Below are 93,707 nucleotides of genomic sequence, written 5' to 3' on the forward strand. Positions count from 1 at the left end.
GGGATGGACTTACCTCTGGTGCACCAGTTGTCACGCCAGTGGCACAGCTGGGTAGCTATGTAGGGACGGGATAAACGCTGAAAGCATCTAAGCGTGAAGCCCACCTCAAGATTAGATTTCCCATAACGTTAAGTTAGTAAGACCCCTGGAAGACTACCAGGTTGATAGGTCAGAGGTGTAAGTACAGTAATGTATTAAGCTGACTGATACTAATAGGTCGAGGGCTTGATCAATTTAATTAATTCACTATGCAATTTTGAATGCAACATTCGAAAGCAATTTTGAATGAATAATTCAAAAAACAACAAAATAATCTGGTGATTATAGCTTGAAGGCAACACCCGTTCCCATTCCGAACACGATGGTTAAGCTTCAACACGCTGATGGTACTGCATGGGTGACTGTGTGGGAGAGTAAGTCGTTGCCAGGTAAATAAAAACTCTACTTTTAAATAAGTAGAGTTTTTATTATATTACAAAACTTATAAATTATAGGGTTTTCAATATAAAAATTAATTTATTCATAAAATATATCGTTGATTTGTCTAGCGTAGAAACAATGTATAAATCAAGATCTAGGGTAAAAACTCTATATAAATTATAAAATAAGGTTGACAATTTCAAGGGTTATTGTATACAATAAAATAAGCGACAATAATGCTAATTATGATATAAAAAGGATTATTGTATCTAAAAAAATAAAAAATTGGAATTTGTAAATTATTAGCTCTGAATTAAAAAACCTAAGGGAAACTATGGTCTTTTAATCTGGGTGCTACTGGAAACGGTTGTGCCTCCCGTGTTTGGAAAGGAGATATATTACATGTTTTTTTGTAATCTTCTTTTTTATAAAAAGTAATTTATTTTAGAAAAGGGGTTTTTTGTCGTGAAAAGAAGTGTATCAATTTTATTATCAGCAATGTTATCAATATTATTATTGGTAAGTGTAACAGGTTGTGGAAAGCAAGTTGAAAATGAAGGAAAAGAAAAAACTAATCAAGAACAAAAAAGTAATGAAGAGTCAAAAGGCACAGAAGAAAAAATTAATGAAGAAGGAAAAAGTATTATACTAGCAACAACTACTAGTACATATGATTCAGGTCTTTTAGATTATTTACTTCCTAAATTTACCGAAGAAACTGGAATTGAAGTAAAAGTAGTTCCTTTAGGAACAGGTGCAGCTATTGAGCTTGCACAGAATGGAGATGCAGATTGTCTTCTTGTACATGCAAAAGCTAAAGAAGAGGCTTTTATTGAAGCGGGTTATGGGCTAGAGCGTTTTGATGTAATGTATAATGATTTTGTTATTGTTGGTCCAGAAAGTGACCCTGCAGGATTAAAAGAAAAAGCACCATCTGATCCAGTGGAAGCTCTTAAATTAATAGCAGAAAGTAAGGCAACTTTCATTTCTAGAGGTGATGATTCAGGTACTCATACAAAAGAAAAAGATTTGTGGGCAAAAGCATCTATAGAGCCATCAGGTGATTGGTATGTTTCAGCTGGAAAAGGTATGGGAGATGTAATACAAATGGCTGAAGAAATGGAAGGATATACTTTAACTGATAGAGCTACATATTTATCTATGAAGGATAACTTGACTTTAAATGTGGTTACTGAGAAAAATGATTCACTTTATAATCAATATGGAGTTATAAGAATAAATCCAGACAAAAATGAAATTAAAGAAGAGGAAGCAAATCAATTTATCGATTGGATATTGAGTGATGAGGCACAAAAATTAATTGGTGAATTTGGAGTGGAAGAATTCGGACAACCGTTATTCACACCAAACGCTAAAAAATAGGTGGAATTAAAATTATGCTTAATATAAATATGAATGAATTAATACTTGTTATATCTATGTCATTGATAGTTTCTTTAACGGCTACAACTATTGCAGCTATATTAGGTATTTCTTTGGCTATAATTACAGCAATTGAAGATTTCAAGTTAAAAAAGTTTATATTAAGGATTACTGATATTTTAATGAGTATTCCCCCGGTATTAATGGGGCTTTTAGTATACATACTTATATCAAGAAAAGGCCCCTTAGGGGGTCTTCATTTGTTATTTACGCCTATAGCTATGATTATAGCTCAGACTTTGCTTGTTTTTCCAATAATATATGGACTTTCTGTAAGTGCTATAACTCCTAAGGCATTAGAAGTAAAAAGGACTTGTATAACTTTGGGGGCAAATAACAAACAAGTTATCTTTAATATAATAAATGAATGCAAGATACAACTACTTTCAGTTTTAACAGCAGGTTTTGGCAGAGCCATATCTGAGGTAGGAGCAGTAATGATGGTGGGAGGAAATATAAAAAATCATACTAGGGTAATGACAACATTTATTGCTCTAGAAACAAGTAAAGGAAATTTTGAAGGAGCTATACTAATTGGCTTTATACTTTTAATGATATCATTTATAATTAATTATATACTTAATATATTGAAAACTAGAGATTAAATAATAGTACTAAAAAAAGGACTGGTATAAAGTGAGGATAGAATATAAAGATTTAGAAAAAAAATATGATAATAAAACAGTTCTTAAAATTAATAAATTTCCTATTGAAGAAGGTAAAATTTATTCTGTGCTTGGATTTAATGGAAGTGGGAAAAGCACTTTATTAAAGTGTACCGTGGGTATTGAACCTCTTTCTAAAGGCGTAATAAGTTATGATGGCTGTTATGATATAAACTTGGTAAGAGATGAAATTTCTTATATGGAGCAAAAACCTTATATATTTAATACTACAGTTGAGAATAATATAGCTAAAGGTTTGATATTTAGGGGAATAGAAAAAAATATAATCCACGAGAAGTTAAAAAAATACATAAGTTTTTTTGATATGGAGCATTTTTCACAAAGGAATGCATTGTTATTGTCTGGAGGAGAAAGTTCAAAAGTAGCCTTACTTAGAACAGCTATTTTAGAAACAGAAGTTACTCTTTTAGATGAGCCAACCTCTTCTATGGATGTGGAAAGTACATTAAAAGCAGAATTTTTAATAAAAAGTATAAAAGATAAAAAGAGGTCTGTTATAGTTGTTACACATGACATTTTTCAAGCAGAAAGAATTAGTGATTATATAATATTTATGGATAAAGGTAAAATTATTGAATTTGGAAATAAAAATAAAGTCTTAAAAAATCCAAGTCATCCATTAGTGAAAAATATACTGAATAAAATTTAGAAAGTGGTGATTAAATATGATTAAAACAGCAATTTTGACCATAAGTGATAAAGGGTCAAAAGGGGAAAGAACAGATATAACTGGACCATCAATAAAAAAATTATTGAACCAGGATATATTTTTAGTAGAATTTTATAAGATAATTCCAGATGAAATTGATATAATAGAGAAAGAACTTATAATTTTAAGTGATGAATTGAATTTTGAATTAATTCTCACCAATGGAGGAACCGGTTTTTCTCAAAGAGATGTTACCCCAGAAGCTACAGAGAGAGTTATTACGAAAAAAGTTCCAGGCATAGCTGAAGCTATGAGATTAAATTCGCTTAAGATAACTCCTAAGGCTATGTTATCAAGAGCTATATCAGGAATTAGAAATAATACATTAATAGTTAATCTGCCAGGTAGCCCTAAAGCAGCTACAGAAAATTTAGAGTTCATAATGGATGCACTTCCTCACGGTATTGAAATTCTTAATGGAACTGCATCAGAGTGTGCTAGAAAGTAGGAATAGATATGGATTTATTTAAAGTTGCAACCATTGAACAAGTTAAAGATATAATTAATGATAATTTTCAGTTTAAAGTACAAGAAGAAACAATAGCAATAGAAGAAGCATTAGATAGAATAACTTCAAGTGAAATTTTTTCTCAGGATTCATTACCTCATTTTAATAGATCTACTGTCGATGGATATGCAGTAAATTCAAGGGATACGTATGGAGCATCTGAAACAATACCATCCATTATGAACTTAAATGGAGAAATATTAATGGGGATGGAAGCAACACAGAATTTGGATTTTCCAGGAGAATGTACTTATGTTTCTACTGGTGCAATGCTTCCTGATGGCGCAGATGGGGTTGTGATGATAGAGTATACAGATTTATTGGATCAAAACACAGTATTGGTAAAAACTTCTGTGGCACCATTAGAAAATGTGGTTCAAATAGGTGATGATGTATTTGAGGGAGAATTAATTATTAATAAAGGCCAAAAGCTAAATTCTTATCATTTAGGTTTGTTATCTGGAGTGGGAATAAAAGAAGTGAAGGTATATAAAAAACCAATGGTAGGAGTTATATCTACAGGCGATGAAATAGTTGCACATGAAAAACAGCCTAGAAAAGGTGAGATAAGAGATGTAAATTCAATTTTATTATCTTCAATGGTGAAGGAAAATTTTTGTAGCGTAATTAATTATGGCGTAATTAGTGATGAATTTAATTTATTAAGAGACAAGGTAGAAAACGCATTAAAACAATGCGATTTACTTCTAATATCTGGGGGTACATCTGTAGGTAAAAAAGACCAAACTATTAAAGTTATAAATAGTATAGAAAATTCCAAGTTTTTAATTCATGGAGTAGCATTAAAGCCAGGTAAACCTACTATTATAGCTAAAGTAAATGAAAAAGCAGTATTTGGTTTGCCAGGACACCCTTTAGCAGCAGCTGTGGTATTCAATAGAATAGTAAAGGATTACATATATAAAGGCTTTAATTATAAAGAAAACAAATATCCTTTAAAAGGAGAATTTAAAATAAACTATCATAAAGCCAAAGGAAGAGAAGAATTTTTATTAGTAAATATTAATAATGTGAATGGAAAATTAGAGATACAACCTATATTAACAAAGTCAGGAATAATTTCAAGTATAGCAAAAGCACAAGGATATGTTATTATCGAAATGAATAAAGAAGGGTTAAAAGAAGGTGAAATAATAGAAGTTTATACTCTTTAAAGTTTATATTCTTTAAAGTAAATTGGAGGCGGAAACACAAATGAATAGAAATGTTTATTTATCAAATATAACTTTAGAGGAAGCGATAGAAAGATTTCGCGAAAATATTAATTATACTGAAAAAAATAGTGAGAAAATAAATACTATAGACTCTTTAGATAGAATTACTCATGTGCCTATTTTTGCAGAGATGTCATCTCCATTTTATAATTCATCAGCTATGGATGGAGTAGCTACCATAAGTGAAAAAACTTATGGAGCTTCAGAAAAGAATAGAATTATTTTGAATGAAAATATAGATTTTATTCATGTAGATACAGGTGACCCAATTCCTAAAGAATTTGATTCGGTAATTATGATAGAGGATTTAATTAAAGTAGATGAAACAAAATTTCAAATATATAAAAGCGCGGTACCGTGGCAAAATATTAGACCTTTAGGGGAAGATATTGTAGAAAGTCAATTAATTCTATCTTCAAAGCATAAAATACGTCCTATAGATATGGGAGCGTTACTAACTGGTGGTATTAATGAACTAGAAGTATATAAAAAAATATCAATAGGTATAATTCCTACAGGTACAGAAATTGTTGAACCAGGTTCTAAATTAAAGGTTGGAGATATCATAGAATTTAATAGTAGAGTATTTGCATCTCAAATTAAGCAATGGGGTGGAGTAGCAACTAGATATAATATTGTAGAGGATAATTATGAAAAAATAAAAGAAGCTGTAGTAAAAGCTTCACAAGAATGTGATATGATTTTAATAAATGCAGGATCTTCAGCAGGAAGAGAAGACTTTACAGTAGATGTTATAAAGGAATTAGGAGAAGTGTTTCTTCATGGGGTGGCTATAAAGCCAGGTAAACCTGTTATTTTAGGCAAAGTTAATGATAAGCCAGTAATCGGTATTCCGGGTTATCCAGTATCAGCATATTTTATAATGGAAAATTTAGTTAAAAAAATTGTTGAAGATTTTTGTGGAATAGCAACGGTTAATAAAAAAAGTTTAAAAGCAACATTAGCAAGAAGAGTAATGTCTTCTTTGAAATATCATGAATTTGTTAGAGTTAAACTAGGGTATGTAAATGAAAAATTAGTGGCGACTCCTTTAAGCAGAGGAGCAGGACAAACTATGTCTTTAGTTAATGCTGACGGAGTGCTTCATGTACCACAAAACATTGAAGGTTTTGAAGAAAGAGAAGAAGTTCAAGTTGAACTTTTAAAAAGCGAAGAAGAAATAAAAAATACTTTAGTTTGTATTGGAAGTCATGATCCTATTATAGATATTATAGGTGAACTTATGCATGCTGATAATGATAGATGTTTCCTTTCATCAGCACATGTAGGTAGCTTTGGTGGAATAATGGCTTTGAAAAACTATGAAACCCATATAGCACCTATTCATTTGTTAGATGAAACTACTGGAAATTATAATAATGCTTATATAGAAAAATATTTAAAGGGCAAAAATATTGCTTTAATTAAATTAGTTGACAGGGTTCAAGGAATTATGGTGCGAAAGGAAAATAAGGCTAAAGTTAATCAGTTGTCAGATATAGTGGATAATAAACTAAAGTTCGTTAATAGGCAAAGAGGTTCAGGCACGAGAATATTATTTGATTATAAACTTAAAGAATTAAATATTAATCCAAGAAATATTAATGGATATGAAAGAGAGGAATTTACACACTTAGCGGTAGCGGCAGCTATAGCTAATGGAGATGTAGAGTGTGGATTGGGGATATATTCTGCAGCTAAAACTATGAATTTAGAATTTATACCTTTGACTCATGAGTGCTATGATATAGCTATTCCTTTAGAATTTTTAGAATTACCTTTTGTTAAAGAATTTATTAAAGTAATTACAAGTGATGAATTCAAAAGAAAATTAAAAGATTTAGGCGGGTATGATTATAAACATATAGGCGAAATAATATATCCACAAGAGGTGATAGAATGATAGATAAATACGGAAGACAAATTGATTATGCAAGAATTTCTATTACAGACAGATGTAATTTTAGATGTAGATACTGTATGCCAGAGAAAGGTATAGAAAAAAAAACACGTGATGATATTTTAAGATTTGAAGAGATTATTCCGTTAATAAAAGCATTAAGTAAGTTAGGAGTAAAAAAGATTAGGTTTACAGGTGGAGAACCTTTAGTTATGAAAAATATTACAGAATTAATATATAAAACGTCACAAATTGAGGGAATAAAGGATATTGCTTTAACAACCAATGGATATTTATTAGAAGATATGGCGCAGGAGTTATTTGATGCTGGCTTAAAACGAGTAAATATTAGTTTAGATACTTTAGATGCGGAAAAGTTTAAGTATATTACAAGAGGCGGGGACTTATTAAAAGTTTTAAGAGGTATAGAAAAATGCTTAAGTATAGGGTTAACTCCCTTAAAGATTAATACTGTTTTAATAAAAGATTTTAATGATATGGAAATAATTGATTTCATAAATTTGACTAAAGATATAGAATTAAATGTGCGATTTATTGAAATGATGCCTATAGGAGAAGGTAAACAGTTTTACGACAAAGGAATAATTACTGCAAATCAAGTAATTGAAAGAATACCACAGCTTGTACCTATAAAATCTAAGGAAAAAACAGTTGCAAAGGTATTTGCTATTAAGAATCATAAAGGAAATATAGGATTTATAACACCTTTAAGTTGTAAATTCTGTGATGAATGCAATAAAATTAGAATTACGAGTACAGGTACTTTGAAACCTTGTTTACATTCAAAACAAGAAATTAATTTAAAACCATATTTAAACAATGAAGAGGAATTATTATCTTTATTAAAAATTTCTATATTTGATAAACCTAAAGAACACTTTTTAAGCGAAGAAAATGTAACAAGAACATTAAGAAGAATGAATCAAATAGGAGGGTAAAATGGAACTTTCGCATATAAATGAAGAAGGAAGAGCAAAAATGGTTGATATAAGTGAGAAAACAGATACTGTTAGGGAAGCAACGGCTTTTGGTAGTATATCAATGAAAGAGGAAACTTTGAAAAGAATAAGTGAAGGAGAAATAAAAAAAGGAGATGTATTAGCAGTTGCTCAAGTAGCGGGTATAATGGGAGCTAAAAACACTCCAAATATCATTCCTATGTGTCATTCTATTTTTATGTCTGGTTGCGATATAAAATTTCAGTTAGATTTTGATAATAATAAAGTGGATATTTACGCTACAGCAAAAACTATAGGGAAAACAGGAATTGAGATGGAGGCTATAACAGCAGTTAGTTGTGCAGCTATAACAATTTACGATATGTGCAAGGCTATAGATAAGGACATGGTAATAAATAATATTATGCTGATTAAGAAAACAGGTGGTAAGTCAGGAACTTTTGAAAGAAAGGTGGATAAATAATATGGGTATAATTTTAGCAGTTAATATAAGTGAGAAAAAAGGAGTAATTAAAAAACCTATTGATAAAGGATACTTTATAGAAGATCACGGACTTGATGGGGATGCACATGCAGGAAAGTGGATTAGACAAGTAAGTTTATTAGGGCAAGAAAGTGTGGATAAAATGACAGCACAAGGAGCAATTGGTTTATGTGTTGGAAAATTTGCAGAAAACCTTACTACTGAAGGTATAGTTTTATATGAACTTCCGGTTGGTACAAAATTAAAAATAGGTGAAACAGAAATGGAAGTAACTCAAATCGGTAAAAAATGTCATGCAGGATGTGAAATAAAAAATCTAGTAGGTGATTGTATTATGCCTAAAGAAGGAATATTTACTAAGGTATTAAAGAGTGGATGGATAAAACCAGGTGATGAGATAGTTATTTTAAAGGATAATTAAAGAGTTTTGATAGTGAATGTAACTGAGCTTAAATGAGGTTTAATAATAAATAAAAGGTACCCTATAGAGAGATAAGAAATTACTCTATAGGGTATCTTGTTTTTTGAAATAATAAGGTGTTAGAAAAGTATCTTACAATAAGTGGTGGAGTGCAAAAACAAAACATAACTGAACTCAAAAAAAAGAATATTTATATTGACAAAGAGGTTTAAAGTGTATACAATTATAAATATAAAGAGTATTCAATAAACACATGAAAAATATTACAATTATGTAGTTGAAAAGATAAAAAATATTGATTTTTTTATTCAATTGTATAAATGGGTATTTTGTTATTTAATAATAAATCTGTTAAGTAAGGAGAATAAAATGTACGATCGCAGAAAAATAAAAGATATAAAAACTAATTTATTTCATGTACCGTTAAGAGAATCGCTTTCTGATGCAAAACATGGCACTCACACATTTTTCGAACTTATTACTGTTACTGTTTGTTTAGAAGATGGTTCTGAAGGGACAGGCTACACATACACAGGAGGTGTAGGTGGAAGAGCTATATACGATATGGTTGAGTATGATTTAAAACCAATATTGATTGGAAAAGATGGGGACAAGGTAGAAGCTTTATGGGATGAAATGAATTGGAAAGTTCATTATGTTGCAAGAGGTGGAATTGCATCCTTTGCAATATCAGCTGTTGATATTGCATTGTGGGATATTAGATGCAAGAATGCAAACTTGCCTTTATGGAAGATGGTTGGCGGAGTTAATGATTCAACAAAAGCTTATTACGGAGGAATTGATTTAGCATTTTCTCAGGAAAAACTTCTTGACAATATTAAGAATCAGTTAGCAAAAGGTCATACAGCAGTAAAAATAAAATTAGGAAAAGAAACGCTTCAAGAAGATATAGAAAGAGTAGCGGCAGTAAGAGAATTATTAGGACCAGAAAAAGTTTTTATGGTAGATGCTAATTATTCATGGTCGGTAGAAAAGGCTATTAAAGCAGTTAAAGCATTAGAACCCTATGATATTTTGTGGTTAGAGGAACCAACTATTCCATGTGATTTTAAAGGTTATGCAAGAATTGCTGATCATTCTAACATTGGTATTGCAATGGGAGAAAATCTTCACACCATATATGAACATAGACATGCTATGGAAATAGGAAAGGTAAGTTTTATTCAACCAGACGCATCTAATATTGGTGGAATTACTGGATGGATTAAAGTAGCACATATGGCGGAAGGATTCAATATACCAGTATGTACACATGGTATGCAAGAATTACATGTAAGTCTTTTGTCAGGAATACCGAATGCAGGATATTTAGAAGTGCATAGTTTCCCAATTGATGAATATACAATGAGACCTTTAGTATTAAAGAATGGTAGAGCTATATCACCAGATGTATCGGGTACAGGTGTAGAATTTGATTGGAAAAAACTTTCACAATATAAAATTGAAATGTAATTTTGTTATTAACTGAAATTTTAATTGATTGTTAGTAAATTTAAAAAATATAAATATAAAATAAAAAACATGGGAGGATTTAAAATGATTTTAGATCAATTTAATCTTGAAGGAAAAGTAGCTATAGTAACAGGAGCAAGTACTGGTTTAGGACAAGGAATGGTATTAGGAATGGCTGAAGCTGGAGCTAATGTAGTTGGTGTTGACTACGTTGAAATGCCAGAAACACAAGAAATGGTTGAAAAACTTGGAAAGAAATTCTTAGGAATTAAAGCAAATTTATTAAGCCTTGATCCAATTGAAGGAATAATAGAAAAAGCAGTTGAAACATTTGGAAAAGTTGATATATTAATAAATAATGCTGGTATAATTAGAAGAACAGATGCAATAGATTTTGAAGAAAAAGATTGGGATGATGTAATGAACATAAACATCAAAACAGTATTCTTTTTCAGCCAAGCAGTAGCTAGACAAATGATTAAACAAGGTACTGGTGGAAACATAGTTAGTGTTGCATCAATGCTTTCATTCCAAGGCGGAATCAGAGTTCCTTCTTATACAGCTAGTAAAAGTGGAGTTATGGGTGTAACTCGTGCTATGGCTAATGAATGGGGTCAATATGGAATAAACGTAAATGCTATTGCTCCTGGTTACATGGCAACAAATAATACTGCAGCATTAAGAGCAGATGAAAAAAGAAATGCTGAAATCTTAGGAAGAATTCCTGCAGGAAGATGGGGAACACCTGAAGATGTTAAAGGCGCAGCTGTATTCTTATCATCTGATGCTTCAAGATATATCCAAGGATATACTTTAGCTGTAGATGGTGGATGGTTATCAAGATAGTTTAATAATAAAATAACTTAAAATAAAGGAATACATATGTATTCCTTTATTTTAAGTTATGAGCAATAATATTGTTTGAGGTGGAATACTAATGTTTGGAGTATAATTAAACAGTCTATATTTGTAGAATGTCATAAATATAGCATATTATGAGTTCTAAAAATCTAGATTTATTGAATTTTTACTTATAGTATAATATAATATACAGGATAAGAATATTATTTTTGAGATTGGTCGTGAAAATAAAATGAGCGTTAAGAAAAGTGATTTAAGAGATGTTGCTTATGAAAAAATACTACATAAAATATTACATTACGAACTTTCGCCAGGGGAAGTTGTATCAGTTTTAAATTTAGCACAAGTACTTAATATGAGTAGAACTCCTGTAAGAGAAGCTGTTGTTAAATTGATTGAAGATGGATTAATTGTGGTTGAAAATGGAAAAAATTTAATAAAATCAATATCTTTGAATGATATTAATGAAATATATCAATTGAGAGAAGCTATTGAAACTATGTGTGTAAAAATTATTATAAAAAATAATGGTGGTCTGACAGATAAGCAAAAAAAACATTTAGAAAATATTCAAAGTAAATTTAAAATGAGTATTGAAAACGAAGATTTCGAGATGAATTTTGAACTGGATAAATTATTTCATGAATCATTAATAGATTATGCAGGAAATGAAAGAATGAGCGAAATTAGTAAAAAAATGCAGATACAAAGCCAAAGGTTTCGTTGGTTAACAAAAATCACACCAAAGCATTATGAGATTACTTTAAAGGATCATCAAGATATTCTAGATAGTATATACGCATTAGACTTAGTAAAAGGAAAAGATTCAGTAATAAAGCACATGGAGAATTCCTTGGATGGTTATAAAAATATATTAGAAAATAATGAATGGAAAAAGACATTTTATACTATGAGTCAACTGTTTTAAAGGATTCTAATGAGGTGAAAATAAATATCTTTATAAAAAAAGCTGTAATACATAAATAATGTATTGCAGTTTTTTTTATAATAATACGCTTATGGAATTCTGGATTGATTATATAGTGTATACAATATTCGATTTGATAGGAATATTAAAAATATAGTATTATTATTAACTTTTATTATGTGAGTTCAAACTATATAAAATTATCTATTACCTTTTCTATAATGGTTAATGTTAACAACTATTTTATCTAAAAATATTCACAAGTAAACTATTAAGTTAATATATCAATAGAACAATTGAAAGAACAAGATATAAGCTTTTATCGCTAATTACTTGTGCTAATTATTTGTAGTAGCGTACTTATAGGTATATCTAATTATTGAATTTAAATTTCTAATTAACAAAATCTAATTTCAGTTTATTAGGTTTCTTATATAACAATTTAGCGTTTTGCAAGTGATGAATATGGCACAGTAAGACACTATAATAAATGAACTGTATTCTTAGAATAAATAGTAATACAATTTGTTGACAAGAGAATTAAAGCAGTATATAATATAAATATGAATACGATTAGTTCTAAAAAATGAATACAGTGAAAACGTAAACTGAAACTGTGTGATAACTTGAAATTGTATTCTGAGGTATTAAAATATAGTTAATACAAGAAAAGGGAGAAAAGTTTTATAAAGGGAATTATAAATACTTTCTAGTAATGTAAGTGACAAAAAAAGAAATCAAAATTAAAAGGAGTTGAGCATGATGAAAACTAAAAATGAAGTAGGTATAGTTGATAATAAAAGAACTATATTAAAAAAAGCATTTAAAAGGGATTATTTTTTATATATGCTTTTGATTTTACCGGCCATATATTTTCTTGTATTCAAATACATACCAATGTATGGTATAATTTTGGCTTTTAGAAAGTTTGTACAAGGTCAGTCAGCTTTTGGAGTGGAGTGGGTTGGTTTTAGATATTTTAAATTGTTTTTAACAGATAAAACATTTTGGAATATATTTAAAAATACTGTTTTGCTAAGTTTAATGAACTTGGTAATAGGATTTCCATTACCTATAATATTTGCTCTTTTATTAAATGAGATTCATAATAATGCTTTTAAAAAAGTAGTACAAACAGTATCTTATTTACCAAAATTTCTTTCTACAGTAATAGTAGTTGCAATGATAAATATATTACTTTCTCCTTCTACAGGGATTATAAACGATATCATAGCTAAATTTGGAAATAAACCTATATTCTTCTTAAATGAGATAGAGTGGTTTAGAACTATTTATATAAGTTCTGATATTTGGCAATTCATGGGATGGAATGCTATTTTATATATAGCATCATTAGCATCAGTAGACACTCAGCTTTATGAGGCAGCTGTAGTAGACGGAGCAAATAAGTGGAAGCAAATGATACATGTTACAATACCAGGAATTATGCCTACAATAGTTATAACTTTTATATTAGCGGTTGGATATATGTTATCTGCTGGCTTTGAAAAAATATTATTATTGTATACTCCAAGTACTTATCAAGTAGCAGATGTTATTCAAACATTTGTTTATAGAGTAGGATTAGTAGGGAATAATTTTAGTTACGCAACGGCAATTGGTCTTTTCCAAGCACTTATAAGTTTAACATTGCTTTGGACTACAAATCATTTTGCTAGTAAATATACAGACTATAGTTTGTGGTAGGAGGAGTTATTATGAAATATGAAAGTAAGAGTTATAAAGCATTTAAAGTATTAGACGTAGTTATATTATTATTAATAGCTTTTATTACGCTATTCCCATTTATATATTTATTTTCAATATCATTTAGTAGTTCAAAAGCTGTTTTAGCAGGAGGAGTTAATTTTTACCCAGTGGATTTTAATTGGGGAGCATATAAAGGTATTTTGGAACAAAGTAATTTTTGGCTAGGATATAAAAATACAATTATATACACAGTATTTGGAACACTTATTAGTTTGTTTATGACTATAATTTGTGCATACCCTTTATCTAAGAAAAATTTAGTAGGTTCAAGCATATTTTTGAAACTTATTGTTTTTACAATGTTCTTTGGTGGCGGATTAATACCAACATATTTATTGATTCAAAAAATTGGATTAGTAAATACTAGATATGCAATTTTACTTCCAGGAGCTATAAATGCTTATAATGTATTAATTATGAAGACGTTTTTTCAAGGTCTTCCAGAAAGTTTAGAAGAAGCGGCTAAAATTGATGGTTTAAATCAAATAGGAGTATTAATTAAAATTGTTTTACCGCTATCAAAACCAATAATAGCTACTATAACTTTATTTATATCAGTTGGATTTTGGAACGATTGGTTTAGTAGTTTAATATTTTTAAATAATGATAAGCTTTACCCAGTAACCTTATTTTTAAGAAATATTATAATGGGTACTACTATGGCATCAAAGAGTGGACAAACAATGGATGCATCATCTGCACAATCATTACCTCAAACACTTCAAGCAGCAGCTACTATGTTAGTTGTGCTACCTATATTATGTGTTTATCCATTTGTTCAAAAATATTTTGTACAAGGTGTAATGATAGGTTCAATAAAAGGATAAAAAAGTACTTTACCTAAATTAAAAGTATAAATCACTAATTAAAAAATAGTGATTATATAAAAAAACAAAAACTAAAAAGATTTAAGGGGGAGTTATCAATGATAAGAAGAAGTAAAAAATTTGGTATTATCAGTTTAACCTTGGTTTTGGCAATGAGTATGAGCCTTTTGGCAGGATGTGGTAAGAAAACAAATGACTCAGCAAATGACGCAGGGAACCAAACTGATGAAGTTACTGAAAGTGGTATGGTGTCAGACACACCAATTAAGTTCACAATGCTTTATGCAGATAATGCATCATATCCGTATAAAAGTGATTGGATTATTTGGGATAAGATTAAAGAAGCTACAAATGTAGAATTTGAAATTCAATCAGTACCAGATTCTGACTATACTACTAAAAAACAAATAATTTTCAACTCCGGAGATATTCCAGATATTGTTACAAAAACAGCAGCTCTACCAGAAGATGCACAAAGTGGAATACTTTTACCAATTAGTGATTATCTAGACAAGTTACCTAACATGAAAAAGTATTTAGACGAAAATGGATTTGATGCCGATATGGATAATTTAGTACAAGAAGATGGTAAATTCTACACTTTACCAACAAAATGTAAAGATACAAGAATTCAACTACATTCTTGGTTAATAAGAGAAGATATATTTGAAAAAAATAATATTGCAATTCCAACTACATTGGATGAAGTATATGAAGCTGGAAAGAAATTAAAAGAAATATATCCAGACTCTAAACCAATAATAAACAGATTTGGTTCAGGAAACATTTTAAGCGTTATTGCACCAGGATTTGGAACACAAGCTGGATGGAATTTAGGAAACAGTGGATATGTGTATGATGAAGAAAGTGATAAATGGGTATTTGCACCAACTAGTGATAACTACAAAGAAATGCTTACTTATATGAATAAGTTATATACAGAAGGAATATTAGATCCAGAATTCACTACTTTAGAAAGTGCAACATATGAACAACTAGTTACTCAAAGCGAAACATTTATAATGATTGATTGGGTAGGAAATCAAAACAGATATAATTTAGAAGGACAAAAAACAGATCCAGATTTCAATGTACAACCTTTCTTCCCAGTTAAAGGAGCTGATGGAGACTATGCTGTTCCAAGTGCAGCTAAATTCGAACAAAGTTGGGTTATACCTGCATCAGTAAAAGATGAGCCATACTTCAATACATTACTTAGATTTATTGATTGGTGCTACACAGAGGAAGCAGCAGAAATATTAACTTTTGGTGTAGAAGGAGAAACATTTGAAAAAGGCACTGATGGCAAATTATCTTATATTGATATAAGTAAAGACATTTCAAAAGAATTTGGTTTAGGTAACAACTCTTTATCCGTGAGAGTTCATAAAGACTTTAATTATGCTTTTAATGGAGAAGAAATATCTAATTTATTTGATGAAATAGATAAAGCAGGAGCAGTTAAAGCACCAGAACCTGGAATAAGATTAAGTGGAGATGAAATTGAAGAAGTAAAATTATATTCTACTGCACTTACAGATTATATAAATGTTATGACAGAATCATTAATTTATGGTAAAGAATCATTCTCTGATTGGGATAAATTCGTTACTGAATATCAAAATAAAGGAAGCGACAAATTAGGCGAAATATACAATACAGCATGGACAAGACAAAATACTAAATAGTATGATTAAATAAATAAAGATATTGCAGGAGAAGATTAATTGTTCTTGCAATATCTTTATTGTATATTAATATAAAAATAATGCCTTAATTAATAAGGAGGGCTTATGTTATACAAAGATAGAACTAAATCAATTGAAGAAAGAGTTGAAGACTTACTTTCAAAGATGACACTAAAAGAGAAAGTAGGCCAATTAAATCAAAAAATGCTTGGGTGGAATGCATATAAAATTGAAGAGGATCAAGTGATTTTAACAAAAGAATTTTTAGAGGAAGTGGAATTTGGAGATGGTGTAGGGGCGATATATGGATTATCAAGAGCAGATGGTTGGAATAGCCATTTGACAATGGGAGTAAATACAAAAGAAAGTGTAAGAATTGCTAACAAGGTGCAGAAATATATTATAGAAAACACAAGACTGGGAATTCCTATTTTAGTTGTAGAGGAATGTCCTCATGGTCATGAGGCTATTGAAAGTACAACCTTTCCAACGAATATTGGCATTGGTTCTTCTTGGAATACAGATCTTTATGAAAAAGAATGTCATATTATTGCTAAAGAATTACGTGGAAGAGGAGGTCATCTAGCATTAATTTCTACTCTTGATATAGCTACAGACCCTAGATGGGGAAGAACAGAAGAGTGTTATGGGGAAGACCCTTATCTAAGTAGTAAATTTTGCGAAAGTGCAGTAAGAGGAATACAAGGAAATGGTAAAGAAGATTTAAAAAAATTAGATAGAGCGGTTGTTGTTTTAAAACATTTTTGTGCTCAAGGGGCTACTATTGGTGGTCATAATGGCAAAGCAACAAATATTGGACAAAGAGAATTGCATGAAATACATTTACTGGGAATGAAAAAGGGTGTTGGAGCAGGTGCACTTGGATGTATGGCTGCTTATAATGATATCGATGGTATCCCCTGTCATATAAATAGAAAATTGCTTACAAATATATTAAGAGATGAGATGGGTTTTGAGGGAATAGTTATGTCAGATGGCTGTGGAGTTGATCGATTATTATCAATTACTGGAAGTCATATTAAAGCAGGTGCTGATTCATTATATGCAGGAGTAGATTTGAATTTATGGAATAAAGCTTTTCTTGAACTTGAAGAAGCTGTTAATAAAGGATTATTGTTTGAAAAAGATTTGGATATTGCAGTTAAAAGGGTTTTAAGTGTTAAATTTAAATTAGGATTGTTTGAAAATCCATATGTAGATGAAATATCTGCTGAGTATATTGTGGGTTCTAGTGAAGCCAAAGAGGTAGCTTTAAAAATGGCAAGAGAAGTTCCGGTTTTGCTTGAAAATAAAAATGATATATTACCACTAAAGGATTCGATAAAACGAATTGCTGTAATTGGTCCAAACAGTGATAAAATATATAATCAACTTGGGGATTACACTCAGTGGCAAACGGATGAAAAGGTAACAACGGTATTAAAAGGTATTAAAATGCATAGTCCAAAAACTACTGAAGTATTATCAGCAACAGGCTGTTCAATTCGTAGTTTTGATACAAGCGGGTTTGCAGAAGCTATAGATATTGCTGAAAAAGCTGATGTGATAATTTTAGTTTTAGGAGGAAGCAGTACAAGAGAACCAGGTATGAATTTCCAAGATAATGGAGCTATATTTATGGATAAATTCACATCAGAGATTGATTGTGGAGAAGCAGTTGACTTAGCTGATATTAAATTGGGTGGCGTTCAAGTGCAACTTGCAAAAGAACTTAAGAAATTAGGGAAACCTATTGTTACTATTCTTATTCAAGGAAGACCTCATGCCATTCCTTGGTTAAAAGAAAATTCAGATGCAATTTTATGTGGTTGGTACCCAGGAGAAAAAGGTGGAGAGGCCATTGGTGAAATTGTTTTCGGGAAGACTGTTCCGAGTGGAAAATTATCTATAAGTATGCCTTCTTCAGTGGCACAATTGCCTGTTTACTATAATCGTAAAGATTTAACTGATTATATTGATATGAATGCAAAACCTTTATATGAATTTGGATATGGGTTAAGTTATACAACATTTAATTATGAAAATTTTTCTTTAAATCACAATAAGTTATCAGTTGATGCTATAAAGGCTGGTAAAAGATTTGAAATTGATTTTGATATCCTAAATCAAGGATTTTTTGATGCCGAAGAGGTTGTTCAGTTGTATATTTATGATATGGAATCTTGTATTACAAGGCGAATAAAAGAACTAAAAGATTTTAGAAAACTAAGTATACCTAAAAATGAAAAAGTAAGAACGAACTTAAGTGTTGGATTAGAAGAACTTAGTATATATGATTATAATATGGATTTTGTATTGGAACCAGGAAATGTAAGAATAATGATTGGAAGTAGTAGTGATAATATTGTTTATAGCCATATAGTAAGAATTGAATAAAAAGATGGTTAATAGAAAAAAAAGGAACATAATATATTAAAAATACACTTACTAAAGTATAAGATTTTTTTAGTAGGATTACATAGTATAAAATGAAAGTTATTAGTAGTTGAGTTCATTAACTGTGGGAATAATAGATGCTATAATATTTATAAAAAAGATAGGATGTGTGTAAAATATGAATTCAAGAGAAAGAATATTAACAGCACTAAATGGAAAAATCCCTGATAGAGTACCATTCTTTGATTACGTTGATGATGAGATGGAAGTAAAGTTAATGGGTAAGACGGATTATACAGAGTTAGATATTGCAGAACTTATGGAATTTGATGCAATACGTTGTAAAAATTTTTTTCCACCTTTTTTTATTGAAGATAATAAAGGAACACAATCCCATGGAGATGGAATTATTAAAATTAGAGATGACCTTAGAAAAGTAAAACTTCCTAAGTTGGATGACAATTTCTTTGAGTATCCAAAAAAATTTATTGATAAATATGGAAAGCTAGATTACGCACTTTACTATAGATCAAGAATGGGAGTTTCAGGTGTTTTAAATAGTATGGGATTAGAAGGGTTTTCTTATGCAATGATGGATGATATTAAAACTGTAGAATTGCTGTTAGAAATGTATACAGAGTGGGTAAGTGAGCTTTTAGATAAAACAAAACATATGGGGTTTGACTTTGTTATGTTTTCTGATGATATGGCATACACAACTGGGCCTATGTTTTCACCACAAGTATTTAAAGAATTATTCTTACCTAGATTAAAAAAAGTTACAGAGCATATAACTACTCCTTGGGTATTTCATAGTGACGGGAAATTAGATTTATTAATGGATGATTTATTATCACTTGGTATGAATGGAATAAATCCACTAGAGCCAGAATCCATGGATATTGAAAAAGTAAAAAAAGAAATTGGCCATAAATTATGTCTTATTGGAAATATATCCGTAGATACTTTAACTAGGGGCACCGTTGAAGAAGTTGAAGCACAGGTGAAGAAAAGAATTGAAACAATAGGTAAGGGTGGGGGTTACATTGTTTCTAGTTCCAATAGCATTGCATCTTATTGCAATACTAAAAATGTTATTGCTTTTAAAGATGCAGTGGTTAAATATAGGAATTGCTATAACAAATAAGATAGGGAGTTATTAAAAATTTTTATTTAAAAATATATTACTCAGTTGAGGAGGAAAAGTATATGAAATGGGAAAAAATTTTAAGAATAGTAGAAGAGCAAGAAAACGTTTTGCATTTCAAACATTTCACAAATGAAGATGCTTGGGAAGTAGGGAATATTATTGTGGAAGAAGCTAGAAAAAATAAATTTCCTGCTGCAATCAGCATACGATTAAATAATGGATTTACAGTTTTTCAATATGGATTTAATGGAACAGGTTTAGATCATGAAAATTGGATGAAAAGAAAAGAAAATACAGTTAAAGTAAAAGCAATGAGTTCAATGCGTGCTGAAGCAATTCTAAAAACTCAAGGTATAACACTTGCAGATTGGTTTTTAGAATCTAAAGATTTTTCAACTTGTGGAGGTGGATTTCCAATACATGTTGATGGAGTGGGAATTATAGGGACAATCATTGTATCAGGAATCTCGGTTATTATGGATCACGAGCTAATTATTGAAGGGTTATGTAAGTATTTAAAGGTTGAATCTTTAGAAAGAATCAAAGAAGATTAAATATTTTGTAGTTGGTAATTAGTTTACTGAACTTGGTTCATAAAGCTTGTGCAAAATAAAAGAATATTTATTAAAAATGGAAGGTAAGATATTATGGGAAGAATAATAGTAGATTTAAGTAAGGAAAAATGGCAATGTGAACATATACGACCTGGACAAGGAGTTAAGGAAGAATTTGATAAAATACCTTGTGAACGTCAAGGCTCAGCTTTTAACTGGAACTACGTAAAAATTCCTGGAGATGTTTATACAGATTTACAAAGGGTAGGAGAAATTGACGACCCATTCTTTGGCCAAAATATGCATAAAATGAAGTGGGTTCAAGAACAAGAATATTGGTATATGTGTAAGTTCAATATACCTGTAGAAATGCAAGGTAAAAAAATCAATGTGGTTTTTGAAGGCGTTGATTATAGTTGTCAGGTGTGGTTTAATGGCTATGAATTAGGTGGGCATGAGGGTATGTTCTCAGAATTCTCTTTTGATATTAGTCCTTTTGCCAAATATGAACAATGGGGCGGAGGTTCCAATATTTTGTTGGTTCGACTAGACCCACCTCCAAGAAACTTTGAAAGAGTATCAGGTATGAAATTTAATTATAATGGGGACTATCATACTGGACTTGTTCCTTTTGGTATCTGGAGACCAATCAAAGTGGTAGCAACTGAAACTGTAAAAATTGATAATACTAGAATAGAATCTTACGTTAATGGAGATAAAGCATCTGTATCTTTTGATATTCTTGTGGATAATTTAGTAGCAAAATCAGAAAATATGACGGTAGAACTGACTATTGAAGGAAAGAATTGTGATACTAAAGCTATAATAAAATCCATTGATACATTAATTCGATCAGGTGAAAACCATATTATGTTTGATGTTCAGATAGATGAGGCTAATTTATGGTGGCCGTGGGATATGGGAGATCAAAACCTTCATATAGTTAAAATAAAGGTTTTGAAAGATGGACATATAGTGGATGAAATGCTTGAAACTTTTGGTATAAGACAAATTGAAATGGCAATGAATCCAGGGTATACAAAAGAAGAAGTAGAAAATCCATGGACATTTGTTGTCAATGGTAAAAAAACTTATCTACGTGCTGCTTGCTGGGGTGGACAACCTTCCTTGTTATATGGGAAAAATAGTGATGAAAAATATGAAAGATTATTGCACATGGTTAAAGAGGCTAATATTAATCACCTGAGAATATTTGGGTGGCATCCACCAGAAGTACCGGCTTTCTATGAGTTATGCGATGAATTGGGGATAACAGTTTGGACAAATTTCACTTTCTCAACTAATGTTATCAGAAAAGAACTTCCTTTTGCTAATGCTATGATTAATGAATGTATGGCTATTGTAAAAGAAAGAAGAAATCATCCATCAGCTATATATTGGATGGGTGGAGAAGAAGTATCTTTTACAGATGCACATGCTGAAAGTGGTAACAAAAAGCTTATGGAAATGATTGGAGAAGAAATAAAAAGACACACAAATACACCTTATGGATTAGCATCACCATTAAGTAATGAAACAGGTATAAAAATGGGTTATAAACCAAAAGAATCACATCATGCCAATGGGCATTACTATGGTGCGGGACATTTATTTATGGAAGAATTCTATCCAACCAAAGATTGTTGTATTATACCAGAACTTACTGCTGCATCGGCACCGAGTGTAGAAAGTCTTAAAAAATTTATTCCGGAAGATGAATTATGGCCAATGGGAATGAGTTGGGCATATCATTGGGCGGATATAGATTATTTAAAAATTCTTAATGTAGAAGTATTTGACGATGTTAAGATGGGTTCTTTAGAAGAATTCGTAGAGGCTACCCAATTAGCACACGGGATTATTTTACAATATGCTCTTGAGGTTTATAGAAGAAGAAAACCTTATAATAGTGGAGTTGCACTATGCCATTTTATCACTCATTGGCCAGATATAAAATGGGGTCTTGTTGACTATTATGGGGATAAAAAATTATGCTTTGATTATGTAAAAAGAACATATGCACCATTACTTATCAGTTTAGCTTATGATAAAAGAAGATGGGAAGAAGGCGAAGATTTTAAGGGAAGTATTTGGATAGTTAATGATTATTATGATACATTAAAAAATTTAACTGTGAAGTATAAAATATCAGATGAAAATGGAGAAGTTATTCTTAAAAATATTGAAAGTATAGATTTGGTTGAAAGTGCTAGCTCAAAGGAGTTTACTGGTATTGAATGTATTACGCCTAAAGGAAAGACTTTTAATATTTGTGTTGAATTATTGAATGATAGAAATGAAATTATTGCAGAAAATGATTATACCTTATTAATAGGAAGTCAATCAAAAGCAAAGGCTATTTGTAAAGAAATGCGATTAGATGCTGAGGATAGGCAGAAAAAAATGCCTGGATTTTATAGATACTTCCCAGAAAAATGGGTATAAAGCTAAATTGAATTAAAAATTCAAGGAGGAAACATGAAAAATTTAAAAGGCAAAAAAGCATTGATAACTGGCTCTTCAAGAGGAATAGGAAAACAAATTGCTATAGGACTTGCCACTCTAGGATGTGATATTATTTTGCATGCTAGAACTTTAGAAAATTTAAAGGAAATAGAAGAAATATTAAAAAAATATGATATAAAGGTGTATAAAATTGCTTGTGAGCTATCAGATCCTAATTCAGTACAATTAATGTTAGAAGAGCTTGATATGAAACATAAAAACATTGATATTGTATACAATAATGCAGCGATTTCATGTGAAAATCAGCTATTATTTAATACACAACGGAAAGTGTGGGATGAAATTTTTGAAGTGAATTTATTTGCACTAATTAAGATTTGTGAGCATTTCTTGCCACTTATGATAGAAAATAAGTATGGTAGAATTATTAATTTTTCATCTGGAATTTCAAATCAACCAGAAATGGCTCCATATGCTGTGAGTAAAGCAGCTGTCAATAAATATACTGAAGATATGGCTATTAGATTAAAAGGAACTAATGTATTAATGAATCTTATAAATCCAGGCTGGGTTCAAACAGATATGGGGGGAGCTAATGCTAGTTCATCCATTGAATCTGTACTTCCGGGTGTAATTGTTCCGGCTTTATTAGATGATAATGGAGAATGTGGTAAAACATTTAATATATGGGAGTATAAAAATTTGGAATTACCTAAATTAGTAGTATGATTTTGATGGATAGATATCTATGTTTTAGTGATGGAAGTGGAAATGAGTAAGTAAGTCAATTAGTGTTAAATTTCAAAAAATTTATAAATTAAAGAATCGGTAAGTAATCTTAAGGACTACTTACCGATTTTTTGTTATAATTATAATAGACCATCAAACAGCTAGAGTGTAAGGAGTGATTAAAGTGTATAAGGTTATAGTGGTTTCAGAATATGCCATAACAAGAATTGGTATAAGTTATTCAATATTTTGGGAAAAATATGGGTACACAGTAGTAGGAAATGCAGCTAATTTTAAAGAAATGATGGTATTGATTAAATCAGAACAACCGGATTTAATATTTATTGAAATAAATGATAAAAGCACGCAACAAGTAAACCTTACTGAAATAGTAAAATTAAAAGGAATACAATGTGAGTTAATAGTTATTGGTTCTAGTGATGATAAAAATTATATTAATAAAGTTTTAGATTTAGGAGCTTTAGATTATATAGAAAAAAAATATTTTGAACCAATAAAAATCGTTGAAAAATTAGACTACTATAAAGATATATTATCTGAAAAAAATAAAGATATCCTTAAAGATAATAAAGAAATAAGTAAAGACATTATGTTAGCAGCACAATCACAAATTCTAAAAGAATTACTTTATGGCAGAAGAAATGAAGCACAATTAAACCCAAATATACTTAAGCTTTATGGTGTATATTTTTCTTATAATAATTTTGTTGTAATGATGACAAAAATTCGCAATAATGGTGAAAGTATGGGAAATAGAAGCACCTTGAGATTTTTCCAAGAAATCGTTGAGGAGGGTGGTATTACATATATATGTAATAGTAGCTTGAATGAATTAAGTTTTATTTATAATTTTAGGGTTACTGAACAAAGAGAACAAAGTTTTATTGTAAATGAAATGGCAAAAAGAATTCTTTCAATTATAAAAAAATATTATCAAGTCAATGCAACTATTTTTATTAGTGGTTTTCATGAAGGAATAAATAATATACCTTTAGCTTATTTACAATCATGTCAAGCATTTAAGATGAAACAAAATGTTTTATCTAGTCCATTTGTATATTATGATGAGTTAAAAAGTGATGGAACTGTGAAGATTTATGAATCTTTAGATAATTATGTAGATGAACTAGATATAGCTTTAAAGGAAACAGATGAAGTAAAAATAAAATATATAAGTTCTAGATTTATAAATGAAATCCATAGAATAAACTATATAGAATTAAGTCACTTAAAATATGTTTTATCTGCTGTAACTTATGTAATAAATGATTATATTGAAACAATAGGTTGTGATCTAGGAGATATGTGGGGAAAGGATTTAAAGCCTTATGTAATCATTGAGAATTTGGAAAATAAAAACGATTTTATAGAATTTATTCAACATATGGGAGAAAAATTAGTAAAAATTGTAACTGAAAATAAAGAATCAAATATCTATATTAAAAAAATGAAAGACTATGTGAAAACACATTACACTGAAGAAGTTAATATTAAGAAAGTAGCTAATGAAATTGGGCTTACAACTTCATATATGAGCACTTTGTTTAAGAAAAATACAGGGCAGACATATAAAGATTATTTAATTAACTATCGCCTATTAAAAGCAAAGGAATTACTTTCTACCACAACAATGCAAGTAGCTACAATATCTCAGAAAATAGGTTATGATAATGAAAATTATTTCAGTAAGATGTTTAAGCTAAAAACTGGGGTTACTCCTTCTAGCTACAGAAATAAATATTATAAATAAAAGAACTATTAACAGAAAAAAAGAAAGAAAATATAAAAAAAGTGCACTTCTTAAAAGAAGTTCACTTTTTTTTGTACATACAAAGTATAAAATGAAAGTTATTAGTAGTTGCGTTCATTAACCATGAAATTAAGAGATGTTATAATGTTTACATAGTAAATAATATTATTGTTTGACTGTAAATAATAATTAAATTTGAGGAAAGTATAACAAATGAAGTAAAGTTGTTATAAATAGAAAGGATGGTATTATGAGCCGAATTGTTTTAGATTTAAGTAATGAAAAATGGCAATGTGAACATATTCGACCTGGACAAGGTATTAAGGAGGAATTTCATAAAATACCATGTGAACGTCAAGGTTCAGCTTTTAATTGGAATTATGTAAAAATTCCAGGTGATGTTTATACAGATTTACAAAGAGTAGGAGAAGTTGAAGATCCGTTTTTTGGTCAAAATATGCATAAAATGAAGTGGGTTCAAGAACAGGAATATTGGTATATGTGTAAGTTTAATGTACCAGTAGAAATGGAAGGTAAAAGAATCAATGTTCTTTTTGAAGGAGTAGATTATAGTTGTAATGTTTGGTTTAATGGTCATGAACTAGGAGGGCATGAAGGAATGTTCTCTCAATTCGCCTTTGAAATTAGCCCTTTTGTTAATTTCGCACAATGGGGTGGGGGTTCAAACATTTTATTAGTTAGATTAGACCCACCACCAAGAAATTTCGAAAGAGTATCAGGTATGAAATTTAACTACAATGGTGACTATCATACAGGACTTGTACCTTTCGGCATTTGGAGACCAATTAAATTGGTAGCAACAGAAAATGTAAAAATTGAAAATACTAGAATAGAATCTTATGTGAATAATAAAAATGCTAGAGTATCTATTGATGTTCTTGTGGATAATTTAGTAGCAAAGTCAGAAAATATGACCGTAGAATTAACTATTGAAGGTAAGAACTGTGATACTAAAACTATAACAAAATCCATTGATACATTAATTTCATCTGGGGAAAACAAAATCTCATTTGATATGGATATAGATAATGCTAATTTATGGTGGCCATGGGATATGGGGGAACAAAACCTTCATATTGCAACAATAAAGATATTAAAAGATGGTTTATTAGTAGATGAAGTTGTTGAAATATTTGGTATAAGACAAATTGAAATGGCAATGAATCCAGGTTATGAAAAAGAAGAAGCGGAAAACCCATGGACATTTGTTATTAATGGAACTAAAACTTATTTACGTGCTGCTTGTTGGGGTGGGCAACCTTCATTATTATACGGAAAAAATAGTGATGAAAAATATGAAAAGTTATTAAATATGGTTAAGGAAGCTAATGTTAATCATCTTAGAATATTTGGGTGGCATCCGCCAGAAGTACCAGCTTTCTATAATCTATGTGATGAGTTGGGGATAACTGTTTGGACAAATTTCACTTTCTCAACTAATGTTATTAGAAAAGAATTACCTTTTGGTGATGCAATGATTAATGAGTGTATGGAGATTGTAAAAGACAGAAGAAATCATCCATCAGCTATTTTCTGGATGGGTGGAGAAGAAGTATCTTTTACAGATGCACACGCTGAAAGTGGTAATAAAAAACTTATGTCTATGATTGGTGAGGAAATAAAAAGATATACAAATACACCTTATGGATTAGCATCACCGCTAAGTAATGAAACAGGTATAAAAATGGGTTATAAAACAAAAGAATCACAGCATGCCAATGAGCATTACTATGGCGCAGGACATATTTTTATGGAAGAGTACTATCCATCATTAGATTGTTGTATTGTTCCAGAACTTACAGCAGCATCAGCACCAAGCGTAGAGAGTCTTAAGAAATTCATCCCTGAAGATGAATTATGGCCAATGGGAATGAGTTGGGCATATCATTGGGCTGATATAGATTATTTGAAAATACTTAATGTAGAAGTATTTGATGATGTTAAGATGGGGTCTTTAGAAGAGTTTGTAGAAGCTACTCAATTAGCACATGGTATTATATTACAATATGCTCTTGAGTTTTATAGAAGAAGAAAACCTTATAATAGTGGGGTTGCTTTATGTCACTTTATCACACATTGGCCAGATATTAAATGGGGTTTAGTTGATTATTATGGTGAGAAAAAATTATGCTTTGATTATGTAAAAAGAACATATTCACCATTGCTTGTAAGTTTAGCTTATGATAAGAGAAGATGGGAAGAAAAAGAAGAATTTAAATCAGCTATTTGGGTTGTTAATGATTATTATAAATCATTTGAGAATTTGACAATCAAATACAAAGTAACGGATGAGAATAGTAAGGTTATTGCTGAGAAAATTGAAAGTATTCAGAAAGTTGAAAGTGCTAGTTCAAAAGAATTTATAAACATAGCATGTGAAACTCCAAAAGGAAAAACATTTAATATAGCAATTGAGTTATTGAATGATAAAAATGAAGTAATTGCAGAGAATGAGTACACTCTATTGATAGGCAGTCAATCAAAAGCAAAAGCTATTTGTAAAGAAATGAGATTGGATGCTGATAAAAGACAAATAGAGATGCCAGGGTTCTATAGATATTTCCCAGAAAAGTGGGTATAAAATCACTAGATATTTAAATAAATTAACCATTTTGTTGTTATCAGCAAAATGGTTAATTTGAATACTTATAAGCTCGGTAAATATTAATTAAATTTAAATTATGAGGTGAGTATAATGAAATTGTTAGAAGATATTTTAGTTTTGGATTTTAGTCAGTACCTTTCAGGCCCATGGGCTGCAATGAGACTTGCAGACTTAGGGGCTAGAGTAATAAAAATTGAAAGTCCAAGAGGTGGCGATGGTTGCCGTCAATTAACTCTTAAAAACCTTAAGGTGGATGGAGATAGCACTGTTTTTCATTCAATGAATCGTAATAAAGAAAGTTATAGTGCAAATTTAAAAGACCCAGATGACCTCGCTAGGGTAAAAAAACTAATAGAAAAAGCTGATGTTTTAATAGGTAATTTTAGACCAGGAATCATGGCTAAATTTGGACTTGATTATGATGCTGTAAAAGAAATCAATCCTCAAATTGTGTATGCAAGTATAACTGGTTATGGAACTACAGGACCTTGGAAGGAAAAACCAGGGCAAGATTTACTACTTCAATCCCTTACAGGAATACCTTATCTTAACGGCAATGGCGACCAACAACCAGTACCTGTAGGTTTGGCTGTTGTTGATATGTTTACAAGTGCAAATGCTGTGCAAGGTATTCTAGCTTCACTTATTAAGAGAATGAAAAGTGGCGTAGGTTGTCATTTGGAAGTTAGCATGTTAGAAGCAGCTGTAGATTATCAATTCGAAGTTGTAACCACTTATCTTAATGATGGTGGGGAATTGCCAAATAGAAGTAAGGTTAATAACGCTCATGCTTATGTTGCTGCTCCTTATGGAATATACAAAACAAAAGATAGTTATATAGCTCTTGCTATGGGGTCAATTCTTCAATTAGGAGAATTGTTGAAGTGCCCCCCATTACTAAATTACCAAGATCAAAAAACTTGGCATACTAAAAGAGATGAAATAAAACAAATTTTAGCAGACCATCTTATCACACAAACAACAACTTATTGGTTAAGTATTCTTGAGCCTGCGGATTATTGGTGCGCTGCTGTAAATACAATGACAGAGCTTATGGAGCATGAGGGTATGAAAGAAGCTGATATGATCCAAGAAGTAACACGTAAAAATGGTGCCAAGATTCGTACTACACGATGTCCAATGAGGGTTAATGGAGAAAAACTTTTTTCATCAAAAGGCTCACCAGTATTAGGCGAGGATACTGACTGCATTAATGAAGAATTCAAATTATAAGGAACTTAGGAGGTTATTATGATAAGATTAAAAGGTATGACATGGTCTCACGCAAGAGGTATTAAACCACTTGAAGCAGCGGCTGCTTCATACAAGAAAATGCATCCAGACATTGAAATCACTTGGGCAGCAAGATCACTATCTGATTTTGAACTTTTCCCTCTTGATCAATTAGCAACGGAATATGACTTAATTATGATTGATCATCCTCATATAGGTACGGCTTATGCTCAAGAATTATTAGTTCCATTAGATACAGTATTACCAATAAAATTTTTGAAAGACCAAAGAAAAAATTCTGTTGGTAAAAGTTACGAAAGTTATAACTGGGAAGGACATCAATGGGCTTTGCCAGCTGATGCGGCGGCACAAGTTGGTGCTTACAGAAAAGATATATTTGAAAGAGAACAATTAAAAGTTCCAATCACTTGGGAGGAAGTGTTCAAAATAGCTGATTCACTTCCAACTAATTGTAGGATGGGTATACCATTTGTTCCTGTACATGCATACTCCAGTTTCTTTTCTTTGTGTTCTCAATTATCTAATGAACTTTTCTGGAGTAATGGAGTGGACTTAGATCTTGAAGTTGGTAAAGAAGTTCTTAAATTACTTCAAAGAATTCTTTCTAAATCTCACATTGATTCTTATGATTGTGACCCTATTAATATGTTAGATAAAATGTGTACAACTGAAGAAATTGCTTATATACCACTTGTGTATGGGTATTCAAATTATTCAAGAGCTGGTTATCTTAAACATTTTGTTAACTTTGTTGATATGCCTTCTGATACAGGGATACCAGAGGGGAGTATGATTGGTGGTGTTGGACTATCAATTTCTTCAAAATGTGTTTATCCTAACATTGCTTCTGATTTTATAAAAATGTGTGTTGACCCAGCATTCCAATGTACAACTTTCTATGATAATGCTGGTCAACCAGGACATAGAGCTGCATGGATTGATGAAAAAGTAAACAAAGATTGTAATGATTTCTTTATAAATACCTTAAAAACACTGGATAATGGATCTATGAGACCAAGATTTAATGGGTATATATCTTTTCAAGAACAAGCAGGTACCAAAATACGTCAATTTGTTATGGATGAGCGAACAGATTATCACACATTCATTAATGAATTAAATATATTAATTAAAACTTGTAAAATAAATGATTAAATAAGTAAATTGAATATGGAGGGATCTCATATGGATGGAGATATATTATATAGTAAAAGCAATCATGTTGGGACAATTACTATTAGTAGAGCAAATAAAATGAACTCAATTACTAAATTTATGGCGGAAAAATTACAAGATATTTCAAGAGAGATTAATAGTGATTCTGATGTAAGAGTTGTTGTAATTCAAGGAGAAGGTAGTAAAAGTTTTTCAACAGGAAGTGATATCAACTTAATTCACCAATATGGTACTCCGTGGGAATTGAGAAACAGACTAGATTATTGCGCAGCTATTAGAGCTATTCGTAAACCTACTATTTCAAAAATCAAGGGATATGCCCTTGGAGGTGGATTTGAGATAGCTTTAAGTACAGATATGAGGTTTGCTTCTGAAACAGCTAAGTTTGCTGCATCAGAAGTACAACATGGATGGATATCGGGAAGTGGACTAACTCAAATTCTTAGTAGAAATATTGGATACAATAGAGCAGCAGAATTGATACTTACAGGAGACATGATTGATGCTGAGACGGCTAAAGAGCTTGGAATAATCAATAAAGTATTTTCAGATGAAGAATTGGATGTTTATGTGGATAACCTTGTAGCCAGAATGAAAGAACTTTCACCAATAGCAACTCAATTAGCTAAACAAAACCTTATTGCTTCACAAAATATGGGGCTGGATATGGGCCTTGAGTATGAAAATGATTTATTTGCCTTTAGTTTCACAACAGAAGACAGTAAGGAAGGTCTTTTGTCTTTTAAAGAAAAAAGAAAACCTAAATTTACTGGGAGGTAATGATCATGCCAATGGCACTTGAAGGCATCACTGTTTTAGATTTCAGTCAAATGTTAGCGGGCCCATTTTGTGCCATGATGTTGGGTGATTTAGGAGCTAATGTTATTAAAATTGAACGTACTAAAACCGGTGATCTTTATAGATATATGGCTTTTGGAAATAAGTTTATGAATGAACAAGCTGCAACGACTTTTCTAGCTTGGAATCGAAATAAACGTTCTTTGGCAATTGATATTAAATCCTCAGAAGGAAAAGAAGTGGTTTATTCAATTGCTAAAAAAGCAGATATTGTTATACATAATTTTAGGCCTGGTGTTATGGAACGTCTAGGTTATGGGTATGATGATTTGAAAAAAATAAATCCTAAGATAATTTATGCATCAAATTCAGGATTCGGTCCAACTGGACCTTACTCAGAACGTCCAGGACAGGATTTACTGGCACAAGGATTGTCCGGTATAATGAGTTTGACAGGAAGAAAAAACAGTGCTCCAACCCCACTTGGAACTGGATTGCCAGACCATTTATCAGCTTATAATTTAGTTTATGGTATTTTGGGAGCACTTTTCTATCGTGAAAGAACAGGGGAAGGACAGAAGATTGAGGTTGACTTATTTAGGTCTATGTTAGCCTTTGAAGGACAAGAATTATCAACCATTTTAAATACAGATATTCAATGTTCAAGACCAGATTCAGGGATAGCACTTCCTTTTCAGGATGCCCCTTATGGAGTTTATGAATGTAGTGATGGTTATATATCAATTGCAATGGGAAAATTTGATATTCTTGCAGAAGTATTAGAAGAACCAGATCTGTTATGCTACAATGATCCTCAGCTTTTATATGATCAACGAGATAATATTTTTAAATTAATTGAAGGAATAACAAAAAGCAACACTAAAGAGTACTGGCTAAAGAAAATGTTAGAAGTAGATTTATGGGTAGCTCCTGTGAATGATATTCAAGATATCCAACATGACCCACAAGTGGAACATATGAAATCCATAACAACTTATCGTCATCCAATTATGGGTGAAATAAAAACTGTTTCACCAGCAATCACCTTGAGCAAAACTCCGGCAAAAATTCATTTGCCACCACCAATGGTTGGACAGCATAGTAGAGAGATTTTATTGGAATTAGGTTTAACGAATGAGGAAATAGAATCTCTATCTTCCAAAAATATAATAACAGAATATGATTAGGAAAATAAAAATAGCGGTAAGTAATCTTGAGGATAACTTAACGCTATTTTTATTTTTTTTATTAGGAATAAATAAACCGCATAAAAATCTAATAGGTTTTATTAATATTCATCTTCAATGTAAAGGAAAAGGTTTCATTTGGTTGTAGGCTATAATATTTATTATTTGTTTTTGCGGTATCAAGAGAATCGTAGAATCCGTTACTTGGTTCTAAGGCACAGTTATAATTGTTTTTGAAACCAGATTCATTAATCCAAAGACCTAGATAGGGCAATTTTATTGAATCATATTCTAGTACAAAGTATGCATCTATACTTGGGTAGTAGGCACCACATTTACCTTGATTAATTGATTCTACAGCATAATATTTTTCGCATTTGTTAGCTTTTTCACCTGCAACTTTGTTAAGATAATAATCTGTTCCATTTAAATCTTTAGTTTTAGGATAAGAATGAATGGTACCTTTTTTGCCCAGTACATTACTATCACAAACATTTAAAACTTGTTGTACATTATCAGGAAAAATAATTTTCATATCATCTTCACAATTCATAAGACAATGTACTGTATAAAATCCATCAATAGTATATTTACCTGTATTTTTAATTTGATATTCTAGATTTAAACCTGAATCGTCTAGGAATAATGTTTTTTCATAAATATAGGGTAATAGTTCACTAGTATATGAAAGTTTTAATTTTCCTTCTATCCAGTGGTAATCAAAATTTCCGAACCATATATCACCATGATCTGGATAGTATATTAACTTATTACCATAAACAACATCACTTTTATCAATATTTGGATAGCAATCATCAAACCCGGATGTATCATAATCTGCAAAGGTAGAGTATTTCTCAGGTGTTTTGTAGTAATCGCTTTGGTTTTGATAAAGTAATTCAAAGTTATAATCCTTACTATAAAATGATGCGATTTTACCACCTAATTCTGGTAAAACAATAACTTTAAACTTATTGTTTTCAAAGGTTAAAGCTTTAACTCCTTTAAATATGATTTTCTTCATAAAAGTGCTCCTTTTCAAAGTTTTTGAGAACCTTAATTTGATTTGTATTTTATTAGAATACAATAAGAATGGTTGCTATTATGTAAGTAATTCTTTTTATGTAAATTGGAATGATAAATAATTTTAGTAGAAAATTGAATGCAATTTTAAATAAATAAAGTATACACTAAGTATAAAATAAAAAAAACTATCAGTCAATGATGAGGGAAAAGTTAATTTGTGAATATTTGGTGAGTAATTAGAAATATAAACTAATTCTAAAGGGTAAAAAAGAACAGTAAATTGGATGAAGATGTATGAATAAAACAAAGTAAGGTGTATACAATTAAACGAGGAATGTGGTATACTTTTATTAGTGAATTACTTTGTAAATTAAATTGGAATCTATTTTAATTTAGATGTTTTTCCACCTTGATTTAAGCAAAAAATATTAGGAAATATAAGTTATATTAAATTTTAATGTATAATAAAGGAGTAAGAATATTGAGAATAACTAATTTGGAAACTTTTCATGTGAAACCAAGATGGCTATTTTTAAAGATATTAACCGATGAAGGTATTGTTGGTTATGGAGAGCCAGTTATTGAAGGACAAAGTAAAATTGTGGAAAAAGCAGTACATTCTTTAGGTAAGTTACTTATTGGCAAAAACCCATGTGATATTGAATATTTATGGCAGCTTTTATATAGAGGGTCCTTTTATAGAGGTGGACCTATTCTAGTTAGTGCTATTAGTGGTATTGAGCAAGCATTGTGGGATATAAAAGGTAAGTATTACAAAATGCCTGTCTATGAAATGTTAGGAGGCAAAGTTAGAAACAAAATTAGAGTATATCCCCATATTGATGGTAATTATCCTAATGATGGAAATACTAGCACTGAAAGATTTGTAGAATGTGCATTAAAAAGGAAAAAAGAAGGATTTAATTTTGTAAAGTTAGGATTACCGGATGAATCTATGAAATTCTTAGAGAGTCCATCTAAGCTCAACGAAATTGTTGAGAAATTTGCCAAGGTTAGAGAAGCAGTTGGTGATGACATGGATATTGCAGTTGATTGCCATGGACGTATGTCTACAGCTATGGCAATTAGGTTTTGTAAAGCATTAGAACCTTATAATCCTGCCTTTATTGAAGAACCTGTATTACCGGAAAATGTAGATGCTTTAGTTAAAGTAAAAGAAGCAACATCTATACCTATTGCTGCTGGAGAAAGACGTTATACTAAATGGCAATTTAGAGAACTTTTAGAAAAGCAAGCTGTTGCTATTGTACAACCTGATTGTTGCCATGCAGGGGGAATACTAGAGGTGAAAAAAATTGCTGCTATGGCAGAAACCTATTACTGTGGAGTGGCACCACATAACCCACTTGGGCCCATATCCCTTGCTGCATGTCTACAAGTCGATGCTTGTACCTCTAATTTTTTCATACAAGAATTTCCGGCTATGTATAATGGTTGGGATAGAGGAGAAAAATATCTTGCTCACCCATTTCAAGTTAACAATGGTTATATAGATGTTCCTAAAGGCCATGGCTTAGGAATCCAGATAAATGAAGATAGTTTGAGAGAAATGTCTTATGACGGTGAATGGGAGACACCTTTGTTTTTTGATAGAGATGATAATTCTATGGCTGATTGGTAAAAAGTACAATACTAAAGAATCTATAATAGTAGGATTATTTAAAGGATAGGAGAGGCGTTTGTAATAAACATTGTAACTTAGTGAAATGAACTAAGATGTATAAAAAAAATAGTGATAACTGTATACAGAAATACCTTGGTTATGGTATACTATTATCAGTAAAATGTTTTGAAAATTAAATTATGAAGGGCGTTAAAGTAACGTTTATATTAATCAAAGTTATCAGGAGGGTTTACTTATGAGTAAAAAAGAAAGTGCAGCAACTAAGAGAGCAAAAGAAAGAAATTATTATCGTGGACCAGAGTGGTTTTGTGAATTTAAATACTCAGAAATAAAGGGTCTTGAAGCTGAGAAAAATATCCATCGTAGAGACCCAAGTAGCGTTTTGCTTGTAGATGGTAAGTATTATACTTGGTATACCAAATCAGAGGGATCTCATGTTGGATTTGGAACTGGGGATTACGAAGCTAAAGTTTTTCCTTGGGATTTATCTGAAATATGGTATGCTACATCAGAAGATGGTTATACTTGGAAAGAACAAGGACTTGCAGTAGGTAGAGGAGAAAAAGGTAGATATGATGATAGAAGCGTTTTTACTCCAGAAGTCCTACAACATGAAGGAAAATTTTATTTAGTTTATCAAACAGTACAATTTCCTTATGTAGTGAGAGCTTATGAAAATGTGGCTATTGCAGTAGCTAATTCCCCAGAAGGACCATGGGAAAAATCAGAAGAGCCTATTCTAACTCCAACTAAAGATGGTGAGTGGTTAGGAGAAGAAGATAATAGATTTTTAGTTAAAAAGAAGGGCGGATTTGATAGCCACAAAGTGCATGATCCATGTTTATTCTTCTATAATAATAAATTCTACCTTTATTATAAAGGGGAGCCTATGGGAGAAGAACTTTATATGGGAGGTCGTGAAACTAAGTGGGGCGTAGCTATATCAGATAGCCCAACAGGTCCATATGTAAGATCAGAGTATAACCCTGTTACTAATAGTGGTCATGAAACATATTTGTGGAAATATAAAGGTGGTATGGCAGCATTATTATCAACGGATGGTGTTGAAAAACATACTGTACAATTTGCAGAAGATGGTATTAATTTCGAAATAATGTCAGTTCTTAAAAATGCACCGGAAGCTTCAGGTCCTTTTAGAGTTGAAGATGACACTGACCCTTTGTGTGGTCTTAGATGGGGATTGTCTCATCAAGTTCATAATGAGTGGAACTATATAACTAGATATGATATAGATGTTAATCAGAAAAAAAATTATTTGGGCAAAAGAACTTATGAATAAATTATAAAATTAAAATATTGAGTATTAATAGAAACATATATAGTATAAAAACATGATGACAATATTTGGTAATCCCAAGTAGGATAGTGCTTTTATCTATATATGTTTTTTGTGGAAAATTAATATACCATATGTTACAAGGAGAGAGACTTATGCAAGGAAAACAATATGATTTTAATAAGAATTGGAAATTTTATCTTGGAGATTTAGAAGATGGGGCTTCAAATGAACTAGATGATTTAAATTGGAGACCATTAAATGTACCACATGACTGGAGTGTGGAGTTTTCATTTGATGAAAATAAAGGAGAAGGATGTACAGGATATCTTTTAGGAGGAATAGGTTGGTATCGTAAATCTTTCATCATGTCTGAAGAAACAAAAGAAAACATTACATATATATGCTTTGATGGTATTTATAATAATGCTGAAATTTACGTTAATGGAGAAATGGTAGGAGATCATCCATACGGATATGCACCTATTTATTATGATATAAGTAAGTATCTTAAATCACCAGGAGAAAAAAATATTATTTCTGTGAAGGTGGACCATAGCCATTATGCAGATAGTCGATGGTATACAGGGTCAGGTATTTATCGTAAAGTGGATTTAGTTGTGGTAGATAAACTTCATATACCAATCTGGGGTACCTTTATTACTGCTGATGAAATCAATGAAGAGTCTGCAAGAGTAAATATGAAAGTTACTGTTGAAAATAGATATAATGAAGATAAAGACTTTTCAATTTCTACTAAAATAATTTCTCCTTCAGGGAAAGAAATAATTAATAGTTGTCAATCACAAAATATAAAAGCTAATGAAGAACAATATATTGAACAAAGCTTTAAAGTAGATAATCCAAAATTATGGGATATAAATAGTCCTTTGATGTATACAGCAGTTACGGCTATTCGTAGTCATGGAAACTTGATTCAAGAGTATAAAACGCCTTTTGGAATTCGTTCAATAGAATTTGATTCAAACAAAGGATTTTATTTAAATGGAAGAAGAGTACCTATAAAAGGAGTGTGTTTACATCATGATGGAGGACTTGTGGGAGCAGCGGTACCTGCAGGAGTATGGCGTAGACGATTAAAAAAACTTAAAGAGGCAGGCTGTAACGCAATAAGATCAGCTCATAATCCTTGCTCAGAGGAATTTCTTAATCTTTGTGATGAAATGGGATTTCTTCTTCAGGTTGAATTTTATGATGAATGGGATAATCCAAAAGATAAGAGATTAAATATGGAAGAAAAAGGTAAGGATTATATAACTAGTGGTCATGCAGAACATTTTCAACAATGGGCAGAGAAAGATTTAAAGGCTACTATGCTTAGAGATAGAAATCATCCATGTGTGTTTCAATGGAGTATTGGAAATGAAATTGAGTGGACATATCCTAAAAATAAAGAAGCAACTGGATATTTTGGCGCAGAAGCTAATGGAAATTATTTCTGGGAATTACCTCCATATAATCGAGAAAAAATACGAGATAATTATTATAAATTACCTAAAGAAAAATATGAGATTGGCGATACAGCTAGAAAATTAGCTGACTGGACCCGTGAAATGGACACAACGCGTCCAGTCATAGCTAATTGTATATTGCCTAGTGCTAGCTATGAATCAGGATATGCAGATGTACTAGATGTTGTTGGATATAGTTATAGGCAAGTAGTGTATGATTATGGACATAAGTATTATCCAGAAAAGCCTATTATGAGTACTGAAAGTGTAGGTCAATGGCAAGAATGGAAACAAGTCATTGAAAGAGAATTTGTTGCAGGGATGTTTATTTGGACAGGTATTGATTATATGGGAGAAGCAAATAATCAATGGCCTAATAAAGGTTTGAGTTGTGGAATGATTGATTTTGCAGGATTTGATAAACATTCATTTCATATGATGAAAACATTGTGGCAAGATGAACCTCATGTTTATTTAACTTCTCAAAATATAGAAGAATCTATTTATGAAATTGATGAATCTAAAGAAGTAGTGGATAAAGATAAGGATGGGTGGAAAAAAAGGCTTTGGGCATGGCATAATATGAACAGACATTGGAATTATGATAATGAAAAACAAATTGTAGTTGAGGTTTATTCTAATTGTCCAATGGTTGAACTTCTTTTAAATGGAAAGTCAATGGGAAAAAAATATTTAAAGGATTTTGAGGATAGAATTTATAAATGGGTTGTTCCATTTAATAAAGGTACTATAACTGCTAGAGGAAGTATGAATGGGGAAATAGTAATTGATGAAATTGTAACATCAGGAAAGCCAGCAGGTATTTTATTGACTATTGATAAAAAACAACTTATAGCTGATGGAACAGATGTTGTTCATGTGGTGGCACAGTTAGTTGATAAAGATGATATTCCTGTTTATAATAAAGAAAAAGAAATAAAATTTAATGTAAAAGGTGAATGCAGAGTACTTGGGGTTGATAATGGAGCAAGTAGCAATGTACAGGATTATCAAGCTACAACAATTACCACAAATAAGGGAAGATGTTTATTGATTTTACAGTCAACAGAAGTGAAAGGAAACATTGAGGTAACAGCAGAGTCATGTGATTTTAAAAGCGAAACATTTAAAATTTCTGTAGTTGAATAGTATTTTATTAGAATAAAAAGGAGTTGCAAAATAAACGCTATTCTATCCTTACTGCTTGTTTGAATTTTAAATACAAGTTGTTTATAAGCATAGCTGAATTAAGTAAAAGTATCCTCTTCAATTGAAGGGGATTTTTTTTGATTAAAAAATTAGAAACATTTTTATGAAAATATTATTTGCTTGGGGAATCCAATATTGTTAATTATAAATTTTTAATATAAACTAAAGTCAAGGAATAATAAAAACTAGTTATTATATAATGTAAAATTATTGTGAATTTATAGTATAAAACAATACAAGGAGTGATTTTATGAAGATTATGAAGTTCAATGGTGATAAACTTATAATTGGGAAAAAATCTTTAGATTATATTAAACAGATTGAGGGAAAAAAGATTTTCATTGTTACAGGTGGAAAATCCATGTTTAATAATGGAACTATGGATAGAATTAAAATCATGCTAAATGATGCTGGCAAGGAATATTTAATTATGTCAGGTATAAAGAAAAACCCTGATACTGAAATTGTTTATAAAGGTATTAGTGAGATGAATAAATTTAAACCGGATACTGTGCTTGCAATAGGTGGTGGGTCACCTATAGATGCAGCAAAAGTTATGGCTTTATTTTATGAATATCCGGAGATTAATTTTGATAATGTATTAGAACAATCTTTGCCAGAACAAAGAAAAAATATTAAGTTTATAGCTATTCCAACAACCTCTGGTACAGCTACAGAGGTTACTAAGGCAGCTGTCATTACTTTTAAAAAAGACAATATAAAAATTGGATTAAAGTCACCAGCTTTTATTCCTGATATAGCGATATTAGATGCTGAACTTACAATGTCAATGCCAGATAACATAGTGGCAGAAACTGGAATGGATGCTATAACTCATGCTTTAGAATGTTATATAAATTATAATTTAGATGACTATACAGAATGTTTAGCCAAAGGTGCAGTAGAAGGATTATTTAAGTATTTGCTTATATCATATAAAGAAAAAACAATTGAAAGTCGTGAAAAAGTTCATAACTATCAAAGTATGGCAGGAATGGCTTTTCATAATGTTGGATTAGGAATGGCCCATGGAATTTCTCATGCTTTTGGTGGAAAATATGATTTAGGGCATGGACTAACAAACGGAATAGCCTTACCATATGTTCTTGAATACAATTCAAGGGATACTATAGTAAAAGATAAACTTAATTATTTATCAAAAGCAATTGGGGTAGGGAATATAATTGAAGAGATTAAAAGGCTGAATCAAGAATTGAATATACCTAAATCTTTTAAAGCAGCAGGCATTAGCACAAAGGATTTTTATAAAGATTTTGATGAGTTGGTGGAAAATTCCTTGAAAGGTTCTACTATGGGTAATCCTGTAAAGGTGAGTAAAAAGGATATGGAAGATATTTTAGTGAATATTTTTGAGGGATAGTATCTTTTGATTTGACTCTACTCAATAGCTATGTTATAATCACTAAAAGAATTAAATATAGAAACCTTTAAATTTGGTCCAGAGAGTCCGAGAAGGAAAATAATAATCCACAAAATTACGGTATAATTCCGTAAAATTATAGGATAATAATACCTTCTCATGAGAGAAGGTTTTTTGTTTATAAAAAAAGATTTTTTATTAAGAGAATCTTACATACATAATAGTTCATTTAAAATATGATTCCCTTTAAATTAGTACAGAGAGACTGAAAAGGAGGTAGGAAAATGTTAAAAGGTAGAAATTTGATTGATCCAATGGATTTTTCTTTAAAGGAGTTAGAAGAGGTATTTCAATTAGCGGATAGCATTATTGAAAATCCACAACAATATTCAGAGGTGGCAAAAGGCAAAATATTAGCTACACTTTTTTATGAACCAAGTACAAGAACTAGATTAAGCTTTGAAGCAGCAATGTTAAGACTTGGAGGTCAAGTATTAGGGTTTTCAGATGCAAATTCCAGCTCCGTTTCAAAAGGAGAATCAGTGGCCGATACAATTAGAACAATTTCATGTTATGCAGATGTTGCAGCTATGAGACATCCAAAAGAAGGCTCCGCAATGGTGGCTTCAATATATTCTACAATCCCGGTAATTAATGCAGGTGATGGAGGACATCAACATCCTACTCAAACATTAACAGATCTATTAACAATTCGAAGAACAAAAGGTGATTTTACCAATAATGTGATTGCTATATGTGGTGATTTAAAATTTGGTAGAACAGTTCATTCCTTAGTAAAAGCACTTTCAAGATATAAAAATAATAAATTTCTTTTGGTATCACCAAATGAATTAAGAATTCCAGATTACATAAAAAAAGAAGTATTAGAAAAAAATAATATAGAGTTTGTTGAATTAGAAAAATTAGAAGATGCTATGCAAGAAGCAGATATTTTATATATGACAAGAGTTCAAAAAGAAAGATTCTTTAATGAAGATGATTATGTAAGATTAAAAGATAGATATATTCTGAATAAAGAAATGATGGATCTAGCCAAAAAAGATATGATAGTATTACATCCGCTACCAAGAGTAAATGAAATCTCTTATGAAGTTGACAATGATGAAAGAGCTATATACTTCCAGCAAGCTAAATATGGAATGTATGTAAGAATGGCATTGATGGCTAAGTTAATGGGGGTGTGTGAGTAATGCTAAATATAGATAGTATAAAGAATGGAATAGTTATTGACCATATCAAGTCTGGAAGAGGTATAGAAATATTTAATTTCTTAGGATTACAGAAAGCAGAATACTCAGTGGCTTTAATTATGAATGTTCAAAGTAAAATGCACGAAAGAAAAGACATAATTAAAATAGAAAATAAAATTGATTTAAACCTGGATGTTTTAGGATTAATTGATTCAAATATTACAGTTAATATTATAGAAAATGAAAAAATTTCTAATAAAATAAAGTTGAAACTTCCAGAAAGAGTAGAGAACGTAATTAAGTGTCAGAATCCAAGATGTATAACTTCTATAGAAAGCAATGTTCCAAATAAATTTTATTTAGTTAATAGGGAAGATAAAGAATATAGATGTAAGTATTGTGATGAATTATATGAATTTTATCATGAGGGAGATATTTAATGGAGCTACTTATTAAAAATGTTAGGATAGTAGATTGGAACAAGGATTTTATTGGAGATGTTTATATAAAAAATGGAATTATAAATCAGGTTTCAGAAAATATTAATGTGGATTGTGAGATCATAAATGGTGAAGAAAAAACATTAATGCCTTCTTTTGTGGATTTACATGCACACTTTAGAGAACCTGGATTTACTTATAAAGAAGATATTGAATCAGGGTCTGAAGCAGCAGTCAAAGGTGGATATACTGCATTAAATTTAATGGCTAACACAAAGCCAGTATGTTCTAGCATGGAAACAGTTGAATATGTGTTAGATAAAGCGGAGCAAATAGGACTTGCAACTCTACATCAAACTGTATCTATAACAAAAGATTTAGATGGTAAAGATATTTCACATCTAGATAGTATAGATAAAAAGGTAAGATTTATATCGGATGATGGTAAGGGTGTTGAAGATAATTATATAATGTTGAAGGCTATGAATAAAGCTAAAGAAAAAGATTTAATTCTTATATCTCATGCAGAAGCAGGAGATTTGAGCAAAGTTGATATGAGACTTGCGGAAAATTTCATGACCTGGAGAGATGTAGAGCTTGCAAAATATACTGGATGCCATCTTCATATGGCTCATGTAAGTACAAAAGAGGCAATGGAATATATAATAGAAGCAAAAGATAAAGGGCACAATATTACTTGTGAGATAACACCACATCATATAGCTTTAAGTGAAAATTTAAATTATAGAGTTAATCCGCCAATAAGAGGAAAAGATGATATAGATTTCTTAATTAAAGCAATAAAGAATGGATATGTGGATGCTATAGCAACAGACCATGCACCTCATTCAGAAGAAGATAAAAAAAATGGGGCACCGGGGATTTCAGGAATAGAAACTTCCTTCGCAGCCTGTTATACAAAGTTAGTGAAAGCAAAGCATATTAGTTTAAGTAAACTTTCTGAGATAATGTCAAAATCACCGGCCAGTATAATGAATTTAAATATTGGAGCAATAGAACAAGGATATAAAGCAGATTTAGTTCTTGTAGATTTAGAAAAAAGTTATGAGATAGATTCGGAAAAATTTATTTCTAAAGGTAAAAATACACCTTTTAATGGAATGAACGTGCAGGGAGAAATATTACTTACATTAAAAGAAGGTAAAAAAGTTTTCGAAAAATAGAGTTGAGGGGGATAAAAAAATGATTATAGATAAATTATATAAAGCTGTAGAAGAAAAAGGACATGTATGCGTAGGACTTGATACAGATTTAGATTATATACCAAAACAATTTTCAGATAAATTTAATTCAATAGAAGATAAGTTGTTTAATTTTAATAAAGAAATAATAGACGCTACTGAAGACGTAGCATCATGTTTTAAAGTTCAAATAGCATATTATGAATCTTATGGAATTCAAGGATTACTAGCATACAAAAGAACGTTAGAGTATTTAAGAGAAAAAAATAATATTATTATTGCAGATGTAAAAAGAGGAGATATTGCAAAAACAGCTGAGATGTATGCAAAAGCTCATTTTACAGGGGAATTTGAAAGCGACTTTATGACAATAAACCCTTATATGGGCATGGATAGTATAGAACCGTTTATGCCATATCTTAAAAATAATGAAAAAGGACTGTTTGTATTAGTTAGAACTTCCAATAAAGGGGCTTCAGATTTTGAAACTATACAAAATAAAGAAGGAAAATTTGTTCATGATATAGTAGGAGAAAAGATTGAAAGTCTTGGAAAAGATGCTATGGGTGAATGCGGATATAGTGCTATTGGTGGAGTAATAGGATGTACAGAAGCAGAAGATGGAATAAGGATTAGAAAAGAATTAAAGAATACTTTCTTCTTAATTCCAGGATATGGTGCACAAGGTGGGGGTGCGAAGGAAGCAGCCATTTACCTTAAAGACGGAAATGGTGGGGTTGTAAATTCTTCAAGAGGAATATTGCTTGCTTACAAAAAAGTTGAAAATGGGGAAGAAAATTTTGCATTGCATGCAAGAAACGAAGCCATTGAAATGAGAGATGCCATCAGAAAATGCTCAAAGGAGAGAATTTAATGATTTGTTCATCAGAAAAAGTAATAGAAAATAAACTAATTTCAGAAGATATTTATTTAATGAAAATTAAAGGGGAATTTCAAGGGGCTCCTGGTCAATTTTATATGATTAAGTCTTGGGATAATGAATTGATTTTGCCTAGGCCAATAAGTATTTTTGATATAGACGAAGAAGGAATAAGTTTTTTATACCAATTAAAAGGTAAGGGAACAAAATTAATGAGTGAAGTAAATGTAGGGGAAAGAGTTCAGATAATGGGCCCCTTAGGAAATACATTTAATAAAGAGGCTAAAGGGAAAATAGCTATAGTAGGTGGCGGAATTGGTGTAGCACCTATGGTTTATCTTGCAAAAGAATTAAAAGCAGAAAAAGTAGATTTTTATGCAGGATTTAAAAATGTGGACTATTCTGTGGAAACTGTGGAAAAATATGTTAATAAAATAATTTTATCCACAGAAACAGGAGAAAAAGGAAAAAAAGGTTTTATCACAGAATACTTAAAACCAGAAGAATATGACCTTGTTTTATGTTGTGGACCTGAAATAATGATGAAAAAGGTTGTAGACATGTGTAATAAAGTTTCAACAAAGGTTTTTGTGTCAATGGAAAAAAGAATGGCTTGTGGAATAGGTGCTTGTCTTGTTTGTACTTGTAAAACTACTGAGGGAAATAAAAGAACTTGTAAAGATGGCCCAGTATTTGATGGAAAGGATCTGATTTTTAATGACTAAAGTTGATTTATGTGGAGTTAAATTAAAAAATCCAGTAATAGCTGCATCGGGAACTTTCGGTTTTGGAGAAGAGTACAATGAACTTTATCCAGTATCAAAACTAGGAGGTATTTCTACTAAAGGATTGACTATTAACAAAAAACAGGGAAATGACGGCATTAGAGTATTTGAAACTAAAAGCGGAATGATGAATAGTGTTGGACTTCAAAATCCAGGGGTACAGCATTTTATAAGTAATGAACTTATTACAATGAAAAAACTAGGAACAACAATAATTGCAAATTTAGGTGGAGGGTCATTAGAGGATTATTTAAACGGAATAGATTTATTGAATAATACTGATGTGGATATTATTGAATTAAATATATCTTGTCCTAATGTAAAACATGGAGGTATGGCATTTGGAATAAAATCCAAGGTAGCCTACGAAGCAGTGTCAGAGGTGAGAAAGATTTGTAGAAAACCTTTGATGGTCAAATTGTCACCTAATGCAGAAGATATAATAGATATGGCTGTAAAATGTTGTGAAGCAGGAGCAGACTCTTTATCTTTGGTAAATACTTTTAATGCTATGGCAATAGATATAAAAACAAGAAAGCCTATATTTAACAACTTAACAGCGGGGCTATCAGGCCCAGCAATAAAACCAATAGCATTAAGAATGGTATATCAGGTATGTAAGAATGTTAATGTGCCTGTAGTAGGTATAGGGGGGATTTCTACGTCAGAAGATGCTATAGAATTTATAATGGCCGGAGCTACAGCAATTCAAGTAGGAACAGCAAATTTCACAAATCCTTTTATAGCTTTAGAAATAGTTGAAGGAATAGAAAAATTTATGATAGAAGAAGGAATAAAGAACTTATCAGAAATAAAAGGGATCATATAAAAAATTGGGGGTAATAATAATGGAAAATGTTAATGTATATGAAATATTAAAAGATGTAGAGGCTTTATTAGAAGGACATTTCTTGTTATCATCTGGAAGACACAGTAATAGATATTGTCAATGCGCTAAATTACTTCAATACCCAGATAAAGCAGAAAAAGTAGTTTCTGTTATTAAAGATAAACTTAAGGATGTAGATTTTGATTTGGTAGTAGGGCCTGCTATGGGTGGAATAGTAGTTGCTTATGAAGTAGGAAGACAAGTAGGAAAACCAGCTATTTTCACAGAAAGAGTAGATGGAAAGATGGCTCTTAGAAGAGGTTTTGAAATCAAAAAGGGTCAAAAAATTATTATTAGTGAGGATGTAGTAACTACAGGAAAATCTTCTTTGGAAACCGTTGAAGTTCTTGAAGCTTTAGGGGGAGAGGTTGTAGGAATATGCTGTTTAGTAGATAGAAAAAGTAGCTCTATAGATTTACCAATATACAGTGCTATAGCAATAGATGTAGAAAGTTATGAAAAAGATAATTGTCCTTTATGTAAAGAAGGGATTGAATATGTTAAGCCAGGAAGCAGAGCTATTAAGTAATTGCTCTGCTTTATAATGAAAATTGATTTATTGACAAAAGAAAAAATAAATGATAATCTATGTATAAATATAAAAATTAATGTATAAATATAAAAAATATTTATTGTTCAATGAATCCCCAAATGAGGAGGTTACTAAATGAAAGCTGTTTTATATCTAGAAGACGGGACATTATTTGAAGGTGAAGGTTTTGGGAGTGAGGGAACTACTGTTGGAGAAATTGTATTTAATACATCTATGACAGGGTACCAAGAAATCTTAACAGATCCATCTTATGCAGGGCAAATAGTTAATATGACTTATCCACTGATAGGTAACTATGGTGTTAATATAGAAGAAAATGAATCTAAAAGCATCCATGCAAGAGGGTTTATTGTGAAATCTATTTGTAAAAATCCATCTAATTATAAGAGCGAGAAATCTTTACATAATTTTCTTGAGGAAAATAATATAGTGGGTATTGCAAATGTGGATACAAGAAAAATTACAAGAAAAATAAGAACAGCAGGGACAATGAGATGTGTAATATCAACTGAATCAAAGTCAATTATTGAACTTGCTCAAATTATAGATGCTCATGAAATAAGTAAAGAATTAGTTAAAGAGGTTAGTGTTAAAGAGCCTCTTAGAATTAAAGGTGAAGGCTTAAAAGTTGCGGTGATGGATTTTGGAGCTAAAAACAATATAATTGAAAATTTAAAATTAAGAGAATGTGATATAACCATTTTCCCATATGATACAAAATTTGAGGAAATTCAAGCTATAAAACCAGATGGGGTTATGTTAACTAATGGACCAGGAGACCCAAAAGATATTATTGAAGTTACAAAAGAAATAAAAAAAGTAATAGAAGTATATCCTACATTTGGGATTTGTTTGGGACATCAATTGATGGCTTTAACTTTGGGTGGAGATACTTATAAAATGAAGTTTGGTCATAGAGGTGGAAATCATGGTATTTTAGATTTAGATAGAGATAAAGCATTTATAACATCTCAAAATCATGGATATGCAGTATGTGAAGATAGTTTAAAGGGAAAAGACATTAAAATAACTCATATAAATTTAAATGATAATACTATAGAAGGTATAAAACACACTGAATTACCAGTGTTTTCAGTTCAATTCCATCCAGAAGGTGCACCGGGACCTATTGATACAACTTATTTGTTTGACAAATTTATTGAGAGCATGAGATAAAAAGAAGGGGAGTGAAGATATGCCATTAGATAAAACCTTAAAAAAAGTTATTATACTTGGATCTGGACCAATAATTATAGGGCAGGCAGCGGAATTTGATTATTCAGGCACACAGGCTTGTAAGGCAATAAGAGAAGAAGGTATAGAAACTATATTGGTAAATTCAAATCCAGCAACTATAATGACAGATTTTCAGATTGCAGATAAAGTTTATATAGAGCCATTAACAGTTCCTTGTTTAGAAAGAATAATTGAAAAAGAAAAACCAGATGGAATATTGGCTGGTTTTGGAGGACAGACAGCATTAAACCTTGCTATGGAAATGGGTAAGCTAGGAATTTTAGAAAAGCATAATGTGAAGTTATTAGGTATCAATAGTGAAGCTATTATTAAAGCTGAAGATAGAGATGAATTCAAAAAATTGATGATAGAGATAGATGAGCCTATACCGCAGAGTACTATTGCTACCAACATTGAGCAATGTAGAGAGTTTGTAAATGAAACAGGATTGCCTATTATTATTAGACCAGCCTATACATTAGGTGGAACAGGTGGAGGAATTGCTGAAACGCTAGAAGAATATGAAGAAATTTGTGAAATGGGATTGATGATGAGTCCAATTAATCAAATTTTATTAGAGAGAAGTGTAGCAGGCTGGAAAGAACTTGAATATGAAGTTATGAGAGATGCAAAAGATAATTGTATTATAGTATGTAACATGGAGAATATTGATCCTGTAGGAGTTCATACTGGGGATAGTATAGTTGTAGTTCCTTCTCAAACTTTAAGAGATACAGAGTATCATATGCTAAGAAATTCTGCACTTAAAATTATTAGAAGTTTAAAAATAGAGGGTGGATGTAACATTCAGTTTGCTTTAAATCCATACTCAAGTGAATATATAGTTATTGAAGTTAATCCAAGGGTTAGCCGTTCATCAGCTCTTGCATCAAAAGCAGCAGGATATCCTATTTCTAAAATAGCAGCTAAAATAGCTATAGGGTATAGTTTGGATGAATTAAAAAATTATGTTACCAAGAATTCAAGTGCTTGTTTTGAGCCAACCTTGGATTATATAGTAGTAAAAATGCCTAAGTGGCCTTTCGATAAATTTACTACTGCTGAGAGAAAGCTAGGCACTCAAATGAAGGCTACAGGAGAAGTTATGGCTATTGACAGAAACTTTGAAAGTGCACTTTTGAAAGCTATAACTTGCTTGGAAGGTAATTTGATTGGATTAAAGTTAGATAAGCTTAGCGATTTAAATGAAGAAGAATTAATTGCAAAAATAAAAAAACAAGATGATGAGAGAATATTTGCTATAGCCGAGGCAATAAGAAGAGACATTACTTTAGAGCAGATTCATAAAATAACAAAAATAGATATGTGGTTTTTAAATGGTATAAACAACATTGTTAGTGTTGAGAAAAGACTAAAAAGCAAGTTTGTTGATGATGAACTTATAGCTGAAGCTTGTAGTTTAGGTTTAACTAATGAACAAATTAGTTCCCTTTCTAATATCAGTGAGGATAAAATAGAAATTTTTAGAAGACTTAAAAATATTTATCCTGTATATAAAATTGTTGATACCTGTAGTGGTGAATTTGAAGCAGAAACACCATATTACTACTCTTGTTATGATGAGGAAGAAGAAAATGTGATTTCTGATAAAGAGAAAATAATGGTTATAGGTTCAGGGCCTATTAGAATAGGTCAAGGAATTGAATTTGATTATAGTTGCGTTCATGGAGCTTGGGCAATTAAAGAAGCGGGATATGAGTCTATTATGATGAATAACAATCCGGAAACTGTAAGTACTGATTTCGATACTGCTGACAAATTATATTTTGAATCTTTAAATATTGATGATGTAATGAATGTAGTATATAAGGAAAAACCTAAAGGCGTTGTTCTTCAATTTGGAGGGCAAACCTCAATTAATTTAGCAGAAAAATTACATGCTAGAGGGGTTAATATTCTAGGAACGGGGTATGAGGCAATAGATTTAGCAGAAAATAGAGAGAAGTTTAGAGATCTATTAGAAAGTATTAATGTTAAATCACCTTCTGGTGAGGCTGTAACTTCCATTGAAGGAGCATTTAAAGTTGTAGAAAAATTAGGATATCCTGTATTAGTTAGACCTTCATATGTTATTGGTGGAAGAGGCATGGAAGTAGTATATGATGATGTTTCATTAAAAAGATATATAAGTGAAGCAGTAGATGCATCTACGGATCAACCTATTCTTATAGATAAATACGTACAAGGTACTGAAATAGAAGTAGATTGCTTATGTGATGGTAAGGATATATTAATACCAGGAATAATGGAACATGTTGAGAGAACAGGAGTACATTCAGGAGATAGTATAACCGTATATCCGACTATGACTTTACCGGAAGAAGTGCTTGAAAAATTAGTGGAGATTACTGAGAAGATTGGTAAAGCCTTAAATATTATGGGTTTGATGAATATTCAATATGTATATGATGGAGAGGAAATTTATGTAATAGAGGTAAATCCGAGAGCATCTAGAACAGTTCCAATACTAAGTAAAGTTACAGCTGTGCCTATGGTGAAAATTGCCGTAGATATAATGCTTGGCAAGAGTTTAGAAGAGCTGGGATATGGTATAGGGTTATTGAAGGATAGTAAATTATATGCGGCTAAATTCCCTGTATTCTCCAATGAAAAATTGTCAAATGTAGATACTTACTTAGGGCCAGAAATGAAATCAACTGGAGAAGTCCTGGGAATAGATAAAGATTTAGATGCGGCTATTTATAAAGGTTTTTTAGCATCAGGAATGAAGTTTAATTTAGAAGGTTCACTATATGTAGCTATTAAAGATGTAGATAAAGAAGAAGCTACTCATACTATAAGAGAGTTTCATGAACAAGGCTTTAATATATTTGCATCTAAAGGAACAGCTGAAAAATTAAAAGAAGAAAAAATTCCATGTGAAATTCTAGATAAAGAAGAATTATTTAATAATATTGCAGATAAACAAATTAGCCTTATTTTAAATACTCCTACAAAAGGAAATATAGTAGGAACTGATGGTTTTATGATTAGAAGAAAAGCTTCAGAAAATAGAATTCCAGTTTTCACATGTATAGATACAGCTAATCTATATCTAAGAACCATAAATTTCTTGAAGGAAGAAAATACAATAGATTTTTATGCATTAAACAGCTATTTCTAAGGTATTATGTCTTAATCAACAAAAAAAATAAATTTTTATTAAAAAAGTCCTTGAAATTTTGAATTTTCAAGGATTTTTTTGTATAATAAGATTAGTGTATTTAAATTTCACAACTAAGATTATTTTATTCATATATATGAAAGAATAATATTTATAAAATAGATGATTAGTTTTATAATGAGTTTCATTAATAAAATGTTAAGTGGGAGGATTCTATGGCTAAACCTAGTATATTTAGTAATAACTACGATAAAAAAATGAGAGAAAGAAAAAAAAGAAGAAAAACAATACTAACTTTAATTCTCATAGTATTAATATTGGGAGTTGCAATTTTTTTCGGAAATGAAAAATTCTCTAATACTATTTCGGGATTAATTAAACAAAATAGTACTGGCGATAACATAAAATTAGTTGAAGATGATGCAGCAATAACTGATGATGTAGTTTCTGAAGATGAAACTAAAGATGAAACTGAAGATGAAACTAAAAATATAGATCAAGATACTTCTATTGATGAAAAGGAAAATGCAACAGAGCTAACAGAAATGCTTGAGTTTAATTTACCCAGTGGAGATAAGGTAATAGCAACATTAGATATAAATAATGAAATAAAAACTTTTAATAATATACAGAGGGATAATAACCAATATACAATCAACCCATCAAAAGATAAAGCTGTAATTTTAGATGTCAAAACACAAAGTATTGTTTTACTTCAAATCGATGGTAGTGTAACTGATATTACTGATGAATCATACAAATCCTCTGGAGGAAAAGTTTATACCAAAGAGGCTATAATTGAAAGTAATCCTAATTATACATGGGTAACTTCACCTAAATTTATTAATGATGATAAATTAGCTTATGTTACACAATTACCATGGTTTAAAAGTGATGGGGATTTATATTTGTGGGAATACTCTATATCTAAAAAAAACTATATAAATAAAAATTATAAAGGAAAACAAATTGAGTTTGGAAATCTTACGGAAACAGGACTTGAAACTTATATAGATGGAAATATGAAAATTTTAAATTAATAGTTAAACTGAGATACCTATAAATAGGGAGTGATGAAAAATGAATATGGAAATAGGATTATCTTCCGCATGTTTTTATCCTAAAGTAGAAGTAGAAGATTCTATTCAACTAATGAAGAGACTAGGCTTTGATATAGGAGAATTATTTATTAACACTCCAAGTGAATTTGGTTTAGACTTTGGTAAAATTTTGAATGAAAACAAACAAAAATATGATTTCAAAATAAATTCTATTCATGGGTTCTCATCTTTCTTTGAACCATTAATTTTTAGTGAATATAAAAGAAGAAGCAAAGATATGATGGAAATATTCAAGAAATTATGTGTTTTAGGTAATTATGTGGGGGCAGATTCTTATACTTTTCATGGTATGAGATTAATGGATAGTGGAAGTATTTCAAAGAAATCAATTTTTGAGATTTATAATGAATTGGCTTATATAGCTAATGAATGTGGTATAAAATTTTCACAAGAGAATGTATCATGGTGTATGTCATCTAAATTAAGTTTTTTGGAAGAATTAAAAGAAAAGGTTAAATATCCATTAAACTTTACATTAGATATTAAGCAAGCTAATAAAGCGGGTACAAAAGTAGAGGAATATATAAAAATTATGGGAAATAAAATTTGCAATTTTCATATAAATGATTATGATGATGAAAATGTATGTTTATTACCAGGAAAGGGGAAGGTGGATTATATAAGCATAATTAACCAATTAAAGGAAATTGATTATAAAGGTATAGGTATAATCGAAGTTTATGGAGATAATTATAAAGAGTTTTCAGAGCTTGCAGAAAGTAAAAATCATTTAAATAGCTTATTTTATTAAAAAGCTTATTGTAAAAAATTCAGTTTAGTTTATAATAGGAATGTGGCAAAAATATTCATTTGTCACTATTATTATACTTTTATCTATGTTATAATGTTAAAAGTCTAAAATAGAAAGTTCGTGGAGTTGGAGGAATACTAGATGAATACTAAAGTAGAGCAATTAGAAGGTAATATTGTTAAATTAGAGATAACTGTAGAAAAAGAGGCTTTTAATGCAGCAATGCAAAAGGCATACAAGAAAAATCTTAAGAATTTTAATATTCCAGGATTTAGAAAAGGTAAAGTTCCAATGGCTATGGTAAAAAGATATTATGGTGAATCTTTTCTTTATGAAGATGCTATTAATTTTTGCTGTGATGATACATATCCAAAAGCTATTGAAGAAAACAGCATAAGCCCAGTTGATTATCCTAAAATCGACATTGTACAAATTGGAGAAGGAAAAGATCTTATATATACTGCAGAAGTAGTTGTAAAACCAGAAGTTAAATTGGGAGAATACAAAGGAATAGAAGTTAAAAAAGTATCTTACCCAGTAACTGATGAACTTATAGAAAATGAAATTAAAGCAATTCAAAACAAGAATGCTAGAGTAATTGACAACAATGAAAAAGAAGTAGAAAATGGAGATACAGCTGTTATTGACTTCAAAGGATTTGTTGATGGAGAAGCTTTTGCTGGTGGAGAAGGAAATGATTTTTCACTTGAAATAGGTTCAGGCTCATTCATTGATAACTTTGAAGAGCAACTTATAGGAGCTAAAGTTGGGGAAGAAAAAGAAGTAAATGTAACATTCCCAGAAAACTATGGTAGTGAAGAGTTAAATGGTAAGCCAGCTTTATTTAAAGTATCAGTTAAAGGAATCAAAACTAAAGAATTACCATCTTTAGATGATGAGTTTGCTCAAGATGTTTCAGAATTTGATACTTTTGAAGAATTTAAATCTGACTTAAGAACTAAGAAAGAAAAAGAAAATTCAGAAAAAGAAAAAGTTGAGTATGAAGCAGCAGCACTTGATTTAGTTACTGATAACTCAGAAGTAGATATTCCAGAAGTTATGGTAAAAGGTGAAATAGATGGTATGGTTAAAGATTTCGAAACAAGATTATCTTACCAAGGATTAGATTTAAAGACATACCTACAATACACTAATTCTAGTGAAGAAAAACTTAGAGAATTAATGAAAGAAAATGCTGAAAGAAAAGTAAAAACTGAGCTAGTATTAGAAGCTATTATAAAAGCAGAAAATATAGAAGCTACAGATGAAGAAATTAAAGCTAAAGCAGAAGAAATGGCTAAAAGATATACAGATGGCGATTCTGCAGCATTAGCAGAACAATTAATGGGTGCTCAAAAACACATGATGAGTATGCAAGTAGTGAATGAAAAAGTTATAGAATTAATAATCTCTAATGCTAAAGAGATAGCTTAAATTAAAAATCAAATAAAAATATATAAATAATTGCCAGAAAAAAATCTGGCAATTATTTTAAATTAGCTCCGTTATTGAAATAAATATGAGTTAAGTGAATTAAATTATAAATTTAGGTGATAATTTAAAAAAGTAGTGGTATAGTATAATTATAAATAGAGATAAAATATAATATTAAGGGAGGAGAAAAAAAATGAGTTTAGTACCAGTAGTTGTTGAACAAACAAATAGAGGAGAAAGATCATACGATATATATTCTAGATTGCTTAAAGATAGAATTATTTTCTTAGGTGAAGAAGTAAATGATGTTACAGCTGGATTAATAGTTGCACAATTATTATTTTTAGAAGCAGAAGATCCAGATAAAGATATATACCTTTATATTAATAGCCCAGGTGGCTCTATAACCTCAGGAATGGCTATATATGATACTATGCAATATATTAAGCCAGATGTATCTACAATTTGTATAGGAATGGCAGCTTCTATGGGAGCATTTCTATTATCAGCTGGAGCAAAGGGGAAAAGATTTGCTTTACCAAATAGTGAAATTATGATTCATCAGCCCTTAGGTGGTTTCAAAGGCCAAGCAACAGATATAGATATTCATGCTAAAAGAATTTTAAGAACTAAAGATAAATTAAATGAAATCTTAAGCAAAAACACAGGTAAACCATTAGAACAAATAAAGAAAGATGTTGAAAGAGACTATTTCATGGAAGCTTTCGAAGCAAAAGAATATGGTTTAATTGATGATGTTGTTGAGAGAAAGAAATAAATTTCCTAGAGAGGTGTAAAGATGGCAAAACATGATGACAAAAAGATACTTAAGTGCTCTTTTTGTGGAAAAAGTCAAGATCAAGTAAGAAGACTAATCGCAGGACCAGGCGTTTATATATGTGATGAATGTATAGAATTATGTTCAGAAATAATAACAGAAGAATTTGATGAAAATATAGTGTTGGATACAAGCGCATTACCAAAACCTGCAGAGATAAGAGCTTATCTTGATCAGTATGTTATAGGGCAAGATGTATCTAAGAAAGCATTAGCAGTAGCGGTATATAACCACTATAAAAGAATTAATGCTAGTGTTGGTTTAGAAGAAGTAGAACTTCAAAAGAGTAATATATTATTATTAGGACCTACTGGATCAGGTAAAACATTAATGGCTCAAACTTTAGCTAAATTATTAAATGTTCCTTTTGCAATAGCTGATGCTACTACATTAACAGAAGCTGGTTATGTAGGAGAAGATGTTGAAAATATTCTACTAAAACTTATTCAGAATGCAGATTATGATGTAGAAAAAGCAGAAAAAGGGATAATCTATATTGATGAAATAGATAAAATAGCTAGAAAAACTGAGAATACTTCTATTACAAGGGATGTTTCTGGTGAAGGAGTACAACAAGCTTTACTAAAAATTCTTGAAGGTACAGTTGCATCAGTTCCACCTCAAGGTGGTAGAAAACATCCACATCAAGAATTTATACAAATAAATACTGCTAATATTTTATTTATTTGTGGTGGAGCTTTTGATGGTGTTGAGAAAATAATAGAAAAAAGAACTAGAAAAAGCACACTTGGATTTGGTGCTGATATAGAATCTAAAGAAAATAAAGATGTTGGAGAGCTATTGAAGAATATCTTGCCAGAAGATCTTTTGAGATTTGGTCTTATTCCTGAATTTGTTGGAAGGTTACCAATTGTTGTTACTTTAAATTCTCTTGATACTGAAGCTTTAGTTAAAATCTTACTTGAGCCAAAGAATTCTTTGGTAAAACAATATAAAAAGCTTCTATTAATGGATAATGTAGAATTAGATTTTACAGAGGAAGCTTTAAAAATGATAGCGGCTAAAGCCATTGAGAGAAAAACTGGAGCAAGAGGATTAAGATCGATTATCGAGGATTTTATGAGAGATATCATGTACGATATTCCTACAAATGAAAAAATTGTTAAGGTTATCGTTAATGAAGATGCAATATCTTCAAATAGCCCAGAGCTGGTATATACAGATGAAGAAACAAGGCCTCAAATTACAGAGAAAAAAAGAAAAATTAAAAAAAGAGATATAGAAACTGCTTAAACTGCTGAATTTCAGCAGTTTTTTTTAAAATCTAAAACAATTATAGAATATTTAAACAATAAAGGTAAATAATAAGAAGTGAGATAATTAAAAATACAAGGAGCTGATAATTTGACTAACTCTATATTTACCTTTTTAAATTTTGTCTTTACTTCTATAATTGCTTTATATTTTTATAATGCATTAAAAGAACAAAAAAGTCATAAAATTGTTGGAACTACAGATAATAATAAGAAATCTAAAAAATTAGAGGAATTAAGAAAAATATCATTAACTGAACCTTTAACTGAAAAAAGTAGACCTAGTAAATTTGACGAGGTTGTAGGACAAGAAAATGGAATAAAAGCACTAAAAGCTGCATTGTGTGGACCAAACCCACAACATGTAATAATTTATGGACCGCCAGGTGTAGGAAAAACAGCAGCAGCAAGATTAGTGTTGGAGCATGTTAAAAAACTTGAAATATCTCCTTTTAATGAAAAATCTAAATTCATTGAAATTGATGCTACAACGGTGAGATTTGACGAGAGAAATATAGCAGATCCATTAATTGGTTCTATACATGACCCTATATATCAAGGAGCGGGACATTTAGGAGTAGCAGGAGTACCACAACCAAAGCCAGGTGCGGTAACAAAAGCTCATGGAGGTATATTATTTATAGATGAAATAGGAGAATTACATCCTATTGAAACGAATAAATTATTAAAAGTAATGGAAGATAGAAAGGTTTTTTTTGAAAGTGCTTACTATAATTCAGATGATCCAAATACACCACAATATGTAAAAGACATTTTTGAATATGGACTTCCAGCAGACTTTAGATTGATAGGTGCTACAACTAAAAGCCCTAATGAAATATGTCCTGCCATAAGGTCTAGATGCATAGAAGTTTTTTTTAGAAGTTTAAATAAGATGGAAGTAAAAATAATAGGGAAAAACACAATTAATAAAATAGGGTATTCAGTTAAAGAAGATGCCTTAGAATTAATTTCTCAGTATTGTACTAATGGGAGAGATACTGTAAATTTAATTCAATTAGCTGCAGGATTAGCTTTGAGTGAAGAAAGAAAAATGATTAAAGTGGAAGATTTTAAATGGGTAATTGAAAATGGACACTATTCAATTAGAATGGATAGTAAAATTTCAAGTAAACCTGAAATAGGATTAGTTAATGGTTTAGCAGTGTATGGGGGAGACATAGGTACTATGCTTGAAGTAGAAGCTTCTTCAAAAAAAGTATTAAAAGGCAAAGGAAAACTAACTATTACAGGAATTGTAGAAAGTGAACGAGTAAAAAATAGTAATAAATCCTTTATGGGAAAGAGTACAGCTAAGGCTTCGGTGGAGAATGTTTTAACTATTATGGAAAATATATTTAACATTTCTACTAGTGAATATAATATTCATGTGAATTTTTCAGGAGGAGTACCAATTGACGGGCCATCTGCTGGAATTACAATTGCCACAGCAATTTATAGCTCAATAATGAAACAACCAGTAAAAAATGATATAGCAATGACAGGTGAGATTTCATTACATGGAAATGTAAAACCTATTGGAGGAGTAAATGAAAAAATTCAAGCAGCAAAAGAAGCAGGAGTTAGAATTGTTATAATTCCTTTTGGCAATTGGGATAGTAAATTTCAAAAATTAGAGGATATAACTATAGTTCCTGTTAAAAAAATAGAAGAAGTTATATCTTTAGCCTTAATAGATAAAGCAATATCTAAGGAGAATTACAGTAAATCAATTAGTACTAGTTCAAATACTGAAGTTTTGACGGCTAAAAGTAGGTAAAAGTATGGTTTTTACTTGAAATCCTTAAGTTTCTTACTTCAAATGTTTAATTTTATTGAAAAATTATAGTTTTATATGTATAATAGCATAGTATAAATTAGTTAATACATAATATGGTATGAAATTTGTTAATTAAGAAATGAGGGAAAAAAATGGAGAATAGAATAGAGAAAATGCCTCTAATTCCTTTAAGGGGGTTAATAATATTTCCTCAAATGGTTTTACACTTTGATGTTGGGCGTGAAAAATCTTTGCTGGCTTTAGATGAGGCTATGTTAAAAGAACAAAAGATATTTTTAACTTCTCAAAAGGATGCTAAAGTTGAAGATCCTGAAAAAAGTGATATAAAAGAAATTGGGACTGTATGTAATATAAAACAAATTCTTAAGTTGCCAGGAAATAACGTTAGGGTATTAGTTGAAGGAGAAGAAAGAGCAAGACTTCTAGAAATTACAGAAAATGAGCCATTTTTAATGGCAGAAGTCCAAATTATTGAAGATGCTAAATATGAAGATGACAAAAATTGTGAAGCTTTAATGAGAGCTGTTAAGAGAACATTTAAAGAATATTTAAAGATATCAAATGGAGGATCAACAGATACTTTATTTACTTTGGATGATATAGATGAACCTGGTTATTTATCAGATATAGTTAGTGGATATATAGAGCTTAAAGAGGCTGTTAAACAAGAAATATTAGAAGCTATAGATGTATTAGATAGATTAGAAAAAATTCTAATAATTTTAAAAAATGAAATAGAAATTTTAAAAGTTGAAAAAAAAATAGGATTAAAAGTTAAAAACAAGATTGATAAATCACAAAGAGAATATTTTTTAAGGGAACAACTTAAAGCTATAGAAGAAGAATTAGGAGAAAATGAAGACGATAAAAAAGAAATAAATGAATATAAAGAAAAAATAGAAGAAGCAAAACTTCCTAAAGAGATAAAAGAAAAGGCTTTATATGAGTTAAATAGACTTTCCAAAATGGGGAATTATTCATCAGAAAGTGGAGTAATAAGAACTTATTTGGATTTAGTAATTAGTTTGCCTTGGAATAAGAAAACAAAAGATAGCTTAGATATAAATAAAGCTAGAAAGATTTTAGAAGAAGAACACTATGGGTTAGAAGATGTAAAAGAACGAATTATTGAATACTTAGCTGTAAAAAAGATAAGTAAGTCTTTAAAAGGGCCTATTTTATGTTTAGTTGGTCCTCCAGGTGTTGGAAAGACATCTATTGCACGTTCAATAGCAAAATCTGTGAATAGAAATTTTGTTAGGATGTCATTAGGTGGGGTTAAAGATGAAGCAGAAATAAGAGGACATAGAAAAACTTATGTAGGAGCCATTCCAGGAAGAATTATTTACGGAATGAATAAAGCAAAATCTAAAAATCCTTTATTTTTATTAGATGAAATTGATAAAATGAGTAATGATTTTAGAGGGGATCCTGCAGATGCGTTGCTTGAAGTATTAGATACAGAACAAAACAATACTTTCAGAGATCATTATTTGGAATTAGAGTTTGATTTGTCTTCGGCTATGTTTGTAACAACAGCAAATACTTTAGATACAATTCCAAGACCGTTATTAGATAGGATGGAAATAATTCAAGTATCAGGATATACCTATGAAGAAAAATTTAATATAGCAAGAAATCATTTGATCCCTAAACAGATTGCTGAACACAATATGAAAGACACAAAAATCAGTTTTTCTAATAGCGCTATTTACTCAATTATAGAAAATTATACAAGAGAATCTGGAGTTAGAAGTTTAGAAAGAGCAATTGCTACGGTTATAAGAAAAGCTATAACTGATATAGTTGAAAACAATAAAAAAAGTATTCATGTATCTGTTAATCACGTTAAAAAATATTTAGGTATTGAAATTTTTACATCTGATATTATTAATAAAGAAGATAAAGTAGGTGTAGTTACTGGTTTAGCATGGACTGGATATGGTGGAGATACACTTCCAGTAGAAGTTGCAGCTATGAAGGGCAGTGGTAAATTCCAACTAACAGGTCAATTGGGAGATGTTATGAAAGAATCTGCTCAAACAGGATATAGTTATATTAGAGCAAATGCAGATAAATATAATATATCAGAAAAATTTTATGAAACTTTAGATTTGCATATTCATGTTCCGGAAGGAGCGGTTCCAAAAGATGGTCCATCAGCAGGTATAACAATGATAACTGCAATGGTATCTGCTTTAAGTGGTAAAAAAGTTAATAGTAGTATTGCTATGACGGGTGAAGTTACACTAACAGGAATTGTATTACCTATAGGTGGATTAAAAGAAAAGACGTTGGCAGCATTTAGAGCTGGAATCAAAACTATTATTATACCAAAAGCAAATGAAAAAGATTTGAAAAAAGTGCCTAAAAGTATATTAAGTAAAATTAAGATTATACCAGTAGAAAATGTTGAAGATGTACTTAGACATGCACTTATAGAGGAGAATTTGAATGAAAATTAATACTTCAGAATTTATTATATCCGCTGTGAAACCAGAGCAATATCCTACGGATGATAGAGTGGAAATTGCTTTTGCAGGTAGATCTAATGCGGGTAAATCATCGTTAATTAATACTGTGTGTAATAGAAGAAAATTAGCTAAAACCAGTGGAACACCTGGAAAAACAAGATTAATAAATTTTTTCTTGATAAATGGAGAATTCTATTTTGTAGATTTACCTGGATATGGATTTGCTAAGGTGGCAAAGACAGAGAAAGATAAATGGGGCAATATGATAGAAAAATATTTAACTATAAGAGAACCTTTGAGAAAAATTGTTTTATTAATTGATTCAAGGCGTAAACCTACTGAAGATGATATTGCTATGTATAATTGGATAAAATATTATGGATATGAGGCCATTGTAGTAGGAACTAAATGTGATAAGCTAAAAAGAAGTGAATATAAGAAAAGTGAAAAGCAAATAAAAGAAACTTTAATGCTAAGTAGCGAAGATAAATTTTTATTCTTTTCATCCCTGAAGAAAACAGGAGTTGAAGAGTTTTTAGAAATGCTAGATGAAGCATTTGAATAAAAAAAACAAGTAGTTTTATAACTACTTGTTTTTTTTGTGTGTCAAATTAAGCTATGCAAGAATAATATATATTAGAACAAAAGATGATATGAAGGAATCCAAAGGAGGGGAAAAAAATGGATATGTCTCAAATAGGAAATATGGTTTCAATGTTGAACAGTATGGGAGGAGTTGACTTTAATAATCTTCTTAAATCTTCAGGTCTTGGCGATAAAGCAGGTGGAGAGGGTTGCGATACAAATAGAACTAACTCAAGTTCTTTAATTCTAATAATTCTTATAGTTTTATTATGTTGTTGGAAGAAAAGAGGGCTAGGGTTTGGAACAGGATGTGGAAACAACTACAATAACAATTGTTTAGATGATTGTTGCTGCTTATGCAAGAAAAAAGACAGGAAACATTGTGAAAAATTAAAGAAAAAGATTAGAAAAGCTAAATGTCAATGCTGTGGACAAAATGAATGTTGTGAAAGAGATAATTGCTGTGGTGGAAGCTATGGAAATAACAGCTGCGGATTAGGTGGTTTCGGAGGCTTTGGAAATTGTTTTGGAAATCAAGGATCAGGAATCATAGTATGGATTATATTTGCAATACTCATTTTGAAAAAATTAAATTGTGGTGCAAATGGATTAAACAGTATTTTTGAATCACTAGGGGATAAAGATGAATGTGATAATTGCTTAGATTAATATAAAGTTTAATGGTAGCAAAATTTACTATAAACCAAAGCCCAGAAAGGGGGGTTAACGATGTCAAAAAATTGTGGATGTAATAATAAAAGTTGTGGAATAGACCCATGCAAATGTGCATTATTTTTATTAGTTCTTAGCAGAGCTGGAATAATAAATCAATGTACAGGAACAATCCTAGTATATATTTTCTTATTATGCTGTGGATTTGGATGCCAAAGTGGAAGCTTATGCTGTAACAGATAGAAAATATTAAATTTAGAAACCAAAAATTAAAAACCAAAGCCCGGAAAGGGGGGTTAACAATGTCAAAAAAATGTAAATGTGAAAGTAAATGTGGAAACAAATGTGGAGCTATAGGAATAGACCCATGTAAATGTGCATTATTTTTATTAGTTCTTAACAGAGCAGGAATAATTTCACCTAATACAGGAACTATATTAGTATTCTTATTCTTACTTTGCTGTGGAGGTTGTGGTGGAAACGCTACTCAAGGATTATGCTGTAATCGCTAGAAATGATATTCAAAAATCAAGTTTATAAAAAATGATTTACATTAAACCAATGTCATAAAAAAGAATAATTAGCCCCAATATTAGAAGTTTAGTATTATTATTCTTTTAAGACAAAGGAAAAGGCAGAGATTGATTATTAAGCTGCTGTAGAAAGAATTTAGGGAGGGTTTTACCCTCCTTATTATGTATAATTGAGGTGGGAGAATGTCAAAACATAAGCATCATAGGGAAAGAGACTATGGTAATAGAGAAACAAATAGTAATGGATTAGGCTCAATTTTTCAGAATTTTGATTTAAATAGTTTAACTTCTATACTTGGGAATATTGATATAAATACAATGATGCCTATAATAAATACATTAATGGGCAATATGAAGAATATTAGGAACAATGCTACTAATAGTAATAAACAAGAAAATATAGATTTAAATAGTTTATTCCAAAATTTTAATAATAATTTTAAAAATGATGATAATAATAACATTAGTGAAAATAATAATATTGAAGAAAATTTAAAGGATATAATTGATCAATTTTCTCAATATTATAATCAAAGTAGTAATTGTAATTCTGAAGAAGATATAGTAGAAGAAGGATTTGTAGAAAAAATAGATGATTATACAATCGATACCAATAATGTTGAATATAAAGATAACTTTAATGCAAATTATTTAGATAATTATGAAAATGATGAGATGGTTACTTTATTGGAGTCTTTAAAAAATATTGCAAACAAAGAAAATATTAAAAAAATAGATAAAATTATACAAAAATATATTGAAGAAAATGAATAATTTTTTTGGAATGGGGAAGTATATATAATGTAATGTAGAGGGAACAAAAATCCCTTACACTAGTGCTAAAACCCCCCATCCCCCTTAATATGACCGCTTTGCGGTCATATTTTTTAGTTTATATTATTGATAGAAGATATTGAAACTATTTTAAAGTTGGTATCGTTATTACCTTTAGCAACTACTTTGTAAGTATAGTTAGTAATTTTATCATTATTTGAAACATCTTTACCGCTGAAAGATAAATACCACTCTATTTCTATAGGGTATCCATCATCATTTGATTTTACATCAATAAAATAAGCATCCTGAAAAGTAAAAGAAGTTTCATCTTCTTTTAGAGTGATTAAGGTATTCATGCTTTTAGAGTCTAGGTCTTCAATAGTATAATCCTTTAAAAGAGAGTCAAGAGAATCTTTGCTTTTACAGGTCAAAAAATATGTAAGTTTGGTTATTAAAGTTTTACAGAAAAAATTTTCATCACTCTTCTGGTCATAGGTAAACTCTTGAAATTTATTTTTTATAAAAATATAACTATTAATACTCATACCTTTCGCTGAAAGGTTAGCACTAATTAATTTAGGGGTTTTGTTATTGCTAGTATCAAGAAAACCCAATATGTTATTATTTTTAAAGAAAATATTTTCGAAGGAATGAGAGGTAGCATTATATTTAATTATACTGCTACCAGCTACATCGTTAAAACAAGATTGTAAAAAAATTTCAGGAATACTATCTCTGTTAATATCTAAAAAATTCACCTTTATAGGCCAGTATTCAGAATAATTACCGTAAGAAGAAACATTCTTATCAGGCGCTACAATTAAACTTTGGGAATTAGTGTTTATATTTAAGGAATAATTATTATTTTTATTTATTATGTATAAATCATCCTTAATACCATCACCAGTTAAATCTAGTCCATATTTTTCTTCAGAAGATTTTTCAGAAAAAGTAGGGTCCGTGTTATATTGTTTATTTACTTTAATAAAAAAGAAAAATAAAATAAAAAGAATCAATATAAGACATAAATAATATAAATGTTCTTTTTTTATAAATAATACATTAAATTTCATATCTATCACCTCACCTATTAATATGAGGCAACGAATAAAATTATTAACAAAAAAAATAGGCTTTCGCCTATATATTATTGCAATCTGAGCAAGTTCCATAAAAATATACTTTATTAGATAAGATAGTATAATCTGAATAATCACTCACTGTATCGTTCAAATACATTAAATTTATGCCCATAATATCATCTACTCTACCACAAGATAAACATTGTATATGTGGATGGGATTCTACTTCAGCATCATACCTAAAATTACCTTCACCAACATTTAATTCTTGAACTAAATTCACAGCAACTAATGTTTTAAGAGCTTTATAAACTGTAGCCAAACTCATAGTTGGATATTCTGGTTGAAGTGCTTTATAAATAGATTCTGCAGATGGATGTTCTTTGGTCGATTTTAGATACTTATAAACCGCAATTCTTTGAGGTGTTAGCTTTAATTTTTTATCTTTAAATACGCTAGTAATACTCTCCAAAGCAACCAACCTTTCTTATTTATATTTATATAGTTATTATATAATAAAGATTATTAATTGTCAAATTAAAATAATTATATTAAGTTTTATTTCAAAAATTTAATATTAATTCAAATTATTATCTTAAAAATCACTTTTAATTAATATAATTATAAGGAGAGGGGGCAGTAATATTTGAAAAAAACTTATGTGTTAGATACAAATGTTATTTTGCATTCACCACAATCAATTTTGAGTTTTCCAGATGCAATTGTTATTATTCCAGAAATTGTTCTTGAAGAGTTGGATACTTTTAAGAAAAATAAAGATGAACTGGGTGCAAATGCAAGGCATGCTGCCAGATTGTTGGATTCATTAAAAGAAAAGGGTAAATTGTATCAAGGAGTACAATTACCTAATGGTGGGATTTTGAGGGTTGAAATGAATCATTATGATACTCAGATTCCCTCTTCTTGGGACAAAGAAAAAGCTGATAATAGAATAATTCAGATTTGCAAAGGGCTAAAAGAAGACAAGGAAGATGTTTGTTTAATAACCAAAGACATTTTTGAGAGGATAAAAGCAGATTCTTTAGATATAGACACAGAGGATTATAATGAAAAAGTTGTACCAGAATTTGAAAGTCAATATACAGGAAGAAAAGAGATATATGTATCTGATGAAAATATTAATAAATTTTATTTGGAAAAAGAATTAGATATAAATAATATTACTATATATGACAGCGAAGGAAACATAATGGATAAATTAAAGTTTTATTCTAATGAATTTTTGCTAATGCATTCTTGTGAAAAAAGTAAACATTCAGCTTTGGCAAAGATACGGAAAAACAAAATTATTTCTTTGGTTTATAAAGAAATAAATCCTTTTGGAATAATACCTAGAAACATTGGACAAAAATTTATGTTAGAAGCTCTTTACAGTAGTGCAAAAGAAATACCGCTGGTAATTATAAAGGGGCCAGCAGGAACGGCAAAAACATTATTTTCAATTGCGGTTGGGTTACAGAAAATATTAGAAGAATCTAATAATGAGTTTAGAAGAATTTTAGTTTGCAGAGCAAATGTGACTATGGATGAGGAAATAGGATATTTGCCAGGTACAGAGCAAGAAAAAATAGCACCTTTTATGCGACCTATTCTTGATAATTTAGAGATATTAATTGATTCAGATGAAAAAGAAAGATATAAAAATGAAAAAGAACTTTATGATAAAATAAGAGAATTATTTGATAGAAGAATAATTACAACAGAAGCTGTGGCTTTTTTAAGAGGAAGATCTATAGTGAAAAATTGGGTTATTATTGATGAAGCTCAAAATCTTACTCCAAAACAAGTTAAAGCTATAACCACAAGAATTGGAGAAGGATCAAAACTTATATTGATAGGAGATCCTGAACAAATAGATCACCCATTTTTAGATTATAGATCAAATGGACTATGTTACGCGTCAGAAAGAATGAAGGGAAGTACATTATGTAGTCAAGTGACTTTAAAATATGATGAATGTGAAAGAAGTCCACTTGCATATGACGCTTCAAAAAGATTATAGGTTTAATAATTAGAACATGTAAATTTTTATAAATTCATGTTCTAATTTTGTTTATATTTCTTTACTTTTATTGTAAAATTAAATATACAATGAAAACAAGGGGATAAACATATGAAGGATTGGCTTTTGACAACTAAAATGATGATTACTTTTTTTTGTGTAGCTACTTACTTTAATATAAATAGCACAAAGAATGAGTATATAGTGTTAATTGTTTTAATATATAGTGCCATTAACATAGTGTTATATGTATTAAATAATAAAAAATGGATTGAATTATTACAAATTTTATCATTAATAATTTGTTTAATAAGTACATTTGGGGTACATAAAATGTTTTTAATTTTAGCGATTTCTAATATATATGAGATAATATATATTTTAAAAGGGAAAATGTATGAAGCTTTAGTCATAAATTTGATATTAGGTTTTTTTGTTGGAACATCAATAATAACCTTTTTTTCATTTATAGCAGCATTAACATATATTATATATTATAATTTTTATAATAATGAGGAAAAAATGTTGAAGTATGAGGAAAATATTTACAATCTTAGAATAAAAAATGAAACATTAAATAAAAGTTTGAATAAAGATTTTGAATATGAGAGTCAAATAAAATACATGTCACAATTAGAAGAAAGAAATAAAATAGCTCAAGAGATACATGATAATATTGGACATACTATTTCGGGAACTTTGATGCAACTTGAGGCAACAAAGTACGTGATAGATAAAGATAAAGAAAAATCAAAAGAACTTTTACAAAATAGTATTGATGTATTAAGAGATGGAATGGAGAGCATAAGAATTACATTAAGAAATATTAAACCTCCAAAAGAGCAAATTGGGATTAATGAAATAAAACTTATTATAAATAAATTTAAATATAGAAGTGGAATAAATGTTAATTTAATTTTTGATGATAACATAGATAAATTATCTTTTAATCAATGGAAAACAGTAAAAATAAATTTAAAAGAAATATTAACAAATGCAATTAAATATTCAAAAGCAGCTAATATAATTGTATCTTTTACAGCTTTAAATAGGATTATAAAATTGGAAATCAAGGATGATGGAGTAGGATGTTTAAATTTAAATAAAGGATTAGGGTTTCAAGGAATAGAAGAAAGATGTGAAAATTTGAACATTAAAGTTATAATTGATGGAAGTAATGGTTTTTCTGTTATAATGTTGATACCAATTAGTAGAGGAGAGATAAAATGAGTGCATTAATAAGAATGCTTATTGTCGATGATGATCCTTTAATTAGAAATAGTTTAAAAATTATTTTAGAAATGGATGATAATATAGATGTAGTAGGAATAGCTGAAAATGGATTTGAAGCAATAAAAATTTGTAAAACCCATTCTATTGATATAGCATTGTTAGATGTAAGAATGCCAGTAATGAATGGAGTAGAAGCAATAAAAGATATTTGTATGAATACAAGTACTAAATGTATTATGCTTACCACTTTTGAAGAAGATCAGTATATTGCAGAAGCTTTAAATAATGGAGCAAGAGGATATTTATTGAAAAATAATCCTCCGGATAAGATTATTGATGCAATAAAACTAGTTTATAGTGGAAATACAGTATTTGGAGAAGTTGTTTTGGAAAGATTAAAAAGCTCAATTAGTAAAGGAAATAGTAATGATAATGAAAATGCTTTTAAGGAAGAAAGCTTTACAGATAGAGAATGGGATGTAATAAAAGCTATAGCATCAGGATACTCTAATAAAGAAATTTCTTCAGAATTATTTATATCAGAAGGAACTGTAAAAAATTATATAAGTAATATATTATCTAAAACTGAATTAAAACATAGAACTCAAATAGCAATAAAATATTTGGAGAATAAAAGATAAAATGATATAATAAAGCGATATTATGTTTCATATGATGAAATAGTAAGTGGGAGGAAAAAGAAATGAGTGATAATTTGGTTCAATCTGTGGAAAGATCTATGATTCTACTAGAAAAATTAGCAGAAGAAAAAAATGGAATAGGCATAACAAGACTTTCTGAAATGGTAGGATTACATAAAAGTACTGTACATAGACTTTTAGGTACTTTGATGTCTAGAGGATACGTGGAGAAAAAATTAGATAGTGATAAATATAAATTAGGGAAAAAGATTTTATTTTTAGCTAGTTCAATTTTAGATAGTATGGATTTAAGAAAAATAGCAAGTCCATATTTAAGAAAACTTGCTAACAATACGCAAGAGGTAGTTCATCTTTCTATATTAGATGGTGATGAAGCGGTTTATGTGGATAAAGTAGAAGGTGATTATATGAATTCTAGTGTGAGGATGAATTCTCAAATAGGTAAAAGAGTTCCCTTATATTGTACAGCTGTTGGAAAAATTTTGGTGTCTCACTTAGATAATGCACATATAAAAGCTATGGTGAAAGAGGAAGACATGATTAAGCTTACTGAAAAAACTATAACTAATATTGATGATTTTATAAAAGAAATAGATTTTGTAAGGGAAAAGGGTTATGCTTTAGATGATGTGGAAAATGAAGAAGGTATTAGATGTGTGGCAGTACCTATTTATGATAAGGATGGTAAAATAACAGCCTCTGCTAGTGTATCAGGTTTAACTATTATATTAAATGGAGAAAAATTGGAATCAGTAAAAGAAGAATTAATTAAAACATCTAAGTTAATCTCCTACCAGCTAGGATACCTTGAGTAAATAAATATTTTGTAGTCCACGGTTTAAAGGTAAAAGAAAAGAAAATAAGAAAATATGGTATGGAGGAAGCCTTATGCTACAAAATGGCTACCCATGCCAATATTTATTTAAAAGAATTTTAAAAATAACACTAGAAATTTATTTTGAAAAGTGATATTATAAAGGGGAAGAAAATATTTGAAATAGAGTTTCGTATTATGGAACATTTTATTTTAAACTTTGCATAAAACGAAGTTTCATAATATGAAATAAAATAATTAATTATAAAACCATAGTTTCATAAAATGAAACATAAATAGGAGGGTAATAATGAAAAGGATTAAAATCATAAACGATATGTTAGAATCAGGTGTAGTAGCGGTTATAAGAGCAGAATCAAAAGATGAGGCTATAAAAGTTATTGACGCAGTTAAAAAAGGTGGAATAAAAAGTTTAGAAATAACAATGACAGTTCCAGGTGCTATCGATATTATTAAAGAATTATCTGAAATTTATAAAGATGAAGATGTTATCATAGGTGCTGGAACAGTATTAGATCCAGAAACAGCAAGAGCTTGTATATTAGCAGGAGCTAAATACATAGTTAGCCCAACTTTTAGTGCTGAAACAGTAAAATTATGTAATAGATATAGAGTGCCAGTTATGCCAGGAGTTATGACTGTTAAAGAAGTTGTTGAAGCTTTAGAACTTGGTGTTGAAGTTTTAAAAGTATTCCCAGGTGGAGCTTTTGGACCTTCTATAATAAAAGATTTCAAAGGACCTATTCCACAAGGTAACTTTATGCCAACAGGTGGAGTATCACTTGATAACGTAAAAGATTGGATAAAAGCTGGAGCAGTTGCAGTAGGAACTGGAAGTAGTTTAACAGCTGGAGCTAAAACAGGAAACTATGATTTAGTTACTGAAACAGCAGCTGAGTTTGTAGAAGAAGTAAGAAAAGCTAGAGCAGCTTTAAAATAATTAAATATGACTTTAGTCACATAGCAAAAATGACTTTCTTTACTAAAAAGAAAGTCATTTTTTTTATATAATTAATTATATTAGAAAAAGTAAGGGAGGGTGTCATAATGAGTATTGTTAAAATAAATAATCTATACAAAAAATTTGGTGACAATATAGCAGTTGACAGTATAAATATTACTATTAATCAAGGTGAAGTATATGGCCTTTTAGGACCTAATGGAGCAGGGAAGAGTACTATTATAAATATTATGAGTGGTTTGTTAAAAATGAATAAAGGGAGTATAGAAATTCTCCAGAAAGACTTAGGTAAAAATTCAAAATTTATTAAAAGGAACATTGGGGTAGTACCGCAGGAATTAGCAATTTATGAAGAACTTACAGCTTATGAAAATGTTAAATTTTTTGCAAGTTTATATGGGTTAAAAGGTAGTGAATTAAAAAATAAAACTTTTGAAGCCCTAGAATTCGTGGGATTGAAAGAAAAGGCTAAAGAGTATCCAAAATCTTTTTCAGGAGGTATGAAAAGAAGATTAAACATTGCTTGTGCCATAGCTCATACCCCTAAATTAATAATAATGGATGAGCCAACTGTGGGAATAGACCCACAATCAAGAAATCATATTCTTAAATCAGTAAAGAAATTAAATGAAAAAGGAAGTACAATAATTTATACTACACATTACATGGAAGAAGTAGAAACTATTTGTACTCGAATAGGAATTATCGATCATGGGAAATTAATTGCAGAAGGAACAAAAGAAGAATTAAAAGCAATAGTTACTGATAAGAAAAATATTAAGCTTGTAGTTGATCAAATAGATAATATTAATATAAAGGAATTGCAAAATATAACAGGAGTTTTAAGTGTTGAGTTTAATGAAGATATAGTAAATATTAATAGTAATAAAGAAACTAATAATCTAGATAAAATAATTTTGTATTTTACAAACAATAAAATTTCTATAAGGAATATTACTTCTACAGAACCTAATCTTGAAACAGTTTTTCTTACTTTGACAGGACGAAAACTTAGGGATTAAAGGAGGGTGTTATGAGTATTTTAAATATTATACTAAAGGATGTAAAGATTCAATTTAAACAAAAAAGGGTGCTGGCTATAATGATTATTTTTCCCATTGTTTTAATGGTGATTTTAGGAACAGTTTTTAATAATGATTCAAATAATGGAGCTATTGAGGATTTTAATGTAGCTTATGAATTTATTGGAGAAGGACCAATAACAGAAGCAACGCAAAGTATGATGGAGGATTTGAGTAGTACTGAAGATATTATTTTTACCAAGGTTGAAAATCAAAGTGAGGCTATGAAGGATATAAAAAGTGTTAAGTATGCTTGCTTTATTGTAGTGAATGAGGATTTGAAAGAAATAAAAATTTATGAAAATGAAAGATTTAACTTTGAAGCCTCTATTATGGAAACAATAATGTCTACTTTTGTTCAAAGGTATAATACTATAGTGGAGATTGTGAAAGTTGATCCGCAATTATTAGCTAATTTGCCTGAAGATACAATTTCTAATAAAAAATTTGTAGGTATAAATTCAGTTGAACCTACAAGAACTGCAAGTGCTTTAGATTACTATGGAGTAACTATGTTAACCTTGATAATACTATACTCTTCAATGTCAGGGGCATATTCAACTAAGAGCGAAAAGCTAAAAAAAACTATGGATAGAATGGTAATTGCACCAATAAATAAGATGAATATTTTTATTGGATCAACACTAGGAATAGTCTTATCCACTATTATTCAGATGATTATAGTTTTCTCCTTTAGCAAATATATTTTGAAGGTTTATTGGGGAGAACATATTATAGCTGTTTTATTAATTATTCTTTCATTAATTATTATGTCAGTATCTATGGGAATAGCCTCAGGTTATATTTTTAAAAATGATAGTGCTATGGATGCATTTTTAAATCTACTTATTCCAGTGATGGCTTTTCTAGGAGGAGCATACATTAATATAACAGGAATAAATAACAAAACATTTATGTTATTATCAAAATTATCACCAGTAAAGTGGGTTAATTCAACTATTTTTAATATTGTTTATAATAACAACTTTAGTGATTTTGGAATAACAATTGGCATTAATATTGGAATAGCTATTTTATTAATGATAATATCAACTATAAGTTTCAATAAGGAGGTGAGTTAGATGAAAAATGTAGTATTAATTGCAGTTAACTTCTTAAGAGTTACTTTTAAGAAGAAAAGTAGTATTTTTGTTTATATTATTTTACCTATAATAGTAACTTTAGGGATAGTTATGCTATATTCTGGTGCTGGCTCTAGAGAAACATTAATTGGTTTATCAAATAAGGATAATGAAATATTGTCTTATGACATGATAGAGTATTTAGAAGCTACAGGGAAATTCACTTTTGTAGAAATTAAAGAAGCAGAAATCAATGAAAAGGTGGCAAAAGGAGATGTGGATTTAGTTTTAACTATACCCAAGGGATTTACTGATAGCGTTTATAATAATGAAATAAAAGAATTAAGAATCACCTCTATAAAAGGTATGGATGTAACAGCTTGGATAGAGAGCTATATAAATCTTTATGTAGAAAATTTACAATATATAGCTAAGGCATCTTCTAGAGATAAAGAGGTATTTGAAAAAATATATACTAACTTAAAAAGTAGTGAGCTATCATTGGTTAAAGAAAAATTAGAAGATGAATATGTGGGGAAGGCTGTTTCACAACAAGGAATTGGATTTTTTATTCTTTTCGTACTTCTAGGAACAACATCTGTAACTCAATTGGTATTAAAAGAAAAAAATGAAAAAACTTATAATAGAATATGCTATTCTCCTGTTACATCAAAGGAATATGTTCTAGGTAATGTTTTAGCAAATTTAATAATACTAGTGATTCAAATAAGTTTATTGGTTTTTGTAGCTTTTAAGTTATTAAATATAAATATTCATATGTCTTCTTGGATATTGTTTATGATTTTAATGTTATTTGGTTTAGCGGCAATAGGTATTGGAATGGTGATAATTTCATTTTCTAAATCAACCGCTGAAGCAGGAAATCTTTCTACACTGATTATAACTCCAACATGTATGTTGGGGGGATGTTTTTGGCCTAATAATATTATGCCAGATACTTTAACTAAAATTGCTAATTTTACTCCTCAAAAATGGGTAATGGACACAATCATAAGTATTCAATCCGGAAATACAATTAAAGAAGTTTCTATAAATATAATAATAATAATTTTATTTGCTTTAGTTTTTTTCTCTATAGCTGCATTTAAAATGAAATCCTCAGATAAAACTGGAAGCTTTATTTAGCATTGTTAAAGGCTTTAATTTAAAGTATAATAAAAGAGTTAGCTGAAATTGATTTTCAGCTAATTTTTTTCGCACGGAAGTTTTGTTACAAATAAAGATTTTCGGGGAAAATCACCCATAACTGTGAACTGTGAATTGTGCACTGTGAACTGAATTTCAAGGAGGATAACATGAGATTAAGAAAAAAATGGTGGGTAAGGCCAGAACTTGAGGCAAGCCCTATATTTAAGTCCCTAGATCAAGCAAAAGAAACAAAGGGAAACTGGAAGCAAGAGTTTAATAATGAGAATAACATATATTTAGAACTAGGCTGTGGCAGAGGTGGATTTACTGCAGAGCTAGCTAAAAGAAATTTAGATAAAAATGTTGTGGCTATTGATTTAAAAGACGAAATATTAATTCATACTTTAAATAATTTAAAAGACAATGAAGTGGAAAATGCAAGAATAATAGCTACTAATATTATTTTTATACCTGAAATTTTTGATGAAAATGAGATAAGTAGAATTTATATTAATTTCTGTAATCCTTGGCCAAAGGATAGGCATAAAAAAAGAAGATTAACTCATAGTAGTTTCTTAAAGTTATATAAAGGCTTTATTAAACCAGGTAGTGAGATAAGATTTAAAACTGATGACTTAGAATTATTCGAAGAATCCTTTGAGTACTTTGAAGAAAGCGGTTTTGAAATATTATATAAAACATATGATTTGCACAATAGTGAGTATGCAGAACAAAATATAATGACAGAATATGAAAGCAAATTCAAAGAATTAGGAATAAAAACAAAATTCCTTTTAGCAAAACTAAAATAAAATATTTTACTTAAACATAAATAATATTTCTATTTATACAGATAATATAAGTAAATAGGAGGGATTATTATGGATAGAAAATACAAAATAGTTGCAGTTCAAAAGGACAAAGGTGGAGAAATCCAATCTTACAAATTAGATAATGATAAAATTTTATCTAAAAAAGAAGCAGTAGATCTTGCTAAGGATGGCGCTATTGAAGGTGTCTTAGTATCTATGTCTAAGCTAGGCGAAGAGTATTTAAGAAGCAATCCAGATAGTGTTTCTGATAACAATTTAGATAATTTGCCAATTATTGGTGACAATCTAATGATTTAAGCTTAAATATATAATTACAATGAATAAATCATATAATAAATAACAGTTAAAAATGTTTCTATAAACCATATGTGTTTTTAGGGGCATTTTTTATTGTTTTCATATAAGCAAGGCATAATCCAAAACATTCTGTAATTATTTGAATTATACCTTATTATTGGATTTCATAGGCTGATTTTTAAGTTTAATATGAAGTTCACTAGCAATAAAAATTATTATTGGTAGAATGACTTGAAATAAAAATGAATAGTAGGGCCAAAGGTGTAAGGCAAAAAAGGGAACATCCATAAGACTGTCATAAAAAGTGATTGATAAAATAACCATGGATACACCCATAGGAAAAACAATAACCTTGTAGTCATTAAAATTAAATAACTTAGAAACGCCTTTACATGTAGCTAAAAGACATATACTAACTTTTGTCACTACGCCTATAAAAAAAACTAGAGCTATCACTATCTCAACACGTTCAAATAAGCCACCTAGATTAATCCTTTTAAAGGTTGCATAAGTAGAGTAATTATACATTCCGGCTATAGAGGGGCCTAAAACCAATATATTCATTATACAAATTATTAATAGAAGTAAGCCACCTAAAAGAATGCCCATCTTATAAATATTATGTGCAGCTTTTTCTTTAAAACCAGTAAAAACCATAGTGAAAATAATTATTTGTGCAAAAGGAAAAGAAAAAACTAAGAATGATGCTTTTAATACTGGTTTAAAGCCATTATATAGTATAGGAGTTAAATTATTTATATTGATATCTTTAAATAAAAGTATAATTAAGAAGAAATAAAGGAATTATTAATAAAAGAATTCCCACTTCACCACATCTACCAAGAATATTTATGCCAAAGCTTACACCTTCTACGCAAAGAATAGCTACGAAAATAGTTGTTATAATTAACGGGGTGCTTTGTAAAGATACGCTATTCATAAAATACACAAAATTACCCAATACGCCAGCACCCATTTCAAGGGAAAAATGTATAAATAATATAATCATAAATTTGCCAAAAAACTTTCCTAAAACAATTTGTACAATATCAAAAAGGTCTTTACCTGGAAAGAGATAAAGAAGACGTTCAAATATAAGAATCATAGGAAGTGTAAAAATCATAGCTAGTAAAAGAGCTAACCAAGCATCCTGTTTTGCAGCAATTCCAGGTGTGATTATTGTAGAAGTACCTGAAATAAACAAAACAATTAAAATAACTCCTTGCTTAAAGGAAAGAGTTTCATTTTTCATATAATTCCCCCAATTACTTAATAATTAAATTAAGCAACTTATTAATAATGAAAACTTGAGTAGGTATTTTAATCCCTAAGCTTAGTAAAATACTAAATGAAAAACATATTATCATTATTACCATGTATAAAATAAATTCTTTTAATTTACCTTTTTTTATTAAAGGAATACCATTAAAATAAAAAACTACTAGAAAGGCAAGTATAATAATAAAAATAAGCACTTTTTATTCACCTTTTTCTATATAAAATGCAATTCTTGTTGCTAAAATAAGTTGGAAATTATTCTCCGTAGTAGCTTTCCCCTATTAATTTAATTTATTAGTAAGTGATAGAAAAATAAGTGTAAAGAAATATTTTTTTTATGTGTAATAATTGAACAATTAAAGAACTGATTATATTATATGTAAGATTTACAATTAATGAAGAAAACAACAAAGGGAGTTCACAAAGTGAACTCCCTTTTAATATATTATTTTTTATTTTCAACTAAGTAAGCATAGTAAATATTTTTTTAACTAAAGTGTTTTTCTTTGTCTTATTATATTTCTTAAAGACCAACTATTTATAAAATACTACTATCCTCTAAAAATTTAATCTGGTACATTGGTCTATCCCCTTTCTATTAGCGAATCTTATAGTTTATCTAATGAAGGTTAATACTCTGGTGGAATCACTTCCCTTTCTTGTACTAATTTAAATCTGTTACTTGGTATGTATTTATAATAACACAACATTCTGTATTTGTAAACATTTATTTTCAAATAACAATAAATATTAATAAATATTCAATCGCTAAAAAAAGAAATAAAATTTCTGAGTAACAATAATTTTGGGCTATTAATAATATTATTAATAGAAGTAATATTTAGGAGAAGATAAATGAGTTCAAAACATGGATATAAAAATAATACTCACTTAAAAAAATTTTACCCTGCATTGAGAAATAATATTTATGGAAGTAGCTACGGATATATTGATCATAGTGGAAAGTTTATAATTAAACCCAAATATGAAAGAGCTGAGGATTTTAATGAATTAGAAATAGCTTTAGTGGCAGAAAATAATTTAATGGGGGCAATAAATACTAAGGGAGAGTATGTTATTAAACCTATTTATGATAGTATTAGCTCTTTTAAAGGGAATCGTGGAGTTTATGTATTAGATGGAAGTATGGGAGTTATGGACGAAAAAGGTGATACTATTACAAGTAAAAAATATGATTTTATAAGTGATTATGCAGAGGAAAGAGCGGTTATAGGAACAAATGATTCTACAGGAACATATTTTTATGGATATATTGATGAAGAAGGAAATGAGATTATACCTCCTAAGTTTTTACAAGCAAATAATTTTATAGATGGAGTAGCCTTAGTTAAAATTAATGAAGAAAGATATGGATTAATTGATAAGAATGGAAATGTTATAAATACTTATAATTATGGCATTGTAAGTCAATATGGGGATGGAGTTATGGTTTTTGCAAATTCCTTTGATGGTCCCTATGGATATATAAACCAGCAAGGGCAAGAGGTTATAAAACCTATATATAAAGCAGCACAGGGCTTTAAGGGTGGAGTTGCTGTTGTAAGTAGTGAAGATGCATATAATGGTCCTTATGGATTGATTGATTTAAAAGGGAAATATGTATATCAGCCTATTTATAGTAAAATAAATTATTTGGGAGAAGAAAGAGTTGCGCTAGGACTTCCTATTGGTGATGATAAATTTATAAGTTCAAGTATTTATGCTATTGGAGATACTACAGGTAAAAGGTTCACAGATTTCAAATATTTAGTGGTAGGGGATTATAATAAAGAATTAGCTTATGCTTCAGATAATCAGTACACTTTTTTTATTGATAAAAGTGGAAATATAAAGAGAAGATTTCCTGTGGTAAGAGGAAGCGGAGATTTGGAAGTTAAGGATAATATTATATTTGCAAATATAGATTATTGTCAATATTATTTAACAAAAGAAGGTACTATTATTTATAAACCTAATAACACTGTAAGATTGAGCAAAAAATATTCAATTTCAAAAATTAAATATAGGCCAAATATAAATTATTTAATATATAATCCAAAAGTAAATAATGTAGCTAATAAAAAAGTAGAGAAAAATATAAATAAAAAATTAATTAAAATGTCTTACTTTAAGCCTTTATTTGAGGAAAATGTGAAAGAACCATACATTGTTAAACCGGAAGATGTTTTGAATTATAGTTATTATGGAGATTTCAAAGTGGAATTTTTTAAGAAGAATTTATTAGTTCTTGACCTTGTAGGATATTATTATCCCTTTGGGGCAGCTCATGGAATGCCTACTAAGAAAACACCAAGTATAAATTTGGCAACTGGAAAGTTTTATACATTGGGTGATTTATTTATGGGGGGAGTTAATTGGGTAGGAGAATTAAATAAGATTATTGATAATATGATTAAAACTGATCCACAATATGAATATGTTTATAAGGATGCTTTTAAAGGAATAAATGAAGAACAAAGTTTTTATATTGATGAAGAAAATTTATATATTTATTTTCCACCTTATGAAATAGGTCCATATGCAGCAGGATTTGTTACTTTTAAAATACCTTTCGAAGAAATTCAAGGAATGATAAACAAGAGAGGAGAATTTTATAAGTCTTTTAATTAAGGTTCTTTGAGAAGTTACAGTAGAATTGTAGAAGTTTAAATTTAAGTATATTTGGGTTATAATATTAATATAGAAATTAATTGGAGGTGTATGGATGTTATCAAATAATGAGTTTATAAGCTTTGAAGAGTTTGTGAAGATGGATAATTCTACAGAGGATTCATTGGAATATATTGAGGGACAAATATATCTTCAAGCATCACCTTCAACAGTACACCAAAGGATTTCAGTGAATTTAACAGGGGAATTTAGAAACTATTTCAAGAAAACTAAATGTGAACTGTTTCATGCTCCTTTTGATATAATATTAGAAAATGAAGAAGATAAATATCCTAATAAATTAATTCCTGATATTTCTGTTATATGTGATAAAAATGGGTTGAATGAGAAAAACTATGTAGGAGTACCGACATTAATTGTAGAGATATTAAGTCCTTCAAACCAATCTCACGACTTAGTTACAAAAATGAATTTATATCAAAGATTTGGTGTTAGAGAATATTGGATAGTAAATCCTAAACTTAAATCAATACAAATATATTCATTAAATGAAGAAGGATTTTATAATCAAGTAGGTGTTTATAAAAATAGTGACATTGTAAATTCTTTTATTTTTGAAGGATTATCAATAAGTTCAGAAGATATATTTTAGAATTAGTTTATCAAGAAGCTTTGACTTAAGTTTGACTTAAGGTTGAGGCTTTTTATTATATAGATAAAGAACGGAGTTATAAAATGAATAAAACAATAGGAATTTTAGCACACGTAGATGCAGGGAAAACCACTTTTGCAGAGCAATTGCTTTATCATACCAATAGCATAAAAGAAAGAGGCAGAGTGGATCATAAAAATACACTTTTAGATAGTCATTACATAGAAAAACAGCGAGGTATAACTGTATTTTCAGATAAAGCTACTATGAGGTATAAAGAAAGTACATATTATTTGATTGATACTCCAGGACATGTAGATTTCTCTACAGAAATGGAAAGAACTTTAAAAGTTATGGATTATGCCATTGTAATTATTAGTGCTGTGGAAGGTGTACAAGGACATACAGAAACTGTTTGGAATTTGCTTAGAAAGTATAAAGTACCAACTTTTTTCTTTATTAATAAAGTAGATAGAATTGGTGCAGATGTAAATAAAGTATTGAAGGAAATTAAAACAAATTTAACGGAGAATCTTTGTGATATCTCTAATAATCTTAATGAAGAAGAGATGGATGAAGAACTTATAGAGTTTATTGCAACACAAGAGGAAGAACTTTTAGAAAGATATTTAGAGAAAGGTTATGAAAAAGATTTATGGTTTCACATGATGAAAAATATGGTGAAAGAAAATAAAATATTCCCATGTTGTTATGGTTCTGCTCTTCAAGACATTGGAGTCATAGATTTTTTTGATAAACTACATAAATTATCTTATACAACTTATTCAGAGGAAGATTTTTTTTCAGCTCAGGTTTATAAAATAAAACATGATGAATCCGGGGCGAAAGTGATTCATATGAAAGCCATGACCGGTTCTTTAAATGTTAGAGACGAAATAAGTTATGAATATAATGAAAATAGAATTTCTGAGAAAATCACAGGTATCAGATTATATAATGGCAATAAATTTGAAAGAAAAGATAGAGTTGTGGCAGGAGAAATATTTGGAGTTACTGGGCTAACTAATGTATCTGTTGGACAAGGATTAGGAAAGCTAAATCAAAATATTTTTTACGAAATGGTGCCTACATTAACTTCTAAAGTTATTTATGAAACAGGTATAAATACAAAAGAAATTTTAAAAGCTTTCAAAACTTTAGAAGAGGAAGATCCATCTTTAAATGTGGCTTGGGAAGAAAGTTTGGAAGAAATTCATATACATGTTATGGGAACCATACAATTAGAGATATTAAAAGAAGTAGTTAAGGAAAGATTTGATTTTGAAGTTTCTTTTGGTACTCCTGAAATTCTTTATAAGGAAACCATTGAAACTGAGGCAAAGGGATATGGACACTTTGAACCGCTGAGACATTATGCTGAGGTACATTTAAAACTAGAACCAGCAAAAAGAAATACAGGAATTAGTTTTGAAAATAATTGTCATGCAGATGATTTAACAACAGGTCATCAAAATTTAATTCGGCATCACATTTTCGAGAGAGAGCATCATGGCTTATTAACAGGTAAGCCATTAACAGATATAAAAGTAACTTTGCTTACAGGAAGAGCACATAACAAGCATACTAGCGGTGGTGATTTCAGAGAAGCCACTTATAGAGCACTAAGACAAGGTTTGGAACAAGCAAAAAATATTGTATTAGAGCCTTATTATCAGTTTAGAATTAAAGTTGACTTAGAGCATATGGGAAGAGTTTTAGCAGATATTCAAAAAGCTCATGGAAATTTTAGTGTTCCTGAAAATATAGAGGATAAAGTAATAATAAAAGGAAAAGTTCCGGTATCAACTTTTATGAATTATAGTACAGAATTTGTTGCATTTACAGGGGGAAAAGGTATTATAAATATGTTTTTTACTGGATATGATATTTGTCATAATGAAAATGAAGTTATAGAAAAAATAGGATATAATAAAAATATAGATATTACATATACCTCATCTTCAGTTTTTTGCTCTAAAGGGCAAGGATATACTGTGCCTTGGAATGAAGCTAAGGAAAGTATGCATTGTTTAAAATAAAATTAAATACAAAAGAAGCTTTCACTTAGGTGAGGGCTTCTTTTTTCACATAATTTCACATAATATTTTATATTTTCTTGATATTCATATGTGATAATTAACTCAATGAAAGATAAATATTAGGAGGAATTATCATGAGATTATTTGTACATGGAATTAAAAGTTTAATTCGTCGACCGGTAAAGACTTTAATGTTATTTACAATATTATTTATTGTATTTAATTTAGTTTTTACTGGCTTTATTATTGAAAATAGCATAGAAGAATCTAAAGAATACATTCGATATGAAATTGGTGCTGCAGTTGAATACAAGATGGATTATGAGGCGGCTATGGCTAGTGGCGAAAGACCACCAGCATTATCATTAAGTGTAGCTGAAAAAATAGCAGAGAATAATTATGTAAAAGATTTTTTTGTGACAGAATCAGTAAATGCTAGTTCAGAAGATCTGGAGCCTGTAGAATCACAAGAATCTAGCAGTGGATTTAGTAAAAATGCTAGTGATTTTACCTTATTAGGAGCAAATAGTGAGATTCCTATAGACTTTGCAATGGAAAGTGTATCTTTGCTTGAAGGAAGTATGCTTACAGAAGAAAATATAAAAAATGGAGATTATGTTGTTTTAGTGTCAGAAGATTTAGCAACTCAAAATGATTTAAGAGTTGGGGATACTATTAGTATTGAAAAAGCGGCTACAAATAATAGAGATAATAATGCTACTTCATCAACAAGTGCAAGTACTATTAGTGAAGAATTTGAAATTGTTGGTATATACTCTGCGTTAGAAGATGGATATAGTGCTAATAACTTATTTACGTCTCTTACGGTTACAAATATATTTAATGATAAGGTAGGAAGTGATGAGACAAGTGCATCCATTGTTTATTTGCTTGATGATCCTATGGAAGTGGAATTATTTAAAGAAAAAGTATCGCCTTTGTTAACTTCAGAATATCATACCCTTTATTCGAATGATGATACATATGAATCATTGACTAGCCCTTTAAATTTAATTTCAATTATTGCTAAAATACTTATTTGGGTAGTATTTATTGCAGGTGCAGCAATTATTTTAGCCATAGTTACAATTTTTGTTAGAGATAGAAAATTCGAAATTGGTTTATTGCTATCAAGTGGAGAAGGAAAAGGAAAAATTATATCACAATTTATATTTGAAATGTTAGTTATAGCTATTGTAGCATTTGGAATTTCAGTAGGAACAAGTAATTTAGCTTCAAAATCAGTGAGTACTTGGATAGTAGAAGAACAACTTACATCGGATACGGGCCTTGCAAGCAGTACTAGTACTGCTAGTAATTCAATAATGAATAGAGGACCAGGAAGTAGTAGAAGTAGCACGTCAGTTTATGGAGATGTGAGTATGGATACTGTAGCGGATGAATTTGATGTATCAATAAGTGTTGCGGTAATGGGAAATCTTTTGGTAGTTAGTATGGTACTAGTTCTTATTGGTTCAACTATACCACTAACTGTTATTATGAGCTATAACCCAAAAAGAATCTTACAGGATTAATAAAATAAAGGAGGTTTTCATATGAGCGATACTATATTTGAATTAAATAATATTAATTATGGATATGTAGATGGTGGAAAAAAACGTGTAATTTTAGATGATTTAAGTTATGAATTTGAGAGAGGAAAATTTTATACTATCCTTGGTCCTTCCGGAAGTGGAAAATCAACATTACTTGCTATCGCATGTGCGTTAGACCCACCAGAAAAAGGTGTTGTAAAATACGAAGGTGAAGATATAAGGAAAATGGGTCTTACAAAATTTCGTCGTAACAAAATAGCTATAGTATTTCAAAAATATAATCTTATGGATTATTTAACAGGTGTAGAAAATGTAGAATCAGACATGTTAATTGTTGATAAAAAGATAAATGGAGATAAAAAGCAGATTGCTTATAAAATATTAGAAAAAGTGGGAATAGTGAAATCTAAAGCCGATAGAAGGGTAACAACTTTATCTGGAGGAGAGCAACAACGTGTAGCAGTAGGACGTGCTTTAGCAAAAGACGTAGATTTAATCTTAGGAGATGAACCCACAGGAGCATTGGATACAGCAACTGAGAAGGAAGTTATTCAGCTACTTAAAACATTAGCTCATGAATATAACAAAACAATTATTCTGGTTACTCACTCAGATGATGTGGCAAAGGAAAGTGATGTTAAATTGAGATTAAAAGACGGAAAACTATTTCAAGATAAAAATTAACAATATAAGAGGGGTATAAAAAATATGAGTGAAAGTAAAAGTTTTTTAGATTCTATTGCATTAGAAAATACAAAACCAGAAAGCTTTAGCGAAGAAAAGTTTGAAAAATTCAATGATGTAAATAAGAAAAAAAAGTTGATTATAACTGGTAGTATGCTAGCAATCATAATTGCTGCCGCTTTTCTTATTACATATATAACAGGCCGTGTAAAAATACCAGATATGGTGGGGTGGAACATAAATGATGCATATAATTGGGCACAAAGCAATAAAATCACCCTAGCTATAAAAGATGAGTATAATTTTGATGTGGATGAAGATTTGGTAATATCACAGGATTTAGAAGTGGACAAGAATGTTGATAAAAATTCAACATTAACATTACTAGTTTCATTAGGAGCTGACCCAAATGAATCAATTAAATTTCCAGATATAGAAAGTATGACTTCTAGTGAAATTCAAACTTGGATAGATGAAAATAAGCTTACTGGAGCTAAAATTGAAACAGAGTATAGCGATATAATTCCAGCAGATAATATTATTAGCTATGAATTTTTAGATGGAACAGAAGAAAGCTTTTTGAGAAAGAATAGAGTTACTATTTATGTATCAGATGGACCAGAAGAACTATCAGAAACAGTAGTTATACCGGATTTTGCTAACGCTAAAATTGCAGAAGTGATTCAATGGGGAAGTGAAAATGATATAGCTATAAATATTGAAGAAGTATTTGATGAATATACATCTGCAGGGCTTGTAGTTACACAAAGTGTTTCAAGTGAATCAGAAATGTTGCGTGAGGATTCATTAACTGTAGAAATTTCAAAGGGAAAAGCAGTTCAAGTTACAAATTTTACTTCAATGAGTAAAACAGAAGCAGAAGCATGGGCTAAGCAAAATAATATTACATTGATTACAATAGAAAGTTATAATAACTCATCTAGCAAAGGAAAAATTTATAGCCAAAGTATTTCATCCGGTACAAGCATTGAGGAAGGAGATTCCATTAAAATTTATTATTCTTTAGGTAAAGTTTCAATAGATAATTTTATTGGAAAATCAAAACTGGATATTTTATCTTGGAGAGATAATGTAAATGTAAATAGCGCTAATATAACTGTATCTATTAATGAAGCATATGGAGAAAAGGGTAGTGCTGGAAAAATAATTTCTCAATCAATTAAGGATGAGTTTGTAAGTACAGGTACAGCTATTTCTATCACAGTATCAAAAGGAATGAAATTAGTAATGCCTAATTTATCAGGTAAAACACAAGATGAAGTTACTAAATTAGCTAGCGAAATGGGTTTAAAAGTTATATTTGATTATAAAAATAGTGAGTTAGTTGATGCAAATGATTCAAATTCAGAGCCTAAATTTGCAAAAGATTATGTTATAAGTCAATCTATAGCTAGCAATACAATAATTACAGATAATGATACTATTACTGTTGTTATATCCATGGGCAAATAGAAAACTGCATGGATTGGTTTCAATGCTCACCTAATATAATGAATTAAAAAAAAGTAGGGGCGGTTTTCCATGCCTGCCCTATTATATTGCAGCAAATAAATTAGAAACAAAGAAAAATAATACAAGAAAAGAAGGAAGGGATTTTTATTAAAAAGGTAATTGTGTTATTAACAAGTTTACTATTAATTTTTAGTTTAACTTCATGTAGTGGAAATAATGAAAATAATCAAGATGTAGTAACCAATAATGCAAGTGAGAAAACAGATAAAGCAATAACAAACAATCAAGAAAATAAAAAAGATTTTCAAAGTGAAGAAATAGAAGCAGATCCTTTTTTAAATCAAATAGCAGAAAAGATATTGGCTAATGAGGAATTATTTGAAGAAGTAGATGAGGAAACAAAATTATCTATGATTATGCCAATGAATAATAGGATTATTCAAATGGTTAATGAAAACTTTGGATATTCTTTAGTTAATGGTATAATAATAAGCAATGAAGAAATTGGAATGAGCATAACAATATACGAATCAACTAATGCACAAAATGATGTGGAGCTATTGAAAAATCCTCCTAATAATGAAGAGATGTTTTCAAATAAACAAAAAACTAGTGATGATGGTGAAAAATCAGATATAGATAAAGAAAATAAACCAGAGGGTCAGGGAGAACGACCACAAAATGCTCAAGGAAATATAGGTAGAAATATGAATATATTTCCCGATATGGAATCATCAGAAGTCTTGATTGTAGGAAATTATATTATAATTTCAAAAACAGATGATAATAGTAAAGTTTTTGAAATATGTGAAGCAGAACTAAACAATGCACAGTAAATAGTGCATTGTTTTTTAAACATACAAAAAGGTTGTGATTAAATGTATTCAATATATTTAGTTGAAGATGAAGAGAGATTAAGAAAATTACTGGTTTTGTATTTAGAAAAAGAAGGCTATAAAATAAAGTCTTTTTCTAATGGGGAAGATGCTTTAAATCACATATATGATGATGTTGATTTGTGGATTCTAGATATAGGACTTCCTGGGATAGATGGTTTTGAATTAATTACTAATATTAAAAAAAGTAATGAGGATATGCCCGTAATTTTTACATCTGCAAGGGATAGTGAGATGGATAGGATAATGGGGCTTAAGTTTGGTAGCGATGATTATTTGACAAAACCTTTTTCGGTTCAAGAATTAATTCTTAGAGTAGATAAATTGTTAAAAAGAGTTTATAAAAAAGAAAAAATAAATAAGTTTGAATATGGAATATATACAATAGATATAACAAACAGAACTGTTTTTCAAGACCATGATGAAATAAAATTGACTTCAAAGGAGTTTGATTTGTTGTTACTATTTTTAAAAAACACTAATAGAGCTTACTCTAGAGAAGAAATTTTAAAATTTGTTTGGAATGAATTTTATGGGGGAACAGATAGAGTTATAGATGATACAATAAGACGACTTAGAAAAAAGATGCCTACTATAAAATTAGAAACTATTTATGGATATGGGTATAGAATGTTATGATAAAAAAATTATCTATTAAAAAGCAAATGACTATTATATTTGTAGCTATAATATCTATTATTATGATTTTTGCTAGTGTTTATGTACCAAGATATTTAGAAAAATCAATGGAAGATACAATTTTCAGAACTATAGATTCAAGGATGAATACAAAAAAAGGTACTACTATTAGTGAAGACTTATATGCAGTGCAACAATTATTTTTGAATTCTGAAGGGAAACCTGGACATGAAATAATTCTTAATGAAAAAAGTAAATTTATAACTACTAATTTCTTAGAACAAATAAAAGAAAATGCTTTGAAACAAGTAGAGAGTACACAAAAATATGTTATTCAAACGGAAGAAGTAAGAGTGTATTGTGTCATAGAGAAAGTTTTTACAACTTATAGAGTAGCTTATATGTTTGATGTTTATGGTGACGAATTTAGAAACGATATTATTAAGCAAATAGTTGGTTTATTAATACTACTAATTATTTTTGGAGTAACAGCTATGTATATATACTCCAATTATTTTGTTAATAGGATAATAAAAATAAAAAGCAAGGTAGAAAAAATAGCAGATGGAAATTGGCAAGATTCATTAAAAGCTGATGAAGAAGACGAATTAGGGATTTTATCTAACTCAATTGAAGATATGAGGGTTAAACTTATTGAGCAAGACAAATATAAGAATCACATGTTTCAAAGTATTTCTCATGATTTAAAAACACCAATAATGATTATAAATACCTATGCTCAAAGTGTTAAAGATGGTATATATCCTGAAGGCACTTTGGAAGAAACCATTGAAGGGATTATTGATGAATCAAAGAAATTAGACTTAAAGGTGAAAAAAATACTTTTAATTAATAAATTAACTTATTTAAAGCAAAGGAATGAAAAATTTCCTGAAATAAATATGAAAGAGGTTATTATTGAAGTAGTAACCAGGTTTAAGAATATAAAAGAAATACATTTTGAGCTTCAGTTGGAAGAAGCTTTTTATGAAGGGGAATTTGAAAAATGGTATACAGCTTTAGAAAATATAATTGCCAATAATATTAGATATGCTAAGTCAGTAATAAGAATTCAATTGACGCAAAGTGAAATTAATATTTTTAACGATGGTCCTAATATAGAATTTGAAGACATAAATGATATTTTTATTACGTATAATAAAGGGTATTGTGGTGAGAATGGAATAGGGTTAACTATTACAAAAAATATTGTGGAATTATTTCGTTGTAATATAGGAGTAAGAAATGTAGAGGATGGAGTTATGTTCTTCATTAACAAAAATAACACATAGGATATATTTTAATTTAATAATTATTAGTATATGGGCAAAGAAGTTCATTAGATGAATTACTTTGCCTATGTTATTTTTTGTTTTTAAGCAACTGAAAAATGTACAATATTAAATAATATAAAGCAACACAAAGAAGCATAGGAATAATCAACCAAATAGATACAATTAAAATACTTTCGAATAAACCAGATTCTTTAAAGAGTTCTATATAAAATTCAAATGTTAATATAAGTAACACCTCCCTTATAGCTTATTTATTTTCTTTAACTTTAGAAGTTTTTAATTTCAAATAACTTATTATAAGTAAAAGAAATGGAATTGTAATTTGTATATGGACTGCAATATAAGGAGTCATAACGTTGTTTCCTAGCCATCTTTGAAAAATAATACTAGGAAGGGTTGTGTAAGAAATCCATAGAGTGAAAATACTCATAACAATAATAAGCCATCTATCGTCTTTTATTTTAAACAAAGTGGAAATCATAGATACACCAGCATAGAACATAATAGTGAATTTATAAAATCCTCCAATTAGCATATTAATCACTGCTAAAGCATCCATATTTTTAAGAACACCGCCTATATTAATTTGTCTAATTACTTGATACAAAGGAATTAATGAAATTCCAGCATTGTGAACACCTAATGCTGAAATTATAACAAGTGAGGAAAGAGATACTAAAAATCCAGATGTAGCTACAGCAGTGAGTGATATCTTTTGAAGTCCATTTGTTGAATCTAGATAACACCAGTACATAAGAAAAACAACAAGTTCACCAAAGGGGAAAACTATAACAGTTGGATAAGCTACGCTGAAAAGAGGAATTATACCATTGGGTAAAATTGGTTGTAAATTATTTAAATCGATATGACCTGAAAGGCCTACCATTATAAAGGAAGATAGTAGAAAAAATAGCAATGGGAAAACAAAAAATTCACTAGCCCGTGCAAATGAGTTTAAGCCTAAAAAAAGAGCGTAAATTGAAACTGTTATAAAAACAATAAAAATAACTATACGTGGAGTATTGTTAAGAAGTGTAGTGGATATAATATTAGAAAATTCATTTAAATTATAAGTGGATATTCGGATAAAGTGAAAAGCATACAATAAAACCAAAGGTGTGCCTAGGGGTTTACCTAATAACAAAATAATAATTTCGGCTAAATTCTTTTGAGGAAAATGTTTCTGTAATTCAGTATAAATCCACACTAAAATAAAACCTAAAAGCATAGATAATAAAACAGCAATCCAAGCATCCTGCTCTGCATCAATGCCTATAGCAAAAAGTGTTGTAGTTCCAATTTGAGTTAAAAGAATTAAAGTGAAAATTTGATGTTTAGTAAAGTTTGCTTTCATATTTTACCACCAATAAGTTGATTGACTTATTATTTTATTTATTTTATATTTAAATTAACCACTTACTAGAAAAATATACATATATATATATATAACCTACGTATAAATTAATAGTTTAACTGAAATCCCTATAAGTATATTTACCAATAAAAGACTTGAATATGTATTATTATAGTTTTATGCTATAATATAAAAGGTAAGCATTATAGTAGGAGGTATCTAACAGGTTAAATGATAAAATTAATTGCAACAGATATGGACGGAACACTAATAAATGATAAAGGTGAAATAAATCAATCAATTTTTGAGATAATTGATATATTAAGTAAAAAAAATATAAGATTTATGGCGGCTAGTGGAAGATTTTTTAATCAATTAAGCAAAAATTTTGAAGGAAGCAATAATGAAATAATTTTTGCCGCTCATAATGGAGCGGTAGTTCAATATAATAATAGTGAGGATATATTGTATGAAAGTGATATAAATCCTAATAGTTATGGGAATTTAATTGAACTTTCAAGAAAAGAAAATATAGATATGTTTTTTTGTACAAAGGATTGTGCTTATGGAGAAAATCCATCAAACAAGTTGATTAGTTCTTTGAAGTACCATAATATAAAATATTTAAGAATTCAAGATTTGTATAAAATACAAGATTCAGTTTTAAAAATAACTATTTTTGAGGGTACGGGTATAAAAAAAGCAACTGTAGATAAAGTAAAAGCATCTTTAACTGAGGATTTAGATATAATAGTGTCAGGTAGACAATGGGCAGATGTGGTTAATAAAGGTACAAATAAAGGTCAGGCCATTAAATTAATTCAACAAAAATATAATATAAAGCCAGAAGAAACTATGGTTTTTGGAGATCATTATAACGATTTAAGCATGTTCAAAGAAGCCCATCATAGTTATGCTATGGAAAATGCAGTAGAAGAAATTAAAAAACTAGCTAAATTTATAGCTAAGTCTAATAATGAAGATGGGGTAATAAAGGTAATAAAAGAAGAAATATTAGAAAATCAAGCTTATTGGGCATAGCTCTTTAAGCTTTTTTATTTCATCTTATATAAGGAGTGATTTAATTTGAATATTTATTTAGTGAGGCATGGGGAAACATATGAGAATAGTAAAAAATTATATTATGGAAAGATAGATGCTATGTTAAATGAAGATGGGAAAGATGAAATGTCAAAAGTGCGAAAATATTTAAGTGAAATCAATTTTGATAAAGTTTATGTAAGTGAAAGAAAAAGAACAAAAGAATCTGCAGAAATAATTGTGAATAATACTGTGAATTTTATAGTTGATGAAAGAATCAATGAGCTTAATTTTGGAGAATTTGAGGGAAAATCTTATGAAGAACTTTTAGAAAAATATCCAGATGAATGTGAAGAATGGAGAAAAGATTGGAAAAATTTCACTCCAAGTAATGGAGAAAGTTATAAAATGATGTATAATAGAGTTAGAGAATTCATATATGATATTGAAAAAGAAAAATGTGATAATATACTTATTGTAACCCACGGAGGAGTGATAAAAACATTCTATTCTTTTATCATGGATGAAAATTTAGATACTTTCTGGAAATTTTCTTGTAGTAATGGCTGCGTAGCTCATATTAAATATGAATACGGAAACTGGTTTATTGAAGAAATAAGAAAATAGTACAATATAGGAGAGGAGAAAATAGTGTGGGAAAAATTATTCTAGTAACTGGTGGATGTAGAAGTGGTAAAAGTGAATACGCAGAAGAAATTTTAAAAGATAAGAATGATGTTTTATATATAGCAACAGCAAAAGCATATGATGAGGAAATGGTTGATAGAATAGAAAAACACAAATTGAGAAGAAATGAAAAATGGGACACATATGAGGGTTTTAAAGATTTACATTTAGTTATTAATGAAACTGAAAAATCATATATATTGTTAGATTGTTTAACGATAATGATGACTAATTTATTGTTTTTGGAAGAACAAGACTTTGATAATTTATCAATGGATAGCGTGGACAAGATACTAACAAATATTAAAAAACAAGTTGAAAAAATGATTTCTTCAGCTATTGAAAATGATAAAACTTTAGTTATGGTTACAAATGAAGTGGGGTATGGATTGGTCCCAGAATACAAATTAGGAAGAATTTTTAGAGATGTGGCAGGAGCTATAAATAAAACTGTAGCATCTTTAAGTGATGAAGTATATTTAACTGTTTGTGGAATACCTATGAAAATAAAATAATATAATTAATAATCTAATAATAAACTTTATTAAATAAAGGGAGTGAGTTATTATGAAAATTTTAGTTTGTTGTGGTTTAGGTTTAAGTAGTAGTCTTATGGTTGAAATGAATATAAGAAAGATTTTAAAGGAAATGAATATTAAGGGGATTGGTGTAAACCATTCTGAAATATCTAAAATAGAAAACTATAAAGCTGACTTATATGTAATAACCAAAGATTTGAAGGATAAGATAAATTGTAATGGAAGAATAATAATCCTTGAAAGTATGCTAGATAGAAAAGAGTTGAAGGATAAACTTTCAGAGGTATTAAAGGAAAAAAAAATTATTTAAAATAACTAAAATAAAGGCAGAAACTTTGCCTTTATTTTTATTACTCAAATATATATGGCCTCATTAAGGTTGTCTTATATTATTTACTGTTGTATTATAAACTGTAAGCATATTATAATTATATATTTATTGTATTATTCACATCAGTAATATATATAAAAAATCAGGAGGTGAGTTAATGAAAAATATAATTAAAAATACAAAACTTGAAATATTGATTGCAAATTATTTTAGGATTTTGTTAACAGTTTCTGCTATTATTAGTTTTATAAGAGTAGATTATTTAGATTTTTTTATCGCAATTATCACTTTATTTTTAACTTTTTTACCACGTATAATAGCCAACCGAAACCATATAAAACTTCCGGCTAGTTATCAAATTATAATACTAGCATTTATTTTTGCGGCTCAGTATTTAGGAGAATTAAATGCTTATTATTATAAATACTGGTGGTGGGATTCTATGCTTCACACATTATCAGGGGTTATATTAGGTTTTGTGGGTGTTTTGTTAGTGTATATTTTAAATAAAGAAGAAAATGTTGATGTTTATTTAAGTCCATTTTTTGTAGCTTTATTTGCTTTTACTTTTGCAGTAGCTACAGGGGCTTTATGGGAGATATTTGAGTTTGCAATGGATTCTTTTTTTGGTTTAAATATGCAGAAGTCTGGATTAGTAGATACTATGTGGGATTTAATAGTTGATTCCATTGGCGCTATAGTTGCTGCATTTTATGGATTCATGTATGAGAAAAAACAGGGTTCAGAGAGAGTTAATAGATTATTCACAAATTTTTTAAGTATTAACAAAGAAATATTTGAAAATGATGATAAAATAGACAAAAGTTTATAAAGTTGGAGATGAAGTGTATGAAAAGATTCTTGAATAATTTTCTTTTATTTATTCAATTCTTTACTAGGATACCTATAAATAAAAATTTGCAATGTGAAAATAAAAATTTCAGAGAAGGAGCTATATTTTTTCCGGTAATAGGGTTAATTATTGGAATAATACAATTTTGTATAGCTTCGATTTTTAGTAAATGGATTCCTATTAATATTACAGCTGTTTTAGTGGTATTGAGTTCTGTAATTATTACTGGAGCACTTCATTTAGACGGATTGGGAGATTTGTGTGATGGGTTTTATGCCTTTAAAGGTGGAAAAGATAAAATTATTGAAATAATGAAGGATAGCACGATAGGAACTTTTGCTGGTGCAGCCATTGTATTTGATATTCTTTTAAAATATACAATAATAGAAAACTTAATTAGTTATAGGACTTTTAATTTTATAATTATAATTCCTGTAATATCGAGATTTACTATAGTTCTTTTAGCTTATATAGGTAAAAATGCTAAAGAAACAGGGACAGGTAATATTTTTATAGGAAATATTGATGGGAAGACTTTAATTAAAACATTAGCTATTACAGTAATTTTAAGTTTTGCTTTTATTGGACTTATAAGAACTTTTATTGTTATTATTTTAAGTGCATTTCTTACTATTTTATTTAATAAATATTGTGAATTCAAAATACAAGGATTAACAGGGGATCTTTTAGGTGCTAATAATGAGATAATTGAGATATTTGTGGGAATTATGTTAGTTGTGCTTTTGTAGATTCTGTAAATCGAAGTTTAATGTAGGTTAGAGAAAAAAAGCGAACTAATTTACTGTAATTGTAATTTTATTAGGAAACAGCAGGCGGGCATGGAAACCCGCCCCTACAAATAGTTACTTCGTCTTTTAACTCTATTATGTACTAATTAATCGATATAACATGTATAAGAATGAAAAAATAAAATCCTTATCTTGCTAAATCTTATTAGTTGTTATAAACTTAAAGTACAATTAAATAAAAAAATCAAGGTGCCAAGTAATTGGTGAAAAGGGAATGTGGTTAGAGACCACAGCAGCCCCCGCTACTGTAATGATGGACGAATCTTTATAACCACTGTGTAAAGCAGGAAGGAAAGAGGAGCATTCCTGTTATGAAGTAAAATGAAATTTGAAAAAAAGAGCACCTGCTGATAAAATACGGGGTATAAGACGTTCGAACGTTTATCCCTAATTAAAAATTATCAGTGGAGGTACTCAATATGAATTATACACAAAATGAAAAGATTTTGTCAATTACAGAAAAAACTTTAGTTATAGGAATTGATATCGCAAAGGAAATTCAATATGCGAGAGCATTTGATTACAGGGGTATAGAATTTAGTAAAGTACAACCCTTTGAAAATACTTCACATGGATTTAAAATGTTTGAAGAATGGGCTAAATCAGTAGCTAAGGAAAATCAAAAGAAGACTATAATTG

Annotated in this window: 80 protein-coding genes, 2 rRNA genes, 2 pseudogenes and 2 riboswitches; of the genes and pseudogenes, 79 read left to right on the plus strand and 5 right to left on the minus strand. The window is 29.5% G+C overall.

Translation table 11 applies throughout. The features are described from left to right. From BUB83_RS13470 to BUB83_RS13605, 28 genes are all read left to right on the plus strand, one after another. Positions 1–233 (plus strand): 23S ribosomal RNA (locus tag BUB83_RS13470); the annotation flags it as partial. A gap of 80 nt (positions 234–313) precedes the next feature. Then, positions 314–430: ribosomal RNA gene (gene rrf, locus BUB83_RS13475) — 5S ribosomal RNA — on the plus strand. 284 nt (positions 431–714) lie between these two features. Then, positions 715–830: riboswitch (molybdenum cofactor riboswitch) on the plus strand. 88 nt (positions 831–918) lie between these two features. Then, positions 919–1,803, plus strand: a complete 885-nt coding sequence (locus BUB83_RS13480) for an ABC transporter substrate-binding protein (RefSeq protein ID WP_073339072.1) — start codon at positions 919–921, stop codon at positions 1,801–1,803. Between the two features lie 14 nt (positions 1,804–1,817). Further along, entirely contained in the window at positions 1,818–2,468 is a 651-nt protein-coding gene (locus BUB83_RS13485; RefSeq protein ID WP_073338992.1) for an ABC transporter permease, read from the plus strand. Between the two features lie 31 nt (positions 2,469–2,499). Beyond that, the gene (locus BUB83_RS13490; protein WP_073338993.1) at positions 2,500–3,198 is read left to right on the plus strand and encodes an ATP-binding cassette domain-containing protein; all 699 of its coding nucleotides are present in this window, start codon (positions 2,500–2,502) and stop codon (positions 3,196–3,198) included. 16 nt (positions 3,199–3,214) lie between these two features. Then, on the plus strand, positions 3,215–3,706 hold the full coding sequence (locus BUB83_RS13495; RefSeq protein ID WP_073338994.1) for a MogA/MoaB family molybdenum cofactor biosynthesis protein: 492 nt from the start codon (positions 3,215–3,217) through the stop codon (positions 3,704–3,706). Between the two features lie 8 nt (positions 3,707–3,714). After that, the gene (locus BUB83_RS13500; protein WP_073338995.1) at positions 3,715–4,941 is read left to right on the plus strand and encodes a molybdopterin molybdotransferase MoeA; all 1,227 of its coding nucleotides are present in this window, start codon (positions 3,715–3,717) and stop codon (positions 4,939–4,941) included. Positions 4,942–4,981: 40 nt separating this feature from the next. Continuing rightward, positions 4,982–6,904, plus strand: coding sequence for a molybdopterin biosynthesis protein (locus tag BUB83_RS13505; RefSeq protein WP_073338996.1), 1,923 nt, complete (start codon positions 4,982–4,984; stop codon positions 6,902–6,904). Further along, entirely contained in the window at positions 6,901–7,860 is a 960-nt protein-coding gene (gene moaA, locus BUB83_RS13510) for a GTP 3',8-cyclase MoaA (RefSeq protein WP_073338997.1), read from the plus strand. The genes BUB83_RS13505 and moaA overlap by 4 nt, the downstream gene beginning before the upstream one ends. A 1-nt stretch (position 7,861) precedes the next feature. Continuing rightward, complete coding sequence (gene moaC, locus BUB83_RS13515) at positions 7,862–8,344, plus strand: cyclic pyranopterin monophosphate synthase MoaC (protein ID WP_073338998.1); 483 nt, start codon at positions 7,862–7,864, stop codon at positions 8,342–8,344. A gap of 1 nt (position 8,345) precedes the next feature. Next, positions 8,346–8,786 (plus strand): MOSC domain-containing protein, encoded by a 441-nt coding sequence (locus tag BUB83_RS13520; RefSeq protein ID WP_073338999.1) that lies wholly within the window; start codon positions 8,346–8,348, stop codon positions 8,784–8,786. Between the two features lie 369 nt (positions 8,787–9,155). Next, entirely contained in the window at positions 9,156–10,259 is a 1,104-nt protein-coding gene (locus tag BUB83_RS13525) for a mandelate racemase/muconate lactonizing enzyme family protein (protein WP_073339000.1), read from the plus strand. An 84-nt stretch (positions 10,260–10,343) separates the two neighbouring features. Continuing rightward, positions 10,344–11,105: a 2-dehydro-3-deoxy-D-gluconate 5-dehydrogenase KduD gene (gene kduD / locus BUB83_RS13530; RefSeq protein WP_073339001.1), complete on the plus strand. Its 762-nt coding sequence runs from the start codon at positions 10,344–10,346 to the stop codon at positions 11,103–11,105. Between the two features lie 247 nt (positions 11,106–11,352). Continuing rightward, positions 11,353–12,048 carry a GntR family transcriptional regulator gene (locus tag BUB83_RS13535; RefSeq protein WP_073339002.1) on the plus strand — a complete coding sequence of 232 codons (696 nt, stop codon included), beginning with the start codon at positions 11,353–11,355 and terminating at the stop codon, positions 12,046–12,048. Positions 12,049–12,810: 762 nt separating this feature from the next. Beyond that, positions 12,811–13,755, plus strand: a complete 945-nt coding sequence (locus BUB83_RS13540; RefSeq protein WP_341465354.1) for an ABC transporter permease — start codon at positions 12,811–12,813, stop codon at positions 13,753–13,755. Positions 13,756–13,766: 11 nt separating this feature from the next. After that, positions 13,767–14,645, plus strand: a complete 879-nt coding sequence (locus tag BUB83_RS13545) for a carbohydrate ABC transporter permease (protein WP_073339004.1) — start codon at positions 13,767–13,769, stop codon at positions 14,643–14,645. Positions 14,646–14,743: 98 nt separating this feature from the next. Then, entirely contained in the window at positions 14,744–16,333 is a 1,590-nt protein-coding gene (locus BUB83_RS13550; protein ID WP_073339005.1) for an extracellular solute-binding protein, read from the plus strand. 105 nt (positions 16,334–16,438) lie between these two features. After that, on the plus strand, positions 16,439–18,730 hold the full coding sequence (locus BUB83_RS13555) for a glycoside hydrolase family 3 N-terminal domain-containing protein (protein WP_073339006.1): 2,292 nt from the start codon (positions 16,439–16,441) through the stop codon (positions 18,728–18,730). Between the two features lie 178 nt (positions 18,731–18,908). After that, the gene (locus tag BUB83_RS13560) at positions 18,909–19,877 is read left to right on the plus strand and encodes a uroporphyrinogen decarboxylase family protein (protein ID WP_073339007.1); all 969 of its coding nucleotides are present in this window, start codon (positions 18,909–18,911) and stop codon (positions 19,875–19,877) included. A gap of 62 nt (positions 19,878–19,939) precedes the next feature. After that, a complete protein-coding gene (locus BUB83_RS13565; RefSeq protein ID WP_073339008.1) occupies positions 19,940–20,434 on the plus strand; it encodes a heme-degrading domain-containing protein in 495 nt (164 codons plus the stop codon). Positions 20,435–20,527: 93 nt separating this feature from the next. Continuing rightward, positions 20,528–22,879, plus strand: a complete 2,352-nt coding sequence (locus BUB83_RS13570) for a glycoside hydrolase family 2 protein (RefSeq protein ID WP_073339009.1) — start codon at positions 20,528–20,530, stop codon at positions 22,877–22,879. Between the two features lie 33 nt (positions 22,880–22,912). Beyond that, complete coding sequence (locus BUB83_RS13575; protein ID WP_073339010.1) at positions 22,913–23,629, plus strand: SDR family NAD(P)-dependent oxidoreductase; 717 nt, start codon at positions 22,913–22,915, stop codon at positions 23,627–23,629. A gap of 184 nt (positions 23,630–23,813) precedes the next feature. Further along, positions 23,814–25,400 (plus strand): response regulator transcription factor, encoded by a 1,587-nt coding sequence (locus tag BUB83_RS13580; RefSeq protein WP_073339011.1) that lies wholly within the window; start codon positions 23,814–23,816, stop codon positions 25,398–25,400. A gap of 250 nt (positions 25,401–25,650) precedes the next feature. Further along, the gene (locus tag BUB83_RS13585; RefSeq protein WP_073339012.1) at positions 25,651–28,002 is read left to right on the plus strand and encodes a glycoside hydrolase family 2 protein; all 2,352 of its coding nucleotides are present in this window, start codon (positions 25,651–25,653) and stop codon (positions 28,000–28,002) included. A gap of 114 nt (positions 28,003–28,116) precedes the next feature. Continuing rightward, positions 28,117–29,259 (plus strand): CaiB/BaiF CoA transferase family protein, encoded by a 1,143-nt coding sequence (locus tag BUB83_RS13590; protein WP_073339013.1) that lies wholly within the window; start codon positions 28,117–28,119, stop codon positions 29,257–29,259. Between the two features lie 18 nt (positions 29,260–29,277). Continuing rightward, positions 29,278–30,435, plus strand: a complete 1,158-nt coding sequence (locus BUB83_RS13595; protein ID WP_073339014.1) for an ABC transporter substrate-binding protein — start codon at positions 29,278–29,280, stop codon at positions 30,433–30,435. A 30-nt stretch (positions 30,436–30,465) separates the two neighbouring features. Next, positions 30,466–31,236: an enoyl-CoA hydratase/isomerase family protein gene (locus BUB83_RS13600; RefSeq protein WP_073339015.1), complete on the plus strand. Its 771-nt coding sequence runs from the start codon at positions 30,466–30,468 to the stop codon at positions 31,234–31,236. Positions 31,237–31,241: 5 nt separating this feature from the next. Continuing rightward, positions 31,242–32,441, plus strand: a complete 1,200-nt coding sequence (locus tag BUB83_RS13605; protein WP_073339016.1) for a CaiB/BaiF CoA transferase family protein — start codon at positions 31,242–31,244, stop codon at positions 32,439–32,441. Between the two features lie 88 nt (positions 32,442–32,529). Here the strand turns inward: BUB83_RS13605 and BUB83_RS13610 are convergent, their stop codons facing one another. Then, a complete protein-coding gene (locus BUB83_RS13610; protein ID WP_073339017.1) occupies positions 32,530–33,465 on the minus strand; it encodes an aldose epimerase family protein in 936 nt (311 codons plus the stop codon). 483 nt (positions 33,466–33,948) lie between these two features. Here BUB83_RS13610 and dgoD point away from each other — a divergent pair, with 483 nt between their 5' ends. The 25 genes from dgoD (at position 33,949) to BUB83_RS13735 (ending at position 63,069) form a co-directional block, all read left to right on the plus strand. After that, entirely contained in the window at positions 33,949–35,109 is a 1,161-nt protein-coding gene (dgoD, locus tag BUB83_RS13615) for a galactonate dehydratase (protein WP_073339018.1), read from the plus strand. A 238-nt stretch (positions 35,110–35,347) separates the two neighbouring features. Beyond that, positions 35,348–36,412 (plus strand): glycoside hydrolase family 117 protein, encoded by a 1,065-nt coding sequence (locus tag BUB83_RS13620; RefSeq protein WP_073339019.1) that lies wholly within the window; start codon positions 35,348–35,350, stop codon positions 36,410–36,412. Positions 36,413–36,564: 152 nt separating this feature from the next. Next, entirely contained in the window at positions 36,565–39,030 is a 2,466-nt protein-coding gene (locus BUB83_RS13625; protein WP_159434091.1) for a glycoside hydrolase family 2 TIM barrel-domain containing protein, read from the plus strand. A 310-nt stretch (positions 39,031–39,340) separates the two neighbouring features. Then, entirely contained in the window at positions 39,341–40,471 is a 1,131-nt protein-coding gene (locus BUB83_RS13630) for an iron-containing alcohol dehydrogenase (protein ID WP_073339020.1), read from the plus strand. A gap of 284 nt (positions 40,472–40,755) precedes the next feature. Then, positions 40,756–41,682, plus strand: a complete 927-nt coding sequence (gene pyrB / locus BUB83_RS13635) for an aspartate carbamoyltransferase (RefSeq protein WP_073339021.1) — start codon at positions 40,756–40,758, stop codon at positions 41,680–41,682. Continuing rightward, the gene (locus BUB83_RS13640) at positions 41,682–42,122 is read left to right on the plus strand and encodes an aspartate carbamoyltransferase regulatory subunit (protein ID WP_073339022.1); all 441 of its coding nucleotides are present in this window, start codon (positions 41,682–41,684) and stop codon (positions 42,120–42,122) included. The genes pyrB and BUB83_RS13640 overlap by 1 nt, the downstream gene beginning before the upstream one ends. Then, positions 42,122–43,306, plus strand: coding sequence for a dihydroorotase (locus tag BUB83_RS13645; protein ID WP_073339023.1), 1,185 nt, complete (start codon positions 42,122–42,124; stop codon positions 43,304–43,306). Before BUB83_RS13640 ends, BUB83_RS13645 begins: the two co-directional genes overlap by 1 nt. Before the next feature lie 19 nt (positions 43,307–43,325). Further along, positions 43,326–44,198, plus strand: coding sequence for an orotidine-5'-phosphate decarboxylase (gene pyrF / locus BUB83_RS13650; RefSeq protein ID WP_073339024.1), 873 nt, complete (start codon positions 43,326–43,328; stop codon positions 44,196–44,198). Beyond that, entirely contained in the window at positions 44,198–44,929 is a 732-nt protein-coding gene (locus BUB83_RS13655) for a dihydroorotate dehydrogenase electron transfer subunit (RefSeq protein WP_073339025.1), read from the plus strand. The genes pyrF and BUB83_RS13655 overlap by 1 nt, the downstream gene beginning before the upstream one ends. Then, positions 44,922–45,818 (plus strand): dihydroorotate dehydrogenase, encoded by an 897-nt coding sequence (locus tag BUB83_RS13660; protein ID WP_073339026.1) that lies wholly within the window; start codon positions 44,922–44,924, stop codon positions 45,816–45,818. Before BUB83_RS13655 ends, BUB83_RS13660 begins: the two co-directional genes overlap by 8 nt. A 19-nt stretch (positions 45,819–45,837) precedes the next feature. Then, positions 45,838–46,407 carry an orotate phosphoribosyltransferase gene (gene pyrE, locus BUB83_RS13665; RefSeq protein ID WP_073339027.1) on the plus strand — a complete coding sequence of 190 codons (570 nt, stop codon included), beginning with the start codon at positions 45,838–45,840 and terminating at the stop codon, positions 46,405–46,407. A 138-nt stretch (positions 46,408–46,545) separates the two neighbouring features. Further along, positions 46,546–47,607: a glutamine-hydrolyzing carbamoyl-phosphate synthase small subunit gene (carA, locus tag BUB83_RS13670; RefSeq protein ID WP_073339028.1), complete on the plus strand. Its 1,062-nt coding sequence runs from the start codon at positions 46,546–46,548 to the stop codon at positions 47,605–47,607. A gap of 19 nt (positions 47,608–47,626) precedes the next feature. Continuing rightward, positions 47,627–50,812, plus strand: coding sequence for a carbamoyl-phosphate synthase (glutamine-hydrolyzing) large subunit (carB, locus tag BUB83_RS13675; protein ID WP_073339029.1), 3,186 nt, complete (start codon positions 47,627–47,629; stop codon positions 50,810–50,812). A 215-nt stretch (positions 50,813–51,027) separates the two neighbouring features. Then, entirely contained in the window at positions 51,028–51,852 is an 825-nt protein-coding gene (locus tag BUB83_RS13680) for a hypothetical protein (RefSeq protein ID WP_073339030.1), read from the plus strand. A gap of 46 nt (positions 51,853–51,898) precedes the next feature. Next, positions 51,899–52,684 carry a sugar phosphate isomerase/epimerase family protein gene (locus BUB83_RS13685; protein ID WP_073339074.1) on the plus strand — a complete coding sequence of 262 codons (786 nt, stop codon included), beginning with the start codon at positions 51,899–51,901 and terminating at the stop codon, positions 52,682–52,684. Between the two features lie 141 nt (positions 52,685–52,825). Next, the gene (tig, locus tag BUB83_RS13690; RefSeq protein WP_073339031.1) at positions 52,826–54,118 is read left to right on the plus strand and encodes a trigger factor; all 1,293 of its coding nucleotides are present in this window, start codon (positions 52,826–52,828) and stop codon (positions 54,116–54,118) included. Positions 54,119–54,311: 193 nt separating this feature from the next. Next, the gene (gene clpP / locus BUB83_RS13695) at positions 54,312–54,896 is read left to right on the plus strand and encodes an ATP-dependent Clp endopeptidase proteolytic subunit ClpP (RefSeq protein ID WP_073339032.1); all 585 of its coding nucleotides are present in this window, start codon (positions 54,312–54,314) and stop codon (positions 54,894–54,896) included. Between the two features lie 21 nt (positions 54,897–54,917). After that, the gene (gene clpX / locus BUB83_RS13700) at positions 54,918–56,210 is read left to right on the plus strand and encodes an ATP-dependent Clp protease ATP-binding subunit ClpX (protein WP_073339033.1); all 1,293 of its coding nucleotides are present in this window, start codon (positions 54,918–54,920) and stop codon (positions 56,208–56,210) included. 111 nt (positions 56,211–56,321) lie between these two features. Beyond that, positions 56,322–58,010: an ATP-dependent protease LonB gene (gene lonB, locus BUB83_RS13705; RefSeq protein WP_073339034.1), complete on the plus strand. Its 1,689-nt coding sequence runs from the start codon at positions 56,322–56,324 to the stop codon at positions 58,008–58,010. 152 nt (positions 58,011–58,162) lie between these two features. Then, on the plus strand, positions 58,163–60,496 hold the full coding sequence (gene lon / locus BUB83_RS13710) for an endopeptidase La (protein ID WP_073339035.1): 2,334 nt from the start codon (positions 58,163–58,165) through the stop codon (positions 60,494–60,496). After that, positions 60,486–61,070 carry a ribosome biogenesis GTP-binding protein YihA/YsxC gene (gene yihA, locus BUB83_RS13715; RefSeq protein WP_073339036.1) on the plus strand — a complete coding sequence of 195 codons (585 nt, stop codon included), beginning with the start codon at positions 60,486–60,488 and terminating at the stop codon, positions 61,068–61,070. The genes lon and yihA overlap by 11 nt, the downstream gene beginning before the upstream one ends. Before the next feature lie 116 nt (positions 61,071–61,186). Then, positions 61,187–61,759, plus strand: coding sequence for a hypothetical protein (locus BUB83_RS13720; protein ID WP_073339037.1), 573 nt, complete (start codon positions 61,187–61,189; stop codon positions 61,757–61,759). A 60-nt stretch (positions 61,760–61,819) separates the two neighbouring features. After that, positions 61,820–62,005 carry a hypothetical protein gene (locus tag BUB83_RS13725; RefSeq protein ID WP_073339038.1) on the plus strand — a complete coding sequence of 62 codons (186 nt, stop codon included), beginning with the start codon at positions 61,820–61,822 and terminating at the stop codon, positions 62,003–62,005. A 59-nt stretch (positions 62,006–62,064) separates the two neighbouring features. Beyond that, positions 62,065–62,274: a hypothetical protein gene (locus tag BUB83_RS13730; RefSeq protein ID WP_073339039.1), complete on the plus strand. Its 210-nt coding sequence runs from the start codon at positions 62,065–62,067 to the stop codon at positions 62,272–62,274. Positions 62,275–62,478: 204 nt separating this feature from the next. Continuing rightward, positions 62,479–63,069, plus strand: coding sequence for a hypothetical protein (locus BUB83_RS13735; RefSeq protein WP_073339040.1), 591 nt, complete (start codon positions 62,479–62,481; stop codon positions 63,067–63,069). 113 nt (positions 63,070–63,182) lie between these two features. On the opposite strand, the gene BUB83_RS13740 is transcribed toward BUB83_RS13735, so the two are convergent. Together BUB83_RS13740 and perR are read right to left on the minus strand one after the other, a co-directional pair. Then, positions 63,183–64,145 (minus strand): hypothetical protein, encoded by a 963-nt coding sequence (locus BUB83_RS13740; protein WP_073339041.1) that lies wholly within the window; start codon positions 64,143–64,145, stop codon positions 63,183–63,185. A gap of 67 nt (positions 64,146–64,212) precedes the next feature. Beyond that, on the minus strand, positions 64,213–64,626 hold the full coding sequence (gene perR, locus BUB83_RS13745) for a transcriptional regulator PerR (RefSeq protein WP_073339042.1): 414 nt from the start codon (positions 64,624–64,626) through the stop codon (positions 64,213–64,215). 174 nt (positions 64,627–64,800) lie between these two features. Between perR and BUB83_RS13750 the strand changes: the two genes are divergently transcribed. From BUB83_RS13750 to BUB83_RS13795, 10 genes are all read left to right on the plus strand, one after another. Next, positions 64,801–66,177: a PhoH family protein gene (locus BUB83_RS13750; RefSeq protein WP_073339043.1), complete on the plus strand. Its 1,377-nt coding sequence runs from the start codon at positions 64,801–64,803 to the stop codon at positions 66,175–66,177. Positions 66,178–66,288: 111 nt separating this feature from the next. Next, entirely contained in the window at positions 66,289–67,407 is a 1,119-nt protein-coding gene (locus tag BUB83_RS13755; protein ID WP_073339044.1) for an ATP-binding protein, read from the plus strand. After that, positions 67,404–68,051, plus strand: coding sequence for a response regulator (locus tag BUB83_RS13760; RefSeq protein ID WP_073339045.1), 648 nt, complete (start codon positions 67,404–67,406; stop codon positions 68,049–68,051). The genes BUB83_RS13755 and BUB83_RS13760 overlap by 4 nt, the downstream gene beginning before the upstream one ends. Before the next feature lie 62 nt (positions 68,052–68,113). After that, positions 68,114–68,887, plus strand: a complete 774-nt coding sequence (locus BUB83_RS13765; protein WP_073339046.1) for an IclR family transcriptional regulator — start codon at positions 68,114–68,116, stop codon at positions 68,885–68,887. A gap of 309 nt (positions 68,888–69,196) precedes the next feature. Then, positions 69,197–69,847, plus strand: coding sequence for a bifunctional 4-hydroxy-2-oxoglutarate aldolase/2-dehydro-3-deoxy-phosphogluconate aldolase (locus tag BUB83_RS13770; protein WP_073339047.1), 651 nt, complete (start codon positions 69,197–69,199; stop codon positions 69,845–69,847). A 107-nt stretch (positions 69,848–69,954) separates the two neighbouring features. Then, a complete protein-coding gene (locus tag BUB83_RS13775) occupies positions 69,955–70,890 on the plus strand; it encodes an ABC transporter ATP-binding protein (protein WP_073339048.1) in 936 nt (311 codons plus the stop codon). An 11-nt stretch (positions 70,891–70,901) separates the two neighbouring features. Further along, a complete protein-coding gene (locus tag BUB83_RS13780) occupies positions 70,902–72,032 on the plus strand; it encodes an ABC transporter permease (protein WP_073339049.1) in 1,131 nt (376 codons plus the stop codon). Beyond that, positions 72,033–73,178, plus strand: a complete 1,146-nt coding sequence (locus BUB83_RS13785) for an ABC transporter permease (protein WP_073339050.1) — start codon at positions 72,033–72,035, stop codon at positions 73,176–73,178. Between the two features lie 170 nt (positions 73,179–73,348). Further along, entirely contained in the window at positions 73,349–73,993 is a 645-nt protein-coding gene (gene trmB, locus BUB83_RS13790; RefSeq protein ID WP_073339051.1) for a tRNA (guanosine(46)-N7)-methyltransferase TrmB, read from the plus strand. A gap of 69 nt (positions 73,994–74,062) precedes the next feature. Then, entirely contained in the window at positions 74,063–74,311 is a 249-nt protein-coding gene (locus BUB83_RS13795; protein WP_073339052.1) for a DUF3892 domain-containing protein, read from the plus strand. A gap of 144 nt (positions 74,312–74,455) precedes the next feature. Here the strand turns inward: BUB83_RS13795 and BUB83_RS22965 are convergent. Continuing rightward, a pseudogene (locus tag BUB83_RS22965) lies at positions 74,456–75,563 on the minus strand (GerAB/ArcD/ProY family transporter). An 881-nt stretch (positions 75,564–76,444) separates the two neighbouring features. On the opposite strand from BUB83_RS22965, the gene BUB83_RS13815 reads away from it, so the two are divergent. The 9 genes from BUB83_RS13815 to BUB83_RS13855 all read left to right on the plus strand — a co-directional run bounded on the left by BUB83_RS13815 (position 76,445) and on the right by BUB83_RS13855 (position 87,451). Further along, positions 76,445–78,220, plus strand: a complete 1,776-nt coding sequence (locus BUB83_RS13815; protein WP_073339056.1) for a WG repeat-containing protein — start codon at positions 76,445–76,447, stop codon at positions 78,218–78,220. A 94-nt stretch (positions 78,221–78,314) separates the two neighbouring features. Further along, positions 78,315–78,872: a Uma2 family endonuclease gene (locus tag BUB83_RS13820; protein WP_073339057.1), complete on the plus strand. Its 558-nt coding sequence runs from the start codon at positions 78,315–78,317 to the stop codon at positions 78,870–78,872. Positions 78,873–78,955: 83 nt separating this feature from the next. After that, the gene (locus tag BUB83_RS13825; protein WP_073339058.1) at positions 78,956–80,911 is read left to right on the plus strand and encodes an elongation factor G; all 1,956 of its coding nucleotides are present in this window, start codon (positions 78,956–78,958) and stop codon (positions 80,909–80,911) included. 134 nt (positions 80,912–81,045) lie between these two features. Continuing rightward, complete coding sequence (locus tag BUB83_RS13830) at positions 81,046–82,446, plus strand: ABC transporter permease (protein ID WP_073339059.1); 1,401 nt, start codon at positions 81,046–81,048, stop codon at positions 82,444–82,446. A 21-nt stretch (positions 82,447–82,467) separates the two neighbouring features. Beyond that, a complete protein-coding gene (locus BUB83_RS13835; RefSeq protein ID WP_073339060.1) occupies positions 82,468–83,151 on the plus strand; it encodes an ABC transporter ATP-binding protein in 684 nt (227 codons plus the stop codon). 24 nt (positions 83,152–83,175) lie between these two features. Beyond that, positions 83,176–84,624, plus strand: coding sequence for a PASTA domain-containing protein (locus tag BUB83_RS13840; RefSeq protein WP_073339061.1), 1,449 nt, complete (start codon positions 83,176–83,178; stop codon positions 84,622–84,624). A gap of 161 nt (positions 84,625–84,785) precedes the next feature. Continuing rightward, positions 84,786–85,460, plus strand: coding sequence for a hypothetical protein (locus BUB83_RS22000; protein ID WP_073339062.1), 675 nt, complete (start codon positions 84,786–84,788; stop codon positions 85,458–85,460). A 42-nt stretch (positions 85,461–85,502) separates the two neighbouring features. After that, the gene (locus BUB83_RS13850; RefSeq protein WP_073339063.1) at positions 85,503–86,159 is read left to right on the plus strand and encodes a response regulator transcription factor; all 657 of its coding nucleotides are present in this window, start codon (positions 85,503–85,505) and stop codon (positions 86,157–86,159) included. Continuing rightward, positions 86,156–87,451, plus strand: a complete 1,296-nt coding sequence (locus tag BUB83_RS13855) for a HAMP domain-containing sensor histidine kinase (RefSeq protein ID WP_073339064.1) — start codon at positions 86,156–86,158, stop codon at positions 87,449–87,451. Before BUB83_RS13850 ends, BUB83_RS13855 begins: the two co-directional genes overlap by 4 nt. A gap of 250 nt (positions 87,452–87,701) precedes the next feature. Here BUB83_RS13855 and BUB83_RS13860 read toward each other — a convergent pair whose 3' ends face one another. After that, positions 87,702–88,808 carry a GerAB/ArcD/ProY family transporter gene (locus tag BUB83_RS13860; protein ID WP_073339065.1) on the minus strand — a complete coding sequence of 369 codons (1,107 nt, stop codon included), beginning with the start codon at positions 88,806–88,808 and terminating at the stop codon, positions 87,702–87,704. Positions 88,809–89,039: 231 nt separating this feature from the next. Between BUB83_RS13860 and BUB83_RS13865 the strand changes: the two genes are divergently transcribed. From BUB83_RS13865 to BUB83_RS13895, 7 genes and pseudogenes are all read left to right on the plus strand, one after another. Then, entirely contained in the window at positions 89,040–89,849 is an 810-nt protein-coding gene (locus BUB83_RS13865) for a Cof-type HAD-IIB family hydrolase (protein ID WP_073339066.1), read from the plus strand. A 45-nt stretch (positions 89,850–89,894) separates the two neighbouring features. Next, positions 89,895–90,476, plus strand: coding sequence for an alpha-ribazole phosphatase (cobC, locus tag BUB83_RS13870; protein ID WP_073339067.1), 582 nt, complete (start codon positions 89,895–89,897; stop codon positions 90,474–90,476). A 26-nt stretch (positions 90,477–90,502) separates the two neighbouring features. Beyond that, positions 90,503–91,051 (plus strand): bifunctional adenosylcobinamide kinase/adenosylcobinamide-phosphate guanylyltransferase, encoded by a 549-nt coding sequence (gene cobU, locus BUB83_RS13875; protein ID WP_073339068.1) that lies wholly within the window; start codon positions 90,503–90,505, stop codon positions 91,049–91,051. 52 nt (positions 91,052–91,103) lie between these two features. Further along, the gene (locus tag BUB83_RS13880; protein WP_073339069.1) at positions 91,104–91,385 is read left to right on the plus strand and encodes a PTS sugar transporter subunit IIB; all 282 of its coding nucleotides are present in this window, start codon (positions 91,104–91,106) and stop codon (positions 91,383–91,385) included. Between the two features lie 178 nt (positions 91,386–91,563). Continuing rightward, positions 91,564–92,238: a DUF2238 domain-containing protein gene (locus tag BUB83_RS13885; protein ID WP_073339070.1), complete on the plus strand. Its 675-nt coding sequence runs from the start codon at positions 91,564–91,566 to the stop codon at positions 92,236–92,238. Positions 92,239–92,255: 17 nt separating this feature from the next. Next, positions 92,256–93,008: an adenosylcobinamide-GDP ribazoletransferase gene (gene cobS / locus BUB83_RS13890; RefSeq protein ID WP_073339071.1), complete on the plus strand. Its 753-nt coding sequence runs from the start codon at positions 92,256–92,258 to the stop codon at positions 93,006–93,008. Positions 93,009–93,238: 230 nt separating this feature from the next. After that, positions 93,239–93,432, plus strand: a riboswitch (cobalamin riboswitch). Positions 93,433–93,487: 55 nt separating this feature from the next. Beyond that, positions 93,488–93,707: pseudogene (locus BUB83_RS13895) on the plus strand (IS110 family transposase); the annotation flags it as partial.

The sequence above is a fragment of the Clostridium grantii DSM 8605 genome (assembly GCF_900129965.1).
Taxonomy (GTDB): Bacteria; Bacillota; Clostridia; order Clostridiales; family Clostridiaceae; genus Clostridium_AF; species Clostridium_AF grantii.

Bases quoted from the DNA above. Each gene is read 5' to 3' on its own strand.
- BUB83_RS13605 (WP_073339016.1), top strand. From the start codon at position 31,242: ATGCCAATGGCACTTGAAGGCATCACTGTTTTAGATTTCAGTCAAATG.
- BUB83_RS13480 (WP_073339072.1), top strand. From the start codon at position 919: ATGTTATCAATATTATTATTGGTAAGTGTAACAGGTTGTGGAAAGCAA.
- BUB83_RS13825 (WP_073339058.1), top strand. From the start codon at position 78,956: ATGAATAAAACAATAGGAATTTTAGCACACGTAGATGCAGGGAAAACC.
- clpP (WP_073339032.1), top strand. From the start codon at position 54,312: ATGAGTTTAGTACCAGTAGTTGTTGAACAAACAAATAGAGGAGAAAGA.
- BUB83_RS13880 (WP_073339069.1), top strand. From the start codon at position 91,104: ATGAAAATTTTAGTTTGTTGTGGTTTAGGTTTAAGTAGTAGTCTTATG.
- moaA (WP_073338997.1), top strand. From the start codon at position 6,901: ATGATAGATAAATACGGAAGACAAATTGATTATGCAAGAATTTCTATT.
- BUB83_RS13820 (WP_073339057.1), top strand. From the start codon at position 78,315: ATGTTATCAAATAATGAGTTTATAAGCTTTGAAGAGTTTGTGAAGATG.
- BUB83_RS13570 (WP_073339009.1), top strand. From the start codon at position 20,528: ATGGGAAGAATAATAGTAGATTTAAGTAAGGAAAAATGGCAATGTGAA.
- BUB83_RS13540 (WP_341465354.1), top strand. From the start codon at position 12,811: ATGAAAACTAAAAATGAAGTAGGTATAGTTGATAATAAAAGAACTATA.
- cobS (WP_073339071.1), top strand. From the start codon at position 92,256: ATGAAAAGATTCTTGAATAATTTTCTTTTATTTATTCAATTCTTTACT.
- BUB83_RS13855 (WP_073339064.1), top strand. From the start codon at position 86,156: ATGATAAAAAAATTATCTATTAAAAAGCAAATGACTATTATATTTGTA.
- lon (WP_073339035.1), top strand. From the start codon at position 58,163: ATGGAGAATAGAATAGAGAAAATGCCTCTAATTCCTTTAAGGGGGTTA.
- BUB83_RS13550 (WP_073339005.1), top strand. From the start codon at position 14,744: ATGATAAGAAGAAGTAAAAAATTTGGTATTATCAGTTTAACCTTGGTT.
- BUB83_RS13760 (WP_073339045.1), top strand. From the start codon at position 67,404: ATGAGTGCATTAATAAGAATGCTTATTGTCGATGATGATCCTTTAATT.
- trmB (WP_073339051.1), top strand. From the start codon at position 73,349: ATGAGATTAAGAAAAAAATGGTGGGTAAGGCCAGAACTTGAGGCAAGC.
- yihA (WP_073339036.1), top strand. From the start codon at position 60,486: ATGAAAATTAATACTTCAGAATTTATTATATCCGCTGTGAAACCAGAG.
- BUB83_RS13640 (WP_073339022.1), top strand. From the start codon at position 41,682: ATGCTAAATATAGATAGTATAAAGAATGGAATAGTTATTGACCATATC.
- BUB83_RS13770 (WP_073339047.1), top strand. From the start codon at position 69,197: ATGAAAAGGATTAAAATCATAAACGATATGTTAGAATCAGGTGTAGTA.
- BUB83_RS13685 (WP_073339074.1), top strand. From the start codon at position 51,899: ATGGAAATAGGATTATCTTCCGCATGTTTTTATCCTAAAGTAGAAGTA.
- BUB83_RS13555 (WP_073339006.1), top strand. From the start codon at position 16,439: ATGTTATACAAAGATAGAACTAAATCAATTGAAGAAAGAGTTGAAGAC.
- BUB83_RS13775 (WP_073339048.1), top strand. From the start codon at position 69,955: ATGAGTATTGTTAAAATAAATAATCTATACAAAAAATTTGGTGACAAT.
- pyrF (WP_073339024.1), top strand. From the start codon at position 43,326: ATGATTATAGATAAATTATATAAAGCTGTAGAAGAAAAAGGACATGTA.
- BUB83_RS13730 (WP_073339039.1), top strand. From the start codon at position 62,065: ATGTCAAAAAAATGTAAATGTGAAAGTAAATGTGGAAACAAATGTGGA.
- BUB83_RS13600 (WP_073339015.1), top strand. From the start codon at position 30,466: ATGGATGGAGATATATTATATAGTAAAAGCAATCATGTTGGGACAATT.
- BUB83_RS13680 (WP_073339030.1), top strand. From the start codon at position 51,028: ATGGCTAAACCTAGTATATTTAGTAATAACTACGATAAAAAAATGAGA.
- BUB83_RS13500 (WP_073338995.1), top strand. From the start codon at position 3,715: ATGGATTTATTTAAAGTTGCAACCATTGAACAAGTTAAAGATATAATT.
- carB (WP_073339029.1), top strand. From the start codon at position 47,627: ATGCCATTAGATAAAACCTTAAAAAAAGTTATTATACTTGGATCTGGA.
- BUB83_RS13865 (WP_073339066.1), top strand. From the start codon at position 89,040: ATGATAAAATTAATTGCAACAGATATGGACGGAACACTAATAAATGAT.
- BUB83_RS13520 (WP_073338999.1), top strand. From the start codon at position 8,346: ATGGGTATAATTTTAGCAGTTAATATAAGTGAGAAAAAAGGAGTAATT.
- moaC (WP_073338998.1), top strand. From the start codon at position 7,862: ATGGAACTTTCGCATATAAATGAAGAAGGAAGAGCAAAAATGGTTGAT.
- BUB83_RS13645 (WP_073339023.1), top strand. From the start codon at position 42,122: ATGGAGCTACTTATTAAAAATGTTAGGATAGTAGATTGGAACAAGGAT.
- BUB83_RS13720 (WP_073339037.1), top strand. From the start codon at position 61,187: ATGGATATGTCTCAAATAGGAAATATGGTTTCAATGTTGAACAGTATG.
- BUB83_RS13830 (WP_073339059.1), top strand. From the start codon at position 81,046: ATGAGATTATTTGTACATGGAATTAAAAGTTTAATTCGTCGACCGGTA.
- carA (WP_073339028.1), top strand. From the start codon at position 46,546: ATGAAAGCTGTTTTATATCTAGAAGACGGGACATTATTTGAAGGTGAA.
- BUB83_RS13840 (WP_073339061.1), top strand. From the start codon at position 83,176: ATGAGTGAAAGTAAAAGTTTTTTAGATTCTATTGCATTAGAAAATACA.
- BUB83_RS13560 (WP_073339007.1), top strand. From the start codon at position 18,909: ATGAATTCAAGAGAAAGAATATTAACAGCACTAAATGGAAAAATCCCT.
- BUB83_RS13545 (WP_073339004.1), top strand. From the start codon at position 13,767: ATGAAATATGAAAGTAAGAGTTATAAAGCATTTAAAGTATTAGACGTA.
- BUB83_RS13575 (WP_073339010.1), top strand. From the start codon at position 22,913: ATGAAAAATTTAAAAGGCAAAAAAGCATTGATAACTGGCTCTTCAAGA.
- BUB83_RS13735 (WP_073339040.1), top strand. From the start codon at position 62,479: ATGTCAAAACATAAGCATCATAGGGAAAGAGACTATGGTAATAGAGAA.
- BUB83_RS13625 (WP_159434091.1), top strand. From the start codon at position 36,565: ATGCAAGGAAAACAATATGATTTTAATAAGAATTGGAAATTTTATCTT.
- BUB83_RS13795 (WP_073339052.1), top strand. From the start codon at position 74,063: ATGGATAGAAAATACAAAATAGTTGCAGTTCAAAAGGACAAAGGTGGA.
- BUB83_RS13495 (WP_073338994.1), top strand. From the start codon at position 3,215: ATGATTAAAACAGCAATTTTGACCATAAGTGATAAAGGGTCAAAAGGG.
- clpX (WP_073339033.1), top strand. From the start codon at position 54,918: ATGGCAAAACATGATGACAAAAAGATACTTAAGTGCTCTTTTTGTGGA.
- tig (WP_073339031.1), top strand. From the start codon at position 52,826: ATGAATACTAAAGTAGAGCAATTAGAAGGTAATATTGTTAAATTAGAG.
- BUB83_RS13785 (WP_073339050.1), top strand. From the start codon at position 72,033: ATGAAAAATGTAGTATTAATTGCAGTTAACTTCTTAAGAGTTACTTTT.
- BUB83_RS13860 (WP_073339065.1), bottom strand. From the start codon at position 88,808: ATGAAAGCAAACTTTACTAAACATCAAATTTTCACTTTAATTCTTTTA.
- BUB83_RS13835 (WP_073339060.1), top strand. From the start codon at position 82,468: ATGAGCGATACTATATTTGAATTAAATAATATTAATTATGGATATGTA.
- BUB83_RS13630 (WP_073339020.1), top strand. From the start codon at position 39,341: ATGAAGATTATGAAGTTCAATGGTGATAAACTTATAATTGGGAAAAAA.
- BUB83_RS13590 (WP_073339013.1), top strand. From the start codon at position 28,117: ATGAAATTGTTAGAAGATATTTTAGTTTTGGATTTTAGTCAGTACCTT.
- BUB83_RS13780 (WP_073339049.1), top strand. From the start codon at position 70,902: ATGAGTATTTTAAATATTATACTAAAGGATGTAAAGATTCAATTTAAA.
- BUB83_RS13565 (WP_073339008.1), top strand. From the start codon at position 19,940: ATGAAATGGGAAAAAATTTTAAGAATAGTAGAAGAGCAAGAAAACGTT.
- BUB83_RS13585 (WP_073339012.1), top strand. From the start codon at position 25,651: ATGAGCCGAATTGTTTTAGATTTAAGTAATGAAAAATGGCAATGTGAA.
- BUB83_RS13725 (WP_073339038.1), top strand. From the start codon at position 61,820: ATGTCAAAAAATTGTGGATGTAATAATAAAAGTTGTGGAATAGACCCA.
- BUB83_RS13655 (WP_073339025.1), top strand. From the start codon at position 44,198: ATGATTTGTTCATCAGAAAAAGTAATAGAAAATAAACTAATTTCAGAA.
- BUB83_RS13815 (WP_073339056.1), top strand. From the start codon at position 76,445: ATGAGTTCAAAACATGGATATAAAAATAATACTCACTTAAAAAAATTT.
- BUB83_RS13755 (WP_073339044.1), top strand. From the start codon at position 66,289: ATGAAGGATTGGCTTTTGACAACTAAAATGATGATTACTTTTTTTTGT.
- pyrB (WP_073339021.1), top strand. From the start codon at position 40,756: ATGTTAAAAGGTAGAAATTTGATTGATCCAATGGATTTTTCTTTAAAG.
- BUB83_RS13885 (WP_073339070.1), top strand. From the start codon at position 91,564: ATGAAAAATATAATTAAAAATACAAAACTTGAAATATTGATTGCAAAT.
- BUB83_RS13620 (WP_073339019.1), top strand. From the start codon at position 35,348: ATGAGTAAAAAAGAAAGTGCAGCAACTAAGAGAGCAAAAGAAAGAAAT.
- BUB83_RS13535 (WP_073339002.1), top strand. From the start codon at position 11,353: ATGAGCGTTAAGAAAAGTGATTTAAGAGATGTTGCTTATGAAAAAATA.
- BUB83_RS13740 (WP_073339041.1), bottom strand. From the start codon at position 64,145: ATGAAATTTAATGTATTATTTATAAAAAAAGAACATTTATATTATTTA.
- BUB83_RS13610 (WP_073339017.1), bottom strand. From the start codon at position 33,465: ATGAAGAAAATCATATTTAAAGGAGTTAAAGCTTTAACCTTTGAAAAC.
- kduD (WP_073339001.1), top strand. From the start codon at position 10,344: ATGATTTTAGATCAATTTAATCTTGAAGGAAAAGTAGCTATAGTAACA.
- BUB83_RS13595 (WP_073339014.1), top strand. From the start codon at position 29,278: ATGATAAGATTAAAAGGTATGACATGGTCTCACGCAAGAGGTATTAAA.
- BUB83_RS13660 (WP_073339026.1), top strand. From the start codon at position 44,922: ATGACTAAAGTTGATTTATGTGGAGTTAAATTAAAAAATCCAGTAATA.
- BUB83_RS13525 (WP_073339000.1), top strand. From the start codon at position 9,156: ATGTACGATCGCAGAAAAATAAAAGATATAAAAACTAATTTATTTCAT.
- pyrE (WP_073339027.1), top strand. From the start codon at position 45,838: ATGGAAAATGTTAATGTATATGAAATATTAAAAGATGTAGAGGCTTTA.
- BUB83_RS13485 (WP_073338992.1), top strand. From the start codon at position 1,818: ATGCTTAATATAAATATGAATGAATTAATACTTGTTATATCTATGTCA.
- BUB83_RS13765 (WP_073339046.1), top strand. From the start codon at position 68,114: ATGAGTGATAATTTGGTTCAATCTGTGGAAAGATCTATGATTCTACTA.
- BUB83_RS13850 (WP_073339063.1), top strand. From the start codon at position 85,503: ATGTATTCAATATATTTAGTTGAAGATGAAGAGAGATTAAGAAAATTA.
- BUB83_RS13505 (WP_073338996.1), top strand. From the start codon at position 4,982: ATGAATAGAAATGTTTATTTATCAAATATAACTTTAGAGGAAGCGATA.